This is a genomic window from Pantoea sp. Sc1, assembly GCF_000255315.1.
GTDB lineage: Bacteria > Pseudomonadota > Gammaproteobacteria > Enterobacterales > Enterobacteriaceae > Pantoea > Pantoea anthophila.
On record NZ_AJFP01000001.1, the window covers coordinates 747,375 to 862,717 of the forward strand.

At 56.2% G+C, this 115,343-nt stretch carries 112 protein-coding genes (2 of these 112 cut by a window edge); 67 read left to right on the plus strand and 45 right to left on the minus strand.

All coding sequences use genetic code 11. The annotated features are described in order from the left end of the window. A protein-coding gene (locus S7A_RS03575) for a ShlB/FhaC/HecB family hemolysin secretion/activation protein (protein ID WP_237712300.1) crosses the window boundary here: on the plus strand, positions 1-902 show its 3' portion. Its footprint begins 703 nt before the window's first position; only the last 902 of its 1,605 coding nucleotides appear in the window; its start codon lies beyond the left edge, outside the window; it ends in the stop codon at positions 900-902. 62 nt (positions 903-964) lie between these two features. Beyond that, positions 965-2,554, plus strand: coding sequence for a filamentous hemagglutinin N-terminal domain-containing protein (locus S7A_RS03580; protein ID WP_009088022.1), 1,590 nt, complete (start codon positions 965-967; stop codon positions 2,552-2,554). A gap of 76 nt (positions 2,555-2,630) precedes the next feature. Here S7A_RS03580 and rpmE read toward each other — a convergent pair whose 3' ends face one another. Next, positions 2,631-2,846, minus strand: a complete 216-nt coding sequence (gene rpmE / locus S7A_RS03585) for a 50S ribosomal protein L31 (protein WP_003851227.1) — start codon at positions 2,844-2,846, stop codon at positions 2,631-2,633. 226 nt (positions 2,847-3,072) lie between these two features. On the opposite strand from rpmE, the gene priA reads away from it, so the two are divergent. The 6 genes from priA to rraA all read left to right on the plus strand — a co-directional run bounded on the left by priA (position 3,073) and on the right by rraA (position 10,239). Next, positions 3,073-5,268, plus strand: a complete 2,196-nt coding sequence (gene priA / locus S7A_RS03590; protein ID WP_009088023.1) for a primosomal protein N' — start codon at positions 3,073-3,075, stop codon at positions 5,266-5,268. A 162-nt stretch (positions 5,269-5,430) separates the two neighbouring features. Next, complete coding sequence (gene cytR, locus S7A_RS03595; protein WP_009088024.1) at positions 5,431-6,468, plus strand: DNA-binding transcriptional regulator CytR; 1,038 nt, start codon at positions 5,431-5,433, stop codon at positions 6,466-6,468. A gap of 152 nt (positions 6,469-6,620) precedes the next feature. Further along, positions 6,621-7,628 (plus strand): cell division protein FtsN, encoded by a 1,008-nt coding sequence (gene ftsN / locus S7A_RS03600; RefSeq protein WP_033736099.1) that lies wholly within the window; start codon positions 6,621-6,623, stop codon positions 7,626-7,628. Between the two features lie 88 nt (positions 7,629-7,716). Beyond that, on the plus strand, positions 7,717-8,247 hold the full coding sequence (gene hslV / locus S7A_RS03605; protein WP_009088029.1) for an ATP-dependent protease subunit HslV: 531 nt from the start codon (positions 7,717-7,719) through the stop codon (positions 8,245-8,247). Positions 8,248-8,257: 10 nt separating this feature from the next. Further along, entirely contained in the window at positions 8,258-9,595 is a 1,338-nt protein-coding gene (gene hslU, locus S7A_RS03610; protein WP_009088030.1) for an HslU--HslV peptidase ATPase subunit, read from the plus strand. A 158-nt stretch (positions 9,596-9,753) separates the two neighbouring features. After that, positions 9,754-10,239 (plus strand): ribonuclease E activity regulator RraA, encoded by a 486-nt coding sequence (rraA, locus tag S7A_RS03615; RefSeq protein ID WP_009088032.1) that lies wholly within the window; start codon positions 9,754-9,756, stop codon positions 10,237-10,239. A gap of 71 nt (positions 10,240-10,310) precedes the next feature. On the opposite strand, the gene zapB is transcribed toward rraA, so the two are convergent. Next, positions 10,311-10,550 carry a cell division protein ZapB gene (gene zapB / locus S7A_RS03620; RefSeq protein WP_003851242.1) on the minus strand — a complete coding sequence of 80 codons (240 nt, stop codon included), beginning with the start codon at positions 10,548-10,550 and terminating at the stop codon, positions 10,311-10,313. A gap of 405 nt (positions 10,551-10,955) precedes the next feature. Between zapB and S7A_RS03625 the strand changes: the two genes are divergently transcribed. The 3 genes from S7A_RS03625 (at position 10,956) to glpX (ending at position 14,459) form a co-directional block, all read left to right on the plus strand. Next, positions 10,956-11,810, plus strand: a complete 855-nt coding sequence (locus S7A_RS03625; protein WP_009088034.1) for an MIP/aquaporin family protein — start codon at positions 10,956-10,958, stop codon at positions 11,808-11,810. Between the two features lie 30 nt (positions 11,811-11,840). Next, positions 11,841-13,352 carry a glycerol kinase GlpK gene (gene glpK, locus S7A_RS03630; RefSeq protein WP_009088036.1) on the plus strand — a complete coding sequence of 504 codons (1,512 nt, stop codon included), beginning with the start codon at positions 11,841-11,843 and terminating at the stop codon, positions 13,350-13,352. Between the two features lie 96 nt (positions 13,353-13,448). After that, positions 13,449-14,459 (plus strand): class II fructose-bisphosphatase, encoded by a 1,011-nt coding sequence (glpX, locus tag S7A_RS03635; RefSeq protein ID WP_009088038.1) that lies wholly within the window; start codon positions 13,449-13,451, stop codon positions 14,457-14,459. On the opposite strand, the gene emrD is transcribed toward glpX, so the two are convergent. Continuing rightward, positions 14,449-15,642 carry a multidrug efflux MFS transporter EmrD gene (emrD, locus tag S7A_RS03640; RefSeq protein ID WP_082668189.1) on the minus strand — a complete coding sequence of 398 codons (1,194 nt, stop codon included), beginning with the start codon at positions 15,640-15,642 and terminating at the stop codon, positions 14,449-14,451. The two genes, glpX and emrD, sit on opposite strands and share 11 nt — an antisense overlap. 273 nt (positions 15,643-15,915) lie before the next feature. On the opposite strand from emrD, the gene fpr reads away from it, so the two are divergent. Continuing rightward, positions 15,916-16,662 carry a ferredoxin--NADP(+) reductase gene (fpr, locus tag S7A_RS03645; protein WP_009088043.1) on the plus strand — a complete coding sequence of 249 codons (747 nt, stop codon included), beginning with the start codon at positions 15,916-15,918 and terminating at the stop codon, positions 16,660-16,662. Here the strand turns inward: fpr and S7A_RS03650 are convergent. Then, positions 16,653-17,087 (minus strand): DUF805 domain-containing protein, encoded by a 435-nt coding sequence (locus S7A_RS03650; protein WP_009088044.1) that lies wholly within the window; start codon positions 17,085-17,087, stop codon positions 16,653-16,655. The two genes, fpr and S7A_RS03650, sit on opposite strands and share 10 nt — an antisense overlap. A 96-nt stretch (positions 17,088-17,183) precedes the next feature. On the opposite strand from S7A_RS03650, the gene S7A_RS03655 reads away from it, so the two are divergent. Together S7A_RS03655 and tpiA are read left to right on the plus strand one after the other, a co-directional pair. Next, positions 17,184-17,774 carry a DUF1454 family protein gene (locus S7A_RS03655; protein WP_009088047.1) on the plus strand — a complete coding sequence of 197 codons (591 nt, stop codon included), beginning with the start codon at positions 17,184-17,186 and terminating at the stop codon, positions 17,772-17,774. Between the two features lie 120 nt (positions 17,775-17,894). Further along, entirely contained in the window at positions 17,895-18,662 is a 768-nt protein-coding gene (gene tpiA / locus S7A_RS03660) for a triose-phosphate isomerase (protein ID WP_009088051.1), read from the plus strand. A 26-nt stretch (positions 18,663-18,688) separates the two neighbouring features. On the opposite strand, the gene S7A_RS03665 is transcribed toward tpiA, so the two are convergent. The 6 genes from S7A_RS03665 to cpxP all read right to left on the minus strand — a co-directional run bounded on the left by S7A_RS03665 (position 18,689) and on the right by cpxP (position 24,181). Beyond that, entirely contained in the window at positions 18,689-19,462 is a 774-nt protein-coding gene (locus S7A_RS03665) for a CDP-diacylglycerol diphosphatase (protein WP_009088053.1), read from the minus strand. A 150-nt stretch (positions 19,463-19,612) separates the two neighbouring features. Then, complete coding sequence (locus tag S7A_RS03670; protein ID WP_009088055.1) at positions 19,613-20,602, minus strand: sulfate ABC transporter substrate-binding protein; 990 nt, start codon at positions 20,600-20,602, stop codon at positions 19,613-19,615. A gap of 144 nt (positions 20,603-20,746) precedes the next feature. Further along, positions 20,747-21,709, minus strand: coding sequence for a 6-phosphofructokinase (gene pfkA, locus S7A_RS03675; protein ID WP_009088057.1), 963 nt, complete (start codon positions 21,707-21,709; stop codon positions 20,747-20,749). Between the two features lie 205 nt (positions 21,710-21,914). Beyond that, complete coding sequence (gene fieF / locus S7A_RS03680; RefSeq protein WP_009088059.1) at positions 21,915-22,817, minus strand: CDF family cation-efflux transporter FieF; 903 nt, start codon at positions 22,815-22,817, stop codon at positions 21,915-21,917. Between the two features lie 243 nt (positions 22,818-23,060). After that, positions 23,061-23,216 (minus strand): general stress protein, encoded by a 156-nt coding sequence (locus S7A_RS03685; protein WP_003851267.1) that lies wholly within the window; start codon positions 23,214-23,216, stop codon positions 23,061-23,063. A 455-nt stretch (positions 23,217-23,671) separates the two neighbouring features. Continuing rightward, positions 23,672-24,181, minus strand: coding sequence for a cell-envelope stress modulator CpxP (gene cpxP / locus S7A_RS03690; RefSeq protein WP_009088061.1), 510 nt, complete (start codon positions 24,179-24,181; stop codon positions 23,672-23,674). Positions 24,182-24,329: 148 nt separating this feature from the next. On the opposite strand from cpxP, the gene cpxR reads away from it, so the two are divergent. From cpxR to trmL, 3 genes are read left to right on the plus strand one after another with little or no spacing between them, the layout of a single operon-like run. Continuing rightward, on the plus strand, positions 24,330-25,028 hold the full coding sequence (gene cpxR, locus S7A_RS03695; RefSeq protein ID WP_009088062.1) for an envelope stress response regulator transcription factor CpxR: 699 nt from the start codon (positions 24,330-24,332) through the stop codon (positions 25,026-25,028). Beyond that, on the plus strand, positions 25,025-26,404 hold the full coding sequence (gene cpxA, locus S7A_RS03700; RefSeq protein ID WP_009088064.1) for an envelope stress sensor histidine kinase CpxA: 1,380 nt from the start codon (positions 25,025-25,027) through the stop codon (positions 26,402-26,404). Before cpxR ends, cpxA begins: the two co-directional genes overlap by 4 nt. A 36-nt stretch (positions 26,405-26,440) precedes the next feature. Further along, on the plus strand, positions 26,441-26,914 hold the full coding sequence (gene trmL / locus S7A_RS03705) for a tRNA (uridine(34)/cytosine(34)/5-carboxymethylaminomethyluridine(34)-2'-O)-methyltransferase TrmL (RefSeq protein WP_009088065.1): 474 nt from the start codon (positions 26,441-26,443) through the stop codon (positions 26,912-26,914). Here the strand turns inward: trmL and cysE are convergent. From cysE to S7A_RS03730, 5 genes are all read right to left on the minus strand, one after another. Beyond that, positions 26,911-27,732: a serine O-acetyltransferase gene (cysE, locus tag S7A_RS03710; RefSeq protein ID WP_009088067.1), complete on the minus strand. Its 822-nt coding sequence runs from the start codon at positions 27,730-27,732 to the stop codon at positions 26,911-26,913. The genes trmL and cysE overlap by 4 nt on opposite strands. A 68-nt stretch (positions 27,733-27,800) precedes the next feature. Continuing rightward, positions 27,801-28,817, minus strand: coding sequence for an NAD(P)H-dependent glycerol-3-phosphate dehydrogenase (gene gpsA / locus S7A_RS03715; RefSeq protein WP_009088068.1), 1,017 nt, complete (start codon positions 28,815-28,817; stop codon positions 27,801-27,803). Further along, positions 28,817-29,287: a protein-export chaperone SecB gene (secB, locus tag S7A_RS03720; protein ID WP_009088070.1), complete on the minus strand. Its 471-nt coding sequence runs from the start codon at positions 29,285-29,287 to the stop codon at positions 28,817-28,819. Before secB ends, gpsA begins: the two co-directional genes overlap by 1 nt. Before the next feature lie 38 nt (positions 29,288-29,325). Continuing rightward, complete coding sequence (grxC, locus tag S7A_RS03725; protein ID WP_009088072.1) at positions 29,326-29,580, minus strand: glutaredoxin 3; 255 nt, start codon at positions 29,578-29,580, stop codon at positions 29,326-29,328. 26 nt (positions 29,581-29,606) lie between these two features. Then, complete coding sequence (locus tag S7A_RS03730; RefSeq protein WP_009088074.1) at positions 29,607-30,038, minus strand: rhodanese-like domain-containing protein; 432 nt, start codon at positions 30,036-30,038, stop codon at positions 29,607-29,609. Positions 30,039-30,290: 252 nt separating this feature from the next. On the opposite strand from S7A_RS03730, the gene envC reads away from it, so the two are divergent. The 4 genes from envC (at position 30,291) to S7A_RS03750 (ending at position 34,735) form a co-directional block, all read left to right on the plus strand. Beyond that, positions 30,291-31,592 (plus strand): murein hydrolase activator EnvC, encoded by a 1,302-nt coding sequence (gene envC / locus S7A_RS03735; RefSeq protein WP_033736104.1) that lies wholly within the window; start codon positions 30,291-30,293, stop codon positions 31,590-31,592. A 3-nt stretch (positions 31,593-31,595) separates the two neighbouring features. Beyond that, positions 31,596-32,498 carry a divergent polysaccharide deacetylase family protein gene (locus S7A_RS03740; protein WP_009088079.1) on the plus strand — a complete coding sequence of 301 codons (903 nt, stop codon included), beginning with the start codon at positions 31,596-31,598 and terminating at the stop codon, positions 32,496-32,498. 103 nt (positions 32,499-32,601) lie between these two features. After that, positions 32,602-33,831, plus strand: coding sequence for a glycosyltransferase (locus S7A_RS03745; protein ID WP_009088081.1), 1,230 nt, complete (start codon positions 32,602-32,604; stop codon positions 33,829-33,831). Next, positions 33,824-34,735 carry a hypothetical protein gene (locus S7A_RS03750; RefSeq protein ID WP_009088083.1) on the plus strand — a complete coding sequence of 304 codons (912 nt, stop codon included), beginning with the start codon at positions 33,824-33,826 and terminating at the stop codon, positions 34,733-34,735. The genes S7A_RS03745 and S7A_RS03750 overlap by 8 nt, the downstream gene beginning before the upstream one ends. A 28-nt stretch (positions 34,736-34,763) precedes the next feature. Here S7A_RS03750 and tdh read toward each other — a convergent pair whose 3' ends face one another. Next, the gene (tdh, locus tag S7A_RS03755) at positions 34,764-35,792 is read right to left on the minus strand and encodes an L-threonine 3-dehydrogenase (protein WP_009088086.1); all 1,029 of its coding nucleotides are present in this window, start codon (positions 35,790-35,792) and stop codon (positions 34,764-34,766) included. A 10-nt stretch (positions 35,793-35,802) separates the two neighbouring features. After that, positions 35,803-36,999, minus strand: a complete 1,197-nt coding sequence (locus S7A_RS03760; protein ID WP_009088088.1) for a glycine C-acetyltransferase — start codon at positions 36,997-36,999, stop codon at positions 35,803-35,805. Positions 37,000-37,229: 230 nt separating this feature from the next. On the opposite strand from S7A_RS03760, the gene rfaD reads away from it, so the two are divergent. The 11 genes from rfaD (at position 37,230) to coaD (ending at position 48,480) form a co-directional block, all read left to right on the plus strand. After that, positions 37,230-38,162: an ADP-glyceromanno-heptose 6-epimerase gene (gene rfaD / locus S7A_RS03765; protein ID WP_009088090.1), complete on the plus strand. Its 933-nt coding sequence runs from the start codon at positions 37,230-37,232 to the stop codon at positions 38,160-38,162. Between the two features lie 17 nt (positions 38,163-38,179). Continuing rightward, positions 38,180-39,235: an ADP-heptose--LPS heptosyltransferase RfaF gene (gene rfaF, locus S7A_RS03770; RefSeq protein ID WP_009088091.1), complete on the plus strand. Its 1,056-nt coding sequence runs from the start codon at positions 38,180-38,182 to the stop codon at positions 39,233-39,235. Next, positions 39,223-40,200 (plus strand): lipopolysaccharide heptosyltransferase RfaC, encoded by a 978-nt coding sequence (rfaC, locus tag S7A_RS03775; RefSeq protein WP_009088093.1) that lies wholly within the window; start codon positions 39,223-39,225, stop codon positions 40,198-40,200. Before rfaF ends, rfaC begins: the two co-directional genes overlap by 13 nt. Beyond that, the gene (locus tag S7A_RS03780) at positions 40,197-41,273 is read left to right on the plus strand and encodes a glycosyltransferase family 9 protein (RefSeq protein WP_009088095.1); all 1,077 of its coding nucleotides are present in this window, start codon (positions 40,197-40,199) and stop codon (positions 41,271-41,273) included. Before rfaC ends, S7A_RS03780 begins: the two co-directional genes overlap by 4 nt. Positions 41,274-41,282: 9 nt before the next feature. Next, a complete protein-coding gene (locus S7A_RS03785; RefSeq protein WP_009088096.1) occupies positions 41,283-42,272 on the plus strand; it encodes a glycosyltransferase family 8 protein in 990 nt (329 codons plus the stop codon). 326 nt (positions 42,273-42,598) lie between these two features. After that, a complete protein-coding gene (locus S7A_RS03790; RefSeq protein WP_237712302.1) occupies positions 42,599-43,585 on the plus strand; it encodes a glycosyltransferase in 987 nt (328 codons plus the stop codon). A gap of 73 nt (positions 43,586-43,658) precedes the next feature. Further along, entirely contained in the window at positions 43,659-44,735 is a 1,077-nt protein-coding gene (gene rfaQ, locus S7A_RS03795; RefSeq protein ID WP_009088099.1) for a putative lipopolysaccharide heptosyltransferase III, read from the plus strand. Beyond that, positions 44,728-45,861: a glycosyltransferase family 4 protein gene (locus S7A_RS03800; RefSeq protein WP_009088100.1), complete on the plus strand. Its 1,134-nt coding sequence runs from the start codon at positions 44,728-44,730 to the stop codon at positions 45,859-45,861. The genes rfaQ and S7A_RS03800 overlap by 8 nt, the downstream gene beginning before the upstream one ends. 92 nt (positions 45,862-45,953) lie before the next feature. Continuing rightward, positions 45,954-47,228 (plus strand): lipid IV(A) 3-deoxy-D-manno-octulosonic acid transferase, encoded by a 1,275-nt coding sequence (waaA, locus tag S7A_RS03805; protein WP_009088102.1) that lies wholly within the window; start codon positions 45,954-45,956, stop codon positions 47,226-47,228. After that, positions 47,228-48,004 carry a glycosyltransferase family 2 protein gene (locus tag S7A_RS03810; protein WP_009088104.1) on the plus strand — a complete coding sequence of 259 codons (777 nt, stop codon included), beginning with the start codon at positions 47,228-47,230 and terminating at the stop codon, positions 48,002-48,004. The genes waaA and S7A_RS03810 overlap by 1 nt, the downstream gene beginning before the upstream one ends. Beyond that, positions 48,001-48,480, plus strand: coding sequence for a pantetheine-phosphate adenylyltransferase (gene coaD / locus S7A_RS03815; protein WP_009088106.1), 480 nt, complete (start codon positions 48,001-48,003; stop codon positions 48,478-48,480). The genes S7A_RS03810 and coaD overlap by 4 nt, the downstream gene beginning before the upstream one ends. Here coaD and mutM read toward each other — a convergent pair. The 5 genes from mutM to S7A_RS21395 form a co-directional block, all read right to left on the minus strand. Further along, positions 48,477-49,286, minus strand: coding sequence for a bifunctional DNA-formamidopyrimidine glycosylase/DNA-(apurinic or apyrimidinic site) lyase (gene mutM / locus S7A_RS03820; protein ID WP_009088108.1), 810 nt, complete (start codon positions 49,284-49,286; stop codon positions 48,477-48,479). The genes coaD and mutM overlap by 4 nt on opposite strands. 69 nt (positions 49,287-49,355) lie before the next feature. Continuing rightward, the gene (rpmG, locus tag S7A_RS03825) at positions 49,356-49,523 is read right to left on the minus strand and encodes a 50S ribosomal protein L33 (RefSeq protein WP_001051798.1); all 168 of its coding nucleotides are present in this window, start codon (positions 49,521-49,523) and stop codon (positions 49,356-49,358) included. A gap of 20 nt (positions 49,524-49,543) precedes the next feature. Beyond that, positions 49,544-49,780: a 50S ribosomal protein L28 gene (gene rpmB, locus S7A_RS03830; RefSeq protein WP_006121249.1), complete on the minus strand. Its 237-nt coding sequence runs from the start codon at positions 49,778-49,780 to the stop codon at positions 49,544-49,546. 240 nt (positions 49,781-50,020) lie between these two features. Next, complete coding sequence (radC, locus tag S7A_RS03835; RefSeq protein ID WP_009088110.1) at positions 50,021-50,677, minus strand: DNA repair protein RadC; 657 nt, start codon at positions 50,675-50,677, stop codon at positions 50,021-50,023. Then, the gene (locus S7A_RS21395) at positions 50,674-50,817 is read right to left on the minus strand and encodes a hypothetical protein (RefSeq protein ID WP_158000248.1); all 144 of its coding nucleotides are present in this window, start codon (positions 50,815-50,817) and stop codon (positions 50,674-50,676) included. The genes radC and S7A_RS21395 overlap by 4 nt, the downstream gene beginning before the upstream one ends. 41 nt (positions 50,818-50,858) lie before the next feature. Here S7A_RS21395 and coaBC point away from each other — a divergent pair, with 41 nt between their 5' ends. The 3 genes from coaBC to slmA all read left to right on the plus strand — a co-directional run bounded on the left by coaBC (position 50,859) and on the right by slmA (position 53,230). Next, entirely contained in the window at positions 50,859-52,079 is a 1,221-nt protein-coding gene (gene coaBC, locus S7A_RS03840; RefSeq protein WP_033736105.1) for a bifunctional phosphopantothenoylcysteine decarboxylase/phosphopantothenate--cysteine ligase CoaBC, read from the plus strand. Further along, positions 52,057-52,515, plus strand: coding sequence for a dUTP diphosphatase (dut, locus tag S7A_RS03845; protein ID WP_033736106.1), 459 nt, complete (start codon positions 52,057-52,059; stop codon positions 52,513-52,515). The genes coaBC and dut overlap by 23 nt, the downstream gene beginning before the upstream one ends. Positions 52,516-52,633: 118 nt before the next feature. Continuing rightward, complete coding sequence (slmA, locus tag S7A_RS03850; protein WP_009088113.1) at positions 52,634-53,230, plus strand: nucleoid occlusion factor SlmA; 597 nt, start codon at positions 52,634-52,636, stop codon at positions 53,228-53,230. A gap of 28 nt (positions 53,231-53,258) precedes the next feature. Here slmA and pyrE read toward each other — a convergent pair whose 3' ends face one another. Both pyrE and rph read right to left on the minus strand, forming a co-directional pair. Continuing rightward, a complete protein-coding gene (gene pyrE / locus S7A_RS03855) occupies positions 53,259-53,900 on the minus strand; it encodes an orotate phosphoribosyltransferase (RefSeq protein WP_009088114.1) in 642 nt (213 codons plus the stop codon). Between the two features lie 49 nt (positions 53,901-53,949). Then, positions 53,950-54,666, minus strand: a complete 717-nt coding sequence (gene rph / locus S7A_RS03860) for a ribonuclease PH (protein WP_009088115.1) — start codon at positions 54,664-54,666, stop codon at positions 53,950-53,952. A 150-nt stretch (positions 54,667-54,816) separates the two neighbouring features. Here rph and S7A_RS03865 point away from each other — a divergent pair, with 150 nt between their 5' ends. Beyond that, positions 54,817-56,001, plus strand: coding sequence for a NupC/NupG family nucleoside CNT transporter (locus S7A_RS03865; RefSeq protein WP_009088116.1), 1,185 nt, complete (start codon positions 54,817-54,819; stop codon positions 55,999-56,001). A 35-nt stretch (positions 56,002-56,036) separates the two neighbouring features. Here S7A_RS03865 and S7A_RS03870 read toward each other — a convergent pair whose 3' ends face one another. Then, positions 56,037-56,462: a DUF3574 domain-containing protein gene (locus S7A_RS03870; RefSeq protein WP_009088117.1), complete on the minus strand. Its 426-nt coding sequence runs from the start codon at positions 56,460-56,462 to the stop codon at positions 56,037-56,039. A gap of 157 nt (positions 56,463-56,619) precedes the next feature. Here S7A_RS03870 and S7A_RS03875 point away from each other — a divergent pair, with 157 nt between their 5' ends. The 9 genes from S7A_RS03875 to S7A_RS03910 all read left to right on the plus strand — a co-directional run bounded on the left by S7A_RS03875 (position 56,620) and on the right by S7A_RS03910 (position 64,912). Continuing rightward, entirely contained in the window at positions 56,620-57,483 is an 864-nt protein-coding gene (locus S7A_RS03875) for a YicC/YloC family endoribonuclease (protein ID WP_009088118.1), read from the plus strand. 297 nt (positions 57,484-57,780) lie between these two features. Next, positions 57,781-58,593 (plus strand): DUF3289 family protein, encoded by an 813-nt coding sequence (locus S7A_RS03880; RefSeq protein WP_009088119.1) that lies wholly within the window; start codon positions 57,781-57,783, stop codon positions 58,591-58,593. Then, positions 58,593-59,072: a DUF943 family protein gene (locus S7A_RS03885; RefSeq protein WP_009088120.1), complete on the plus strand. Its 480-nt coding sequence runs from the start codon at positions 58,593-58,595 to the stop codon at positions 59,070-59,072. Before S7A_RS03880 ends, S7A_RS03885 begins: the two co-directional genes overlap by 1 nt. A gap of 413 nt (positions 59,073-59,485) precedes the next feature. Next, a complete protein-coding gene (locus tag S7A_RS21400) occupies positions 59,486-59,662 on the plus strand; it encodes a hypothetical protein (protein WP_158000249.1) in 177 nt (58 codons plus the stop codon). Continuing rightward, entirely contained in the window at positions 59,640-60,563 is a 924-nt protein-coding gene (gene lpxP / locus S7A_RS03890) for a kdo(2)-lipid IV(A) palmitoleoyltransferase (protein ID WP_009088122.1), read from the plus strand. The genes S7A_RS21400 and lpxP overlap by 23 nt, the downstream gene beginning before the upstream one ends. A 218-nt stretch (positions 60,564-60,781) precedes the next feature. After that, on the plus strand, positions 60,782-61,924 hold the full coding sequence (locus S7A_RS03895; RefSeq protein WP_009088124.1) for an alanine racemase: 1,143 nt from the start codon (positions 60,782-60,784) through the stop codon (positions 61,922-61,924). A 135-nt stretch (positions 61,925-62,059) separates the two neighbouring features. Then, on the plus strand, positions 62,060-62,455 hold the full coding sequence (locus S7A_RS03900) for a hypothetical protein (RefSeq protein WP_009088126.1): 396 nt from the start codon (positions 62,060-62,062) through the stop codon (positions 62,453-62,455). Positions 62,456-63,217: 762 nt separating this feature from the next. Then, entirely contained in the window at positions 63,218-63,862 is a 645-nt protein-coding gene (locus S7A_RS03905; protein ID WP_009088127.1) for an oligosaccharide flippase family protein, read from the plus strand. Positions 63,863-64,294: 432 nt separating this feature from the next. Next, positions 64,295-64,912 carry a trimeric intracellular cation channel family protein gene (locus tag S7A_RS03910; protein WP_009088129.1) on the plus strand — a complete coding sequence of 206 codons (618 nt, stop codon included), beginning with the start codon at positions 64,295-64,297 and terminating at the stop codon, positions 64,910-64,912. Here the strand turns inward: S7A_RS03910 and ligB are convergent. Beyond that, complete coding sequence (gene ligB, locus S7A_RS03915) at positions 64,850-66,601, minus strand: NAD-dependent DNA ligase LigB (protein ID WP_009088130.1); 1,752 nt, start codon at positions 66,599-66,601, stop codon at positions 64,850-64,852. The genes S7A_RS03910 and ligB overlap by 63 nt on opposite strands. 239 nt (positions 66,602-66,840) lie before the next feature. On the opposite strand from ligB, the gene gmk reads away from it, so the two are divergent. The 7 genes from gmk (at position 66,841) to S7A_RS03950 (ending at position 75,974) form a co-directional block, all read left to right on the plus strand. Continuing rightward, positions 66,841-67,464 carry a guanylate kinase gene (gmk, locus tag S7A_RS03920; RefSeq protein ID WP_009088132.1) on the plus strand — a complete coding sequence of 208 codons (624 nt, stop codon included), beginning with the start codon at positions 66,841-66,843 and terminating at the stop codon, positions 67,462-67,464. A gap of 54 nt (positions 67,465-67,518) precedes the next feature. Next, positions 67,519-67,794, plus strand: coding sequence for a DNA-directed RNA polymerase subunit omega (gene rpoZ / locus S7A_RS03925; RefSeq protein WP_003851346.1), 276 nt, complete (start codon positions 67,519-67,521; stop codon positions 67,792-67,794). Between the two features lie 20 nt (positions 67,795-67,814). Beyond that, positions 67,815-69,920 carry a bifunctional GTP diphosphokinase/guanosine-3',5'-bis pyrophosphate 3'-pyrophosphohydrolase gene (gene spoT / locus S7A_RS03930; RefSeq protein ID WP_009088134.1) on the plus strand — a complete coding sequence of 702 codons (2,106 nt, stop codon included), beginning with the start codon at positions 67,815-67,817 and terminating at the stop codon, positions 69,918-69,920. Positions 69,921-69,923: 3 nt separating this feature from the next. Continuing rightward, positions 69,924-70,622 (plus strand): tRNA (guanosine(18)-2'-O)-methyltransferase TrmH, encoded by a 699-nt coding sequence (gene trmH / locus S7A_RS03935; protein WP_009088135.1) that lies wholly within the window; start codon positions 69,924-69,926, stop codon positions 70,620-70,622. Then, positions 70,619-72,697: an ATP-dependent DNA helicase RecG gene (gene recG, locus S7A_RS03940; RefSeq protein WP_009088136.1), complete on the plus strand. Its 2,079-nt coding sequence runs from the start codon at positions 70,619-70,621 to the stop codon at positions 72,695-72,697. Before trmH ends, recG begins: the two co-directional genes overlap by 4 nt. 105 nt (positions 72,698-72,802) lie before the next feature. Then, positions 72,803-74,176, plus strand: coding sequence for a uracil-xanthine permease family protein (locus tag S7A_RS03945; protein WP_009088138.1), 1,374 nt, complete (start codon positions 72,803-72,805; stop codon positions 74,174-74,176). A gap of 118 nt (positions 74,177-74,294) precedes the next feature. Then, positions 74,295-75,974, plus strand: a complete 1,680-nt coding sequence (locus S7A_RS03950) for an AsmA family protein (RefSeq protein ID WP_009088139.1) — start codon at positions 74,295-74,297, stop codon at positions 75,972-75,974. 32 nt (positions 75,975-76,006) lie between these two features. Here the strand turns inward: S7A_RS03950 and fabY are convergent, their stop codons facing one another. From fabY to typA, 5 genes are all read right to left on the minus strand, one after another. Further along, positions 76,007-76,954, minus strand: a complete 948-nt coding sequence (gene fabY / locus S7A_RS03955; protein WP_009088141.1) for a fatty acid biosynthesis protein FabY — start codon at positions 76,952-76,954, stop codon at positions 76,007-76,009. A 56-nt stretch (positions 76,955-77,010) separates the two neighbouring features. Then, positions 77,011-77,448: a D-aminoacyl-tRNA deacylase gene (gene dtd, locus S7A_RS03960; protein WP_009088144.1), complete on the minus strand. Its 438-nt coding sequence runs from the start codon at positions 77,446-77,448 to the stop codon at positions 77,011-77,013. Then, positions 77,445-78,314 (minus strand): virulence factor BrkB family protein, encoded by an 870-nt coding sequence (locus S7A_RS03965; RefSeq protein ID WP_009088146.1) that lies wholly within the window; start codon positions 78,312-78,314, stop codon positions 77,445-77,447. Before S7A_RS03965 ends, dtd begins: the two co-directional genes overlap by 4 nt. Positions 78,315-78,317: 3 nt before the next feature. Further along, entirely contained in the window at positions 78,318-78,914 is a 597-nt protein-coding gene (yihX, locus tag S7A_RS03970; protein ID WP_009088148.1) for a glucose-1-phosphatase, read from the minus strand. A 210-nt stretch (positions 78,915-79,124) separates the two neighbouring features. After that, on the minus strand, positions 79,125-80,948 hold the full coding sequence (typA, locus tag S7A_RS03975) for a ribosome-dependent GTPase TypA (protein ID WP_009088150.1): 1,824 nt from the start codon (positions 80,946-80,948) through the stop codon (positions 79,125-79,127). Between the two features lie 438 nt (positions 80,949-81,386). Between typA and glnA the strand changes: the two genes are divergently transcribed. The 3 genes from glnA to glnG all read left to right on the plus strand — a co-directional run bounded on the left by glnA (position 81,387) and on the right by glnG (position 85,401). Continuing rightward, a complete protein-coding gene (gene glnA / locus S7A_RS03980) occupies positions 81,387-82,796 on the plus strand; it encodes a glutamate--ammonia ligase (RefSeq protein WP_009088151.1) in 1,410 nt (469 codons plus the stop codon). Between the two features lie 138 nt (positions 82,797-82,934). Next, entirely contained in the window at positions 82,935-83,984 is a 1,050-nt protein-coding gene (gene glnL / locus S7A_RS03985) for a nitrogen regulation protein NR(II) (RefSeq protein ID WP_009088153.1), read from the plus strand. 7 nt (positions 83,985-83,991) lie between these two features. Then, entirely contained in the window at positions 83,992-85,401 is a 1,410-nt protein-coding gene (glnG, locus tag S7A_RS03990; RefSeq protein WP_009088155.1) for a nitrogen regulation protein NR(I), read from the plus strand. 40 nt (positions 85,402-85,441) lie between these two features. Here the strand turns inward: glnG and hemN are convergent, their stop codons facing one another. Both hemN and yihI read right to left on the minus strand, forming a co-directional pair. Next, positions 85,442-86,815: an oxygen-independent coproporphyrinogen III oxidase gene (hemN, locus tag S7A_RS03995; RefSeq protein WP_009088158.1), complete on the minus strand. Its 1,374-nt coding sequence runs from the start codon at positions 86,813-86,815 to the stop codon at positions 85,442-85,444. Positions 86,816-87,048: 233 nt separating this feature from the next. Further along, positions 87,049-87,573, minus strand: coding sequence for a Der GTPase-activating protein YihI (gene yihI, locus S7A_RS04000; RefSeq protein ID WP_009088161.1), 525 nt, complete (start codon positions 87,571-87,573; stop codon positions 87,049-87,051). Positions 87,574-88,122: 549 nt separating this feature from the next. Between yihI and yihA the strand changes: the two genes are divergently transcribed. Then, positions 88,123-88,758: a ribosome biogenesis GTP-binding protein YihA/YsxC gene (yihA, locus tag S7A_RS04005; protein ID WP_009088163.1), complete on the plus strand. Its 636-nt coding sequence runs from the start codon at positions 88,123-88,125 to the stop codon at positions 88,756-88,758. A gap of 418 nt (positions 88,759-89,176) precedes the next feature. On the opposite strand, the gene polA is transcribed toward yihA, so the two are convergent. The 4 genes from polA to S7A_RS04025 form a co-directional block, all read right to left on the minus strand. Further along, positions 89,177-91,963 (minus strand): DNA polymerase I, encoded by a 2,787-nt coding sequence (polA, locus tag S7A_RS04010; protein ID WP_009088166.1) that lies wholly within the window; start codon positions 91,961-91,963, stop codon positions 89,177-89,179. A gap of 378 nt (positions 91,964-92,341) precedes the next feature. Beyond that, positions 92,342-92,971: a thiol:disulfide interchange protein DsbA gene (gene dsbA, locus S7A_RS04015; protein ID WP_009088168.1), complete on the minus strand. Its 630-nt coding sequence runs from the start codon at positions 92,969-92,971 to the stop codon at positions 92,342-92,344. Between the two features lie 26 nt (positions 92,972-92,997). Beyond that, entirely contained in the window at positions 92,998-93,984 is a 987-nt protein-coding gene (locus S7A_RS04020; protein ID WP_009088169.1) for a serine/threonine protein kinase, read from the minus strand. Positions 93,985-94,029: 45 nt separating this feature from the next. Then, a complete protein-coding gene (locus S7A_RS04025; RefSeq protein WP_009088171.1) occupies positions 94,030-94,305 on the minus strand; it encodes a YihD family protein in 276 nt (91 codons plus the stop codon). 39 nt (positions 94,306-94,344) lie between these two features. On the opposite strand from S7A_RS04025, the gene mobA reads away from it, so the two are divergent. The 3 genes from mobA (at position 94,345) to mdtD (ending at position 97,101) form a co-directional block, all read left to right on the plus strand. Then, a complete protein-coding gene (gene mobA, locus S7A_RS04030) occupies positions 94,345-94,911 on the plus strand; it encodes a molybdenum cofactor guanylyltransferase MobA (RefSeq protein WP_009088172.1) in 567 nt (188 codons plus the stop codon). Between the two features lies 1 nt (position 94,912). Further along, positions 94,913-95,419: a molybdopterin-guanine dinucleotide biosynthesis protein MobB gene (mobB, locus tag S7A_RS04035; RefSeq protein ID WP_009088173.1), complete on the plus strand. Its 507-nt coding sequence runs from the start codon at positions 94,913-94,915 to the stop codon at positions 95,417-95,419. Between the two features lie 281 nt (positions 95,420-95,700). Further along, complete coding sequence (mdtD, locus tag S7A_RS04040) at positions 95,701-97,101, plus strand: multidrug transporter subunit MdtD (RefSeq protein WP_009088174.1); 1,401 nt, start codon at positions 95,701-95,703, stop codon at positions 97,099-97,101. Here mdtD and rbsR read toward each other — a convergent pair. The 7 genes from rbsR to S7A_RS04075 form a co-directional block, all read right to left on the minus strand. Beyond that, entirely contained in the window at positions 97,098-98,090 is a 993-nt protein-coding gene (rbsR, locus tag S7A_RS04045; RefSeq protein ID WP_009088175.1) for a ribose operon transcriptional repressor RbsR, read from the minus strand. The two genes, mdtD and rbsR, sit on opposite strands and share 4 nt — an antisense overlap. Positions 98,091-98,094: 4 nt before the next feature. Further along, on the minus strand, positions 98,095-99,024 hold the full coding sequence (gene rbsK, locus S7A_RS04050) for a ribokinase (RefSeq protein WP_009088176.1): 930 nt from the start codon (positions 99,022-99,024) through the stop codon (positions 98,095-98,097). A 62-nt stretch (positions 99,025-99,086) separates the two neighbouring features. Further along, positions 99,087-99,962: a ribose ABC transporter substrate-binding protein RbsB gene (rbsB, locus tag S7A_RS04055; protein WP_009088177.1), complete on the minus strand. Its 876-nt coding sequence runs from the start codon at positions 99,960-99,962 to the stop codon at positions 99,087-99,089. A gap of 25 nt (positions 99,963-99,987) precedes the next feature. After that, a complete protein-coding gene (gene rbsC / locus S7A_RS04060; protein WP_009088178.1) occupies positions 99,988-100,959 on the minus strand; it encodes a ribose ABC transporter permease in 972 nt (323 codons plus the stop codon). Then, a complete protein-coding gene (rbsA, locus tag S7A_RS04065) occupies positions 100,956-102,464 on the minus strand; it encodes a ribose ABC transporter ATP-binding protein RbsA (protein WP_009088179.1) in 1,509 nt (502 codons plus the stop codon). The genes rbsC and rbsA overlap by 4 nt, the downstream gene beginning before the upstream one ends. 7 nt (positions 102,465-102,471) lie before the next feature. After that, complete coding sequence (rbsD, locus tag S7A_RS04070; protein WP_009088180.1) at positions 102,472-102,891, minus strand: D-ribose pyranase; 420 nt, start codon at positions 102,889-102,891, stop codon at positions 102,472-102,474. 293 nt (positions 102,892-103,184) lie between these two features. Further along, entirely contained in the window at positions 103,185-103,592 is a 408-nt protein-coding gene (locus tag S7A_RS04075; protein WP_009088181.1) for a YgiW/YdeI family stress tolerance OB fold protein, read from the minus strand. 162 nt (positions 103,593-103,754) lie between these two features. Here S7A_RS04075 and qseB point away from each other — a divergent pair, with 162 nt between their 5' ends. Both qseB and qseC read left to right on the plus strand, forming a co-directional pair. Next, positions 103,755-104,426 (plus strand): quorum sensing response regulator transcription factor QseB, encoded by a 672-nt coding sequence (qseB, locus tag S7A_RS04080; protein WP_009088182.1) that lies wholly within the window; start codon positions 103,755-103,757, stop codon positions 104,424-104,426. Then, positions 104,414-105,769, plus strand: coding sequence for a quorum sensing histidine kinase QseC (gene qseC, locus S7A_RS04085; RefSeq protein WP_140029589.1), 1,356 nt, complete (start codon positions 104,414-104,416; stop codon positions 105,767-105,769). The genes qseB and qseC overlap by 13 nt, the downstream gene beginning before the upstream one ends. Before the next feature lie 15 nt (positions 105,770-105,784). On the opposite strand, the gene kup is transcribed toward qseC, so the two are convergent. Beyond that, on the minus strand, positions 105,785-107,653 hold the full coding sequence (gene kup, locus S7A_RS04090; protein ID WP_009088184.1) for a low affinity potassium transporter Kup: 1,869 nt from the start codon (positions 107,651-107,653) through the stop codon (positions 105,785-105,787). A 290-nt stretch (positions 107,654-107,943) separates the two neighbouring features. Here kup and ravA point away from each other — a divergent pair, with 290 nt between their 5' ends. The 6 genes from ravA to mnmG form a co-directional block, all read left to right on the plus strand. Then, entirely contained in the window at positions 107,944-109,440 is a 1,497-nt protein-coding gene (gene ravA, locus S7A_RS04095) for an ATPase RavA (RefSeq protein ID WP_009088185.1), read from the plus strand. Then, positions 109,437-110,897 (plus strand): ATPase RavA stimulator ViaA, encoded by a 1,461-nt coding sequence (gene viaA, locus S7A_RS04100; RefSeq protein WP_009088186.1) that lies wholly within the window; start codon positions 109,437-109,439, stop codon positions 110,895-110,897. Before ravA ends, viaA begins: the two co-directional genes overlap by 4 nt. 217 nt (positions 110,898-111,114) lie before the next feature. Further along, positions 111,115-113,253 (plus strand): 5-histidylcysteine sulfoxide synthase, encoded by a 2,139-nt coding sequence (gene ovoA, locus S7A_RS04105; RefSeq protein ID WP_033736112.1) that lies wholly within the window; start codon positions 111,115-111,117, stop codon positions 113,251-113,253. Between the two features lie 103 nt (positions 113,254-113,356). Further along, on the plus strand, positions 113,357-113,818 hold the full coding sequence (gene asnC, locus S7A_RS04110) for a transcriptional regulator AsnC (protein ID WP_009088190.1): 462 nt from the start codon (positions 113,357-113,359) through the stop codon (positions 113,816-113,818). 155 nt (positions 113,819-113,973) lie between these two features. Further along, complete coding sequence (gene mioC / locus S7A_RS04115; RefSeq protein WP_009088191.1) at positions 113,974-114,414, plus strand: FMN-binding protein MioC; 441 nt, start codon at positions 113,974-113,976, stop codon at positions 114,412-114,414. Between the two features lie 433 nt (positions 114,415-114,847). Further along, positions 114,848-115,343: the beginning of a tRNA uridine-5-carboxymethylaminomethyl(34) synthesis enzyme MnmG gene (gene mnmG, locus S7A_RS04120; protein WP_009088193.1), read on the plus strand. It continues 1,394 nt past the right edge of the window; only the first 496 of its 1,890 coding nucleotides appear in the window; its start codon is at positions 114,848-114,850; its stop codon lies off the right edge, out of view.

The following is a 115,343-nucleotide window of genomic DNA, read 5'->3' on the forward strand; positions in this document are numbered from 1 at the left end:
CTTACGGCCACGATATTGCGCCGAAACAGACCCGCAAAGGCAATGATAATAAATCGATGGGTTATTCGGTGCCATGGGGTTTCTGGTGGCTCGATCTCTATGCCAGCCAGAGTCATTATCAGCAACGCCTGACCGGAAACTGGTCAGAATGGGCACTGGATAATGAGAACAGCTACTACAGTGCGCAGCTCAACCGACTGCTTTCGCGAACCCTCTTTCAGACCACCACAGCTGGCCTGCAAATCTTCAATACGTCATCGCGTTATTCACTTAATGACCGGGACCTCATCAGCATGCATAAAAAAAGTGCGGGCTGGAAAGCGTTGCTGCAGCATGAGATGCATGACGATAACGCGGCGCTGACGACGACCCTGAGCTATCAACGGAAGATGCCCTGGTTTAACAGCAGCCATACCGTTGAACAGACGTATGGGCTCATTGATACGCAGGGCCGGGTTATGACGCTGGATCTGAAAGGTTCGGTTAATTTCCAGTTAGGAGATAACTGGCTGAACTACTCACCCCATGTCAGTGTGCAATATTCACCCGACACCCTCTCTTCGCTGAATCGCTTTTCGCTGGCAAACCGCTGGACGGTTCGTGGCTTCGATGGCGAATACGCGCTTCAGGATAATAAAGGCTGGTTCTGGCGCAACGATATCAGCTGGATTTTCCCTGACAAACCGGTTCAGCCTTATATCGGTATTGACGCAGGCCAGGTCTACGGTAATAGCAGCCAGCAGGAATATGCCGGAAAAACCGTTATAGGCAGCGTGGCTGGCCTGCGGGGAACACTCCTGAAAACACGTTTTGATCTTTTTGCCGGCACCCCGGTTAAAAAACCCCAGGCTTTCCACACCGATCCCGTTACGCTCGGTTTTTCACTGCAGTGGAAATATTAGTAAGAAGTAAAGCGTTAAATAAAAAGAGTTTGAAAATAAACACACACATCCAGAGGAAAAAAATGAATACGCATAAGTTTAATCTGCTATTCCTGGCGACGCTCGCCACCCTGTGTAGTCAGCCTGCGCTTTCTGCACTGAACAGTTATCAGCATGCAAATGGTTCGACCGTGGTGGATATTAATCAGCCGGATGCGAATGGTCTGTCACATAATATGTATCAGAGCTTCAACGTCTCCGAAAAGGGGTTGGTACTGAATAACAGCACCACAGATATGGTTCGCGACAGTGGTAATATTGCCCGGAACAGCAATCTGAATAGCTCAGCCAGTCTGATTCTGAACGAGGTCATCTCAAATAAAGCTTCTTCACTGAACGGCTTTATTGAAGTCGCAGGTCAGAAGGCCGATGTGATTATCGCCAACCCAAACGGGATCACCTGTTCCGGCTGTAATTTTATCAATACCGGACGCGCCACCCTGACCACCGGCACGCCAGTTTTAACCGATGGTGCACTGACGGGCTTTAATGTGACGAAAGGCACCCTTACGGTTAAAGGCAAAGGGCTGACAGGCACCGATTATACGGACCTGCTGGCACAAAAAATCAATCTTGAGGGCAAAGTCGGGACAACCCAGCTGAAAGCGATTGCCGGTAAATACACCTATAACAGGGCCTCGGGTCAGGCCACAGCCAGCACGACGGGCCGGACTGGCGGCAACAGCATCGATGTCAGCGCGCTGGGCGGAGCAACAGCAGGCCTGATCCAGCTGCAAACTACGGAAGCCGGTGCGGGCGTCAACAATAATGGCGTCCTGAATGCCAACAGCCTTTATATCTCAACCAATGGCACGTTAACCAACAACGGAACCCTTGACGCTGGCGTGATGAGCATCGCAGCCAGCGGCAGCATGACGAACAAAGGGACGCTTTCTGCCAGCCAGGCTGCTCTGCAGACAACAAATACATTCACGAATGAAGGCACTGTTAAAGCCACCAATAACGCCAGCATCGTGAGTTATGGAAAAGTGACTAACAACGAGAAAGGGCAGATCAGTGGCGATGGTACCGTCAGCATTTTTTCGCTGGCGGGAGATATCGAAAATAAAGGCACCATCAGCACGGCTGGAGCCCTGACAATGCAGACCGGCTACAGCACGGTGAATGGCGTTATCACGCCTGTCGCCAACACCAGCCTGATTAACTCCGGCTCGATTCAGGCGGACACTATTGGCTTATACGCCGTTAAAGGGGTCAGCCTCCGGTCAGGCGATGTTACCGCACAGAGCACAGCCTCTGTTTCTGCCGTAACTGTCTCTAACGCCGGAACCCTCACAGCGCAGAATGCCTCTCTCGTTTCTGACGACTTCAGCAATCAGGGCGTGATGCAGGCGACTGAGCGGTTAAGCGTGACCGGTAAAAGTGGAATTTCTAATAAGGGTACCCTGAAGGCGGCAACCCTGGCGCTGACAACGGATGGCAAAATCAGTAATACATCCTGCCGGCTGTGGTTATTGTGCAGGCAGGGCACCATGAAAGCGGATAAAATTTCGATTTCAGCCCCTAAGATCACTACCATTGCTGATTTAGATGGTGATTACACCACGCAGCTTCTGGAATTGAACAAGCCTGAAACAGACTCCAGCCTGTAACCGGGCCATAAAAAAACCCAGCCGAGGCTGGGTTTTTTGTTGCCGCCGAACCCGCAGGTTCAGGTGCCTTTTAATCTTATTTTTTAGCGCCTGGCACGCTGAAACGCTTGTTAAAGCGGTCAACACGGCCACCAGTTGCCACTTCACGCTGCTTACCGGTATAGAACGGGTGGCATTTACCACAGACGTCCAGGTTCAGTTCGTGAGTCAGTGTTGAACGGGTGTGGATCTCGTTGCCGCAGGTACATTTAATAGTAACTGCTTCGTATTTCGGGTGAATACCTTGTTTCATGGGAAACCTCATAGAAGGCCGTGTCGCTCTCCGTGCCAGGCGTAAACCTGCACAGCACCACACGCGGTTGAACATTATAGGGTGTACTCCGGCAAGGTCTTTCTCACCGAAGGCGGCATATTATACAGAGAAGTTATCATTGCTGCAAATTTATCCTGGGATACCCGCCATCCGGGTCCAGCGTGTACACTAGCCCTCCCGATGCCCGAGCCGGAAAGAGAGAGTTATGCCCGTTGTCCAGGTTGCCCTGCCCGTCCCCTTGCCCCGCCTGTTTGATTATCTGCCGCCACAGGGCGCGCAGCCGGTCATGGGTGGTCGCGTAAGTGTGCCCTTTGGCAATCGCAGGATGATCGGCATTGTGGTCGCCCTGCGTGAGAGCAGCGATCTGCCCGAAGGACAGCTCAAGCGCGTCATTGAGGTGCTGGATAGCGAGTCACTCTATCCCTCTTCGCTGTGGCGCATCCTTAACTGGGCCGCCAGCTACTATCACTCTCCCCTGGGCGAAGTGCTGAACCATGCCATTCCGGTGCTGCTGCGTCAGGGCAAACCCGCGCAGGATAACCCATTATGGCGCTGGGAAATTACCGAGCAGGGCCGGGCGACCACGCCGGAGAGTTTAAAACGCGCACCCAAACAGCAGCAGGCGCTGGCTGCCCTGCGTCAGCAGCCGCTCTATCGCCATCAGGTCAGCGAACACGACCTGACGGAGGCGACGCTTCAGGCTCTGCGCGCCAAAGGGCTGTGCGAGCTGTATGAGCATCAGCCGCAGCGGCACGACTGGCGAACCACCTTCGCCGTTAAAGGCGAACGCCTGCGTCTGAATACCGATCAGGCGATGGCGGTCGGTGCAATTCGGGCAGATGACGAACATTACGCCGCCTGGCTGCTGGCGGGCATCACCGGCTCCGGCAAAACGGAGGTCTACCTCAGCGTGCTGGAGAATGTGCTGGCTCGGGGAAAACAGGCGCTGGTGCTGGTCCCGGAGATCGGCCTGACCCCGCAGACCATTGCCCGTTTCCGGGAGCGTTTTGATGCGCCGATTGACGTGCTGCACTCCGCCTTAAACGACAGTGAGCGGCTGGCCGTCTGGTTACGTGCGCGACGCGGGGAAACGGCGATTGTGATTGGCACCCGCTCGGCGCTGTTTACCCCGCTGGCCCGACCGGGGGTCATCATCATTGATGAAGAGCACGACAGCTCTTACAAGCAGCAGGAGGGCTGGCGCTATCAGGCGCGCGATCTGGCTGTGTTTCGTGCCCATGAAGAAAATATCCCGATTGTAATGGGATCGGCGACGCCCGCGCTGGAGACGCTGCACAATGTGCGCAGCGGCAAGTATCGCCAGCTCGACCTGACAAAGCGCGCAGGCAATGCCAGACCGGCGCTGCAACAGCTGATCGACTTAAAAGGTGTGCAGTTGATCGGCGGCCTGGCACCGGGCCTGATTAGCAAAATGCGTCAGCATCTGCAGGCGGATAATCAGGTGCTGCTGTTTCTTAACCGCCGCGGCTTTTCGCCCGCCCTGCTCTGTCACGACTGCGGCTGGATTGCCGAGTGTCACCGCTGTGACCGCTACTACACGCTGCATCAGCATCATCGCCAGCTGCGCTGCCACCACTGCGATAGCCAGCGTCCGCTTCCTCATCAGTGCCCGCAGTGTGGCTCCACTCACCTGCTGCCGGTCGGTGTCGGCACGGAACAGCTGGAACAGCAGCTCGGCACACTGTTCCCTGGCGTGCCGGTGTCGCGAATCGATCGTGATACCACCAGCCGTAAAGGGGCGCTGGAGCAGCATCTGGCCGATGTGCATCGCGGAGGCGCGCGCATTCTGGTTGGTACTCAGATGCTGGCGAAGGGCCACCACTTCCCTGACGTGACGCTGGTGTCGCTACTGGATGTCGATGGGGCGCTGTTTTCCGCCGATTTCCGGGCGGCGGAGCGCTTTGCTCAGCTCTACACCCAGGTCGCCGGACGTGCCGGGCGTGCCGGTAAGCAGGGCGAAGTCCTGCTGCAGACCCACCACCCGGAACATCCGCTGCTTCAGACCCTGCTGCACCAGGGCTATACGGCGTTTGCGCAGCAGGCACTGCTGGAGCGCCAGGCGGTTCACCTGCCACCCTGGAGCCGCCATGCGCTGTTTCGCGCTGAAGATATGGATAATCAGCAGGCAGCTGAATTTCTGCAACAGCTTCGTAACCTGCTGGAGGCCAGTCCGCTCAACGATCAGGCCATGTGGTTTATGGGGCCGGTCCCGGCCCTGCAGCCAAAACGCAGCGGCCGCTGGCGCTGGCAACTGCTGGTTCAGCACCCTTCCCGGCAGCGTCTGCAGCAGTTGCTGAGCAGTTCGCTGCCGCTGATTTCCACCCTGCCCGCCGCGCGCAAAGTGAAATGGACGCTGGATATTGACCCTACCGAGAGCTGATCTCCGCTGACGTTGCGAGCCAGATCGAAAAATGTCGCATAAGTCACAATTTTTATGCAAATTAAGTAACAACCAGCCACGCAATCGTTAACAATGTGGCTGGTTTGCCTCTGAGCAGGCAAAAACAGAATCGAACACGCCATAATGCGTCAGGAGCATGTGTTGGAGCAGAATCAACAACCGCCCGCCGCCACGATGAAGGATGTCGCGGAACATGCGGGTGTCTCAACCGCCACCGTATCGCGTGCGCTGATGAATCCGGAGAAAGTTTCTGCGGCCACCCGACAGAAAGTCGAACAGGCTGTTGCCGCTGTCGGCTATGCAGCACATGGTCCAACACGCAACGCGCGTCGCAATGAGACCCGAACCATCCTCGTCATTGTCCCTGATATCTGCGATCCCTTCTTCAGTGAAATCATCCGCGGCATTGAAGTCACGGCAGCCGAAGAGGGTTATCTGGTGCTGATTGGCGACTGCGCCCATCAGAATCAGCAGGAGCGAACCTTTCTCAACCTGATGGTGACACGCCAGATAGATGGCATGGTCCTGCTGGGCTCACAGTTGCCCTTCGATGCCGGCATTGATGAGCAGCGCAACCTGCCGCCGATGGTGATGGCGAATGAGTTTGCGCCCGAAATGTCACTGCCCTCGGTGCACATCGACAACCTGACCGCCGCGTTTGAAGCGGTTAATCATCTGCTGCAGTTAGGTCACACACAGATTGCCTGTATCGCCGGGCCGGAAGAGATGCCGCTCTGTCAGTATCGGTTACAGGGCTATGTCCAGGCGATGCGGCGCAGTGGCCTGACGGTCGATCCCACCTATATTGTGCGCGGCGATTTCACCTTCGAAGCGGGCGTTGCCGCGATGAATCAGCTGATGACCCTGCCGCAGCCACCGCGCGCGCTGTTCTGCCACAGCGACATTATGGCGCTCGGGGCGATGAATCAGGCCCGACGCTGCGGGCTGCGGATACCTGACGATCTCTCTGTGGTGGGATTTGATGACATCGAGTTGTCGCGCTACTGCGAGCCGCCGCTGACTACTGTTACCCAGCCGCGCTATCAGATCGGCCGGGAAGCGATGCTGCTGCTGCTGGATGAGCTGAATGGCAAACGGGTCATCAGCGGTTCGCGGCTACTGGACGCGGGTCTGACCATTCGGGGCAGCACGGCGCGCGCAAAAAAGCGTGAAAAATAAGCGTATTCGCCGCGCTTTTTCAGTAGATTCTTAAAGCGAACACTGCTGGTCAAAGTTCCGACCCTTGAGTAACATGGCGGACTCCTTGCCGGGCGCGTAAAAATCATCATTTCGCCCATCTGGCACTATTTTTGAAGGGTATAAGAACGAGAGTGGCACAAAAAGATTACGTAGGCCGCGGGCGTTCAACAGGGACGCGTCGCAAAAAAAGCCCCAGCCGCGGCAAGAAGAGCAAAGGCGGTTCGGGAACATCCAAACTGATGATTGTACTGGCGGTCGCCGTGCTGGTGACCTTTGCCGGTGGTTTATGGTTCCTGGCGCATCACAAGAAAGAGGACGTGCCGGTCATTACGGATCATAAAGCCAACGGCAATGGCTTACCGCCGAAGCCCGAAGAGCGCTGGAAATATATTAAAGAGCTGGAGAACCGTCAGGTTACCGTGCCGACCCCTATCGAACCTTCATCGGGTGGCGAGGTGAAGTCGCAGACGCAGCTGACTGACGAGCAGCGTCAGCTGCTGGAGCAGATGCAGGCGGATATGCGCCAGCAGCCAACGCAGCTGAACGAAGTGCCGTGGAACGAACAGACACCGGCGCAACGTCAGCAGACGCTGCAGCATCAGCAGCAGTTACAGCAGCTGCAACGCCAGCAGCAGCAGTTCCAGCAACAGCAGCAACGTCAGCAGCAGCAGGTTCAGCAACAACAACTGCAGCAGCAACGTCAGCAGTTGCAGGCTCAACAGCAGCAACAGCGCCAGCAGCAGTTGCAGCAGCAACAACAGCAGCGTCAGCAGCAGCTGCAGTTACAGCAGCAACGTCAGCAGCAGCAAAATGTTCAGCGCCAGACGCAGCCTGCGCCAGTTACGCGGGAACCCGAGGTGCAGTCAAAACCGCAGGAGACCGCAAAAGCGAAACCGGCGGAGAAAGCCTCTTCGCAGCGCTGGATGGTACAGTGCGGGTCATTCAAAGGCACCGACCAGGCGGAGTCAGTGCGTGCCGGTTTAGCCTTTGAAGGATTTGAAAGCCGCATTACGACCGGTGGCGGCTGGAATCGCGTGGTGATTGGTCCGTATAAAGATCGCGCCTCTGCAGACAGCACACTGAAGCGTCTGCGCAGTTCGGGTCACTCCGGCTGCATTCCCCTCTCAATCGGGGGTTGAAACCCGTCAAACCCGCCCCATATCTGTTGCATGATACTCCGCGCCCCGTGCGCGGAGTCCTTTTCCGACTGCAACAAGGGGTCTGCCCGTGACAACAATAGTAAGTGTACGACGCAACGGCCAGGTAGTGATTGGCGGTGATGGCCAGGCTACGCTCGGCAATACCGTGATGAAAGGCAACGTTAAAAAAGTGCGTCGTTTATACAACGATAAGGTGATTGCCGGATTTGCTGGCGGCACCGCAGACGCCTTCACCCTGTTTGAGCTTTTCGAACGTAAACTGGAAATGCATCAGGGCCACCTGGTGAAAGCCGCGGTGGAACTGGCCAAAGACTGGCGTACTGACCGTATGCTGCGTCGGCTTGAAGCCCTGCTGGCGGTCGCGGATGAGTCCGCCTCACTGATCATCAGCGGTAATGGTGATGTAATTCAGCCTGAAAACGATCTGATTGCCATCGGCTCCGGTGGGCCTTTCGCCCAGGCCGCGGCACGTGCGCTGCTGGAGAATACCGACATGGGCGCGCGCGACATCGTTGAGAAGTCGCTGAACATCGCAGGCGATATCTGCATCTACACTAACCATAACGTTAATTTCGAAGAATTAACCTCCAGGGCGTAAAGGTATAACTATGTCTGAGATGACTCCACGCGAAATCGTCAGCGAACTGAACCGCTTTATTATCGGCCAGGACAGCGCCAAGCGCGCCGTGGCTATTGCACTGCGCAACCGCTGGCGTCGCATGCAGCTGGATGAAGAGCTGCGCCATGAAGTGACTCCGAAAAACATCCTGATGATCGGACCGACCGGTGTCGGTAAAACGGAGATCGCCCGTCGTCTGGCTAAACTGGCCAATGCGCCCTTTATCAAGGTCGAGGCGACCAAATTTACCGAAGTGGGTTATGTCGGTAAGGAAGTCGATTCGATCATTCGCGACCTGACCGACTCCGCCATTAAGATGGTGCGCAGCCAGGCGATTGAAAAGAACAAATACCGTGCAGAAGAGATGGCGGAAGAGCGCATCCTGGATGTTCTGATTCCGCCAGCCAAAAACAACTGGGGCCAGTCAGAGCAGAGCGCGGAACCTTCTGCAGCGCGTCAGTCGTTCCGTAAAAAACTGCGCGAAGGTCAGCTGGATGACAAAGAGATTGAGATCGACCTGGCCGCCAGCGGTCCGGGCGTCGAAATCATGGCGCCTCCGGGAATGGAAGAGATGACCAGCCAGCTGCAGTCGATGTTCCAGAACCTCGGCGGCCAGAAGCAGAAACCTCGCAAGCTGAAGATCAAAGAAGCGATGAAGCTGCTGATCGAAGAAGAAGCGGCAAAACTGGTGAATCCGGAAGAGCTTAAACAGGACGCCATCGATGCCGTCGAGCAGCACGGTATCGTGTTTATCGATGAGATCGACAAAATCTGTAAGCGCGGCGGCCAGAATGCTGGCGGTCCGGATGTGTCACGCGAAGGCGTTCAGCGCGACCTGCTGCCGCTGGTGGAAGGCTGCACGGTCTCAACCAAACACGGTATGGTGAAAACGGACCACATTCTGTTTATCGCTTCGGGCGCGTTCCAGGTTGCCAGCCCGTCCGATTTGATCCCGGAACTGCAGGGTCGTCTGCCTATCCGCGTTGAACTGCAGGCGCTGACCGTGAATGATTTCGAACGCATTCTGACCGAGCCTAATGCGTCGGTAACCGTGCAGTACAAAGCGCTGATGAATACCGAAGGCGTGAATATTGAGTTCACCGAGGATGGTATCCGCCGGATCGCTGAGGCCGCATGGCAGGTTAACGAAACCACCGAAAACATCGGTGCGCGTCGTCTGCATACCGTACTGGAACGTCTGATGGAGGATATCTCCTATGACGCCAGCGATCGTCACGGTGAATCGGTCACCATCGATGCTGACTATGTGGGTAAACATCTGGATGAACTGGTGGCTGACGAAGACCTGAGCCGCTTCATTCTCTGATTCACGGATGTCGCACTTTTCAGAAGCCCAGCCGAACCGGCTGGGCTTTTTTATGCATGTTCTTGATCGAACGATGCTTTTTTCAGGGTGATGATTTTGCCAACAATCTGCATATAGCGATATACTTAGCATTCCTGTGGCAAACAGACGAAACCCTTATGAAATACGATACATCTGAACTCTGCGATATCTACCATGAAGAAGTGAATGTTGTTGAACCGCTTTTTTCAAACTTTGGTGGGCGCACTTCATTCGGTGGTCAGATTACCACAGTGAAATGCTTTGAAGACAACGGCTTACTCTACGACCTGCTGGAAGAAAATGGCCGCGGTCGGGTGCTGGTGATTGATGGCGGCGGTTCCGTGCGTCGGGCGCTGGTGGATGCGCAGCTGGCACGTCTGGCAGCCACTAACGAGTGGGAAGGCCTGGTCATCTACGGGTCAGTACGTCAGGTTGACGAGCTGGAAGAGCTGGAAATTGGCATTCAGGCGATTGCCGCCATTCCGGCCGGCGCGGCGGGTGAAGGGATTGGCGAAAGCGATGTGCGCGTCAATTTCGGCGGCGTGACCTTCTTTTCCGGTGACCATCTCTATGCCGACAATACCGGTATCATTCTGTCAGAGGATGCGCTGGACCTCGAATAAGGTCCGACAGCAACCGGGAGCAGACATGAAAACGGGTGCCTGAGCACCCGTTTTTCACATCAGCTGAGGCTTCAAACCTCTTCCATTTTTCCCAGCAGTGCGCGCAGACGTTCCTGCCAGACGTGCTGCTCTTCTTTCAGGTGCTGATTTTCACGCATCAGCGCATCGTGGTTGCCCGCGACTTGTTGCGCATCGTTACGCAGTGAGTTGTTCTGCTCTTTCAGCTCTTCGATTTCCATCTGCAACAGGGTGATGGTATCAATCGCCTGCTGTACTTTCGCTTCCAGTTTCTCAAACACTTCAAATGACATCTTTCTGACCTCTCCTAAATTCCTGCAAGGCGTTGATGATGCCAGCGCTAGCCAGCAACGTTGTCCCGATTGTATGTACCCTCACCCCGCAAGTCCAGCAACGCGGGCGCGGCGGGCGTAGTCTGTAACACTTTTCAGTCTATGCCTGAATTTATGCTGTGCTCCGATCAACGGCACACAGAGATCCCTCCGCCACGCCCGCTATCCGGCGCATTTAAGGGCGAAAGAAAGCCGGAATACGCGAAAACGCGCATTTTTATGACACAGTACACAAAAAATGATTTCGCTATTTCTCGTTTATGTTCGTTAACGATAAATTCACACCAACCCTACAATAAAGCTGGGCAACTCATGGAATGAGAACAAAAACTGATAAAATTTAACCTCGCTTCAGGAACCACTATTATGAGTCAGACAACTAACACGCTCAAAGGTCAGTGTATTGCCGAATTTCTGGGGACAGGCTTGATTATTTTCTTCGGCGCGGGCTGTGTGGCCGCACTGAAACTCGCCGGTGCCGCATTCGGTCAGTGGGAAATCTGCATCATCTGGGGGCTGGGCGTTTCCATGGCCGCCTACCTCACCGCAGGCATTTCGGGTGCGCACCTGAACCCGGCCATTACCGTGGCGCTCTGCCTGTTTGCTAATTTTGAAGGACGTAAAGTTCTGCCTTACATCATCTCACAGGTTGCCGGTGCCTTTTGTGCCGCAGCGCTGGTCTATGGCCTCTACTACAGCCTCTTTATTGACTATGAGCAGAGCCATCAGATGGTGCGCGGCACGGTTGAGAGTCTCGACCTGGCGGGCATCTTCTCAACCTATCCTAACCCGCACATCGGTGTCGGTCAGGCATTCCTGGTTGAGATGGTCATCACGGCGGTACTGATGGCGGTCATCATGGGTCTGACGGATGACGGTAACGGCATCCCACGCGGCCCACTGGCACCCCTGCTGATCGGCCTGCTGGTCGCGGTAATTGGTGGCGCAATGGGTCCGCTGACCGGCTTTGCCCTGAACCCGGCACGTGATTTCGGACCGAAGATTTTCGCATGGCTGGCAGGCTGGGGTAACGTTGCCTTCACCGGCGGTCGTGACATCCCTTACTTCCTCGTACCGATTTTTGGCCCGCTGGTCGGTGCCTGCCTGGGTGCCGTAGGTTATCGCGCACTGATTGGCCGCTATCTGCCAGGCACCGCGAAGGAACCTGCCAGTGTTCCTGCAGACAAACCGGTTGCACGCGCTCAGCAGCGTAAAGCGTAAGTTTCACCTTTTATCATCAGGACTGAATTTATGACTACCACAGATAAAAAATACATTGTCGCGCTCGATCAGGGCACAACCAGTTCACGCGCCGTGATCCTCGATCACGACGCCAACATCGTCGCCGTCTCGCAGCGTGAATTTACCCAGATCTACCCGAAAGCGGGCTGGGTTGAGCATGATCCGATGGATATCTGGGCCTCTCAAAGCTCCACGCTGGTTGAAGTGCTGGCACACGCCGATATTCGCTCCGATGAAATTGCCGCTATCGGTATCACCAATCAGCGCGAAACCGCTATCGTCTGGGACAAAGAGACCGGTAAGCCGGTCTATAACGCCATCGTCTGGCAGGATCCCCGCACCGCCGACTACTGTAACAAACTGAAGAAAGAGGGACTGGAAGAGTATATCCAGCACACCACCGGTCTGGTGATTAACCCCTACTTCTCCGGCACCAAAGTGAAGTGGATCCTCGATAACGTTGAAGGCGCGCGTGAGCGTGCGAAACGTGGCGAGCTGCTGTTCGGCACCGTTGATACCTGGCTGGTCTGGAAAATGACCCAGGGCCGCGTACATATCACCGATTACACCAACGCCTCCCGTACCATGATGTTCAACATTCACAAGCTGGAGTGGGATCAGCGCCTGCTGGATATCCTGGATATCCCGCGTGAAATGCTGCCGGAAGTGAAATCGTCGTCTGAAGTCTATGGTCAGACCAACATCGGCGGTAAAGGCGGCACGCGTATTCCTATCGCCGGTATTGCCGGTGACCAGCAGGCGGCGCTCTATGGCCAGCTCTGCGTCCAGCCTGGCATGGCGAAAAATACCTACGGCACCGGCTGCTTTATGCTGATGAACACCGGTACTGAAGCGGTAACCTCAACGCATGGCCTGCTGACCACCATCGCCTGTGGCCCGCGTGGTGAAGTGAACTATGCGCTGGAAGGGGCGGTGTTCATCGGGGGTGCCTCGATTCAGTGGCTGCGCGATGAGATGAAGCTGATCAGCGATGCCGCTGACTCTGAATACTTTGCGATGAAAGTGAAAGATACCAACGGCGTCTACATGGTGCCGGCATTCACCGGTCTGGGCGCACCTTACTGGGACCCGTATGCCCGTGGCGCGATCTTCGGTCTGACGCGCGGTGCGAACGCTAACCACATCATCCGCGCCACGCTGGAGTCGATCGCTTATCAGACCCGCGACGTTCTGGAAGCGATGCAGAACGATGCGAACACCCGTCTGCAGGCGCTGCGTGTGGATGGGGGCGCGGTGGCCAACAACTTCCTGATGCAGTTCCAGTCTGACATCCTCGGCACCCGTGTTGAGCGTCCGGAAGTGCGTGAAGTTACAGCGCTGGGTTCAGCGTATCTGGCGGGTCTGGCCGTCGGCTTCTGGCAGGACCTGGACGAAGTCCGTGCGAAATCGGTGATTGAGCGTGAGTTCCGCCCAAGCCTGGAGACCACCGAACGTAACTTCCGCTATGCCGGCTGGAAAAAAGCCGTCGCCCGCGCGCAGGCGTGGGAAGAAGAAGAGTAATACCGGGGCCCGCGACCGTCTGCGTCGCGGGCCTTTTCCCCGCCCCACTCTCCCGCTGTGTTACACTGCCTGTCTGTTTTTTGTCAGGCAGAGACCATGAAACGAGAACTTGCCATTGAATTTTCCCGCGTAACCGAAGCTGCCGCTCTGGCGGGCTATCACTGGTTAGGGCGCGGCGACAAAAATGCGGCCGATGGCGCGGCTGTCCATGCCATGCGTCACGTCCTCAACTCCATTGAGATCGACGGCCAGATTGTGATCGGCGAAGGTGAAATCGACGAAGCCCCGATGCTCTATATCGGTGAAAAAGTCGGCACCGGTCGCGGCGACGCGGTCGATATTGCGGTCGATCCGATTGAAGGCACCCGCATGACGGCGCTGGGTCAGGCTAACGCGCTGGCCGTCATGGCCGTGGGCGACAAGGGCAGTTTTCTCCACGCACCCGATATGTACATGGAGAAGCTGATTGTGGGACCGGCCGCCCACGGGGCAATCGATCTCGACCTGCCGCTGGAAACCAACCTGCGTAATATCGCTATCGCGATGAACAAGCCGCTGTCGCAGTTAACCGTGTCGATTCTGGCAAAACCCCGCCATGACGCGGTGATTGATCAGCTGCAGCAGCTGGGTGTGCGGGTCTTCACCTTCCCGGATGGCGACGTGGCCGCCTCCATTCTGACCTGCATGCCGGACAGCGAAGTGGATGTGATGTATGGCATCGGCGGTGCGCCGGAAGGCGTGGTCTCTGCGGCCGTCATCCGGGCGCTGGACGGCGATATGCAGGGCCGGCTGCTGGCGCGTCATCACGTTAAGGGCGACAGCGCGGAAAACCGTCTGCTCGGCGAGCAGGAGCTGCAGCGCTGTGCAGAGATGGGGATTGAGGCGGGGAAAAAGCTGACGCTGAGTGAGATGGCGCGCAACGACAACGTGGTCTTTGCCGCCACCGGCATTACCAGTGGCGAGCTGCTGAAAGGCATTACGCGTCAGGGCAATATCGCCACCAGCGAAACCCTGCTGATTCGCGGTAAATCACGCACCATCCGCCGTATCCAGTCGATTCACTATCTTGACCGCAAGGATCCGGCGCTTCATCCGTTTATCCTGTAACCGCCTGGTTGCCGCGCTCCGGCTGACGTGAGAGCGGCAACCAGCAGAGCAGCATCACCAGCGCCGTGAAGAACATCAGCATCCCCAGGCTGAACTGGTCGCGCTGCGGCATCATCGCTGACAGCCATGCGACCAGACCCGATCCCAGGTTCATCAGCCCGCCAATCAGCGCGCCCGCGCTACCCGCCAGCCAGGCATAAGGCTCCATAGCGCCAGAGGTTGCCAGCGGAAAGAGCATACCGGCACCAAAAAAGAAGAGCGCAGCCGGCACCAGCAGGGTCCAGATATTCATCACGCCGAACCACGCCGGGATCCACATCAGAATGCCCGCCAGCAGGCAGCTGTTCACGCCCCACCACATCAGGCTATGCCAGGAACCCTGCTCGCGTCCGGCAAACCAGGCGCCAAAGAAGGCCGCCGGAATCGGCAGAATAAACAGGATACTGACTGTCAGGCTGTGCAGGCCCAGCACGCCGCCCAGTAATACACCGCAGCTCGACTCAAATACCGCAATTCCGGCGAGCGCGCCAATCAGCAGCACGATGTAGCGGACGAAATTCGCGTCGCTGAGCAGACGGACATAGCGTTTAAAGAAGGGCGTCACTTCCGCACTCTGCGGCCGGGTCTCCGGCAGCCAGCGCGCCATCGCGCCGGTTACCGTCAGGCAGAGCAGCAGCAGGAAGGCAAAGCAGGCATGCCAGCCAAAAAGCTGGGTCAGCAGCGCACCAATCACCGGCGCCAGCAGCGGGCTGACCAGAATGCCCATATTCAGCAGGCTGTTAGCACGACGCAGCGCGTGGCCCTCATAGAGATCGCGCGGCATGGTGCGGGCCATCACGCCAGCCACGCCGGTTCCCAGCCCCTGCACGGCGCTGCCAAGCACCAGCATATCCAGCGAGGTCGCCATCAGCGCGGTCACCGCCCCGATCATAAAGATCAGCATGCCTGCCAGGATCACCGGGCGCCGCCCCACGCTGTCCGACAGCGGGCCGTAGATTAGTTGCGATCCGCCATAGGTCATCAGATAGGCCGCCATCACGCGCTGCAGCGCGCCATCCCGCACGTTCAGCGCATCGGCCATTACCGCCATGGCCGGAACATAAATGGTCTGCGCCATCTGACCCACGGCCACCAGCACAATGAGCATCACCAGCAGCGGGCGATTTTCCAGTTTCGTCATCATGGTTATACAAAATATCTTTCTGTGAAAGGAGGTTAAAACAGCGGTTCACCCGCCGGACGTCTTATTATGGCGGGCAAAATATCAGGATTAGGTGACAAAGCGAGAGGCAGGCGAAAAGGTCCTGGCTTGCGCCTGTCAAGTTTATGCACCAGCCTGTAAAGGGAATGCAACGGTTTGTCGATTCGAGCCTTTGCGAGGGCGCAGGCTGGCAATCGCGCCGGGCAGCCGCGAAAATAGTGACCTGCCTGAATCATCAACAACCAGGGAGTGAGTATGGCTGAGTGGGTCAATGCTGAAGTAAAGGAAGTCAAAAACTGGACGGATGCGCTGTTCAGTCTGCGGGTGACGGCACCGGTCGATCCCTTTATCGCCGGGCAATTTGCCAAACTGGCGCTGGAAATTGAGGGGGAACGCGTGCAGCGCGCTTACTCCTACGTCAACGCGCCGAAAGATGATCTGCTGGAGTTCTATCTGGTCACGGTGCCAGAGGGCAAGCTCAGTCCGCATCTGCAGGCCCTTCAGCCAGGCGATCAGGTGATGGTCACCAAAGAAGCCGCGGGCTTCTTTGTGCTGGATGAGGTTCCGCCGTGCAGGACGCTGTGGATGCTGGCGACCGGCACCGCTATTGGTCCTTACCTGTCGATGCTGCAGCAGGGCGAAGGACTGGAACGCTTTGAAAATATCGTGCTGGTGCATGCCGCGCGTTATGCGGCCGACCTGAGTTTTTTACCGCTGATGCAGCAGCTGCAGCAGCGTTATCAGGGTCAGCTACAGATTCAGACGGTGGTAAGTCGCGAAGAGATTGCCGGTTCGCTGACTGGCCGGGTGCCTGCGCTGATTGAGAATGGCGAGCTGGAGCGGGCCACCGGTCTGACACTGGATGCAGAGAGCAGCCATGTGATGCTGTGCGGTAACCCGCAGATGGTGCGTGATACTCAGCAACTCCTGAAAGAGACACGTGAGATGCGCAAACACCTTAAGCGTAAGCCGGGGCATATCACCAGCGAACATTACTGGTGAGCCGTTGAGCGGTATCGCACCGGCTGGGTCGCCGGGCCAAACCGGTTAGCACCGGGGGAGCCGCGAAAAACGCCGAGGTCGAGCAGCAGACCCGCAAGTAAGACAAAGGGAATGGCGCGTCCCAGCAGCCAGGGCAGGATGCCCGCCAGCATGCTCCAGTTCCCCACCACCAGCAGCCAGGCCACGATCACCAGCAACCCCCAGTAGCCGGGACGATCGCGATCGTGCAGCCGTTTGACGATCACCGCGCTGGCAGGCCACAGCAGGCAGACCACCCCAAAGGCCGCCATCTGGGTATCGAGCCAGTCGTTAGCCGCCAGCACGAAGAGCAGTGTCGTTGTCAGCAGCCAGACCGCCTGCCAGATCCAGAAATCACGTCGTCCCAGCCGGCCGCGCCAGGAAAAACACCATTGTTGTAACGTCATGCTTTATCATCCGGAAAAGAGAGCTGCCGCGCTTTTGACCTCGCGGATAAAAACCGTTTTAATTTGCGCCTGAGTTTACGGGACAGGATCGACAAAATGAAGAATTTGCCTGGCGCACTGCTGTTATCGTTTGCGCTGACGGTTCCGGTCTTTGCCGCCGATCCGCCACCGCAGGAGCGAACCGATGCGCTGCCTCCCGCCCCCTATCTGCTGGCGGGTGCGCCCACCTTTGATATGACTATCGGCCAGTTTCGCGAAAAGTATAATCTGGCCAATGCCGCGCTCATCCTGCCGGAGTATCGCGCTATTGATAATCGCGGTGACAAAAGCAACCTGACGCGGGCTGCCAGCAAAATCAATGAGACGCTCTACGCCTCTACGGCGCTGGAGCCCGGCACCGGCAAAATCAAAACGTTGCAGATTACCTGGCTGCCGTTACCTGGCCCGGATCAGAGCGCCTCGCAGCAAAAGGCGCTGGCCTACATGACCGCCCTGCTGCGCTTCTTTGTGCCGGGATTAAGTGCCGAAGAGGGGCGTAAAAAGCTGGAGGCGTTGCTGAATGCCGGCAAGGATTCACCCTACTATGCGCAGGTCGACGGCGCGCTGCGATTTGTCGTCTCTGACAGCGGTGACAAGGGGCTGACCTTTGCGATTGAGCCGGTCAAACTGGCGCTCGCCAGCCCCTGATGATGTGGCCGAAAATGACGAAAAGCAAAGCCATCGCAACATTTGATCTCTATACTGTCTGGCAGACAACGCTGCCGGCTGGCAGCGATTTTTCATGTATCGCGTTATGCGGAGGATAGAATGCGACATCCACTGGTTATGGGTAACTGGAAGTTGAATGGCAGCAAGCAGATCACAGCTGAACTGATCGCCGGTCTGCGCAAGGAACTGTCTGGCGTTGACGGTTGTGGCGTTGCCATTGCACCGCCGGCACTCTATCTCGAGCAGGCAAAACACGCCCTCTCCGGTAGTCACATTGCACTGGGTGCACAGAACGCAGACGTTAACCTGTCTGGTGCCTTCACCGGTGAAGTTTCCGCAGAGATGCTGAAAGATATCGGCGCGAAATATATCATTATCGGCCACTCAGAGCGTCGTACTTACCACAAAGAGAGCGACGAGTTCATCGCTAAGAAATTCGCGGTGCTGAAGTCAGTGGGTCTGGTTCCCGTGCTCTGCATCGGTGAAACCGAAGCAGAAAACGAAGCGGGTAAAACCGAAGAAGTCTGCGCTCGTCAGCTGGATGCCGTGCTGGAAACCCAGGGCGCTGAAGCGTTCAACGGTGCGGTCATCGCCTATGAGCCCGTCTGGGCTATCGGTACCGGTAAATCGGCGACCCCAGCGCAGGCTCAGGCCGTGCACAAATTCATCCGTGACCACATCGCGAAGAAAGATGCGGCAGTCGCGGAGCAGGTCATCATTCAGTACGGCGGCTCCGTTAACGACAAAAATGCGGCAGAGCTGTTCACCCAGCCTGACATCGATGGTGCGCTGGTTGGCGGTGCGTCACTGAAAGCTGACGCGTTTGCAGTCATCGTGAAAGCGGCGGCGGCGGCAAAAAGCGCCTAAGCGTTGATGCACAGATTAAAGGCGGCTTAAGCCGCCTTTTTTATGGGCGCAATCAGCTGGCAGCTATGATCCTGCACCTCCTCCGCCGACCCGCTATTCAGCAGCAGCCAGTTTCGCTCTACCGCCATCAGCACCAGTCGCCCGTCGCTTAACTGCGCCAGCGCCAGTCCATATTTCCCCATCTCTGTGCGCGCCTGTGGCCGCTCACTGGCCAGACGGATAAAAGCACTCTGCTGCGCCAGTTCGGCTGGCGTCAGGGCACGCAGCCAGTAGTGATGCTGACGCAGCGTGCTGCGCTGCCACTGGCCGTTAAGCTGCGGCGTCAGCGTATCGAGTTGCCGACGCACATCGGGGCGCAGGCAGGAAAGATGAATATGAAGCTGGTTCTGGGTGCGGCCATACTCTGAATTAATAGCCAGCGACAGAACCCGGTCGTCAATCGGCGAGCCATGCCGCTGGGCTAACAGATAGCGTTCATGCCAGGCAAAGGCAAAATAGTTGGGTGTGGCGGGCTGAAGTAAGCGCGGGCTTTCTATGCCCGTGATCCTGTCGAGCGGAATCAGCAGAAACTGCAGTGGTCCATGGATATCTTTCAGCATGGCATAACGATGTGGCCGATCGACACGCTGACAGGGCGCAGGGTTGCCACTGCTCTGTTGGTGGGGCACACATTTCTCGCTGACGATCTGCCACAGCGCATCACTGTTCTTTTTAAAATGCAGTGCGGCCGCCAGCATCCCCGCAATGACCAGCACCAGCAGGATCGCCATCCCGCGGGCTGCATGACGGTGTATCGGCATAACAACGCTTCCTGAATGGCTTCGCAGCCTGCATCCTCGCCTGGCGGGAAAAGAATGTCACGGGGAATTCTGGCTGATAGCGCAGCAGGGGTGGAGAAGAGAGAGGTGTCGCGTAAGCGGTCAGCGCAGAGATGCGCTGACCGCCATGCCTTACGGTTTCATGACCTGGTCATAGCTGCCGCCATCGGCGAAGTGGGCTTTCTGAGCCTGTGTCCAGCCACCAAACTTGTCCTGAATAGTGAACAGTTTCACAGGCGCAAAGGTGCTGGAAAATTTCTTCGCAATCTCAGCATCACGCGGACGGTAGTAGTTCTGCGCGGCAATCGTCTGGCCTTCCGGCGAATAGAGGTATTTCAGATAGGCGTCCGCAACCTTACGCGTACCCTTTTCGTCCACCACCTTATCGACTACCGACACGGTCGGCTCAGCCAGAATGGATTCACTCGGCGTCACAATCTCGAACTTATCTTTGCCCAGCTTGTTCACCGCCAGATAGGCTTCGTTTTCCCAGGCGATGAGGACGTCACCAATGCCGCGCTCAACGAAGGTGTTGGTCGCGCCACGCGCACCGGAATCCTGCACCTCAACGTTTTTAAACAGCGCTCTGACGTAAGCCAGCGCTTTAGCCTGATCGCCATTGTTGTGATCCAGCGCCCAGCCCCAGGCCGCCAGATAGTTCCAGCGTGCCCCGCCGGAGGTTTTCGGGTTAGGGGTGATGACAGAGACACCTGGTTTGATCAGGTCGCTCCAGTCATGAATGCCTTTGGGATTGCCTTTGCGTACCAGGAAGACAATGGTCGAGGTGTAAGGGGCGGAGTTATCCGGCAGACGCTGAAGCCAGTTTTTATCAATACGCCCGCGTTCTGCAATGGCATCGACATCGGATTGCAGGGCCAGCGTCACCACATCTGCCCGGATGCCGTTAATTACGGAGGTTGCCTGCTTGCCGGAGCCGCCATGGGACTGGCGCACCACGACGTTATCGCCGGTTTCCTGTTTGTAGTGCGCACTGAACGCTTTGTTGTACTGTTCGTACAGCTCACGCGTTGGATCGTAGGACACGTTAAGCAGCTGAATGTCTTTTGCCAGAACGCTGGTTGAGGCCAGCAACAGGGTAACGCCGATACTCCACTTGTTCATTACGCACTCTCCCAATGTCGTTATGGGCGTAGCGTGACATAAACCAATACAGAGCTTAAAGAATTAAAAATAAGTGGTTATAACCGAGGGGAATATAGACTGGCGATGCCGGGGCGTGCGGTAACGCACACCCCGGCAGAGGGATCAGTAGAGTTTTTTCGCGGTGTCGAGCCAGTCACGCTTAAACGGACGCTTCATGTTTTCAATCGCGTCGATGATGTCGTGATGCACCATCTTCTCATTCTGAATACCGACACAACGACCGCCGTAGCCCTGCATCAGCAGCTCAATGGAGTAAGCGCCCATGCGTGACGCCAGAATACGGTCATAGGCACAGGGCGCGCCACCACGCTGAATATGGCCCAGCACGGTGGAACGGGTTTCGCGTTTGGTTTCTGTTTCGATAAAGCGCGCCAGATCGTCGATATCGCAGATATGTTCGGTAATCGCCACGATAGCGTGCTTTTTCCCTTTGGCGATGCCCGCTTTGATTTCCGCGACCAGCTCTTCACGGGTATAAGGGAATTCCGGCAGCACGATGAACTCACAGCCACCAGCAATGGCCGCCGCCAGCGTCAGATCGCCGCAGTAGCGGCCCATCACTTCAACGATGGAGATACGCTGATGCGACGAAGAGGTATCACGCAGGCGGTCAATGGCCTCCACCACGGTTTCCAGCGCCGTAAAGTAACCGATGGTGTAATCCGTTCCGGCAACGTCGTTGTCGATGGTGCCCGGTAAGCCGATGCAGGGGAAGCCCATTTCGGTCAGACGTTTCGCCCCCATGTAGGAGCCATCGCCGCCGATCACCACCAGCGCGTCAATGCCGCGCTTTTTCATGTTCTCGATGGCCACCTGGCGAATATCTTCATTACGGAATTCAGGAAAGCGCGCAGAGCCCAGGAAGGTGCCGCCGCGGTTGATCATGTCGGAGACGCTGTAGCGATCGAGATTGATCATGCGGTCTTCGTACAATCCCAGATAGCCATCATAGATCCCAAAAACTTCCAGTCCTTCACTCAGCGCGGAACGCACGACTCCACGAATAGCTGCGTTCATGCCTGGGGCGTCACCGCCGCTGGTTAATACACCAATTTTTTTGATCATGACAACCTCTGGATTTTTAAAACGAAGGGTTAATCCTGCCTGTCGATCGCTGCTGAACATCATTAAAGGCCAGCGCGACATGTGATGGCAGATAGTATATCAAAGGCTTGCTGCTGAATTGATTCAGGTCAGACAACTTTTCACTATTTTTTGCAGCAATGTTAGCGTTACGTCGTCCCTTACGTATCAAATTGATTCGTTTAGGTTAAAAACCTGGAGAATCCTCCTTCTCGAACGGTACCACAGAACAGGGGTCCTGATGGATAATTACGTCTGACCCGGGAAAGGCGTCGCGTAACGCCCTCTCAACCTGATCGGCCACACGGTGCGCCTGCACCAGGGGCAGCTGGTCTTCAAGCTCCAGATGCAGCTGAATAAATTTTGTCGGGCCGGACTGGCGGGTACGCAGATCGTGCACCCCCTGCACCTGGGGCCAGTTCGTCGCCAGCGTCAGAATCTGCTGACGCTCCTCTTCCGGCAATGCGCGATCCAGCAGGGACTGCACTGCGTCGTAGCCCATACGCAACGCGCTGTAGAGAATAAAAATGCCGATTCCCAGCGCGAACAGGGCATCTGCTCTTGCAAAACCATAGCTGCTCAGCACCAGGGCGATCAGAATCGCGCCATTCATAATGACATCGGACTGATAGTGCAGCATGTCAGCCCGAATGGCCTGACTGCGGGTTTTCCGCACCACCCAGCGCTGAAAGGCCACCAGTAACAGGGTTGAACTCAGCGCGACAACCGTCACCACAATCCCGACACCGGGAGCCCGCAGAACATCCGGCGACGCCAGATGTTGCAGGCCGGTCAGGAACAGAAACAGCGCCGAGCCTGAAATAAACATGCTCTGAGCCAGTGCCGCCAGCGATTCCGCTTTACCGTGCCCGAACGTATGATCTTCATCGGCGGGCTGCAGCGCATAACGCACCACCAGCAGATTCGTGAGTGACGCGGCAATATCAACCAGCGAGTCCACCAGCGAAGCGAGCAGACTCACCGAACCGGTGTACCACCAGGCAAAGATTTTCACGATCAACAGCACCGACGCGAGAAGGGTAGCGGCCAGCGCAGCACGCTTTACCAGTCGGCCATAAGAGGGTTGCATGCCGGATCCCCTGCACCCCATCATCAGATGAGGCGTATTCAGATGGAAGAAAGGCTGAAGTTTAACACCCTGAGGCGGGTAGTGCTTAGCAGGAGGCGCAACGGAGAGAGGTTCTTTACAGCGGGGGCAACCGATAAAAACAAGCCCCGGCCTTTGAAAAAGGACGGGGCAGCGTGTCATACACATCAGTTACATCAGTGCCAGACCCTCAGGTTCAGGTCTGTTCAGGAAACGTTGCAGCTGTTATTTTTTGCCGCCTTTCTTACCGGCTTCTGATGCTTTTTCACGATCGTTTTTAAAGTTTCCGCCGCCGCTGTTCTGGCCGCCTTTTTTACCGGCTTCAGAGGCCTTTTGCGGATTATCTGCGAAATTACCTGAACCACCACGATGCTCTGCCATAATTTACTCCGTTAATAGATTCATTCGGGATTACATAATGTGGTTGTTGCTCCCTGAGACTTCGCGAAATCACTTCACTTCCCTGCAGTGACAGGATTAAGTGTAGATAAAGCCAGGGCGCCAGCAAGCGCAACGGTAAAATCCCTATCTTACTGAAAAATAGTATTTATTTTTCCGAGCAGACGAATAAATATACTCTTTTCAACGGGTTAAAATATTTTTTCCCTGTTTTGCCCTGCCGGTGCGCTTAAACGCAATCAGAACCCCGTTCAGTTCATCTTTCAGCAACTAAAAGCCGGTAAAGGGCCAACAGGCGCTAACAAAACCGGGGTTTTGTTGTGCGGTGATGATTCGGGTCAAAACAGAAAAAGTGAAAAAAAGATAAAAAAAACCCCCGCCATCATGGCGGGGGAAGACAGGGATGTGTCTATGGCAAGGAAAACAGGGATACTATGTTACTGGTTACTGCTGGTACTACTCACTGCCTGCAGCGATGAGGCCGACTGCAAATTCGAAAACTGGCGCAGCTCGTTCAGCCGCCGCTGGTAATTCTTCTGTAACGTGGCCTGCTGGGCCGGCGTTAACAGCTGAAACATCTGATTCTGTACGCGTGCCATCTCAACCTGCTGTTCAACCTGAACTCTGGCGATAATTTCCGCTCTGTTGCGGATGGCCGCTTCGTTAAACTGGTCTGCAGTCACTAACTCATGAAGTGCTGCGATATCGTCAATATGAACCACCGGGCGATCATGTCGGGCCTGTTGCATCAGGTCACGCATCTGCTGACGTTGCTCTTCCGTCAGCTCAATGCCATCGAACATGTGGCTTTGCGGATTTTGCGTCATACTGCCTGTCGGAAATCCGCCATGATGCATCTCGTCAATCGTCGTCGCATCTTTAGCACCTGCACTGGCGATACTCAGGGTCATCGCTAAGGCAAGGACGACGGCGGTTAATTTGCGCATCGTGTACTCCAGTTCGTTCCGTTTTGCGATTCAACGAGAGCCAGTGTACGGCGACAGCTGCAAACATCCGTCAGGGGGTGTAAAACTACGTAAAGCGATGGATAGGTGCGCCAGGAACACGGTATTTTGCCTGCGGAGGGCTACAAAAATGAATAAAATCCTGTTGGTAGATGACGACCGCGAATTAACTTCGCTTTTGAAAGAACTGTTAGAAATGGAAGGGTTTGAAGTGGTAGTGGCCAGCGATGGTGAACAAGCGCTGAACCTGCTCGACAACTCTATTGATCTGCTTTTACTGGATGTCATGATGCCGAAGAAAAACGGTATCGACACCCTGAAAGAACTGCGACAGCAACATCAGACTCCCGTCATCATGCTGACCGCGCGCGGCAGCGAGCTGGATCGCGTGCTGGGCCTCGAACTGGGCGCAGATGACTATCTGCCTAAGCCGTTTAACGATCGTGAACTGGTGGCCCGTATCCGCGCGATTCTGCGGCGTTCGAACTGGAGTGAACAGCAACAGCAACACGATAACAGCTCACCGACGCTGGAAGTGGACTGCCTGCGTCTCAATCCCGGTCGTCAGGAGGCCAGCTTTGATGATGTGACGCTGGATCTGACCGGCACAGAATTTACCCTGCTCTATCTGCTGGCGCAGCATCTGGGCCAGGTGGTCTCACGCGAACACCTGAGTCAGGAAGTGCTGGGCAAGCGTCTGACGCCGTTTGACCGCGCCATTGATATGCATATCTCCAATCTGCGTCGCAAGCTGCCTGAGCGCCGTGATGGTCATCCCTGGTTTAAAACGTTACGCGGCCGCGGCTATCTGATGGTTTCGGCATCATGATTGGCAGTCTGACCACCCGCATCTTCGCTATTTTCTGGTTAACCCTGGCGCTGGTGCTGATGCTGGTGCTCATGGTACCTAAACTCGATTCACGTCAGATGACCTCGCTGCTGGAAAGTGAACAGCGGCAGGGCATCATGATTGAGCAGCACGTCGAAGCCGAGCTGTCACAGGATCCCCCCAACGATCTGATGTGGTGGCGTCGCCTGTTTCGTGCCGTCGAAAAATGGGCACCGCCGGGTCAGCGACTGCTGTTAGTCACCAGCGAAGGTCGGGTGATCGGCGCGCAACATAACGAAATGCAGGTGATCCGTAACTTTATCGGCCAGTCTGACAATGCCGATCATCCGCAGAAAAAGAAATATGGTCGGGTGGAGCTGGTCGGGCCTTTCTCCGTGCAGGATGGCGAAGACAACTACCAGCTTTACATGATCCGTCCCGCCAACAGCTCCCAGCTCGATTTTGTCAATCTGCTGTTTGACCGCCCGTTACTGCTGCTTATCGTGACGATGCTGATCAGCTCCCCGCTGCTGCTGTGGCTGGCCTGGAGCCTGGCGCGCCCGGCGCGTAAGCTGAAATATGCCGCCGATGAGGTGGCGAGCGGAAACCTGCGCCAGCACCCGGAACTGGAGTCAGGCCCGCAGGAGTTTCTGGCCGCCGGATCGAGCTTCAACCAGATGGTGAGTGCGCTGGAGCGGATGATGACCGGTCAGCAGCGCCTGCTATCGGACATTAGTCATGAACTTCGTACCCCGCTGACCCGCCTGCAACTGGCAACCGCGCTGCTGCGTCGTCGCCAGGGTGAAAGTAAAGAGCTGGGACGCATTGAGATGGAGGCGCAACGCCTTGATGGCATGATCAACGATCTGCTGGTGCTCTCGCGTACACAGCACAAGAATGCGCTGGTCAGCGAAGCGATGAAGGCCAATCAGTTGTGGAATGGGGTGCTGGAAGATGCCCGTTTCGAAGCTGAGCAGATGGGCAAGAAGATGGATATCCCCTATCCTCCGGGCCCGTGGCCACTCTATGGCAATCCGCACGCTCTGGAGAGTGCGCTCGAAAATATCGTGCGCAATGCGCTGCGCTATTCACACACCCACATCAGCGTCAGCTTCTCCGTCGATATTTCCGGTATCACGGTTCACGTCGATGATGATGGTCCTGGCGTAAGCCCGGAAGATCGGGAACAGATTTTCCGTCCCTTCTACCGGACCGATGAAGCGCGCGATCGCGAATCGGGCGGCACCGGGCTGGGCCTGGCCATTGTCGACACGGCCGTGCAGCAGCATCGCGGCTGGGTAAAAGCCGATGACAGCCCACTGGGCGGTCTGAGACTGACCCTCTGGTTACCGCTCTACTCCTCCGGTCGTCAATAATTTGTTATGCTTCGGCCCCTGTCATCGGGGGCCTTAATGCTTAACATTGTCTTGTTTGAACCAGAAATTCCGCCGAATACCGGCAATATCATCCGCCTGTGCGCCAACAGTGGCTTTCAGCTTCACCTGATCCAGCCGCTTGGCTTCGCCTGGGATGACAAGCGCTTACGCCGCGCCGGGCTGGATTACCATGAATTTACGGCCATCAGATTCCATGCGGATTATGCGGCGTTTCTCGCCTCAGAGGCACCAGAGCGTCTGTTTGCGCTGACGACCAAAGGCACGCCTGCACACAGTGCTGTGACGTATCAGGCGGGCGATTATCTGCTGTTCGGACCGGAGAGCCGTGGGCTGCCAGCTGAGATCCTGGCGGCGTTACCGGCGCAGCAGAAAATCCGTATCCCGATGCGGGCAGAAAGCCGCAGCATGAACCTGTCGAACGCCGTTTCGGTAGTGGTGTATGAAGCGTGGCGCCAGCTGGATTATGCCGGCGCGCTGATTAAGGACTAGATGCCGTCGCCGAACTGAAAACCCGCCAGGCTGCCGTTGAAGTGCTGATCCATATCCATTGATGGCTTATCGCTGCCTGGCTTGCCGACGATACGGGCGGGTACGCCTGCTGCCGTGGTGTGCGGCGGCACAGGCTGCAACACCACTGAACCGGCACCGATTTTTGCCCCCCGGCCCACTTCAATGTTGCCGAGCACTTTCGCACCGGCTCCAATCATGACCCCTTCACGGATTTTAGGATGGCGGTCGCCGCTGGTTTTACCGGTGCCGCCCAGCGTCACCGACTGCAGGATAGAGACATCGTTCTCCACGACTGCGGTTTCACCAATCACGATGCCTGTGGCGTGGTCGAGCATGATACCGTGACCGATGCTGGCAGCGGGATGAATGTCGACTGCAAACGAGACGGAGATTTCATTCTGCAGATAAACCGCCAGCGCACGACGGCCCTCATTCCACAACCAGTGGCCGATGCGGTACGCCTGCAGGGCGTGAAACCCTTTAAGGTAGAGCAGTGGCGTAGAGTATTTATCGACTGCCGGGTCGCGCTGACGCACCGCCTGAATATCGTAAGCCGCTGACAGTATCATCGACGGATCTTCACGGTAGGCTTCTTCGACGATTTCACGGATGGCGATGGCGGGCATAATCGGATTTGCCAGCTTGTTAGCCAGCATATAACTCAGAGCGCTACCGAGATTTTCATGCTTAAGCAATGTCGCGTGAAAGAAGCTGGCCAGCATCGGCTCACAATCAGCCAGGGCTCGCGCTTCTGCTTTGATATTATTCCAGACCAGTTCTAACTCATCAGACGACATTGCTGCTTTCTCCCGATAAAAAAAGCGCCTGAATGGGCGCTGCAGGTGATGATGCTACGCGTCCTGCGTTAGCCAGTGCTGTTTTCGTCCTTCCTTGTTCGTCCCAGCAGGCTCAATGCTGCATCTCTCGCCGGTTTTTCGCAATACAGCACCTGATAAATCTGCTCGGTAATCGGCATTTCCACACCGAATCTTGAAGCCAACGCTTTGACTTCTTTGGTGTTTCTGTAGCCCTCTACAACTTGTCCGATAATGCGTTGCGCGCTATCTACGTCTTCGCCCTGGCCCAGCATCATGCCAAACCGGCGGTTGCGCGACTGATTGTCCGTACAGGTCAGGACCAGATCGCCCAGGCCCGCCATCCCCATAAAGGTGGTGGGATCGGCACCCAGTGCAGCACCAAGCCGGCTCATCTCAGCCAGACCGCGGGTGATCAGTGCGGTTCGCGCGTTGGCGCCAAATCCGATACCGTCAGAGATCCCGGCTCCGATAGCAATCACGTTTTTCACCGCGCCGCCCAGCTGGACACCGACAAAATCGGGGTTGTTATAAACGCGGAAACTTTTACCGCAGTGCAGCTTCAGCTGGAGATCGTCAGCAAACTGCGCATCCGTTGCGGCCAGCGCGATAGCCGTCGGTAAGCCTGCGGCCAGCTCTTTGGCGAAGGTCGGCCCGGAGATCACGGCCAGCGGGATGGACTCGCCCAGAATCTCACGCGCCACATCCTGCAGCAGGCGCCCGGTCTCTTTTTCCAGCCCTTTGGTCGCCCAGACAATCCGCGAGTCAGACCGCAGATGCGGCTTTATCTGTTGCAGTACGTCGCCAAAGACATGGCTCGGCACCACGATCAATATGTCGCGGCTGGCTGCAATGGCTTTTTGCAGGTCGGGTTCAGGAGAGAGGTTATCGGGAAACGGAACGTCAGGAAGGAAAGCCGTGTTGCAGCGGTCGGTCTGAAGCTGCGCCAGATGCGCCGGGTTATGTCCCCACAACAGTACCGGATGGCCATTACGGGCCAGCGTAATCGCCAGAGCGGTGCCGTAGGAGCCGGCACCGATGACGCTAATCGAAGCGTGAGTGGTCATCAGGCATCCTGATGTTGTTGAGCACCTTCTTCACCCTGCTGCTGCTGCAGATAGTTCATGAACAGTGCATCAAAGTTGACCGGTGCCAGGTTCAGCTGCGGGAAGGTGCCACGTGATACCAGGCTGGTAATGCATTCACGGGCATACGGGAACAGGATGTTCGGGCAGTAAGCGCCCAGGCAATGTGCCATCTGCGTTCCTTCGATACCGCTGATGGTGAAGATACCGGCCTGCTGAACTTCACACAGGAAAGCGGTCTCTTCACCCACGTTGGCGGTTACAGTCACACGAAGTACCACTTCGTAAACATCGTCAGCCAGCTGAGAAGATGCAGTATCCAGATCCAGTTTAACGTCCGGTTCCCACTCTTTCTGGAAAACCTGCGGGGCATTAGGCGCTTCAAAAGAGATATCTTTTGTGAAGACGCGCTGAATCTGGAATTGCATTTCGTTCGTGTTATGTTCTGACATGTGACCAAATCCTATGTATGAGATTGTCCGGCGTAAACTTACGCCTGCAGTAAGGGATCTAAACCTTCGCGATTATCGAGTGCGAATAAGTCATCGCAGCCGCCAATGTGCTGCGCATCAATAAAAATCTGAGGCACGGTGGTGCGGCCACTACGCTTGATCATCTCTTCGCGTTTCGCCATGTCTCCATCAATGGGGATCTCCTGGAACGACACGCCTTTTTGCGTTAACAGCGCTTTCGCCCGATGGCAGTAAGGACAGGTGGCCTTGGTGTAAATTTCAACATTTGCCATGCTACGCACCTCTGTCAGGTTACAGGTTATTTACCGCGAACTAACGGCAGATTTTCGCCGCTCCAGCCGCTGATGCCATCTTTCAGAACAAAGACCTGCGGGAAGCCAGCAGCACTCAGATGTGCAGCGGAATCAGCCGCGCTTTGTCCGGTTGCACATACCACAATTATGGGCTGCGCTTTGTGCTTTTCCAGTTCGTCTGCGTTGCCTTTTTTAATCTCAGCGGCTGCCACATTCAGCGCACCTGAAATATGCCCTCTGCGAAAATCGTCGCGCGAACGCACGTCGACAACCACCGCGTCCTCTTTGTTAATCAGGCGGGTCGCTTCACCGCGGCTGATCGTTTTTACCTTAGAGAACATTCCTTTAACGGTAGTCACAATCACCAGAATGAGTAAAACGACCCATGCGAGACTCAGGATGGGGTGATTGCTTGCAAACTGCATAATTTCTTGCATGAGGGGTAACGACTCCAGACCGGGCTAATAAGCTAAAACAAGGGTTCTGAGTATACCTGCGCCACTTCGCATGTACAGATGCTATGCGGCGAGAGTATCGATTTGTGCGCCATTTTCCAAAAAAAGTGGCTGAATAGCAAAAATGGCGTAAGGCTTAATCCATCTCATTGTGAAAGCGGACATAACTGGTAAAGCAAATGCCGGTGGGGAGCACTGGTAAGCGGCGATTCATCGTGGAATAATCATTGGCCTATGAAGGGAAAAACTACCGTTTTGCACACAAGGACCCGTTCCAGCGGCGAAAATCGGCCGTTGTTCACACCGTTGTCCACCCTCTCCCTCAGCCTGCTTTGCGCGGGAGCACTGTTGTTGCCAGCTGTGGCACAGAGTGCGGAAGACAGTAAATCTCAGCTGCAATCTATTCAGCAGAACATTGCTGAAAAAGAGAAAAGCGTTAAGGCGCAGAAAGTGCAGCGCAGCAAATTACTGGATCAGTTGCAGAGTCAGGAAAAAATCATCGCCCAGGCGAGCCGTCAGTTGCGCGAAACCCGCAACAGCCTCACCGCCCTGAATAACGATATTAAACAGCTCACCACCTCCATCGCCCGGCTTGAGAAGCAGCAAAGCCAGCAGGAAAGCCTGCTGTCGCAACAGCTTGATGCCGCATTTCGTCAGGGCCAGCACAACGGTATACAGCTGTTGATGGGCGGAGAAGAGAGCCAGCGCAGCGAGCGTATTCTGGCCTATTTTGGCTATCTGAACGCGGCGCGCCAGAAAAGTATCGCCTCACTGCAACAGACGCGTCAGGACCTGGATCAGCAACGCGCTACGCTGGAGCAGAAGCAACAGCAGCAGAAAGCACTATTAGCCCAGCAGCAGGGCCAGCAGCAGAAGCTGCAGCAGGCGAGCGACGCGCGCAGGAAAACCCTTACGTCGCTGGAAAGCGCGCTGGAAAAAGATCAGGCCGATCTGGTCGAGATGCGTCAGAACGAAAGCCGGCTGCAGGATAAGATCGCCCGGGCAGAACGGGAAGCGCGTGAGCGCGCGGCGCGCGAAGCCCGTGAGGCAGAAAAAGTGCGTCAGCGCCAGGCGCAGGCCAAAGCCAAAGGCTCCAGCTATCAGCCGACCCAGAGCGAACGCGAACTGGTTGCCCGTACCGGAGGACTCGGTCGCGCGGGCGGACAGGCGTTGTGGCCGGTGCGCGGACGCATCGAACATCGCTTTGGTGAACAGCTGCAGGGTGAACTGCGCTGGAAAGGCCTGGTGATTGATGCGCGGGAAGGCACCGAGGTGAAAGCCATTGCCGACGGGCGGGTCCTGATGGCCGACTGGTTGCAGGGCTACGGTCTGGTCGTGGTGCTGGAACATGGTAAAGGCGACATGAGCCTCTATGGCTATAACCAGAGTGCACTGGTGAGCGTGGGGACACAGGTGAAGGCAGGACAGCCTATCGCCCTGGTGGGCACCAGCGGGGGGCGCGGTACCCCGTCGCTCTATTTTGAAATCCGACGTCAGGGACAGGCTGTCAATCCACTCCCGTGGTTAGGAAAATAAGTTTTGCTGCAACGTCGAAAAATCTCCTTTTTATTCAGCGCGCTGCTGTTCAGCTTCGCGGCGCAGGCAGGCAAGCTGGCTATTGTTATCGATGATGTGGGCTACCGGCCTGCCGAAGAGAACAAAGTTCTGCAGATGCCGCAGGCGATTTCAGTGGCTGTTCTGCCCAACGCACCCCATGCACGGGAGATGGCCACCAGAGCCCATCAGGGTGGACACGAAGTATTGATCCATCTGCCGATGGCGCCACTCAGCAAACAGCCACTGGAAAAAGATACGCTGACCCCGGAGATGAGCAGCGAAGAGATCACCCGCATTATGCGCAATGCGGTCAGTAACGTGCCTTACGCAGTCGGCCTGAACAACCACATGGGCAGCAGGATGACCTCGAGCCTTTCCGGTATGCAGAAGGTAATGCAGGCGCTGAATCACTATAACCTCTACTTTCTGGATAGCATGACCATCGCTAACAGCCAGGCGATTCCTGCCGCGCAGGGCACTCAGGTCAACGTTCTGAAACGCCGGGTGTTCCTGGATGACAGTCAGGATATTAACGCTATCCGCCAGCAGTTCAGCCGGGCGGTGAAGCTGGCACAGCGCGACGGGTATGCCATTGCTATCGGTCATCCCCACCCCAACACCGTTCGGGTGCTGCAGCAGATGCTGCCCTCGCTGCCCGCAGACATTACGCTGGTTCGCCCCAGCCAGTTGCTGAACGAAACACGCCACAGCGGCTCACAGACGCCAGCGGTTCCGGCGAAACCGGCGAAGCCGCGCTTCCAGCCGGCAGAACTATGTAAAGTGAAACAGCCGCTGGCGCCGGTTCCGGCGACCCGGGCGTTAACGGTGGTAGGCGAAAGCGTGAGTCACAGCCCGCTGTTTAGCACCCTGAAAAGTCTGTTCTGAATTTGCCATGAATGCTAAGTGCTAAGCTTAAAGTTCAATTGCAGGTAAAAATTACTATAATCCCGGTCGGGCGATAACATGCGGTGCGGGAATAGTAAGACGGATGACGATTAATAAACAAAAAATCCTGCTGCTGGATAACGGCAGAGAGTGGGGAGGCGGCACCAACAGTATGCTGGAGCTGCTGAAACGTATCGATCGTCAGAAATTTGATATTACCTGCTGCTTCTATCACAACTACAGCCGTGGCAACGACGAAACCATTGAGGCCACGCTCAATGCGCTGGCCATTCCGGTCTTTTTCATCCCGCAGATCAGGCAGCCGCGCTGGGCAAAATTTGTCAAAGAGGCCGTGCGGGCGCTGCTGTTTTTTAATAAAAAGCTGAAGAAGCGGGCTATCGATGAGATCGATACACGCTGGCGCATCATGCCCAACGCCAGCAAGATTAACTCCCTGCTCCAGCTGGGAAAATTCGACACGCTCTACATGAATAACCAGCCCAGCACCAATGTAGAGGGCTATCTGGCCGCGCGCAGCCTGGATGTGGCGGTGGTACAGCATTGCCGTATCGACCCGGTGCTGGAACCACGCCTGGTCAGCATGGTGAACCAGGAGTGCCAGGCGATTATTGCCGTGTCGCAGGGGGTAAATAAGACGCTGATCAGGCACGGTGTTGATGCGGAACGCTGTTTTACCGTCAACAATGCGATCGACATCCACCAGCCTTTACCTGACCGCCTCGACGTTCGCCAGCGTTTTAAACTCACCCCGACCACCTTTGTGTTTGGCACCATCGGCTCACTGATATTACGTAAATCTAATCATCACATTCTGCAGGCGCTGGGCCGTTTCAAACGGGCTCATCCCGACGCGGACTGGCGAATGGTAATTGTCGGTGCCGGCCCGGAACTCCAGCACCTGCTGCAACTCGCAACGGCGGAGAATATCCAGCAGCATGTGGTCTTTACGGGCTTTCAGAACAATGCGCTGGATTACCTCACCGCCTTTGATGCGTTTATTCTTGCCTCACGCAGTGAGGGCTTACCTCGGGTCGTGCTGGAGGCGATGCTGGTGAATACCGCCGTCATCGGTTCCCGTGTGGTCGGTACTGCCGAATTGATCAGTCATGACGAAACCGGGTTGCTGTTTGATTATGGCAACGTGGTGCAGCTGACCCAGCACTTAACCGCGCTGTGGCAGGATGCCGGCTTACGTCAGCGCCTGATCAATGCGGCAGCGAAACGCGTTCGTGAACAGTACGCCATTGAAACCTACATCAGCGGCGTTGAAAATATTCTGCAAAGTGTCGCTAATAAGAAACCTCATGCTTAATTTTTTAAATCCCCGTTATCGCCATATCCGGGCGAGCCATAACCTGCCTTATTCGCTAAAAGAAGTTCAGGGCTCGGTACCGGTTACCTCTGTTGTGATCCCCTGCACGGGCGCGGACTATATCGAAGAGGCGCTGCTCAGTGCCGATTTTGCGGCGCGCTTTGCCACGCAGGCAGAGGAGATTGTGATTGTCAGCGATCAGCCTGCCGACGCCTTTGGCAGCCTGCCCGCTAAAACCCGCGTGGCCACGCTGGATGTACCGCAGCGCGAAGAGCACTATCGCTACAAGCAGATCTATCGCAGTCGCTTAATCAAACTGCAGGCCCCGTTGCAGGCAAAAGGCGACGGCATTCTGATGATCGATTCCGACCTCAATCTGCTAAAGATGCCGGAGATCATGATGAAACCTGGCCATCTCTACTCCAGCTTTCGTCAGGGGAAAATGATTGCCAAGCTGGCTGATGCGCCACAGGAGGCGATTCCTGCCTACTACCCGCACAGTATCCGGCCTTATCTGGTGGATCACGTTAACGGTGCCTATCTGGCGGCGACCCGTGAGGTCTGGCAGCGTATTTCACCGCTGTGGCTGACGCTGTTCAATGACACCTGGCATCTGATGAACGACAGTCAGCCGCCGACCGATCAGCTGCCGCTCGCGGTGCTGCTGGATATGCTGGACATTAAAACTGTCAATCTGGGCGAATGGGCTAACTGGCCGGTCTCCAAGAAAATCGGCGGTCAGTCTGCGGTGATCCCGGCGGAGGTGGTCGGCGCACACGGCGGCTTTCCGCTGTCGGAATGGCAAAAATATCTGGCCGATCCGCAACAGCCGCTCCACTTTAAAGGTCAGGATTACACGCGCAAGGTGCGCTATCTGACCGACGAAGAGAAGAAGCAACGCTAATTATCCGGCCGCTGCGGCGGCCGGTGTGTTAATCCCAGCTCAGTATTACCTTTCCCGAGCGTCCTGAACGCATCTCATCAAAGCCCTGCTGGAAGTCGTCAATCCCATAGCGATGCGTAATGACCGGCGTTAAGTCGAGACCGGACTGGATCAGCGCCGCCATTTTGTACCAGGTTTCAAACATCTCCCGGCCATAAATGCCCTTGATAAAGAGCCCCTTGAAGATCACCTGATTCCAGTCGATAGCCATCTCACCCGGCGGAATACCCAGCAGGGCAATCCGCCCGCCGTGATTCATTACGTCGAGCAGCGCGCGAAACGCAGGAGGCGCGCCGGACATCTCCAGTCCGACATCAAATCCTTCCGTCATCCCCAGCGAATGCATGACGTCGCGCAGATTTTCATGGGCCACATTGACCGCGCGGGTGACGCCCATTTTTCGCGCCAGCGCCAGTCGGTAGTCATTGATGTCGGTGATCACGACGTTACGCGCGCCGACATGGCGGCATACCGCCGCGGCCATGATGCCGATAGGCCCCGCGCCGGAGATCAGCACATCCTCGCCCACCAGATCGAACGACAGCGCGGTATGCACGGCATTACCAAACGGGTCAAAGATCGCGGCCAGCTCATCGGAAATGTTGTCGGGAATTCTGAAGGCGTTAAAGGCCGGGATGACCAGATATTCCGCAAAGCAGCCCTGACGGTTAACGCCCACGCCCATGCTGTTCCGGCACAGATGCGTTCGCCCGGCGCGGCAGTTGCGGCAATGCCCGCAGGTGATATGCCCCTCTCCCGACACCCGATCGCCAGGCGTAAAGCCCTTTACCTCTTGGCCTATAGCCACCACTTCACCCACATATTCATGACCGACAATCATCGGCACCGGAATGGTTTTGCGCGACCAGTCATCCCAGTTGTAGATGTGGACATCGGTGCCGCAGATAGCGGTTTTACGGATTTTAATCAGCAGGTCGTTGTGGCCCGGCTCAGGAACCGGCGCATCGGTCACCATCCAGATGCCCGTTTCCCTCTTCAGTTTGGCGAGTGCTTTCATAACAGACTCCTCAGGCGATGACGCCCAGCTGTTTGCCGATACGGGTAAAGGCGGCCACCGCTCGCTCCAGCTGCTGCTGGGTATGTGCCGCAGAGATTTGCGTGCGAATGCGTGCCTGCCCTTTTGGCACGACCGGATAGAAGAAGCCGGTAACGTAGATGCCTTCCTGTTGCAGCAGGTGGGCAAACTGCTGAGCGACGCTGGCCTCACCCAGCATCACCGGAATAATGGCGTGATCGGCCCCGGCCAGCGTAAAGCCCGCTGCGGTCATCTGCTGCCGGAAGAAACGGGCGTTATCCCGGAGACGCTGACGCAGCCCATCGCCTTCGCTGAGCAGATCCAGTACCCGCAGCGAGGCGGCCACAATCGCCGGAGCCAGCGAGTTGGAGAAGAGATAGGGACGGGAACGCTGGCGCAGCCACTCCACCACTTCCGCTTTTGCTGCGGTGTAGCCACCAGAGGCGCCGCCCAGCGCTTTGCCCAGCGTGCCGGTAATGATGTCAACCCGGCCCATCACGTCACAATATTCATGGGTGCCACGTCCGCCATTCCCGACAACACCCACCGCGTGGGAATCATCCACCATCACCAGCGCAGAGAACTCTTCAGCCAGGTCGCAGATGGCGGGCAGATTGGCGATGACCCCATCCATGGAGAAAACGCCATCGGTGGCGATCAGGATATGGCGTGCGCCTTTATCGCGCGCCTGCTGCAGGCAATCCCGCAGCGCCGTCATGTCGTTGTTCGCGTAGCGGTAGCGCTGCGCTTTGCAGAGCCGGATGCCGTCGATGATGGAGGCGTGATTCAGCGCATCGGAAATAATGGCATCCTCTGCATCCAGCAGCGTTTCAAACAGGCCGCCGTTGGCGTCAAAGCAGGAGGAGTAGAGAATGGCATCTTCCATACCGAGAAACGCGGCCAGCCGCTTTTCCAGCTGCTTATGGCTGTCCTGCGTGCCACAGATAAAGCGCACCGACGCCATGCCAAAGCCGTGCGAATCCATCCCCGCCTTCGCGGCCTGAATCAGCGCCGGATGATTGGCCAGGCCCAGATAGTTATTGGCGCAAAAGTTAATCACTGCCGGACCGTGACCTACCGCTATCTCTGTCTGCTGGGCAGAGGTGAGGATCCGCTCCTGTTTAAACAGCCCTTCCTGACGTGCATCATCCAGTTGCTGACGAAGTTGTTGATAAAATTGCGCAGGCATCATTGCTCTCCTCAGATGGCAAAAACCTGGCATATCTTACTGGACAGGGCGCTTCTTAACGATAAAACGCCCAACAGAATGTCATTTTTGCAGCATAGTTCACGCCTCTAGGTGGCAGCCCTGTGGCGTTACAGAGTCATCTGGCTGTCTGCACCCTGATGAAATGTTATGATGTGAGGTATTCGTGTGTGAAACCTCCTGTTTCACCCCACAACATTGAAGGTAACAACATGATTATCGTAACTGGCGGCGCAGGAATGATTGGCAGCAACATCGTCAAAGCGCTGAACGATCGCGGTCACACCGACATTCTGGTGGTGGATAATCTGAAGGATGGCACTAAGTTTGCCAATTTAGTCGACCTGGATATCGTCGATTACATGGACAAAGAAGAGTTTCTGATGAGCGTGATCGCGGGCGACGATTTAGGCCCGATTGAAGCGGTATTCCATCAGGGTGCCTGCTCCTCCACGACCGAGTGGGATGGCAAGTACATGATGGAGAACAACTATCAGTACTCCAAAGAGCTGCTGCACTACTGCCTGGAGCGTGAGATCCCGTTCCTTTATGCCTCTTCTGCAGCGACCTATGGCGGCCGCAATGAAAACTTCATCGAAGAGCGTCAGTATGAGCAGCCGCTGAATGTGTATGGCTACTCCAAAATGCTGTTCGACCACTATGTTCGTCAGATGCTGCCGGAAGCGAACTCGCCGGTGTGCGGCTTCCGCTACTTCAACGTCTATGGCCCGCGTGAAGGCCATAAAGGCAGCATGGCAAGCGTGGCGTTCCATCTGAACACCCAGATCAGCAACGATGAAAATCCAAAACTGTTTGAAGGCAGTGACGGCTTCAAACGCGATTTCATCCACGTTGATGATGTGGCAGCCGTAAACCTGTGGTGCTGGGAAAACGGCGTCTCCGGGATCTACAACTGTGGCACAGGCCGCGCCGAATCGTTCCAGGAAGTGGCCGACGCCGTGCTGAAGTTTCATCAGAAAGGGCAGATTGAGTACATCCCGTTCCCGGAAAAACTCAAAGGCCGTTATCAGGCTTACACCCAGGCCGATCTCACGAAGCTGCGTGCCGCGGGCTATGACAAGCCGTTTAAAACGGTGGCGCAGGGCGTCGCTGACTATATGGTCTGGCTGAATCGCAACGCATAAAGGAAGCTGCTCCGGCGATGAAAATTCTGGTAATCGGCCCGTCGTGGGTCGGCGATATGATGATGTCGCAAAGTCTCTATCGCACCCTCAAGGCCGAACATCCCGATGCGGTGATAGACGTGATGGCACCGGCATGGTGTCGTCCCCTGCTGTCACGCATGCCGGAGGTCAGTCAGGCGCTGGCCATGCCCCTGGGCCATGGCGCGCTGGAACTCGGCGAGCGTCGCCGGCTGGGCAAGGCACTGCGCGACAGCCATTATGACCGGGCCTACGTGCTGCCTAACTCCTTTAAGTCGGCGCTGGTTCCCTTCTTTGCCGGCATCCCACGCCGCGTCGGCTGGCGGGGGGAGATGCGCTATGGCCTGCTGAACGATCTGCGGGTGCTGGATAAAGCCGCGTTCCCGCTGATGGTTGAGCGCTACGTGGCGCTGGGCTACGACACGCCTGTCGCCTCGGCGGCGCAGCTGCCGCAGCCGCTCCTGTGGCCAAAGTTGCAGGTTGAAGAGCGGGAGATGCGGGAAACGGCCGCACAGTTTCAGCTCACCGCAACGCGTCCGATCATCGGTTTTTGTCCGGGCGCGGAATTTGGCCCGGCTAAACGCTGGCCGCACTACCACTACGCCGCCCTGGCCCGCCAGCTGATCGCCGAAGGCTTTCAGATCCTGCTGTTTGGCTCCGCCAAAGATCGCCCGACCGGTGAAGAGATCATCGCGGCACTGCCGGAAGAGAGTCGCAGCCACTGCCGCAACCTGGCGGGTGAAACCCAGCTGGAGCAGGCGGTCATCCTGCTGGCGCAATGCCGCGCCGTGGTCAGTAACGACTCCGGCCTGATGCACATCGCCGCCGCACTGGATCGTCCGCTGGTGGCACTCTATGGACCCAGCAGCCCTGACTTTACGCCACCGCTGGCCCGCCAGGCGCGCATTATTCGCCTGATTACCGGCTATCACAAAGTGCGTAAGGGCGATGCCGAACAGGGGTATCACCAGAGCCTGATTGATATTCAGCCTGAGCGCGTTCTTCAGACGCTGAATGAGCTCCTTGCGCCGCAGGAGGTGCCATGCACGTCCTGATTGTTAAAACGTCCTCAATGGGGGATGTGCTGCATTCGCTGCCGGCTCTGACCGATGCGATGCATGCCATTCCCGGCATCCGTTTTGACTGGGTAGTGGAAGAGAATTTCGCCCAGATCCCTGGCTGGCACCCTGCCGTGGATCAGGTGTTACCGGTCGCGATTCGCCGCTGGCGCAAACACTGGTTTGGCAGTCAGCAGCGTGAAGAGCGCGTGCAGTTTAAGCGCGCGTTACAGTCGCGCGAGTACGATATCGTGATTGATGCCCAGGGGCTGATCAAAAGTGCCGCGCTGGTGACCCGTTTATCCAAAGGGGTAAAGCACGGGCAGGATAGCCGCAGCGCGCGTGAACCTTTTGCCAGCTGGTGGTATGACGTCCGCCATGAGATCAGCAAACGCCAGCACGCCGTTGAGCGGACGCGCGAGCTGTTCGCCAAAAGCCTGGGCTATGAAAAGCCGCAAACGCAGGGTGACTACGCGATTGCCGGGCATTTCCTGCATCATCTGCCCGCGGATGCGCATCACTATCTGGTCTTTCTGCATGCCACAACGCGTGACAACAAGCACTGGCCGGAATCCCACTGGCGACAGCTGATTGAGCAGATGCAGCCCAGCGGATTGCGGGTGAAGCTGCCCTGGGGTGCCGAGCATGAGCATCAGCGTGCGCTGCGCCTGGCTGAAGGTTTTGAGCATGTCGAGGTGCTGCCTAAGCTGACGCTGGAAGCGATCGCCCGACAGCTGGCAGGCGCGCGGGCGGTGGTCTCTGTGGATACCGGTTTAAGCCATCTGACCGCCGCACTGGATCGTCCTAATCTCACGCTGTATGGCCCGACCGATCCGGGTCTGATTGGCGGCTACGGGCAGAACCAACAGGCGCTGAGCGCCCCGAATCACAATCTGGCGGAGCTGACAGCTGGCGCCGTGGCAGAGAAACTGCAGGCCGTTATCGGGAAAAATGCGCCATGAACTATGTGCTGATCTATCTGCTGCTGCTGCCTTTCCGCACCCTGATGCGGCTCTTTTACCGGCCCACCGGCCGCAGTCTGGTGATTCAGACGGCGAAGATCGGGGATTTTATTAACATCACCCCGATGCTGCGCGCCCTGGGTCAGTCTGAACTGCTGATCAGCAAATCGGTAGAGCCGCTGGCGCGTCACGATGACACGGTCAGCCGCTATTTTCTGATTGAAGAGGCGAAGCGCAGCTTTTTTGCCAAACTCAGACTCGCCTTCACGCTGATGAACCGTTATGACCATGTTTATCTGGTTCAGCCCAACAGCGTTAACCTCTTTTTTGCGGCGCTGTGCAACGCACCGAACAAACAGTTTCTGCGCACCTATGTGCGTAAATCCTATCATGCGATCTTCTATCGCAGCGCCAGTGGCATCGTCGACCACGCGAAAACGGATTTGACGCTCGACAGCTATTTGAAGCTGATTAATCGGGACTACCGCTACACCGATTTTCCCAAGCATGCCACGTCACCGCTCTGGCAGCCGCCTGCGCCTCCTGCCGCGCTGCTGCATCCGCGCAGCGGGATTAAGATCGGCATCAGCATTTCTGCCGGGAATCGGGCTAAAACCATTCCTGCCGCCATCTGGCAGCAGCTGATGGCGTCGCTGGCTGAGCTGCCCTGCACCTTTTATGTCTTTGGTCCACCAGCCGAGCAGCCGTGGCTGGATGAATTACTGAGCCTGACCGGCCCGCAGGAGAATATTGTCAGCCTGATTGGCGCGCTGAAGCTGGAAGAGGTGCCATGGGCCATCTCGCAGATGGATTTTTATATTTCATCGGATTCCGGTAATGCTTATATTGCTGACGCCCGACAGATACCGGTCATTATGCTCTATGGCCCCTGTGAGATCAGGGAACAGCGCCCGGTTAATAATGTCCTGTTTATCGGACCAGACAATATCGCCGCATCGACCTTTGTTTTTGCCACGCGATTTAAGTTTGATCAGCCCGCTGAAAAATTATTCGGGCTGGATGCCGACAAACTGACTAGAATACAAACGTTTATTACTCATAATCTGGAATAGTGAAGCGTAATGGCAATTACCCCTCTTGCTGATGCCGTTCAGCAAAGTCAGCTGCTGGTCAACACGCTTGCGGATGCGGATGATAATCCGGTTCACGTTGCGTTTGGCATCAACCACGCTTACGCGCGTGGTCTGGGTATTACGTTGTTTTCACTTCTCAGCCATCACCCCGACACCGCTTTCCACGCCCATATTTTCTCTGACTCGCTGCAGAAAGAGGATGTGGAAAAGCTGCGCTCAATGGCGTCGGGCTATCGTCTGGCCATCACTCTGCATATTTTTAACAGTGCCTGGGTCGATCAGTTGCCGGCGGTCGGGCGCTATCCCAAAAGTATCCATTACCGCTTTCTGATCCCTGAAACGGTGGCGCGTTACAGCGATCGGGTAATCTACATTGATGCGGACACGCTGGTCGTCGGCGATTACTCCCCCCTGTTCACGCTGGATATCACGGACTACACGCTGGCAGCCTGCAACGACACCCCGCGTGCGCGTCATAACCAGTGCGCGCGACTCGGGCTGCAACGCCATGACTATTTCAACTCCGGCTTTATGCTGATCAATATTCCACGCTGGCTCGCCAGACAGACTACCGCGCGGATCACTGAGGTTCTGGTAACCCGGGGCGCAGCCTTCGGTTTTCCCGACCAGGATGCGCTGAATATTGTGCTGGAGGATGAGGTGCTGATCCTGCCGGATCGCTACAACCACATCTACGACATCATCGCGAACAAGGTCTGGGACCACTCCCGCGTGCCCGCTGACACCGTGATGATTCACTATACCGGTAAGTGTAAGCCCTGGCATGCCTGGGCCGGCAGCGACCTGTCCCTGCTCTATTACAGCTATTACCAGCGCTCGCCCTGGGCTTCTCAGCCTCTTGATTTACCCAGACATTATAAAGAGATGAAGCGCTTTGCCCGTATCAAGTGGCATCAGAAGCAGTATGCAGAAAGCGTGAGCTGGATGATGCATTACGTCAGGCTCAAATTTTTTTAGTCAGCGCTCTCCACCTGTCAAACCGCTCCGGGCGCGGTGACTGCCGCGCCATCTTTTCCCTCAGTGCCCCACCGCTGTCTGCCAGATCCTTTTGAAAATGCTGCTGATAAACCCCAGGCACACTATGCTGTTTACCGGCGCGGCCGCGTTGCGTAAAAAAGAGGCAGATAGTGCATTATTACGCGCGCGCGTGGTTTTTCGTGAAGCAGGGAGGCGACACCGTTTTATAATCGTGGATTAATGTATGCCATTCTGCTGATTTGGAAATGATTTATGACGAGGCAACGCCCTTTGACAGTGAACAGAATGCTGGTGCAGATATTGTCATGAGTACTTCTCCTCTGCTGAGTATCATTACCCCGATGTACAATGCGGGCAGCATGTTTGATGAGTTCATGCAGGCACTGCTGGCGCAGACGCTGACCTCGCTGGAGATCATCATCGTCGATGATGGTTCTACTGACGGCTCAGGCGAGCGCGCTGACCACTATGCAGAACATCACTCCCACATTCGCGTGATTCATCAGGAAAATGGCGGCGTGTCGCGCGCCCGTAACGCCGGGCTGGCGATAGCGCGCGGCAAATATGTCACCTTTCCGGATGCGGATGACACCATGCAGCCCGGGATGTACCAGACGCTGGTAACGCTGGCGGAAACGGACAATCTGGATGCGGCACAGTGCAACGCCGAATGGTTTTTCAAACACAGCCAGCGGGTAAAACCCCTGATACCACTGGATCGCCTGCGCAGCACGCCGGTGCTGAGCGGCGCTGACTGGCTCAATACCGCGCTGAAAACCCGCCGCTATATGCATGTGGTCTGGCTGGGCATCTACCGCCGGTCGCTAATCGAGCAGTACCAGTTGCAGTTCGAGCCGGGCCTGCATCATCAGGATATTCCCTGGACCACCGAGTTTATGCTGCTGGCAAAACGCGTGCGTTACACCGATGCGGTGCTCTACCGCTACTATATGCATGACGCGTCAATCAGTAACCGCAAACGCACCGGCGAGCGCAACGTCGAATATCAGCGCCACTACCTGAAGATTGCGCGGCTGCTGGAAGAGATTAATATCCGCTATCGTGACCGCGTGCGGATCTACCCGTCGTTTCACGCTCAGGTGACGCATGAAGCGCTCAGTGTCTGCCATAGCGTGAGACGTGAGCCTGATGCCCGCGCACGCCAGGCGATCATCGCCGATCTGTTCGCGACCCGGACACACCGGCGCATGTTACGCAACGCCCGCGGCATTAAGCAGTGGTATCAGTTACTGCTGTGGCTGGGACGGCTCTATCGCTGGCGCGATAAATAACCCCTGAGGCTGGCTTTATCCTAAAAAGCGTTTGCCCTACAATCGGTTCACTGAAATCTGAGAACCTTTGTTTATGGCCAGCCTGACTCCAGCAAACATCTCTCCAAAACGTATTTTACTGATTAAGCTGCGCCACCACGGCGACATGCTGCTCACCACGCCCGCCATCAATGCGCTGCATGCGCGTTATCCGCAGGCCAGTATCGACGTGTTGCTCTATCAGGAGACACGCCCGATGCTGGAAGCGCATCCGGCTATCCGCCATCTGCACGTCATCGACCGGAAATGGAAGCAGGAGGGCACCTGGCGCAAGCTGGGCCATGAACGGGCATTAATCCGTGCCGTCCGTGACGCCCATTATGACCTGGTGATTAATCTGGCAGACCAGTGGCGTGCGGCGCTGATCACCCGGCTCTCCGCTGCGCCGGTGCGCATTGGTTTCGCCTTTAAAAAACGCGATAACGTCCTGTGGCGCTGGTGTCACAACCGGCTGGTCCCGACGCATAATCACAGCAGACTGCATACCGTTGAGCAGAACATGTCCGCGCTGGCCCCGCTCGGTATCAGCAGCGACAATGCGCGCGTTTCGATGCACTACAGTGACGCTGACCAGCAGATCGTGCTGACCCGCCTGTCAGAACATCAGGTGACCACCCCCTATATCGTGGTTCAGCCTACCTCACGCTGGGGCTTTAAATGCTGGGAAGAGGAGAGCGTGGCCGCCACGGTCGATGAGCTGGCACGGGCTGGACGGAAGGTGGTGCTGACCGCCGGGCCGGACAAACAGGAGCTGGCGATGATCAACCGCATCCGCGCCCTGTGCGCCTCGCCGGATGTCGTGTCGCTGGCGGGTCAGTTTACGCTGCCGCAGCTGGCGGCGCTTATCGATCACGCCACGCTGTTTATCGGGGTCGATTCCGCGCCGATGCACATGGCGGCAGCGCTGGAAACGCCCTGTATCGCCCTGTTTGGCCCGACCAAGCTGCAGCACTGGCGGCCATGGGGAAACAACAACCATGTCATCTGGGCGGGGGATTATGGCCCACTGCCCTCACCCGATTCTATCGACACCCGAACGGATCAGCGTTATCTGTCAGCCATTCCGGTGAAGGATGTGGTCGCGGCGGCGAGGAGCTTCCTGAATGAGTAAGTTAAGGCTGGCGATTGTCCGGCAGAAATACCGGCCGGATGGTGGTGCTGAGCGTTTTATCTCCCGTGCGCTGGAAGCACTGGGCAGCGAACAGCTCGATCTCAACATCATTACCCGCAGCTGGCAGGGCACGCCCAATCCGGACTGGCATCTCCATATCTGTAATCCTGCAAAGCTGGGCAGGGTTTCCCGCGAGCGCGGCTTTGCCCGTGCCGCACGCGCCTGCTGGGAGCGTGAAAAGTTCGATATTGTGCAGAGTCATGAACGCATCGCTGGCTGTGACATCTTTCGCGCGGGTGATGGCGTGCATCGCGTCTGGCTGGAGCAGCGCGCCCGCATCGTCTCACCGTGGCAACGACTGAGCGCAACCCTCAGTCCCTATCATCGCTACGTTCTGCAGGCGGAAGCGGAGATGTTTAATTCGCCGACGCTGAAAGCGGTGATCTGCAATTCTGAGATGGTTAAGCGCGATATCCTGCGCTGTTTCTCACTCGACGCCGGAAAAATTCACGTCATCCATAACGCTATCGATGCCCGTCGTTTTCAGCCCGCCACGGAAGCGACCCGCCATGCGACCCGCCAGCAGCTGGGGCTGCCGGATGCGGCCACCGTACTGATTTACGTCGGTTCCGGCTTTGAGCGTAAAGGGCTGAAAGCAGCGATTCAGGCGCTGGCCGCCAGTGACCGTTACCTGATTGTGGTGGGTCAGGATAAACAGCTGCAGCGTTATCAGCAGCTGGCTAACCAGCTGAACTGCCTGGATCGCCTGCGCTTTGTTGGCGTACAGCAGGATGTGCAGCCGTTTTATCACGCGGCGGACGGCCTGCTGCTGCCCACGCTCTACGATCCTTTTCCTAACGTGGTGCTGGAGGCGATGGCCTGCGGTCTGCCGGTTATTACCAGCACCGGCTGCGGGGGGGCTGAGTTTATTACCGCCGGTCAGGAGGGCTTCGTCTGTGATGCGCTGGATATCAACGGATTAAATCAGGCCGTTTGCGCCATTCCGCGGCTGACGGAAGATTCACGCATGGGTGATGCGGCCCGGCGTAAAGTTGAACCCTATGGCCCGCAACGACTGGCACAGGCGCTGACTTCGCTTTATCAACAGGTATTGAGTACCAACTGACAATCCGGGATGAGTGCATGCGGGGTTTCTGATAACATGCCGCCATCTGATTTTAACCTGTTTTTAGACGCGAACCTGCTGTAACGGTAACTATGACGACCATTTACACCGCATTGCTCTACTTTATTCAGCCACTGATTTGGCTGCGCCTGTGGCTGCGCGGTCGTAAAGCACCGGCGTATCGCAAACGCTGGGCGGAGCGCTATGGCTATTGCGTTGGCAAAGTGAAGCCCGACGGCATTGTGCTGCATTCGGTTTCCGTGGGGGAAACCCTGGCCGCGGTGCCGCTGGTGCGCGCGCTGCGTCATCGTTACCCGACCCTGCCGATTACCGTCACGACCATGACGCCAACCGGCTCTGAGCGTGCACAGTCAGCCTTTGGCAAAGATGTGCACCACGTCTATCTGCCTTACGATCTGCCCGGATCGATTAATCGTTTTCTGGATACGGTCAACCCCCGGCTGGTGATCATCATGGAAACCGAGCTGTGGCCGAACATCATCCGCATTCTGCATCAGCGTAACATTCCGCTGGTGATCGCCAACGCGCGTCTCTCAGCCCGATCCGCCAAAGGCTATCGCAAGCTGGGTAAATTCATGCGCAGGCTGTTGCAGAGCATCACGCTGATAGCAGCGCAGAACAGTGAAGATGGCGACCGCTTCCTGGAGCTTGGCCTGAAACGCTCTCAGCTGGCGATCACCGGCAGCCTGAAGTTTGATATTTCTGTCACGCCAGAGCTGGCCGCCAGAGCTGTCACGCTGCGTCGCCAGTGGGCGCCACGCCGTCCGGTCTGGATTGCCACCAGCACCCACGAAGGCGAAGAGGCCATTGTGCTGGATGCCCACCGCCGCCTGCTGCAGACGTTCCCTGATCTGCTGCTGATTCTGGTTCCGCGTCATCCTGAGCGCTTTAACGATGCGCGTGAACTGACCCAGTCGCGCGGCTTCAGCTTTATTCTGCGCAGCAGCGGCGAGATCCCTTCGGGCTCCACCCAGGTGGTCATCGGCGACTCGATGGGCGAACTGATGCTGCTTTACGGCATTGCCGATCTGGCGTTTGTCGGCGGCAGCCTGGTGGAGCGCGGCGGACACAATCCGCTGGAGCCTGCAGCGCACGCGATTCCGGTTCTGATGGGGCCACATATCTGGAACTTCAAAGATATCTGCGGCAAATTGCAGGAAGGCCAGGGACTGATTACTGTCACCGACGTGTTCTCGCTGGAAAAAGAGGTCACCAACCTGTTGCAGGATGATGACTATCGTCGTTATTACGGCCGTCATGCCGTGGACGTGCTGCACCAGAACCAGGGTGCCTTACAGCGTCTGCTCCAGTTACTTGAACCGCATTTACCTCCACGGGCTCACTGATGTCAGCACGCCAGCGTCTTTCAGTCGTTATGATCGCCAAAAATGAAGCGGAACTGCTGCCAGACTGTCTGGCTTCAGTCAACTGGGCGGATGAGATTATCGTGCTGGATTCAGGCAGTCACGATAACAGTGCCGATATTGCCACGCAGGCTGGCGCGAAGGTCTACCACAGCGATGACTGGCAGGGGTATGGCATCCAGCGCCAGCGCGCGCAGCACTATGCCACCGGCGATATGATTCTGATGATCGATGCCGATGAGCGCGTCACACCGGAACTGCGCGCGGCGATTGAGCAGGTGCTTATCGCGCCGCCGGGCCGCACGATTTACAGCCTGGGCCGCAGCAATCTGTTTCTGGGGCGCTTTATGCGCCACAGCGGCTGGTACCCTGACCGCGTGATGCGGCTCTATCCGCCCACCTTCCGCTACAATGATAATCTGGTGCATGAATCGCTGCAGCGTGACGGCGCACCGGTGGTGGCGTTACCCGGCGATTTACAGCATCTGACCTGCCGCGATCTGATCGCTTTTCAGCGTAAGCAACTGGCCTATGCCGAAGCCTGGGCCACGGAACGCCACCAGCGTGGTAAGCGTTGCGGTCTGTTCTCCCTGTTCGGTCATACGCTGGGCGCGTTTGTGAAAACGCTGCTGCTGCGCGCCGGTTTTCTCGACGGAAAGCAGGGCTGGATACTGGCGGTGGTCAACGCACAATATACCTTTAACAAATATGCCGCCCTCTGGGCGCTGAATCAGGCTGCGAAAAAAGGGCAGGTATGAGCACGAAAGCCATCTATCCCGGAACATTTGATCCTGTCACCCTTGGCCATCTCGACATCGTGACGCGGGCCGCGCAGATGTTTGATCAGGTTATTCTGGCCGTTGCCGCCAGCCCCAGCAAAAAGCCGCTGTTCTGTCTGGAGGAGCGCGTGGCGCTGGCGAGTGAAATGGTGGCCCATCTGCCCAACGTTAAGGTGGTGGGATTCAGCGACCTGATGGCCAATTTTGCGCGAGACCAGCAGGCGAATGTGCTGGTGCGCGGATTGCGTGCGGTGTCAGACTTTGAGTATGAAATGCAGCTGGCGCAGATGAATCGTCACCTGCTGCCGACGCTGGAGAGCGTTTTCCTGATGCCGTCTGAGGGCTTCTCGTTTATCTCCTCTTCGCTGGTCAAAGAGGTGGCGCGTCACGGCGGTGATGTCTCCGCCTTCCTGTCCGCGCCCGTCCATCAGGCATTGCTGGCTAAGCTGGCTTAGTGCTGGCAGCGGGGGCACCAGTAGGTGCTGCGCTGCCCATGCCTGCCGCTGATAATGGGTGTCCCGCAGGCCCGGCAGGGCTCACCTGCCCGGCCATAGACCTGCAGCTGCTGCGCAAAATAGCCCGGTTTACCGTCGCTCTGTAAGAAGTCCCGCAGCGTGGTTCCGCCCTGCTCAATGGAACGTAACAGCACCGCCTTGATGGTATTGACCAGCAGCTCTGCTTCCGCCTGCGACAGACTGCCGGCGGCACGATCGGGCAGGATCCCGGCGGTAAAGAGTGACTCGCTGGCGTAGATGTTGCCTACCCCCACCACGACTTTGTTATCCATCAGCCACTGCTTAATCACCGTTCGCTTGCCGCGTGACTTCTCAAACAGGTAAGCCGCGTCAAACTGGTCGCTCAGTGGCTCCGGTCCCAGATGCGCCAGCACGCTGCTGCCTGCCAGTTCGCTGCTCCAGAGCCAGGCACCAAAACGCCGCGGATCGGTGTAGCGCAGCACTTTGCCGTTGCTCATCACCAAATCAACATGGTCATGCTTCTCCGCAGGCCGCTCTTCCGGCAGCACGCGCAGGCTGCCGGACATGCCCAGGTGGATAATGATCCAGCCATGCGGCAGCTCCAGCAGCAGATATTTAGCCCGGCGCTGCACGCTGAGCACCGGCTGATCGCTCAGCGCATGGATCTCCTGTGAAACAGGCCAGCGCAGACGGGAATTACGCACCACGGCGTGAAGGATGGTTTCACCCACCAAATGCGGCTCGATACCGCGGCGGCTGGTTTCGACCTCTGGCAACTCTGGCATACCCTCTCCTCAGCGTTTTACACAAACAAAAAACCCGGCCGGAGCCGGGTTTTTAGCAGAACACTAAAATTACTTAATTTTAGCTTCTTTGTAGATCACATGCTGACGTACAACCGGATCGAACTTTTTCAGTTCCAGCTTCTCTGGTTTAGTACGTTTGTTCTTCGTGGTGGTATAGAAGTGACCTGTACCAGCAGAGGAAACCAGCTTGATCTTCTCACGAATACCTTTAGCCATGATTCAGTTCCTTAGTACTCTTAGTACTTCTCACCACGGGCACGCATGTCGGCTAACACCGTATCAATGCCCTTTTTATCAATAATACGCATACCTTTTACAGATACACGCAGAGTAACGAAGCGCTTCTCGCTCTCAACCCAAAAACGGTGTGAGTGCAGGTTCGGAAGGAAACGGCGTTTCGTCGCGTTCATTGCGTGGGAACGGTTGTTACCGGTCACCGGACGCTTTCCAGTTACCTGGCAGACTCGTGACATGTCTATTCTCCAAAAATCAAATCAGCTCGAGCTTTAAAAATTAGGTTTTGGCCGCCTCGTCAGGCTTGCAGCCCGCCAGGCGAGTTCCATGGAACCCGCTAAGCTGGCCTAACCGCCAAACCCGAGATTCTCAAAGGTGGCGTAGTATACGCCGCTCAGCCCAAGTGCTCAAGTCCCGAACAGATAAAGATCCCGAATGATCGGGCAAAAAGCCGCCACCTGGCGCGAATTTTCCCGCTATCAGAGCCATCCCCGCTCAGCAAAGGAGACATATTCGCCATGACCTATCACCAGATGATCGAGCAGGCGGATGTCGAGAAGCTGGCAGGCTTCGCTGACTTTATGGGTCACCTGGCGGTCAGCCCGGCTCGGTTCCGCCATGCCCGACGGATGATTATGCGCCAGAATCAGCGCGGCGGCGTTGAGCTTCAGCGCCTCCCGGACGATCTCGCGTGGGTGCACTTCCACACTGTTAATCGACCCCGAGAACATTTTTTGTGCCCGCAGCACCCGGTGCTGATTATCCAGAAAGAGCGCCATAAAGATCTCGCGCTCCTGATGGGCTAATAAACTTTGCAGATACTGGCGGGTGATCTGGGGATTTTCCATCACGCTTTCGCGCGCCAGCTTGCTGGCGAAGAAACGCTTCGCCAGTTCGGCAATCGCGTGCAGCTGGGCCAGTTTGGCATCACCAACGCCTTTTATGTTACTGAATGCCGCCTTGCCCGATGTCATCAGCTGATAAAGCGAGCCAAACTCCTGCAGCATCTGTCCGGCCAGCTCAATGACGTTCTGCCCGGGCGAGCCGGTGCGGAGAAAAATGGCCAGCAGTTCGGTATCGCTGAGGGCATGCGCGCCCAGCTTCTGCAGTTTTTCCCGTGGTCCACTGTTTTTCATGTCTGCTCCTCCCTGAGATCAACCTCAGCATGACCCAGCCATGCCCGGGGTGCCATCAGCGCAGCCACAATCTTCGAGGCGGTTCGCAAACGCAGTCCGTGAAAAGGCGCATCCGCACTTTTGTGATAAAGTCCGTGCATTCGCCGCCCCGTGCGGCAGAGAGCTTAGTGAGGCCAACATCATGATGGGATTAGCCGGCAAAAAAATTCTTCTTGGCGTAAGCGGCGGCATTGCTGCTTATAAAACTCCGGAGCTGGTGCGCCGCCTGCGCGATCGCGGTGCCGATGTCCGCGTCATGATGACGCAGGGCGCGAAGGCGTTTATTACGCCGCTCAGCTTACAGGCCGTCTCCGGCTATCCGGTGTTTGACGATCTGCTCGACCCGGCGGCGGAAGCCGCGATGGGTCACATTGAGCTGGCAAAGTGGGCCGACCTGATTGTACTGGCACCGGCGACGGCTGATCTGATAGCCCGTATTACCGCCGGTATGGCAAACGATCTGGTGACCACCGCCGTGTTAGCGACCGCCTCGCCCGTGGCCGTGGTACCCGCCATGAATCAGCAGATGTATCGCGCGGCGGTGACGCAGCACAACCTGGAGCAGTTACAGGCGCGTGGCGTGCTGATCTGGGGGCCGGACAGCGGCAGCCAGGCCTGCGGCGATGTCGGCCCCGGCCGGATGCTCGATCCGCTGGCGATTGTGGACCATGCGGTCACGTGGGCCACCCCCGTCAACGATCTGCAACATCTCAACATTATGATTACCGCCGGTCCGACCCGTGAGGCGCTCGACCCGGTGCGCTACATCACCAACCACAGCTCCGGAAAAATGGGGTTTGCGATTGCCGCCGCCGCCGCCCGACGCGGCGCAACGGTCACGCTGGTCAGCGGCCCGGTCACGTTGTCTGCCCCTGCCGGCGTGCGGCGCATTGATGTCACCAGCGCGCTGGAGATGCAGGCTGCCGTGATGGGTGAGATAGATAAACAACATATTTTCATTGCAAGCGCAGCCGTGGCAGACTACCGGGCAGCCGATATTGCGGCCGATAAAATCAAGAAACAGGGCGGCGATGATACCGTCACGCTGAACCTGATAAAGAATCCCGACATTGTTGCCGGCGTCGCCGCACTTCAGGAAAATCGGCCATTCGTCGTTGGATTTGCTGCTGAAACACAGAATGTGGAAGAATACGCCCGGCAAAAACGGGTGCGCAAGAATCTGGATCTGATCTGCGCTAACAACGTCGCTCAAACCGGACAGGGGTTTAATAGCGACACCAATGCTCTTCACCTTTTTTGGCAGGATGGAGAAAAGCGCTTACCGCTCAGCGATAAGTCTCTCCTTGGCCAACAATTAATAGACGAGATTGTCAGCCGTTATGATGAAAAAAATAGACGTTAAAATCCTCGATGCGCGCGTCGGCAAAGAATTTCCTCTGCCGACCTACGCCACGTCAGGTTCCGCTGGGTTAGATTTACGCGCCTGTATTGATGATGTTCTCGACATCGCACCGGGCACCACGACGCTGGTTCCGACCGGTCTGGCGATTCATATTGCCGATCCCGATCTGGCTGCGGTCATCCTGCCGCGCTCCGGCCTTGGCCATAAGCATGGCATCGTGCTGGGCAACCTGGTCGGTCTGATTGACTCCGACTATCAGGGGCAGCTGATGGTTTCCGTCTGGAACCGCGGTCAGGAAAGCTTCTCACTGCAGCCTGGCGACCGCATGGCGCAACTGGTCTTCGTTCCGGTAGTGCAGGCGGAATTTAATCTGGTAGAAGAGTTTGACGCCAGCCTGCGCGGCGAAGGCGGCTTCGGCCACTCAGGCCGCCAGTAACCCGTATTACCGACTTTCACTTACGCCCGTTATTTTTCCTCATCGCCATGAGACGCGTTCTTGTGGCAGATGCGTAGGTGTTGCCTGTTTCAGGTGAATTTCAGGGGTTTTTAAGGTCATGGCAGAAAAAAAAGTCGTGAAGCGAAATCGTCGTGAAGAGATTTTGCAGGCGCTGGCGCAGATGCTGCAGTCCGGTGATGGCAGTCAGCGTATTACCACAGCCAAACTGGCAGCCAACGTGGGCGTATCCGAAGCGGCGCTCTATCGTCACTTTCCCAGCAAAACACGGATGTTCGACAGTCTGATCGAGTTTATCGAAGACAGTCTCATTACCCGCATCAATCTGATCCTCAAAGATGAAAAAGAGACCATGACGCGCCTGCGTCTGATCGTGCAATTGATTCTGGGTTTTGGTGAGCGTAATCCGGGACTGACGCGCATTCTGACCGGTCATGCGCTGATGTTTGAGCAGGACCGGCTGCAGGGACGTATCAACCAGCTGTTTGAGCGGATTGAAGTGCAGCTGCGACAGGTCATGCGTGAGCGTAAAATGCGTGAGGGTGAAGCCTTTCAGGCTGATGAAGCGCTGCTGGCGAGTCAGCTGCTGGCCTTCTGTGAAGGCTTACTGTCGCGCTATGTCCGCTCGGAGTTTCGCTTCAGTCCTACCGCAGACTTCGATAGCCGCTGGCCACTTATCGCGGCCCAGCTGGTCTGAACAAAGGCGGGCATCACGCCCGCCCGGGTTAAATCCCGTACGCCTGCTGATAGGCACGCACCTGAGCCAGGTGATCGGCCATCTCCGGCTTCTCTTCCAGCCACGTAATCAGGTCTGCCAGCGTAATAATCGCCGTCACCTTACAGCCATAATCACGTTCCACTTCCTGAATGGCTGACATGTCACCGCGGCCACGCTCCTGACGATCAAGCGAAACCAGCACGCCCGCCAGCGTAGCGTTGTGCGCGCCAATGATATCCATCGACTCACGAATCGCCGTACCTGCGGTGATCACGTCGTCAACCAGCATCACTTTGCCCTGCAGCGGGCTGCCCACCAGCAGGCCGCCTTCGCCGTGATCTTTGGCTTCTTTGCGGTTGAAGCAGTAAGGCACGTCGCGGTCATGATGATCGGCCAGCGCCACCGCGGTGGTGGTCGCAATCGGAATGCCTTTGTAGGCCGGGCCAAAGAGCAGATCGAAATCGACAGCGCCATCCACCAGCGCCTGCGCGTAGAAGCGTCCCAGCAGCGCTAAATCCCGTCCGCTGTTAAACAGACCGGCGTTAAAGAAATAGGGACTTTTACGTCCGGACTTTAAAGTGAACTCACCGAACTTCAGCACCTGTTTGTTCAGGGCGAATTCAATAAACTGACGCTGCCAGGCTTTCATTTCTCACTCCTCAAATAAAGAAAAGGCGACTCTGTGGTCGCCTGTTACATCAACTGTTCAGTGCCGCTTTCTGCGCCTGAATTAACTCCTCGATTCCGCCGCGTGCCAGCGCCAGTAGTGCCAGCAGCTCTTCATGGCTGAACGGCTCGCCTTCGGCGGTTCCCTGAACCTCAATCATGCGGCCATCTTCCATCATCACGACGTTCATGTCGGTTTCTGCGGCTGAATCTTCCACATACTCCAGATCGCACAGCGCTTCGCCCGCCACGATCCCTACGGAAATAGCGGCGACCATGCCTTTCATCGGATTGGCTTTCAGCTTGCCGCTGGCGACCAGTTTGTTCAGCGCGTCGGCCAGCGCCACACAGGCGCCGGTGATGGACGCGGTGCGGGTGCCGCCATCGGCCTGGATCACGTCACAGTCGAGTGTAATCGTGAATTCTCCCAGCGCTTTCAGATCGACGGCGGCGCGCAGTGAGCGGGCAATCAGACGCTGAATTTCCAGCGTGCGACCACCCTGCTTGCCTTTTGCGGCCTCACGCGCCATGCGGCTGTGGGTCGAACGCGGCAGCATGCCATATTCAGCTGTTATCCAGCCCTGGCCCTGCCCTTTAAGGAAACGCGGAACCCCTTCGTCTACGGAGGCAGTGCAAAGCACTTTCGTTTCGCCGAACTCCACCAGAACGGAACCCTCTGCGTGTTTGGTGTAATTGCGGGTCAATGTGACTGGACGCACCTGCTGTGCGCGACGGCCTGCTGGACGCATGGGTTATCTCCGGCTTGCTAATGATTGGCTGCGCATTATACGGACTTCCATGCCCGCTGTCTCTTGCGCTGGTCGGGCGCAGGCTTCAGATGAAATTCCGCGCCAGCTGTGGCTAAATGCGCGTTCCTTTCACTCTGATTAAAAAGACATATGGCCGCCATTCTTCATTTCCTGCTGGCGCTGGTGGTGATTTTCGCCCTTGCGCTGCTGGTCAGTCATGACCGTAAACAGATTCGCCTGCGCTTTATTATTCAACTGATTGTGGTGGAAGCCGCGCTGGGTTGGTTCTTCCTTCACTCCGCCGGAGGGCTGGCGCTGGTCAGTTCGTTCGCCGGCTTCTTTGAGACATTGCTGGGCTTCGCTGCACAGGGCACGGAGTTCGTGTTTGGCGGCATGAGCAAACAGGGGCTGGCCTTTATTTTCCTCGGCGTGCTCTGCCCGATTGTCTTTATTTCCGCGCTGATCGGCATATTGCAGCACTGGCGTATCCTGCCGCTGCTGATCCGTATTTTCGGGACGCTGCTGTCGAAAATTAACGGCATGGGTAAGCTGGAATCGTTCAATGCCGTCAGCACGCTGATTCTCGGTCAGTCGGAAAACTTTATCGCCTACAAAGGGATCCTCGGAGATATCCCGCCGCGCCGGATGTACACCATGGCGGCGACCGCGATGTCTACCGTGTCGCTGTCGATTGTCGGCGCCTACATGTCGATGATCGAAGCAAAGTATGTGGTTGCCGCACTGCTGCTTAACATGTTCAGCACCTTTATTATCCTGTCGATCATCAACCCGATGAAACAGCAGGATGAGCAGCCTATCGCCCTGGAAAAACTGCATGAAGATCAGAGCTTCTTTGAGATGCTCGGCGAGTACATCCTGGCGGGTTTCAAAGTGGCCATGATCATCCTGGCTATGCTGATTGGCTTTATCGCCCTGATTGCTGCCGTTAACGCGCTGTTCGCGGCGCTGTTCGGGTACAGCTTCCAGCAACTGCTCGGCTATCTGTTCTATCCGCTGGCCTGGCTGATTGGCATTCCCAAAGCCGATGCCCTGCAGGCGGCCACTATTATGGCGACCAAGCTGGTGGCAAATGAGTTTGTGGCGATGATCGAGCTGCAGAAGGTAGCGGCAGGTATGAGCGCACGCGGACTGGGGATTCTGTCGGTCTTTCTGGTCTCCTTCGCCAACTTCGCCTCAATCGGCATCGTGGCGGGAGCGATAAAAGGTCTGAACGAGACGCAGGGTAATGTGGTGTCCCGCTTTGGCTGGAAGCTGGTTTACGGCTCTACGCTGGTCAGCCTGCTTTCTGCGGCCTTTGCCGGCCTGTTTATCTGATGATACAGGGGCGGTGGCTCTGCCGCCCCTTCGCCCTAGAACCCGACACAGACGGGCGCATCCACCCGCATGACTGACTCCTGATGAAAGCGTTTTTTATAGAGGCTGCGTAGCGCCTCAATATCATGGTTGATGGCGGGATCGATGCCGTGGATCAACATCAGCGCTTTACTGTTCTCTCTTGCCAGCTTCCCATTTTCCCCCAGCCACTGACCTTTAGCGTCATAAACCGACAGGCCCGCTTTGAAGCGTGGCGTGACCTCATTGTCCACGAAGTTCATCCAGTCGAGTGAGCTGACCGAACCGCCATCAGGCTTGCTCAGTCCAAACCACAAGGTGGTCTGCATCATCATGTCGCCACCCGCGCAGATCGGTTGCGGTTTAGTGGGTGCCGGATGGCGAGTCTGGCAAGCTGACAGCAGCAGCGCCAGCATAACGGGAAGAGCAATCACGCGAGACATCGATCAGTAATCCTCACACAGGGGGTCAGTGGTCATCATAAGTGGCTGTCACTGAAGGCGTAAAGCGTTCGTTATTGCCCAGTGAGACGCTTATGCCTGTTATGCCGTGGCTCGCCTCGCTATACTTCACCCATCTTTCCGTAAAAGAGTGCCACTTATGATCCGCAGTATGACCGCTTATGCCCGCAGCGAAGCCAAAGGCGAATGGGGCAGCGCCGCCTGGGAGCTGCGTTCCGTGAACCAGCGTTATCTGGAAACCTACATCCGCCTGCCGGAACAGTTTCGCGGGCTGGAGCCGGTTATCCGCGAGCGCATTCGCCAGCGTCTGACGCGCGGGAAAATCGAGTGCAATCTGCGTTATGACGCCGATCCCAGCGCACAGGGCGAGCTGATGCTGAACGAAACGCTGGCAAAACAGCTGGTTCAGGCCGCTAACTGGGTCAAAATGCAGAGCGATGAAGGCGCGATTAATCCGCTGGATATTCTGCGCTGGCCTGGCGTGATGTCTGCTCAGGAGCAGGATCTGGATGCCATCAACACGCAGTTATTGCAGGCGCTGGACAATGCGCTGGATAACTTCGTTGCGGCTCGCGAAAGCGAAGGCACCGCGCTGAAAGCGATGATTGAACAGCGTCTGGAAGGCGTTTCACAGGAAGTCAGTAAGGTTCGCGCGCAGATGCCTGAAGTGATCAAATGGCAGCGCGAGCGCCTCGTCGCTAAGCTGGAAGATGCGGAAGTCCAGCTGGAAAATAATCGCCTTGAGCAGGAGCTGGTGATGATGGCGCAGCGTGTTGATGTCGCTGAAGAGCTGGATCGTCTGGATGCGCACGTTAAAGAGACTTACAACATCCTGAAAAAGAAAGAGGCCGTGGGCCGTCGTCTCGATTTCATGATGCAGGAGTTTAATCGCGAATCAAACACGCTGGCGTCAAAATCGATTAACGCCGATATCACCGCTTCAGCCATTGAGCTGAAAGTGCTGATCGAGCAGATGCGCGAGCAGATTCAGAACATCGAGTAATATTTATATCTATCCACCGATATCCATAAGCCCATGTTAAATGGGCTTTTAAATAGGTCCTGAGTTCCGGTTAATTCAGCAGGAAAAACCGAATCAAAATGAAAAGTGAGACACATACCACTTCACTTTCTCAATTATGCCGTTTAGCATTGCAGGGATCGGTTCTATCTTTAGAGTGGTAGCTTTATGAGCTGTACTGTAATAAACAAGGGTTCAGTTTTTACAGATGTAGCGATTCTGAAATATTTAATAATTTTAAAATTGAGTACGAAATATTGATATCACAAGGAGGTTATCATGTCAGTATTAACGTTGCCTGCTACGATCTATCAAACAAAGCATAAGTTTAACGATTATAGTACTGATGATATGAAGTGTGGTGATCTTACTGAGAAGCAACTCAGAGGCGATTTGGGTCTGGATGATGTTTCTGATGTGGTTGATCCCTGGACTGGAAAAGAAGTATCAATCTTCAACTCATTCCGGGATACCCGTCAAAAATCCAGAGCAGAAATGGCTGAACTTCTTTTCAATGAGTTTCTTCGTGTTTCTATGCCTGCATATTATCTTGGACAGCACCAAATATTCAACAATCTTATAAAGCATCTTTATCACGGCAATGGAAAGATTTATTCCAGCCCTTTTCTTGATAGCGCATATAAAAATCTAATTTTGAGCGGACAATCTTCGCCACTTTCCCCCCTTACTGTAATTAAGTCTTCATTAGATAAGATTCTGTTTTATGGACAAAAAAGCTTATCAGATACAGATAAAGATTTAATAACACAGGCTTTAAGAAATTCGATACTTCCCAAGTTCAATAGATGGGCTGACAGCTTCAATGGATTAGGCATGTCGATACATGATATTCATGCTACAAACATACAGATAAATCAGCTCGATATAACTGATAATGGTTATGTAGCAAAAATAACATTTACAGGGCAAGATCATCTCGGCCTCGATAAAAATGACATCATGAATCCTAAGTTTCATTTTATCAGAGCGTTTCGTATTTGGTTTGTCCTTCAAAGATGGGAACGCTTCGCTTTCAAACCTTTCTTAACAAATATGAAAGCTGAGTTTGAAATAAATAGCAGGAGAAATTAATGAGATTCAAAAAGAGTACAGTTTTCATAGTGGCATTGACAATGTTAGCATTATTTTATGTTAGCTTCTTTAATTCTCCAAAAGTGCTAGCAATTCATGGTTCTGATACCAGAAAAGATTTTTTGGTTAAAAACATGCCTTTCTCAGATAGTGATAAAATAAAATGGTGGGATAAAAATGGAGTCAACACCATTTTTTCCCGTGAAACCTACAATGTTTCAATCTGGAAATCCGATGGTAAGTATCAAAAGCTCGCTCCTAAAAACTCAGGTGCTTTTCCAGACCACGACACTGACTACTTACTGTGCTTTGATGACATGAAATCAGATGAAAATTGTATAGACAAGTCAAACTGGATTATGGACATCACTAAAACAAAAGATGGATACACTTACTACCGACTTGATGGCGAGTCTTACTATCGAAAACCTTCCGGTGAACTGGTCAAAGGTGAGCGATTTACGACAACCATTAAGTAAGCTTGTTAGCCGACGAGCTTGCAGCAGTGCTCACTGAAGAGTGACTTGGTGAGAAAAATCAAAATATCAAAATAAATCAGTTACTTAATTTATATGCATTACTAATTTCAAACAATCAACCTTCAGATTCTTAATATTGAGTAAGCCTTTATATGGTGGAAAGTGAGTAAGCGTCAGCGATGGCAGCTTACTCACATTTTGTACAAGGTGGGCTGAGATGTAGTGGTATACAGAAGGATAGTGCTGCTTAACTGCCGCATAATTTCGTAAAGATAGATAAATAATCATTTCCGGACTGTTCCTGAACGGTCATTTGTCACGTTTTTCCTTTCAGAACTACATCTTCTAATGCACTGAATTAAGGAGACTTTTCTATAAAATCCTCTTCTGAACACCCTCAATGCGCTCGCTCCATGAAACTGGTCAATCCTGTGGAGTCAGTAGTTTCCCTTTCTTTGAAGGCACTTTTTGATAAAGTGCTGGTCGAAATCAGTACAGCTGTAGCGCCTGGAGACTTTATGGAAGTGTTCTTTATGCGATGCATCCATTTATCTCATGAAGGTTTTAATGAAAAACACCGGAAAATTTAGCAGCTCGCTGCTGCATCCGCGTTATTGGTTTACCTGGTTTGGTCTTAGTGTGCTGTGGCTCATCGTCCAGCTCCCCTACCCTCTTCTTATGCGTCTGGGTGCCGGTGCAGGCAAGATCTCCCGTCATTTCCTGCAGCGCCGCGAGCGCATCACCCGCCGGAATATTGAACTCTGCTTTCCGGGCATCAGTGAAGAAAAAACAGAGGCGATGATCGCCGGCAATTTTGCCTCGCTGGGCATGGCCCTGGCAGAAACCGGTATCGCCTGGTTCTGGTCCGATCGTGCCGTAAGGCGTCTGTTTAATGTCACCGGGATGGCGAATCTTCATGCGGCGCAGAACGAAAAGCGTGGCGTGATGCTGATTGGCGTGCACTTCATGTCGCTGGAACTGGGCGGTCGCATCAGCGGTCTCTGCCAGCCGATGATGGCGATGTATCGCCCGCATAACAATCAGGCGATGGAGTATGTACAGACCCGGGGTCGGATGCGCTCAAACAAAGCGATGATCGACCGTCGCGACCTGCGCGGTATGGTGCATGCGCTGAAACAGGGTGAATCGGTCTGGTTTGCACCGGACCAGGATTACGGCCCTAAAGGCAGCACCTTTGCGCCACTGTTTGCGGTAGAAAAAGCCGCCACCACCAACGGGACATTTGTCCTGTCGCGTCTGGCGAAGCCCGCGATGGTGCCGATTATGCTGATTCGTAATCCCGATAATTATGGCTACCACCTGATCATTGAACCGATGCTGGAAAACTACCCGCATACGGATGAAGCAGCGGCAGCGGCTTATATGAATAAAGTCATTGAGAATCAGATCCTGCGAGCGCCTGAGCAGTATCTCTGGCTGCATCGTCGCTTCAAAACCCGGCCACCGGGTGAAGCATCGCTCTATGTCTGAGTTAACGGATAAAGCAGGCCACGCGCCTGCTTTATTTTTTCAGCTTCTCCTTCCTGCAGTCTGACTTTCGCGCCTTCTTCCGTTTGCCTGCCGGGCTTTGCTTAACCTGTTCCTGTCATTTCTGCTGTCCGGCCTCACGCGGCGAGTGGGCAGACTGGTATCAGATCGTTAATTCAGCAATCATAAACACCCTTATTACCTCAAGGCCGGACCTTCATATGGATATCAACGATAAACAGCAGTGGCAGCGTCCGCTGATTGATGACCGCCTCACCCCCTATATTGAAGTGGATGCAGCGCGACTGGAGCAGAACCTGCAGCAGATGCAGCAAAAAGCACAGGCGGCAGGCGTTGCGCTTCGCCCTCATATCAAAACGCATAAAAGCGTCTGGATTGCTCAGCAGCAGCTTGCGCTCGGCGCACAGGGCGTCACCGTTTCTAAACCCAGCGAAGGCATCACCTTCATTCAGGGTGGCATTCGCGATCTGCTGTTAGCCTATCCGGTGGTGCAACCACAGAGCGTGGCAGAATTACTGCGTCTCGCCGTGCATTACCAGGCGAAGGTCACACTGATTGCGGACAGACTGCAGGGTGTGGAGGCGATAGCTGCGGCCTGGCAGCAGCAACCGCAATGCGAACTGGCGGTGGCGATTAAAGTTGATGTTGGATTACACCGGATTGGCGTCAATCCTGAGAGCGATGAAGCTGTGAAGATAGCGCAGGCGTTGCAGCACAAAGGGTTACGTTTTGCCGGACTAGTGTCGCATGCCGGTCACGCTTATGGTGCCGGTGAGGCTACGGCCATTGCTGAGATTGCCCGACAGGAAATGATCCTGATGCTGCGACTGCAGGCAAAATTGCAGGCTGCCGGGTTTGGCGACTGCCCTGTTTCTGTCGGCTCAACCCCGACCGCGCTGGCGGCAGATATTGCGCCCGGCACCAGGGAAATCCGGCCCGGCAATTATGCCCTGCTGGACCTGACCGCCTGCCGTCTCGGTTTAAGCCGCGTCGATCAGCTGGCAATGAGCGTGATTACCCGTGTGGTCGCGGTGAACGATCACTTTGTGATTGTGGATGCAGGATCAAAAATGCTGAGTTCGGATAAAGGGCCGCACGGCACCAATGCCAGCGGCTTTGGCATTGCCGTGGATGAAGCAGGTCAGACCTATGAGGTTACGAAACTATCCGAAGAACATGGGTTCCTGCTCTATCAGCATCATCGCCCTGAAGTCGGCACGCTGCTGCGCATTTTCCCCAATCACAGTTGCGCCGTAATGGCCCAGTCAGATGGCTTTGTTCTGCGTCACGCCACCGGCCAGAGTGAAGAACAGGCGGTGTCTGCGCGCGGTAACTTCATCTGAATCCGTTGCAGACAGCACCTTACGCTGTCTGCGCCCTGTACGAAACCCTGCCAGCACCACACTTCTGTCGTTACAACGTTTTAACATACCGGTGGCCGTGCTTTAATGCTTTTTTGCTTCTCCCCCGGAGGTTATATGCTCTCCTCGCGCACGCTGAGCCTGACGATTCCGCGCCACTGGTTAGATCTCTATGAAACCATCTGGAAGCCCGAATTTTTTCCTAAGTGGGCTTCCGGCCTGACGCACAGCGCGTTAGAACCTGATGGCAATCGCTGGCGTGCTAAAGGCCCGCAGGGAAATGTGAAGCTCCGTTTCTCGCCCCATAATCCGTTTGGTGTGATGGATCACTGGATTGATAGCGGCTCTGGCAGAGAGATTTACGTGCCTATGCGCGTGATAGCGAATGAACAGGGCGCCGAAGTGATGGTGACGGTCTATCGCCAGCCATTTACCTCTGATGAGAAATTTAAGCAGGATATTGAATGGGTTAGCAACGATCTGGAAAAACTTAATCATTTGCTGACTCAGTAAATCAATAACTTAGCGCGATTTCTTTCTGTAGTTATGGCTGGCCGGTAATGAAAAAAAACAGAAAAATTTGCGTGGATAAAGCATAAAGCACTTATCTGATTGATGACCGCGCCTTCACCATTAGTAACAACCCTGCTTAAGCTTCCCTTCCAGGAAAATTCCTGGGAAAACCCTGTCAGAAGCAGGGATTCCCCGGGATTTCAGGGCTTTTAATGTCTCCTGCATGTTTTGATTGTTTCCTGCACACATTAATCCTTAATCGGCGTTTATTATGCCACCACTGAGGATTTAATATTTATCATGCACAAAGTGAAACCATTTATTTCTGCGGCCCCGTTATCAGACTTTTCTTATGGTGTTAAATTAAATAAAACAATGTATAAATCATTTCACACACAGCAATACCCATAATGATAAAGCAGTAAAAAGTCATGGACCGCTCAGCGAATCTTTAAATGAAAGCGTTGAGTTTGCCGCAAGGATGCTGGCAGGAGAATATAAAACAACAACAGGATTTATTCGTGATCTGGCGGAATTCTTTGTGATAGCAGGGAATTCCGCCATGACACGAAACAGGGACTTTACCAGGGATACTTTCCAGGATTATTTAAAGCAGCACATAATAACAGGGCAAGCCTGATAAATTTTTCCAGGACTCCGCTCAGAAAGAATTGCACTCATTAACGGTGTCACAGCAATCATCTCTTGCCGTTGCACAAAGACAACATTCTCACAGAGTCGCCGGACTCTAACGAGTATATTATGGCAATACGCGAAAGCAGTCTTAATAGCGCAAAATGGTCTCTGCTCTCTTCCATTAAAATTATTGGCATCGGCGTTCTGCAGCTTTCGTTGCTGGCGCAGATTCTGCAGGCAAACGAACTGAACCTGCTGGCGATCGCCGTGATTGCTCTGCTGGCTATCGATACGCTGGCCGATCGGAGCTTCTCAAACTCACTGATCCGCCGCTGCATGCTCTCGATTAATGATCTGTCCATCCTTTACTGGGGGAATGTCCTGGTGGGTGTGGCAATATTTGGCCTGCTCTTTTCTGGCAGCCATCTGCTCAGTAACCTGTTTGATCAGCCCGAGCTGGCATTAATGCTGCAGATGGTCTCCGTGGTCTTTATTATTATTCCACAGGGCCAGCATTATCGTGCGATATTACAGCGCGAAAAACAGTACACCCGTATCGCCTTTGCGGAAACATCGTCAGTACTGGCCGGACTGGGCGTGACCTTATTTACCGTCTGGCTGACACCTTCCGTATTATGTGCAATCTGGGGTTATCTGGCGATGGCGTCTATTCGCATGCTGATTTACTGCTACTACGGTCGTTCATGGTTCCAGCCAGAATATCGTTTTAGCCTGAATGCCTTTGCTAAAATTCGTGCAAGAAACAAATAATATAATAAGTCTGTAAGGTGGGCTCTGAGCATCCGAAACGATGCGTTGGCGTGCTGTTAACCAGCACGCCTTTCTTTTTTATTGCGCCGGATATCTTTTCCCTCTGACCGGCTATTTCCTCTATCCTCACCTCTGCTTATTCCTTCCTGTCCGGATGAATCTCCGCCGGGTAGCGAAAAAGCCTTTGCGGTCACGACGTCCCCCGTTCTGCGTAAGCGCAATCCGGACAGAAACATGCCCCGGATCTCTGCGCCTTCATCTCAGATTTTCTCATGCGTTCAGCTCAGTCCGCTCGTCAGAGAGCCTTTATATGCTGACGCCATCGCTGGCTGGTATAAACTGCGCTCATCCCGGACGCCGCTCGCCAGAAAATCTCAGTCGCTGGCGCTAAGGTAATGCCGTAGCCTTGTCGCCGTCTCACTGGAGCCTGCTATGTTACTGACTGTTCTCTACATCATTGGTATTACCGCCGAAGCCATGACCGGCGCGCTGGCGGCCGGTCGCCGCAAAATGGATCTGTTCGGCGTCATTATTATCGCCTCGGTAACCGCCATTGGTGGCGGGTCAGTGCGCGATATTCTGCTCGGTCACTATCCGCTGGGCTGGGTAAAGCACCCTGAATACATCATGATCGTTGCGGCAGCAGCGGTGGTGACGACATTCGTGGCTCCCCTGATGACGCACCTGCGCAAAGTGTTTCTGGTGCTGGATGCGCTGGGCCTGGTGGTCTTCTCCATCATTGGCGCACAGGTTGCGCTGGATTCCGGACATGCCATGATTATTGCCGCCATCAGCGCGGTGATTACGGGTGTCTTCGGCGGCGTATTGCGCGACATGTTCTGCAATCGCATTCCGCTGGTGTTTCAGAAAGAGCTCTACGCCGGTATCGCCTTCGCCTCGGGCTGGATGTATATCCTGCTGCTGAAAACAACCCTGGCGCATGAAGCCGTCATCATCATTACCCTGCTGTTCGGCTTCTTTGCCCGTTTACTGGCGCTGCGCTTCCGCCTCGGTTTGCCCATTTTCAACTATCCCCATCCCGAGCATTGAGGAGGCGGGGATGTTCTGCTGCTGCAGGAACGCGATCACGGCCTGCAGCCGGGCATCATGAAACTGCGCAACGAGGCGCTTTGCCAGCGCAGCGCCAACGCCCGGTAGCGCCTGCCAGCCCGCCACATCCCGCTGCGTTAAGCTCTCCCACTGCTGATGGGGTAGCGACTTCAGGGCTTTACGCGGCAGTGAAATACCTAAGGCATCCACCCAGCGACGAAACGGCTGCTGACGGGTGAGATTAAAACGGTGCCAGAGCTGACCTGCCCGTTCCGGAGAGAGGCCTGTCGCGGTGGCGATCTGTTCCGGTGTTAACGTCAGCCAGCCAAAGAGGTGCGTCATTGCGCCGCTTTCCAGTAAGCGCAGCCAGGTGCTGCGCTCTACGCCCGGAATATTCAGCACCGCTTTCTGGCTGAGCCAGCGTAATTTTGCCAGCAGCTGTTTCTGACATGCGGCACTGAAGGTGAAACAGCTCAGCGGCGTATAGCGCGCCGCATCGGGAGGCTGAGGATAGTGCCTTTCTGCCACGCGCCAGATCACCCGCTCCAGCCGGGGAATACCCTGGCCCGCCAGGCTCAGCGTAATCAGATCGCCTGCAACGATGTCCATCTCCTGCCAGCGACGCAGCGATCCGACGCTGACCCGTCTGACGGTCTTATCATCCAGCTGAACCGGCTGCAGATTGAGAACCGCCGCGATTTTCCCGGTCCGGCCGATGGGGAAATCGACCGAGAGCACTTCCGCGCTCACTTCAGGAGGCTCATATTTCCAGGCAACGGCCCAGCTCCCCTCGCCCGGCAGCCAGTTTTTACCCGCAGGTCGCCGGGCCTGATGTACCACCACACCGTCAGTCACAAAAGGCAGCGCAGCATGGAACCAGCGCGTTCGCCAGGCGGCGACATCCTCTTCGTCGTTTACCCGGTGACTCCATTTTTCCGCCACACCCAGGCCCCAGCGGCTGAGTTGCTGCAGGCGTTCCGTCATTGCGGCGGGACCATCGGGCCAGGCCCAGATAAAAATATCGAGCGACTGGCGCAGCGGAGCCCGCGTTTTGCTCATCATGGCACCCGCCACCTGCGCGCGCGCATTCCTGCCGCCATCCGTTGCCTGCTGATGACCGGTCATCGACAGGAAGAGCTCACCCTGCAGCACCACCTCTTCAAAGCGGGTGTCGATATGCTGTGGGATCGCCGGAATCTCAGCGGCTTTACTCAGCCACTCTTCACCGCGTAAGCCATCGCCGCGACTCAACAGGGAAACCAGCCGGCCCTGGCGATAAACCAGCGAAACAGCAATGCCATCGACTTTCGGCTGTACCCAGAGATCGTGCCGTCCCTGCATCCAGTAGGCCAGAGCCAGCTTGTCCCGCAGCTTTTTCACGCCGGTATGCGCAACCGGATGCAGATGCTCTCCCTTGTGCGGCAGCTGCGATGTGTAAGCAGGCTGCGAAGGACTGAAGCAGTGCTGCCAGTGATTCAGGCGCTGCTGCAGCGCATCGTAATCGCTGTCCGCCACCGGGCTCTGCCCCTGCTGATAATAGGCCTCGTCCCAGTGTTGCAGCTGCTGCTGCAGGCGAGCGATCTCTTTCTCCGCCCGGATGGGGGTCCAGACCGGACACAGGGCGCTGTGCGCCGGACAGAGGACGAACCCCAGCGCCACCCCAAACAGCCTCCAGCCAACTCCTTTCATCTTCTCTCTCCTGAGGTTTTGTGGCATTCAACCTCAGGCCATCAGCAGCAGCCAGCGGCAATGTACAATGATGGAAGAGAGGCTGTCGTCATCTGCCCGCTATTGCAGCGGCACGACAGGTCATTGCGTCAGGATGCGCAAAAACTGGCTATTGCCGCTGCGCAAACGCTGCGTGGCAACCGGAAGCTGTGTATACTGTGCAGGAAATCGACTCCGCTTTTAATCAATTCAAGAAAACCATGGCTCAAGGCACGCTCTATATTGTTTCTGCTCCCAGCGGCGCAGGTAAATCCAGCCTGATTCAGGCACTGTTAAAGACCCAGCCGTTGTATGACACGCAGGTCTCTGTTTCGCACACGACGCGCGGTATGCGTCCGGGTGAAACCCATGGCGAACACTACTTCTTTGTTGAAAAACATGAATTTGAGCGGATGATTGAGGAAGAGGCTTTTCTCGAACACGCCAAAGTTTTCGACAATTACTACGGCACCTCACGTCAGGCAATTGAGCAGGTGCTGGCGACCGGCGTGGATGTTTTTCTCGATATCGACTGGCAGGGCGCGCAGCAGATTCGCGCGAAAATGCCCGGCGCACGCAGCATCTTCGTTTTGCCGCCGTCGAAAGAAGAGCTCGATCGCCGTCTGCGCGGTCGTGGCCAGGACAGCGAAGAGGTCATCACGCGCCGCATGGCGCAGGCCGTCGCGGAAATGAGCCACTACGCCGAATATGACTATTTAATTGTGAATGATGATTTCGATCTGGCGCTGTCCGATCTGAAAACCATCATTCGCGCAGAACGTCTGCGCATGGCACGTCAGAAGGCGCGTCACGATGCTTTAATCAGCAAACTGTTGGCAGTCTGAATACAGTTTCAGTATGATGCGCAGTCATTTCTTCATCTGTGGAGTAGCACACCTATGGCACGCGTAACCGTTCAGGACGCAGTAGAAAAAGTTGGTAATCGTTTTGACCTGGTGTTGGTCGCTGCACGTCGTGCACGTCAGATGCAGGTTGGCGGTAAAGATCCGCTGGTTCCGGAAGAGAACGACAAACCTACCGTTATCGCTCTGCGCGAAATCGAAGAAGGTCTGGTCACCAATCAGATTTTAGATGTGCGTGATCGTCAGGAACAGCAAGAGCAGGAAGCCGCTGAGTTACAGGCCGTTACCGCTATCGCTGAAGGTCGTCGTTAACAGCCACCTGCAGGTCGCCCTTGTATCTGTTTGAGAGCCTCAATCAACTGATTGAAAAATACTTGCCAGAGGAGCAGATCAAGCGCCTCCAGCAAGCCTACCTTGTCGCACGTGATGCCCACGAGGGACAGACACGCTCCAGCGGTGAGCCTTATATCACCCATCCGGTTGCCGTGGCCTGTATTCTGGCGGAAATGAAGCTCGACCATGAGACCCTCATGGCCGCGCTGCTGCATGACGTCATCGAAGATACGCCTGCCACTTACCAGGACATGGAACAGCTGTTCGGTAAAAGCGTGGCGGAACTGGTCGAAGGCGTTTCCAAGCTGGATAAGCTGAAATTCCGCGACAAGAAAGAGGCGCAGGCAGAGAACTTCCGCAAGATGATTATGGCGATGGTGCAGGATATCCGCGTCATTCTCATCAAGCTGGCTGACCGCACCCACAATATGCGCACCCTGGGGTCATTACGCCCGGACAAACGTCGCCGCATCGCGCTGGAGACGTTAGAGATTTACAGTCCGCTGGCGCACCGCCTGGGTATTCACCATCTGAAAACGGAGCTGGAAGAGCTCGGTTTTGAGGCCCTCTATCCGAACCGCTATCGGGTGATTAAAGAGGTGGTGAAAGCCGCGCGCGGTAACCGTAAAGAGATGATCCAGAAGATTCTTTCTGAGATCGATGGCCGTTTGCAGGAAGCGGGCATCCCCTGCCGCGTCAGCGGTCGTGAAAAGCATCTTTACTCGATCTACCGCAAAATGACGCTGAAAGAGCAGCGTTTTCACTCGATCATGGATATCTACGCCTTTCGCGTCATCGTGAAAGACCTGGATACCTGCTATCGCGTTCTGGGCCAGATGCACAGCCTCTATAAGCCGCGTCCGGGTCGCGTGAAAGATTACATCGCCATCCCCAAAGCTAACGGCTATCAGTCGCTCCATACCTCCATGATTGGCCCGCACGGCGTGCCGGTTGAGGTGCAGATTCGCACCGAGGATATGGATCAGATGGCGGAGATGGGGGTCGCTGCGCACTGGGCCTACAAACAGGCGGGCGAAAGTGGCACCACCGCACAGATTCGCGCCCAGCGCTGGCTGCAAAGCCTGCTGGAGCTGCAACAGAGTGCGGGCAGCTCATTTGAATTTATTGAGAGCGTGAAGTCCGATCTCTTTCCTGACGAGATCTACGTCTTTACGCCTGAAGGCCGCATTGTGGAACTGCCCACCGGCGCGACACCGGTGGACTTCGCCTATGCGGTTCACACCGATATTGGTCATGCCTGCGTCGGCGCGCGCGTCGATCGCCAGCCTTATCCGCTGTCGCAGCCGCTGACCAGCGGGCAGACGATTGAGATCATTACCGCCCCAGGCGCCCGGCCTAACGCCGCCTGGCTTAACTTCGTCGTCAGCTCCAAAGCCCGTGCCAAAATCCGTCAGCTGCTGAAAAACCTTAAGCGCGAAGACTCGGTCAATCTGGGTCGCCGCCTGCTCAGCCATGCGCTGGGCGGCAGCCGTAAACTGGCTGAAATCCCGGCTGAGAATATCCGCCAGGAGCTGGATCGCATGAAGCTGACCTCGCTCGACGATCTGCTGGCCGAGATCGGTCTGGGCAACGCGATGAGCGTAGTGGTGGCGAAGAACCTGCTGCAGGCTGACAACAAGACGATCAGCAACAGCAAACGCGGTAAGCTGCCGATCAAGGGCGCCGATGGCGTATTGATTACCTTCGCCAAATGCTGCCGCCCTATTCCTGGTGACCCGATTGTGGCCCACGTCAGCCCCGGAAAAGGGCTGGTGGTGCATCACGAATCCTGCCGGAATATTCGCGGCTATCAGAAAGAGCCCGAAAAATTCATGCCGGTCGAGTGGGACAAAGTCACCGAGCAGGAGTTCGTGGCGGAGATCAAGGTCGACATGTTTAACCATCAGGGCGCGCTGGCTAACCTGACGGCGGCGATTAATACCGCCGGCTCGAATATTCAGAGCCTGAATACCGAAGAGCGCGATGGCCGCGTTTACAGCGCCTTTATCCGCCTGACCGCGCGTGACCGCGTCCATCTGGCCAACATCATGCGGAAAATCCGCGTGATGCCGGATGTGATTAAAGTCCACCGTAACCGTAATTAGTGCATGAACGATCAACGTTTTGCCCGGATTCAGGCGATGCTGGCACTGCGCCAGCACGATCTCACGGTCTGTATGGAGCAGGTGCATAAGCCGCACAATGTTTCCGCAGTGATCCGCACGGCCGACGCCGTGGGCATCCACGAAGTGCATGCGGTCTGGCCCAGCCAGCGGATGCGCACGCAGGCTTCTGCCTCTGCCGGCAGCAACAGCTGGGTGAAAGTGGTCACCCATCCCACCATCGGCGATGCCGTAAAACAGCTTAAACAGCAGAAGATGCAGGTTTTAGCGACCCATCTCTCTGCGGATGCCGTTGATTTCCGCGAGATCGATTACACCCTGCCGACCTGCATCCTGATGGGACAGGAAAAAACCGGGATTACCGAAGAAGCACTGGCGCTGGCCGATCGGCAGATCGTTATTCCGATGGTGGGGATGGTTCAGTCGCTGAATGTCTCGGTCGCCTGCGCGCTGATCCTGTACGAAGCACAGCGGCAGCGGCAGAATGCGGGGCTCTATCTGCGCGACTACAGCCTGCTGGATGAAGAGGAACAGCAGCGCCTGCTGTTCGAAGGCGGATTCCCGGTGCTGGCACGCGTCGCCAGACAGAAAGGGTTGCCCTATCCGCGCATCAACGCTCAGGGTGAAGTCGACGCCGATCCCAGCTGGTGGGCGACGATGCAATCGACCGGTAAAAGACGATGAAAGGCCGTCTGCTGGATGCCATCCCGCTCAGTACCCTGACCGGCGTCGGTGCCAGCCAGGCAGCAAAGCTGGCCAGAATAGGCCTGCACACCATCCAGGATCTTCTGCTTCATCTCCCGCTGCGCTACGAAGATCGCACTCAGCTCTATGCCATTAACGATCTGCTGCCTGGCATCTGGGCCACCGTAGAAGGCGAAGTGCTGCACACGGATATCACCTTTGGTCGCCGCCGGATGATGGTCTGCCAGATCAGCGATGGCAGCGGCGTGCTGACCATGCGCTTCTTCAATTTCAATGCCGGTATGAAGAACAACCTGTCGCCGGGTCGTCACGTTACCGCCTATGGTGAAATCAAGCGCGGCCAGCGTGGTGCTGAGATTATCCATCCTGAATACCGCATCCAGGGCGAACAGAGCAGTGTGACGCTGGAAGAGACCTTAACGCCGGTTTATCCCACCACCGAAGGTATCCGCCAGGCCACGCTGCGTAATCTTACCGATCAGGCGCTGACGCTGCTGGAGAGCTGCCCGATAGCCGAACTGCTGCCGCAGGAGCTGAGCGGCGGTCTGATCAGCCTGCCCGATGCCTTACGCACGCTGCATCGCCCACCGCCCGACCTCCGGCTCAGCGAACTGGAGAGTGGCCGCCATCCGGCCCAGCGCCGTCTGATTCTGGAAGAGTTGCTGGCGCACAACCTGAGTATGCTGGCGGTGCGCGCCGGTGCGCAGCGCTATTACGCGTTGCCCATGCCGCCGCGCCATAACCTGAGCGACCAGCTGCTGGCCGCGCTGCCCTTCTCGCCCACCCAGGCGCAGAAACGCGTGGTGGCGGAGATAGAAAACGATCTGGCGAATGACTTTCCGATGATGCGGCTGGTGCAGGGTGATGTTGGCTCAGGCAAGACGCTGGTGGCTGCGCTCGCTGCGCTGAACGTGATCGCCCACGGAAAACAGGTGGCGCTGATGGCGCCGACCGAACTGCTGGCTGAACAGCACGCCAGTAACTTCCGTCAGTGGTTTGCACCGCTGGGAATTGAAGTCGGCTGGCTGGCCGGGAAACAGAAAGGCAAAGCGCGTCAGGCGCAGCAGGAAGCGATCGCCAGCGGTCAGGTGGCGATGGTCGTCGGCACCCATGCTCTGTTTCAGGAACAGGTACAGTTTAAGGGACTGGCGCTGGTCATCATTGATGAACAGCATCGGTTCGGCGTCCACCAGCGCCTCACGCTGTGGGAAAAAGGTGAGGAGCAGGGTTTCCATCCGCATCAGCTGATCATGACCGCCACCCCCATTCCGCGCACCCTGGCGATGACCGCCTATGCCGATCTGGATACCTCGACCATCGACGAGCTGCCGCCGGGACGCACACCGGTGACCACCGTGGCCATTCCCGACTCCCGACGGGATGAGATCGTCGCACGGGTGGAACACGCCTGCCGCGAAGGGCGTCAGGCCTACTGGGTCTGCACCCTGATTGAAGAGTCAGAATTACTGGAGGCGCAGGCGGCAGAGGCGAGCTGGGAAGCCCTTAAAACGGCCCTGCCTGGGTTGAATATAGGCTTGGTACATGGCCGGATGAAACCCGCCGAGAAACAGGCGGTGATGCAGGCGTTTAAAGCAAACGAGCTGCAACTGCTGGTGGCGACCACCGTGATTGAAGTCGGGGTAGACGTGCCTAACGCCAGCCTGATGATTATTGAGAATCCGGAACGGTTAGGCCTGGCACAGCTGCATCAGCTGCGGGGCCGGGTCGGTCGCGGTGCGGTGGCTTCACACTGTGTGCTGCTCTACAAAGCGCCGCTCAGCAAGACGGCGCAGAAGCGTTTGCAGGTGCTGCGAGACAGCAACGATGGCTTCGTCATTGCCCAGTTCGATCTGGAGATACGCGGGCCAGGTGAGCTGCTGGGCACCCGCCAGACCGGTAACGCCGAGTTTAAAGTGGCCGACCTGCTGCGCGATCAGGCGATGGTGCCCGAAGTTCAGCGTGTGGCGCGTCACATCCATCAGCATTATCCCGAACAGGCCAGCGCCCTGATTGAACGCTGGCTGCCTGAAAATACCCGTTATACCAACGTCTGAGTCACGCCCCTGCCCGCACCCACTTTTCACCTCAGCCGGGCAAACGATTGCTTTTGGGCTGCGGATGATTACAATCGCCACACACTTTTTCGGGAAGAGCAGAAGATGTCCACCAATCCGCAGCCAGACCAGCCCTCCGCCCTGCAAAGCGAACTGATTTACCGCCTCGACGATCGTCCTCCCCTTCCGCAGACGCTGTTTGCTGCCGCTCAGCATCTGCTGGCCATGTTTGTTGCCGTCATCACGCCCGCGATACTGATCTGTCAGGCACTGGGCCTGCCCGCAGAAGACACCCGGCACATCATCAGCATGTCGCTGTTTGCCTCGGGTGTGGCATCACTGCTGCAGATCAAAACCTGGGGGCCGGTCGGTTCGGGCCTGCTGTCGATTCAGGGAACCAGCTTTAACTTCGTCACCCCCTTAATCATGGGGGGGATGGCGCTGAAAAACGGCGGTGCGGATGTTCCCACCATGATGGCGGCCCTGTTTGGTACGCTGATGGTGGCCTCCTGTACTGAAATGGTGCTGTCCCGTGTTCTCCACCTGGCACGCCGGATCATTACCCCGCTGGTGTCCGGTATCGTGGTCATGATTATCGGCCTGTCGCTGATTCAGGTGGGACTCACCTCTATCGGCGGGGGATTCGGTGCGATTAACGATCACACCTTTGGCGCGCCGAAAAACCTGATGCTGGCCGGCGCGGTGCTGCTGGTGATCGTGCTGCTTAACCGGCAGAAAAACCCTTACCTGCGTGTTGCCTCCCTGGTGATTGCGATGGCGGTCGGCTATCTGCTGGCCTGGGCCATGGGCATGCTGCCTGCCTCAGGTCTCCCGGTCGATCAGCCGCTGATCAGGGTACCCAGCCCGCTCTATTACGGACTGGGCTTCGACTGGAACCTGCTCATCCCGCTGATGCTGGTGTTTATGGTGACCTCACTGGAGACCATCGGCGACATCACAGCCACCTCGGATGTATCAGAGCAGCCGGTGAGCGGCCCTCTCTATATGAAACGCCTGAAGGGCGGCGTGCTGGCGAATGGCCTGAACTCCTTTGTCTCTGCGCTGTTTAACACCTTCCCTAACTCCTGCTTCGGTCAGAATAACGGGGTGATTCAGTTAACCGGCGTGGCCAGCCGCTACGTGGGCTTTGTGGTGGCGCTGATGCTGATTGTGCTGGGGCTGTTCCCGGCGGTCAGTGGTCTGGTGCAGCTGATCCCTGAGCCGGTGCTTGGCGGTGCCACCATTGTGATGTTCGGCACCATTGCTGCGTCGGGCGTTCGCATCGTGTCACGCGAGCCGCTCAATCGCCGCGCCATCATGATTATCGCGCTGTCGCTGGCCGTGGGCCTGGGTGTTTCCCAGCAGCCACTGATCCTGCAATTTGCCCCTGACTGGCTGAAAACCCTGCTCTCTTCGGGCATTGCCGCGGGGGGTATTACCGCTATCCTGCTCAACCTGATTTTCCCGCCAGAGAAGTAAGGTCACGGGCAGGCTTCGGCCTGCCTGCTATTTCTTCGTATTTACATCCAGGCTGTTGAGCTGTAACGGTAATTCAGGCATAACAACCTCTCACCGGATTGAACGCGGGAAGGATGCGATGAAATTTCTTGGAAAGTTTTTCCTCACCATACTGTTACTGCTGCTTTTCACCCTGGTGGTGATCTATGTGCTGCTGCAGACACAGTGGGGTGCAGGCTGGTTTAGCCGGTGGGTGAGCGACAAAACCGAATGGCATCTCTCCCTGAGTAAGATTGAACACAATTTCTCCTCGCCCTCTCACATCATTCTGGATGATTTCAGCTTTGGTCACGATGGGCAGCCTGCAGTACTCGTAGCAAAGCGGGTCGATCTCGGTCTGGCCCTGATCCAGTTCAGCGATCCGCTGCATTTCAGCAGCCTTGAGCTGCGCGACGGGGAAGTGAACCTGGCTAACCTGACGCCAGACAGCGCACTTCCGATTCAGGCTGACCGCCTGCAACTCAATAACATGCGTCTCGACAGCCCCGGCAGCGCGTTACCACTGTTTGCTCAGCAGGTGAATGGCGGCATTCTGCCGTGGAAACCGACCGCCCGCGATATGCTGGGCCGCGACGCCCGCTTCCAGATGAGCGCCGGCAGCATGACGCTGAACAACGTGGCGGGCGAGAACGTACTGATTCAGGGAAGTGTGTCCCAGGGCCGGATGCGCTTTGACAATATCGGTGCCGATCTGGCGCGCGGCTCCATGACCGGTAACGGTGAACGGGATGCCCGGGGCAACTGGAAAATCAACCAGCTGCGACTGAACGATATCCGTCTGCAGACCGCCAGCAGCCTGAAAGACTTCCTGCACAGCCTGCAGGTGGTTCCCTCCATCGCGATTACGCGACTCGATCTGACCGATGCCCGTCTGCAGGGACCGGACTGGGCGGTAACTGACCTCGACCTGACGCTGAGAAACGTTAACTGGCAGGGAGACGACTGGCAGAGTAATGATGGTTCACTGGCGCTGAATGCCAGCAATTTTATCAACGGGGGTTTCGAGCTTAACGACCCTATCGTTAACCTGGATTTTTCACCGCAGGGCATCGCACTGACGCAGTTCAGTTCACGCTGGGCGAACGGTGTGATTCGGGCTGACGGTGACTGGTCGCGCAGCGATAAACGCCTGACCCTGAAAAATCTGGCCGTTGCCGGACTGGAATATACGCTGCCGCAGGACTGGCGCGATCGCTGGCAGGCAACCCTGCCCGCGTGGCTGGAGAGTGTAGAGGTGATGCGTTTCATGTCGAACCGGAACCTGATTATCGATATCAATCCGGCTTTTCCTTTCCAGCTGACATCACTGGATGGCACGGGTGAGAATCTGCGACTGGCGCAGCAGCATCAGTGGGGGATCTGGTCGGGTAAGCTGAGCCTGAATGCGGCGGAGTCCACCTTTAACCGTACCGATCTGCGTCACCCATCCATTGCGCTGAGTGCTGACGCGGAGCAGATTCAGGTAACGGAGCTGAGCGCGTTCAGTAACAAGGGACTGCTCGAAGGAACGGCCACCGTGGGCCAGCAATCCGCCCGTCCGCTGACGCTGCAGCTGACCGGCCGTGCGGTGCCGGTGAACGTATTGCAGAACTGGGGATGGCCCGCGTTGCCGTTAACGGGAGACAGCAATATGCAGCTGCAACTCAGCGGTGCGTTACGCGCTGACCAGCCACTGCGTCCGACGGTAAATGGCACGCTGTCGGTGACAACCGACAGTCAGCAGCTGCAGCAGACCATGCAGGCCGGTGAGGTCCGATAATCGCAGCAGGGCCGCGGGTGCGGCCCTGCTGATTAATTGATACGTGCGCCGGAACCGCCCTCTTCCAGCGGTCCGTCGGGATCGGCGGGCAGCACGATATAAACGCCTTCAAACACTGCACCACACTCATCATCGCCGAACAGCTCCACTTCAAGCTGCACGCGCGCTTTACGGCCACGCGCCAGACGATCGAGATCGCCGCTTAATGAGCCCAGGTCGGCAATCGCGCCGGGCCGCCCGCTGATGGGATGGCTATAGCGAATGTGGGCATCTGCCAGAATAATCGTTCCACCGAGATGACGCTCGCGCAGCAGCAACCAGATCAATCCCCAGCCGGTCAGTGTTGCCAGCGAAAAGAGGCTGCCGGCGAACAGGGTATGGTGCGGATTCTGGTTGCCCGCCTCGGGCATGGTGGTAATAAATTTCTGCCCGGTAAACTGCAGAATGCGGACACCCATCTTCTCGCTGAGCGGGATGTGATCGTACCAGGCCTGTTGCAGCTGCCCGCACCAGTCGGCGCGGTGCAGAATGTCATCCAGCGTAATGACCGGCTTAATCATCAGAAAGTGACGAACCGGCGTGGTCTGCGGCGCGGTTATCTCGCCCTGATTGACGTAGCCGAGTTTCGCGAAGAAAGCGACAGCATCTTCCCGGGCACTGCAGGTCACCCGCTTGGCGCCTTCCTGACGCGCCACTGACTCCAGCGTCATTGCCACCAGCGTTCCCAGCCCTTTGCCCTGCACGGAGGGATGAACGGCCATGAAGCGGATCGCGGCCTCGTTGTCGGCATTAATGTAGAGACGACCGATGGCGACCGGATTTCCCTGCTCGTCCACCACCATCTGATGATGCGCTAAGGCATCCCAGGCGTCACGTTCAGACCCCTGCGGCTGACGCAGTGGTTTACGTAACATTTCCCAGCGGAACTGATAGTAGATATCCAGCTCTTCCGCTGTCTGAGGCACACGAAGGTGATACATAAAATGTTTCTCCCGCTCGGAGGTGTGGCCTGTTCCCTGCCGCTCAGCTGACGATCTCACACCTGTAACCAGAACGTCACCGGACCATCGTTCACCAGTGAAACCTGCATATCTGCCGCGAAACGGCCATTCGCTGTGGTAATGCCCTGCTGCCGACAGCAGTCGCTGAAGTACTCATACAGACGCTCAGCCTCAGCCGGCTCGGCGCCACCAGAAAAGGAGGGGCGCATCCCTTTTTGCGTGTCAGCGGCCAGCGTAAACTGTGACACCACCAGCACGCTTCCCCCCGTCTGGCGGAGACTCAGGTTCATTTTGCCCTGCTCATCACTAAAGATGCGATAGCCCAGTACGCGTTCTGCGAGACGTTCCGCACGCGCATTGTCATCGCCCTTCTCCACCCCCAGCAGGACCAGTAGTCCGGCACCAATTTCACCGGTCACATCCTGATCGACGCTGACGCTGGCGCGCGTTACGCGCTGAATCAATGCAATCATCTTTCCTCGCGTTGCTCATCTTTGTGCTGCTGTTTCAGCTGCCGGTAATCGGCTAGCGTTACGGTTATTTCAGCACCCAGCAACACAATACACCAGGTCCAGTAGACCCAGAGAAACAGAATCGGGATCACGGCCAGAACACCGTAGATCAACTGATAAGAGGGGAACATCGTAACATAGAGCGCAAAGGCCTTTTTGCCCAGCTCAAACAGCGCCCCGGCGACCAGTGCACCAATCAGCGCATCACGCGGCGGCACGCGCTGAGTGGGGACAATACTGTAGAGCAGCCAGAAGGCGAGCCACGAGAGCAGAAGCGGAAAAATACGCAGCATCTGATCAACCAGGCTGGTGACCCCGGTAGCATTAATCCAGCGCAGCGACAGCAGATAGGAGCTGATCGCCAGGCTGGCACCGGCCAGCAGCGGGCCGAGGGTCAGGATCATCCAGTAGACCGCAAAAGAGTAAACCATCGGCCGCTTCTTATGGCTGCGCCAGATGGTATTCAGCGCGGTATCGACCGAATGCATCAGCAGCAGGGCCGTCACAATCAGGCCAACGGCCCCGACCGCCGTCATCCGGTTGACGTTAGCCACAAACTGCTCAAGATAGCGTTGCAGCGTATTGCCTGCGGCGGGCATCAGGTTATTAAAGACAAACTGCTTCAGCTGCACGCTGATGTCGGAGAAGACCGGAAACGCCGCAAACAGCGCAAACACCACCGCAATCAGCGGCACCAGCGCCAGCAGTGAGACATAGGCCAGGTTGCCCGCCTGGGTTGTCATGCCATCTTCGTCAATACGTTTCCACAGCAGCCTGAGCCACAGCCAGAAGGCATGCAGCCCGGGACGAAATGTTCGTGACTTCATGCGTTACTGTCGACCTGCAAACCAGTCGGGAACCGTGCGGCTGTCCGTCACCAGCACGCTTTCGATACCCAGCGCCCGGGCCGCCTCGATATTTTCTGCATTATCATCAAAAAAGACCGCCTGAGCGGCCGTTACCCCTTCCGCATCCAGCACATGCTGATAAATGCGGGCTTCCGGCTTCCGCATGCCCAGCTCCTGTGACAGGTAGAGCTTGTCGGCCGCCTGCTGCACGTCGGGGTACTGCGTCGGCCAGAAGGCGCAGTGCAGCTTATTGGTATTGGAGAGGATCACGACCCGATGCCCCTCCAGCCGCAGCCGGTTCATCAGCGCCAGCGTTTCCGGACGCACGTCAACGAACACCGCCTGCCAGCCCGCGGCAAACTGTTCATAGCTGAGAGCGATCTCCAGCTTTTCGCAGAGGGCCAGCGCAAAATCTTCATCGCTGATCTCACCGCGTTCATGCTGTTCGAACGCCTCATCCATCCGGAAATGGCTTTGCAGTGAGGCCAGCGGCACACGGCTAAGGTCACTCCAGACGCCCAGCACGCGGTTAAAGTCGATATCGATAATCACATTGCCTAAATCAAAGATATACAGCATGGTGCGCCTCCTTCGGTTCCCTGGAGTATTCACTCTAGCGGCAAAAACGCAGGCTGAACAGCCAGCACCGGAGAGAAAAGCGTAAACGGCAGCGGGGGGGCAAAAAGCGTGTCACAGCAGACAATAATTGGCTGGCCCGGCGGGCAGGCGCGGAATCGCAGGCAAAAAAAAGCCCCGCATGGCGGGGCTCTTTATTACGCTAAAGCGTGATTACGCGTCTTTAGGACCACGTGAAGCACGTTTACGGTCGTTTTCGGTCAGATGGCGTTTACGGATACGCACTGACAGCGGAGTCACTTCTACCAGTTCGTCATCATCGATGAACTCGATAGCCTGCTCCAGCGTCATTTTCTGCGGTGGAACCAGGGTGGTGGCTTCATCTGTACCGGAAGCACGCATGTTGGTCAGCTTCTTACCGGTCAGACAGTTCACGGTCAGGTCGTTAGAACGGCTGTGAATACCGATGATCTGGCCTTCATAGACTTCTGCACCGTGACCCAGGAACAGCTTACCGCGATCCTGCAGACCGAACAGGGCGAACGCAACCGCTTTACCCTGACCGTTAGAGATCAGGACGCCGTTCTGACGCTGACCCACTTCGCCCTGACGAATGTCGTCGTAGTGGCTGAAGGTGGAGTAAAGCAGACCGGTACCGGAAGTCATGGTCATGAATTCGTTACGGAAGCCGATCAGACCACGGCTTGGGATCACGTAGTCAAGACGTACTCGGCCTTTACCATCCGGATCCATGTTTTTCAGGTCGCCTTTACGCTCGCCCATGGCTTGCATAACGGAACCCTGATGCGTTTCTTCGATATCCAGCGTCACGTTCTCGAATGGCTCCTGTTTACGGCCTTCGAATTCACGGAAGATAACTTTCGGACGGGATACCGCCAGTTCGAAACCTTCACGACGCATGTTTTCGATCAGAACAGACAGGTGCAGCTCACCACGACCTGAAACGCGGAATGCGTCCGAGTCTTCGGTTTCTTCAACGCGCAGTGCCACGTTGTGAACCAGTTCTTTGTTCAGACGCTCCAGGATCTGGCGCGACGTCACGTACTTACCTTCTTTACCGCAGAACGGTGAGGTGTTGACGTTGAAGAACATGGTTACGGTAGGTTCATCGACGCTCAGGGCTGGCAGCGCTTCCACATTCTGCGTGTCACAGATGGTGTCAGAGATGTTCAGCTCACCCAGACCGGTGATAGCAATGATATCGCCCGCTTCAGCCAGATCGCTGTCGATACGCTCAAGACCCAGGTGAGTCAGGACTTTGCCGACTTTACCGTTACGGGTTTTGCCTTCGCTATCGATGATAGTGACCTGCTGGTTAGGCTTCACTTTACCGCGCTTGATGCGGCCGATGCCGATCACGCCCAGGTAGTTGTTGTAGTCCAGCTGCGAGATTTGCATCTGCAGTGGCGCTTCAACTTCAACCTGTGGAGGTGAAACGTGGTCAACGATGGCCTGGTACAGCGGGGTCATATCGTCAGCCATATCGGTGTGGTCAAGACCTGCAATACCATTCAGCGCAGAGGCGAAAATGATAGGGAAGTCGAGCTGCTCATCAGTCGCATCCAGGTTAACGAACAGGTCAAACACCTGATCCACAACCCAATCCGGACGTGCGCCCGGGCGGTCTACCTTGTTGATAACCACAATCGGCTTCAGACCATGCGCGAACGCTTTTTTGGTCACGAAGCGGGTTTGCGGCATAGGGCCATCCATCGCATCTACAACCAGCAGCACCGAGTCCACCATGGACATGACGCGCTCAACTTCACCACCGAAGTCGGCGTGTCCTGGGGTATCAACGATGTTGATACGGTAGTCATTCCACTTAATGGCGGTGTTTTTTGCGAGGATGGTAATCCCACGCTCTTTCTCCAAATCATTGGAGTCCATCACGCGCTCGGTTGCTTCGGTACGGGCATCAAAAGTACCGGATTGTTGCAGCAGTTTGTCAACCAGGGTGGTCTTTCCATGGTCAACGTGCGCGATGATGGCGATGTTACGCAAATTTTCGATCACAGCTTTGCCTCAGGCATTAGAAATAGCGCGCTATTGTACACGGATTAAGCGGAAGACTGAACACGATCACACTTTTCACTGAAAGATTATTGCATTGACGCAAATTCGCACTGTTCCCGGTGCAGAAAATGCACTAAGTTGGTCCTATGCACCAAAATGGTGCCTGTAAATTCACCCTCAGCACTGTTATGGTGCATTAAAACCATCGTGGTGCAGCCGCATTACGACAAAAAGGTGCATCATAAGGCGATTTAAGCAACATCAAAAAAGTTGGCACAGAATTCGCTTTATCTGTAACAAGCGTAAACGCCAGTCAGATGTCGGTTGAAGAGCGTGCCGGAAAAGAGTGGTCAGGAATTTCCTTTCCCGCCACGCCCTCCGGAAACGACGTTTCCTCGCCATGTAGATAATGAAAGACCATTTCCAGGAGAGTTGAGTATGTCCGCTGAACACGTTCTCTCGATGATGAACGAGCATGAAGTTAAGTTTGTTGACCTGCGTTTTACCGATACCAAAGGTAAAGAACAGCACGTTACGATCCCTGCTCACCAGGTTAACGCTGACTTCTTCGAAGAAGGCAAAATGTTCGATGGTTCGTCTATCGGCGGCTGGAAAGGCATCAACGAATCAGACATGGTGCTGATGCCTGACGCTACCACGGCGGTCATGGATCCTTTCTTCGAAGATTCTACGCTGATCATCCGTTGTGACATTCTCGAGCCAGGCACCATGCAGGGCTACGACCGCGATCCACGTTCTATCGCCAAACGCGCTGAAGATTTCCTGCGCTCTTCCGGTATCGCCGATACCGTCCTGTTTGGACCAGAACCTGAATTCTTCCTGTTCGATGACATCCGTTTCGGTTCATCGACTTCCGGCTCACACGTTGCTATCGACGATATCGAAGCGGCATGGAACACCGGTAAAGAGTACGAAGGCGGTAACAAAGGTCACCGTCCAGGTCTGAAAGGCGGCTACTTCCCGGTTCCACCGGTTGACTCATCACAGGACATCCGTTCTGCCATGTGTCTGACCATGGAGCAGATGGGCCTGGTGGTTGAAGCGCATCACCACGAAGTGGCGACCGCAGGTCAGAACGAAGTGGCGACCCGCTTCAATACCATGACCAAAAAAGCTGACGAAATTCAGATCTACAAATATGTCGTTCACAACGTCGCGCACGCTTACGGTAAGACCGCGACCTTTATGCCGAAGCCAATGTTTGGCGACAACGGTTCAGGCATGCACTGCCACATGTCACTCTCTAAAGGTGGCCAGAACCTGTTCGCGGGCGATAAGTACGGCGGCCTGTCTGAAATGGCGCTGTTCTACATCGGCGGTATCATCAAGCACGCTAAAGCGATCAACGCCCTGGCGAACCCGACCACCAACTCCTACAAGCGTCTGGTTCCGGGTTACGAAGCACCGGTTATGCTGGCTTACTCTGCCCGTAACCGTTCCGCGTCTATCCGTATCCCGGTAGTGGCCAGCCCGAAAGCCCGTCGTATTGAAGCGCGCTTCCCGGATCCAGCGGCTAACCCATACCTGGCGTTCACCGCACTGCTGATGGCTGGCCTTGATGGCATCATCAACAAAATCCACCCTGGCGATGCGATGGATAAAAACCTGTACGACCTGCCACCGGAAGAAGAAGCTGAGATTCCAAAAGTTGCAGGCTCGCTGGAAGAAGCGCTGAATGCACTGAACGAAGATCGCGAGTTCCTGACCCGCGGTGGTGTCTTCACTGATGAATCTATCGATGCTTACATCGAACTGCGTAAAACTGAGATGGACCGCGTTCGCATGACGCCACACCCGGTTGAGTTCGAGCTGTACTACAGCGTTTAACTGATCAGACGTTTTTGTTGCCGTGGAAACTTTTAGCCCATCTTCGGATGGGCTTTTTTCTCCGCGAATTCACCGTTCATTCTCCCGCTTTTCGGCTTAAACACCAGAATGCACCTATTTAGTGCAGAGGAACGTTGTATGGCAACTGGCTCTCTGCCCGACGCCGGGCAGATTCTCAACGCTTTAATCAACAGTATTTTGTTGGTGGATAACGACCTGGTTATTCATTACGCCAACCCGGCGGCGCAGCAATTACTGGCGCAGAGCTCACGCAAGTTGTTCGGCACGCCGTTACCGGATTTAACCGGCTACTTTTCGCTGAATATTGAGGTGATGCGCGAGAGTCTTGAGGCTGGCCAGGGATTCACTGACAGTGAGGTCACGCTGGTAGTCGATGGTCGCGCACATATTATGTCGCTGACCGCACAGCGTTTACCCGATGGCTTGATTCTGATGGAAATGGCGCCGATGGATAACCAGCGTCGCCTCAGTCAGGAGCAGTTACAGCACGCCCAGCAGGTGGCTGCACGCGATCTGGTTCGCGGCCTGGCCCATGAGATAAAAAATCCGCTGGGAGGATTGCGCGGCGCGGCACAGCTTTTATCACGCGCCCTGCCCGATCCCTCGCTGAATGAATATACCAGGGTCATTATTGAACAGGCCGACCGGTTGCGGAATCTGGTGGATCGTCTGTTAGGGCCACAGCAGCCGGGGATGCACATTACCCAGAGCATTCACCAGGTGGCTGAGCGGGTGGTCAATCTGGTGTCGATGGAGCTACCGGAGAATGTCTCCCTGGTGCGGGATTACGATCCCAGCCTGCCGGAACTGCCGCACGACCCTGACCAGATTGAACAGGTGCTGCTTAACGTCGTACGCAATGCGCTTCAGGCGCTGGGCGACGACGGCGGGACGATTGTTATTCGCACCCGTACGGCTTTTCAGCTGACGCTGCATGGCACCCGTTATCGCCTGGTAGCACGAATAGATATTGAAGATGATGGCCCCGGTATTCCGGCCCAGCTACAGGATACGCTTTTCTATCCGATGGTCAGTGGACGTGAAGGCGGAACCGGTTTAGGTCTCTCCATCGCCCGTAGCCTGATTGATCAGCATTCAGGAAAAATAGAATTTAACAGTTGGCCGGGTCACACCGAATTCTCGGTCTACCTGCCTATTCGCCAGTGAGGTTTCTATGCAACGAGGGATAGTCTGGATCGTCGATGACGATAGCTCCATCCGCTGGGTGCTTGAACGCGCGCTCACTGGAGCCGGTTTGAGCTGTGCGACGTTTGACAGCGCAGGTGAGGTGCTGGATGCCCTCTCAACCAAAACCCCGGACGTTTTACTGTCAGATATTCGCATGCCCGGTATGGATGGCCTGGCGCTGCTGAAACAGATTAAACAGCGTCATCCGATGCTGCCGGTCATCATTATGACGGCGCATTCCGATCTCGATGCCGCAGTCAGCGCCTATCAGCAGGGGGCGTTTGATTACCTGCCTAAGCCGTTCGATATTGATGAGGCGGTTGCGCTGGTAGAGCGCGCCATCAGTCACTATCAGGAGCAGCAGCAGCCGCGTAATCAGCCGGTCAGCGGACCGACCACCGATATTATCGGGGAAGCGCCCGCGATGCAGGATGTGTTCCGCATCATCGGGCGATTGTCGCGCTCTTCGATCAGCGTCCTGATCAATGGTGAGTCGGGCACTGGTAAAGAGCTGGTCGCCCATGCGCTGCACCGGCACAGCCCGCGCACCAAAGCACCGTTTATCGCGCTGAATATGGCGGCGATCCCCAAAGATTTGATTGAGTCAGAACTGTTCGGTCATGAGAAAGGCGCCTTTACCGGTGCGAACCAGATCCGCCAGGGCCGTTTTGAGCAGGCCGATGGGGGCACGCTGTTTCTGGATGAGATTGGCGACATGCCGCTGGATGTGCAGACCCGACTGCTGCGCGTGCTGGCCGATGGTCAGTTCTATCGCGTCGGCGGCTATGCGCCGGTCAAAGTGGATGTGCGGATCATTGCGGCTACCCACCAGAACCTGGAATTACGCGTGCAGGAAGGCAAGTTCCGTGAGGATCTGTTCCATCGTCTGAATGTGATCCGTGTGCATCTGCCGCCGCTGCGTGAGCGTCGAGAAGATATCCCGCGTCTGGCACGTTATTTCCTGCAGGTGGCGGCCCGTGAGCTGGGGGTAGAAGCGAAGATTCTGCATCCGGAAACCGAAACGGCGCTGACCCGTCTGCACTGGTCAGGTAACGTGCGCCAGCTGGAAAACACCTGTCGCTGGCTGACGGTAATGGCGGCCGGTCAGGAAGTGCTGATTCAGGATCTGCCCGGCGAGCTGTTTGAGTCCAGCACACCGGAAAACCCGGTGCAGTCACTGCCTGACAGCTGGGCTACGCTGCTGGCTCAGTGGGCCGACCGCGCGCTGCGTTCCGGTCATCAGAATCTGCTGTCAGAAGCCCAGCCCGAGATGGAGCGGACGCTGCTGACTACGGCGCTGCGCCATACCCAGGGCCACAAGCAGGAAGCCGCACGTCTGCTGGGATGGGGACGCAACACCCTGACTCGCAAGCTGAAAGAGCTGGGGATGGAATAGAGGTTCAGTTCGGGCTGGCGAGGTCTGCCAGCCCGTTTCTTTAGATCACACGCGAAAATTGCTGCTGACGGGCTTTCTGCCGCAGATAGCGATCAAAGCACATGCAGATATTGCGGACCAGCAACCGGCCAATCCCCGTCACTTCCAGCCCCGTCGTCGTCTGCTCCACCAGCCCGTCGGCAATTAAGGGTTTCAGCAGCGCCAGATCTTCAGCAAAGTAGTCATGAAAGCAAATTCCCCACTGCGCCTCTGTTGCGGCAAAATCGAGCGAAAAGTGGCAAATCAGTGTTTTAATCACATCCCGCCGCAGACAGTCATCGCGTGTTAAGGCGACGCCACGCCACAGGCCATTCCCCTGCTGTTCCACACTGCTGTACCAGCTGTTAAGGTCTTTCTGGTTCTGCGCATAGCTGTCACCCACCATGCTGATGGCGGAGACACCCAGCCCCAGCAAGTCGCTGTCACCCTGCGTCGTGTAACCCTGAAAATTGCGATGCAGCTTCCCGTCGCGCTGCGCGACAGCCAGCTCATCCTGCGGCTTCGCAAAGTGATCCATGCCGATATAGTGATAGCCCTGCTGCGTCAGGGTCGCGATGGTCTGCTGCAAAATATCCAGTTTCTGCCGGGCCGAGGGGAGTTCATCCTCTTTGATTTTGCGCTGTGCCGCAAACAGCGCCGGCAGATGCGCATAGTTGAAGACGCTGAGACGGTCCGGATTCAGCGCCACGACCCGCTCCAGCGTCCAGGCGAAGCTGTCGGGCGTCTGCAGAGGTAAACCGTAGATCAGATCGATGCTGGTTGAGCGGAAGCCCTGTTCACGAGCGCGGGCCATCAGACTGAAGATCACCTCCTCATCCTGCACCCGGTTAACCCGCGCCTGCACCGCTTTGTTGAAGTCCTGCACGCCCATACTGAGACGATTAAAGCCCAGCGATCGGAGATGATCGATCATATCCGGCGCCATTTCCCGCGGATCGACCTCGATCGACATTTCGGCATCATCGGTCACATTGAAGTGTTGCTTCAGCAGGCCCACCAGCCGCGAAACCTGCTGCCTGTCGAGAAAGGTCGGTGTGCCGCCGCCCCAGTGAAGCTGTGTCACCCGGCGCTGGCGGAACAGCGGCGCGCGCTGAATAATCTCCTGCTCCAGCACATCCAGATAGCGGTCTGCTTTGTGGCGCTGACGCGTCACCTGCTTATTACAGCCGCAGAAGTAGCAGAGACGGTGGCAGAAAGGGATATGAACGTAAAGCGACAGCGGACGCCCGGGATAGCGTGCCACAGCATGCTGAAAATCGGTTTCCGTATAGTCTTCGCTGAACTCCAGCGCAGTGGGATAGGAGGTGTAACGTGGCCCGGCGTAATTGTACTTTTCAATTAACGCCTGATCCCAGGCAATCTGCAGCGATGGCATGCTCACTCCTTCCGGTGACGTCGTCTGAGAGAAGGTCGCGAAGAAGAAGGGATGAAAGGTGAGCGGGATGAGACCCGACGTAAACGTTGCTTCAGACGCGACAGGCGTCGTAGTTTAAACAATAACCACAGCAGATAACATGTCGCCAGCAGCGCGAAAATTGATCCAGGCCAAAACATTGTCGTTTACCTGAGAAGCACGGCATGCGGAACTCGCATGCCGATCAAATTTGCTTAGTTGCCCTTCAGCAGACGGTACATATCCTCTTCTGCCTGTTCATCTTCGCCATCGTCCATCACGATGCCTAACTGCTCCATCAGTTCGTCGATGCGATCCAGCGAGGCATCCAGCCAGCCCTGATCTTCTGCCGACAGCGTTTCGCCATTTTCCAGGCGATCCAGCAGCGCATCCAGACGTTCATCGTTTTCCAGCTTCGCCAGCTCTTCTTCCGGCGTCAGGCGCACTTTCTTCGGGGCTGCCGGTTTATCTGCACTTTTCTGTGGCCTGACGGCGGTGGTTTTGCCATCGGCGATCAGGGCCACCGGCTTCTTACTCCCGATGCGCGGATCTTTTGCGGGGGCTGACTGGCGTGCGCCATTGCTGTCCGACGCCGCCGGATTAGCACGGCTGCCAGATGCATGTCCGCGATGCTTTTTATCGCGTTTACGATCGCGCGCTTCAAGGTTAATTTCGTCACGCGATTTGCGTTTGGCTTTGACGGCAGGTTTGCCGTGGGCAGCTCGTGCAGGTTGCTTCATAGTATTCGGTCCTGGCTTTTTTATTCAGTATAGAATTGCGGCGAAATCTAGCAGAAACCCGACAAAGAAAAAAGGCGACAGCTCAAGCTGTCGCCTTATTTCATACCTTCACAAGAAGGAATCATGTTTTAAATCCTTTTCGGCTCGTAACATCCCGGTCAATCCCGCGCCTGCTCAACTCCTGAGCTATTCCCTGTCCCTGTCTGGCCATGTCCCTGACCTGTTCCATTCCATCGCTCATTGCCATCCTGACATCCCTGAGCGCATCATCCTGATGTGTGCTGCCATTCACTGCACAATAATGTAGACCAACTGGTAAAAGCCTCAAGTCAGCGCCATCGATAGTTGGCTTAAAAAAAGAGCAAAACTTATTAAATAATTGAAATATCGATGATTTTATTTTCAGAAATCCGCGTAAAAATCGACATAACCCGCAGCGCGAATGGTCAATCTCTTACATGGACTGTTATCACGACGCGATTGAGCACTTTCGCGCCATAACGCGTATAATCGCCGCCATTGCCCTAATGCGTTTTCTGGAGTGTTACCTTGTCTGAATTGAATTATCACGTTACCCACTTTGTCATGAGCGCGCCGGATATCCGTCATCTGCCTGCCGATACCGGAATTGAGGTGGCTTTTGCTGGCCGCTCGAACGCGGGAAAATCGAGTGCGCTGAACACGTTAACCAATCAGAAAGGGCTGGCGCGCACCAGTAAAACACCGGGACGTACCCAGCTGATCAACCTGTTTGAAGTTAAAGAAGGGAAGCGTCTGGTCGACCTGCCAGGCTACGGTTATGCCGAAGTGCCGGAAGAGATGAAGCTGAAGTGGCAGCGTGCGTTAGGCGAGTACCTGCAAAAGCGTCAGGCGCTGAAGGGGCTGGTCGTATTGATGGACATTCGTCATCCGCTGAAAGATCTCGACCGCCAGATGATTCAGTGGTCGGTGGAAAGCGCAATTCCGGTTCTGCTGCTGCTCACCAAAGCCGATAAACTCGCTTCCGGTGCCCGCAAAGCCCAGCTCAACGTCGTGCGTGAGGCGGCGCTTAGCTTCGGCGGCGATATCCAGGTAGAGCTCTTCTCATCGCTGAAGAAAATCGGCGTGGATAAGGTTCGTCAGAAACTGGACAGCTGGTATGCGATGCCTGATGAGGCGACTGAGGATCAGCACGGGGACGCGTGAGCAGCATCGCTGATCCGCTGACACTGCGGTAACAAAAATCCCAATAAAAAACGCCCCAGTCACAGAATGACTGGGGCGGCTAAATTCAGCCAAATCCGATTACGTGAAGTAAAAGGTCTGAAAGATAGAACATCTTACCTCTGTACCCTACGCGACGAACTTTACCTGATTTTTTGTGCCTGACAAAGGCTTTTTTGTTGCTTACTTACATCAAAACAGGACTTTTTTTACCATACCCGTCACAAAAATAGCGTTGTGATGTAGTTTAATGACGAAAAAAATGTTTAGCCGATAAGCAGTTAGAAACGAGCTTTCGCTCCCGGTGTCGCCCGGTTACAGCTGACCGCTCAACTAAACGAATTACTTATGCCTGAATCAAGGCCAGTTTTGTGCGACAGAACCGGCCCGGAGGCGGTAATCAGTGTGCTTCGTCCCAGTTGTCACCGACGCCGACTTCAACCAGCAACGGTACGTCGAGCTTCACACTGCCTTCCATTAACGCACGGATTTTCTGGCTGGCCGCTTCCACCGCCTCCGATTTCACTTCGAACACCAGTTCATCGTGAACCTGCATGATCATTCTTACTGCGCTGTCATTCTGCTGCTGAAGCCACTCATCCACGGCAATCATCGCGCGTTTGATGATGTCTGCTGCCGTTCCCTGCATTGGCGCATTGATGGCGGCACGCTCTGCAGCTTTGCGGCGAATCGCATTGCTGGATTTAATATCCGGCAGCCAGAGCCGGCGCCCTTCCAGCGTTTCAACATAGCCTTTATTCGCCGCCAGCTGCCGGGTGTTCTCCATATAGCGCAGTACGCCCGGATAGCGTTCAAAGTAGAGGTCCATATACTTTTTCGCTTCACCTGCACCGATGTTGAGCTGACGTGACAGGCCAAAGGCACTCATGCCATAAATCAGACCAAAGTTAATCGCTTTGGCGCTGCGACGCTGTTCTCCACTCACCTTATCCAGCGCGACACCAAACACTTCCGATGCCGTGGCACGGTGAATATCCTCACCCTGGGCAAAGGCGTCCAGTAAGCCTTTATCCTGAGAGAGATGCGCCATGATACGCAGTTCAATCTGGGAGTAGTCGGCTGCGACGATGCGATAACCTTTATCGGCAATAAAGGCCTGACGGATTCGGCGTCCCTCATCATTACGCACCGGGATGTTCTGCAGATTAGGATCGGCAGAGGACAAGCGCCCGGTGGCGGTAACGGCCTGATGATAGGAGGTATGCACCCGTCCGGTCAGCGGATTGATCATCTGCGGCAGCTTATCCGTATAGGTCGATTTCAGTTTCGACAGGCCGCGATGCTCCAGGATCACTTTAGGCAGCGGATAATCGAGCGCCAGTTCGGCTAGCACCTCTTCGCTGGTTGACGGTGCCCCACCCGGTGTTTTCTTTGTGGGTTTGATGCCCTGTTTTTCAAACAGAATCACCTGAAGTTGTTTCGTGGAGGAGAGATTGAAGGGCTCGCCTGCCAGCTCATGCGCTTTCGACTCCAGCTCAGCCAGTCGGGCAGTCAGCTCTTTCGAGTGTTGCGCCAGAATAGCCTGGTCGATCAATACGCCATTGCGCTCTATCCGGGAGATGACCGTCAGCAATGGCATCTCAATCTGCTCAAAGACGTTTCTCGGGCCCGCTTCTTTTTCCAGCTCAGGCCACATCTTCAGATGCAGCTGCAGCGTGACATCGGCATCTTCGGCAGCATAGTGGGCTGCCTGCTCTAACGCGATCTGATTGAACGTCAGCTGATTTTTACCTTTACCGGCAATCTCCTGGAAAGTGACCGTTTTATGTTTAAGCCAGCGAGCAGCCAGGCTATCCATATCGTGTTTGCCCACCACGCTATTGAGGATGTATGACTCCAGCATGGTGTCGAACCGGATACCGGCCAGTTCAATATCGTAGTTCCTGAGGACGCCGCGATCGTATTTCAGGTTCTGGCCCACTTTCCAGGCACTGGCATCTTCCAGCAGGGGCTTGAGCTGCGCCAGAACGGCGGCGCGACCCAGCTGCTCAGGCGCATCAAGATAGTCATGGGCAACCGGCAGATAAGCCGCTTCACCGGGCGCCACCGCGAAGCTGATGCCGACAATATTTGCACTCAGGGTATCAAGCGCGTCGGTCTCCAGATCAAAGGCAAAGACGTCGCTCTTTTTCAGCTTCTCCAGCCAGCTATCAAAGAGAGCCTGATCCAGAATGGTCACGTAATTATCGGTGGGCAATACGCTGCTGGTTTCCACCACGGGTGCCGGCTCATCGGACAGGGCTTTTTGCACCTGCGTATTGCTCTTTTTCCCCTGCAGCCATTTACCGTCCTGCAGATCGCTCAGCCAGCGTTTGAACTCATAACGGCTGAACAGAGACTGCAGTGCCTCAATATCGGGATCGGTCACCGTCAGCTCTTCACAGGGCTGTGCCAGCTCAACGTCGGTTTTGATGGTCGCCAGCTGATACGAGAGGAAGGCCACCTCACGATTCTGCTCAAGTTTGGTCGCCATCGTTTTGGCACCGCGAAACGAGAGATCGGCCACTTTATCCAGGTTGTCATAGATCGTCTGCATGCTGCCCAGCCCCTGCAGCAGCGCCTGTGCGGTTTTTTCACCCACGCCCGGTACGCCGGGAATGTTATCTGAGCTGTCGCCCATCATGGCAAGGAAGTCGATAATCAGCGCGGGAGGGACACCATATTTCTGCTCGACCTCTTCCGGCCCGAGAATGGTATTGGTCATGGTGTTAATCAGCGTAATCCCTGGCGAAACCAGCTGCGCCATATCTTTATCGCCCGTGCTGATCAGCACTGAACGGCCCTTCTTTTCAGCCTCCAGCGCCAGCGTACCGATCACATCGTCCGCTTCCACACCGCTCACCGCCAGCAACGGCAGCCCCATCGCCCGTACCATCTCATGCAGCGGCTCAATCTGCGCGCGCAGATCGTCAGGCATTGGGGGGCGGTGAGATTTGTAATGCTCGAACAGTTCGTCTCTGAAGGTTTTGCCTTTGGCATCGAACACCACAGCAACGTGACTCGGATTATACTGTGCCAGCAGGCTTTTCAGCATGTTGAGCACGCCGTACATGGCGCCAGTCGGTTCACCTGCACTGTTGGTCAGCGGCGGAAACGCGTGATACGCGCGATAAAGATAGGATGAGCCATCAACCAGAATCAGGGGATTTTCTGCAATTTGCGCCATAAGTCTGTGTAGTCTTCGTTGCTGTGAGTTGGACTATAAGGATGCCACAACCTGGCAGAAATGGTGAACTAAGGCGTGCCGCGTGGACGTTTTTTCACATTTCCGGAGGCAGGATCGCAACGATCGGGTTGTGGATAACTTTGTGCGTAAAAATGATAACGCGCGATCCCTCAGGCGATCAGGCAATTTATGAGCAAATAAAATGCTTATTTTTCATATACTTTATCAATTACCGTGACGTGATCGCCATTTTCAATAGCGTGATCCCTTGTGTGGATATTAAATTTATGCCCTGGAGATGGACAAAACCGTCGCGCAATTAAGAAGCATAAAAAAAACGCCAGCAGGCGCTGGCGTTTCACGGGTGCAGAAGGCTGATTACTTCTGGCTTACCAGGAATTTAACGACGTTGGCATAGTCTGCAACGAAATTATCCATAGAGCTGGTATCCAGCCCGCCATTGTTCACCATGTATTTGCCATTAACGAACATCGCAGGCACACCACGCAGATCGACATCAGCCGCCGCTTTCTGCTGCTGGGCAACTAAGGCTTTAACTGCGAAGCTGTTCCAGGCCGCATCGTAATCAGAAGAGGAGATCCCGGCCGCCTGAATAAAGGCCTCTTTCAGACTGGCAGGATCGGTAATGGTCTGCGTTTTCTGAATGCCGTCGAAGATCGGTGCCGTAACCTTGTCTTCCACACCCAGCGCCATCGCTACCGCCCAGGCCTGAGTCACGACCGGCCCGAGATCACCGCCGAGGAAATCGACGTGATATTTCACCAGTTTGGTGTCAGCAGGCAGGTTCTTTTTAACCGCGTCATTAACGTGATAAATGCGTTCAAACTGGTAGCAGTGCGGGCAGAAAAACGAGAAGAACTCCATCACCTGAGGTTCGCCGGCCACGGGTTTCTGCAGACTGACATATTGTTTACCTTCAGTGAACTGGGCAGCAGACGCGCTGAATGCCAGCACTAAACCCATCAGTGCAAACCAAATCTTTTTCATCGTGAAACACTCTCCTGACTACGTCATTAATATTGCGGTGTCAGCTGCAGAGGAGGTTCCTGCAACAGCTTCTCCTGCTCGGTGAATAGCGAAATTTGCCTGCGCCAGAAATCTTCATCTGTCATCCAGGGAAACGCACGCGGAAAAGCGGGATCCTGCCAGCGTCTGACGACCCAGGCCAGATAATAAACCATGCGCATCGCGCGTAAAGGTTCAATCAGTGACAATTCATTAATATCAAAATCGCTGAATTCACCGTAAGCCTCCAGCAGGATATCCCACTGAATACGCTGTTCCTGTCGATCGCCGCTGATCAGCATCCAGAGATCCTGCACCGCCGGGCCATTACGGGCGTCATCGAGATCGACAAACAGCGGTCCATCGCGCCACAGAATATTTCCCGGATGGCAGTCACCATGTAATCGTAGCGGCTGCCATCCGGTATGCCAGTGCTGCTGCAGCGCCTCTCCCAGCTTATCAACCGCCTGTAGCAGCATGGCTTTCAGTGAATCAGGAACCAGCTGAGCCTGCTCCAGCACCTGACGCGGTTCGTGCAGATACTCATCCAGTCCCATGACTGGCCGGTGACTGAACAGCGCTTTGCGACCGGTCTGATGAAGACGCCCCAGAAAACGACCTACCCACTCCATCTGATCTTCGTTGTCGGTCTCATATTGCCGCCCGCCCAGACTGGGAAAGAGCGCAAAGAAAAATCCCGCATGGCTGTGCAACGTTTCGCCCTGAAGCCGCAGCGGTGCAGCAACAGGGACCTCGTCAGCCAGCAGATCGAGAGCATACTGATGCTCTTCCGCAATCTGTTCGGCACGCCAGCGCTGTGGACGATAGAATTTGGCGACATAGCGACGTTTTTCATCATCGCTGAACTGATAGACCCTGTTCTCATAACTGTTCAGGGCTGTCAGTCCCGATTCGACGCGGATTCCTGTACCCCAGAGCGCATCAAGCAGCACGTCGGGGTTCAGTGTCTGGAAGTTGAAAGCAGCGTCGCTCATTCTGTTACCTGTGGTTGCCCTTGCATGTAGCTGCCAAGGATAACACTACTCGTCCGGTTTAATGACACCCCGCGCGCGGAGGAGTGCCGTTTTAAAATCGACTTCATAATCTTTTTTCAGCCCCGGAATGGCATCATCGCTGTCTGAGTCACGCATTTTGAGATGGTAAATTAATATATCGTCCGTTAATTCACTTAACGGGCCACGGAAACCAGATTCCTGAGCCAGTTTCTGCAAAAATGTGACCAGATTAAGGTCAGGCTCTTTTTGCCAGGCGGGTTGCAGCAATTCCAGCAATTCATTCAGGCGATGGCATTTCATTTCGTTTTCTCCAGGTACGTAATCAGCGAGGGCACTGTCATGACAGTATTAACCGGCATCATTCTGGCGGGTGGTCAGGGCCGCCGTATGGGTGGTCTGGATAAAGGGCTGGTGCAGCTGGACGGCAGACCGCTTTACCAGCATGTTCTTGAGCGGCTCAGGCCACAAGTCGACATTGTCATGATTAATGCGAATCGTAATATTGATCGCTATCAGCTAAGCGGGTGTCGCGTTATAGAGGATGTTTTTGACGATTATCCGGGCCCGCTGGCTGGCATCTACAGTGCCTTGATCGCCATAGAAGGGGAATGGGCGGTTTTTTGCTCCTGCGATACCCCCGCGATTCCTCTTAACTTTGTGGAAAAACTGATTCATCAACGCAGAGAAGCACCCGCAGTATGGGTTCGCTCGCAGACGCGCGATCACCCTACACTCGCCCTGATTCACCGTGACATGGCAAAAGCCCTTTTTGACTATCTGCAGGCCGGAGAGCGGCGCCTCATGCAGTTCCTGCGCGATCATGGTGGTCATGCGGTAGTGCTGGATGATGATGAATCCGCCTTCCGCAACATCAATACGCCAGACGATCTGAAAGAGAGAACCTGATATGTCACTACCCTTACTTGCCATTGTGGGCTGGAGTGGAACCGGTAAAACCACGCTGTTGCAGCAGGTGATTCCGCTCCTCAGTGGCAAAGGCATTCGCGCGGGGTTGATCAAGCATACCCATCATCAGATGGATGTGGATACCCCAGGTAAAGATAGCTATCTGCTCAGAAAGGCGGGGGCCAGTCAGGTCATGGTCGCCAGATCAGAACGCTGGGCGTTGATGTGTGAAACGCCGGATCAGCCGTCGATTGATCTGTCTTATCTGGTCAGCCGCATGGATCACGCTTTACTTGAGGTGGTGCTGGTCGAAGGCTTCAAAGATGAACCTGTTCCAAAGATTGTTTTATGGCGCGAGGGGGTTAAGGGTGGGATCGAAGAGCTGCTCGATGCGCGGACAATAGCGGTTGCCACCGACCAGAAATTAGCGCTGAACGTACCGATTCTGGATATAAATTGTCCGGGCAGCGTTGCAGATTTCATTGCTGAGTGGCTGAAAAGCCGCTGAGGATGGTATTACACTGCGATTTTTTACGATCGGCAGACGTAAAAAAGCCCCGCACATCGGTGCGGGGCTTCTTCACTTATATGTTTCCGCGGGCTGACAAGTGTTTCTTTGAATTAATTTGCTGAGCGCATCTTTTTTAAACGAACGGGTTAAAAACAGACGTTTCATGCCTGAATAACGCACAAAAACCGCCATTAAACGTTGTAAAGAGACCTGCCGTGGCGGATTGCGGGTGCTATTATTTTGCTTCTTGTCGCAGGATAACCCCAGAAGGACACTCAATGATAAGATCCGCGCGCAGCATGGCCGGTTTGCCATGGATAGCTGCCATGGCCTTTTTCATGCAGTCACTCGACGCCACCATACTGAATACTGCACTGCCCGCCATCGCCTCCAGCCTCGATCGTTCTCCCCTGGCCATGCAATCCGCCGTTATCAGCTACACCCTGACTGTTGCTATGTTGATTCCGGTCAGCGGCTGGCTTGCCGATCGTTTCGGCACGCGTAAGGTGTTTATCGTTGCCGTGTCACTGTTTACCCTTGGCTCACTGGCCTGTGCGCTTTCGCCTACGCTGTCGGTGCTGGTTATGTCACGCATCGTGCAGGGCGTTGGCGGCGCCATGATGATGCCGGTTGCCCGACTGGCGCTGTTGCGGGCCTATCCGCGCAGTGAGCTGCTGCCGGTGCTCAACTTTGTCACTATGCCGGGATTAGTGGGTCCGATACTGGGACCGATGCTGGGCGGCGTTCTGGTCACCTACGCCACCTGGCACTGGATTTTCCTGATCAACATCCCGATAGGCATTCTCGGCATTGTCTTTGCACGCAAATATATGCCGGACTTCACCACGCCCAAGCGCCGCTTCGACTTTGCAGGCTTCCTGTTATTCGGGGCCGGACTGGTGATGATCTCAATCGGTATTGAGCTGTTTGGCGAGCGGATTGTCTCAGCCTGGCTGGCGGGCGGGATATTACTGGGCGGGATTGTGCTGTTGCTTCTCTATATAGTGCATGCCCGACGTCACCCTTCACCGCTGATCAGCCTGCCGATGTTTAAAACCCGCACCTTCTCAGTCGGCATCGGTGGCAACATCGCGTCACGTCTCGGCACGGGCTGTGTGCCCTTTTTAATGCCACTGATGTTACAGGTCGGTTTTGGCTATTCAGCGATTATCGCAGGCTGCATGATGGCTCCCACCGCGATTGGCTCTATCCTGGCGAAATCCACGGTGACCCAGCTGCTGCGCTGGCTGGGATACCGCCGCCTGCTGGTCGGCATTACCGCCATCATTGGCATTCTGATCGCCAGCTTCTCCCTGCAGTCGCCTGCTGAGAGCATTATTGTGCTGTTACTGCCGCTGTTTATTCTCGGCATGGCCATGTCGACACAGTTCACTGCCATGAACACGATCACGCTGGCCGATCTGGATGATGACAACGCCAGCGGCGGCAACAGCGTGCTGGCCGTGACGCAGCAGTTAGCGATCAGTTTTGGTGTGGCCGTCAGCGCCGCGGTACTGCGCTTCTATCAGGAGTTTGAAACCAGCACCATTTCACAGTTTCACGCCACGTTTCTGACCATGGGCGTGATAACCGTCTTCTCCGGGCTGACCTTTATGCTGCTGAAAAACGGGGATGGACGTAACCTGATCACCAATCGCGACAGGAAGAAAAAGGCTTAAGCCGACCCACGCACCACGAGCTCCGGCGTCAGCACCAGCGTCTGCTGGCTGGCGTCGGGATCGCTGAGACGATGGATTAAGGTGTCTATCGCCAGTTCGCCCAGGGCATCTTTGGGCTGATGAACGGTACTCAGTGGCGGAGAAAGATAACGCGCCAGTTCGATATCGTCATAGCCCATGACCGCCATCTGCTGCGGAACCTGCAGTCCCGCCTGATAGAGCGCATGGTAAACGCCGACCGCCATGGCGTCGTTGCTGGTGAACACCGCATCCGGTGGCGTGTCCAGTGCCAGCAGCTCTACCATCCCGTTGTAACCGCCCTGAAATTCAAAGTCACCGCTCACCACGTAGCCCGGCAGGATCTCAAGGCCGCTTTTTGTCATGGCGTTGCGATACCCTTGCAGACGCATGCGGGCCGGGGTCTTATCCTGCGGGCCGGCGATACAGGCGATGCGGGTATAGCCGCTGTCGATAAGATGCTGAGTTGCCAGTTCGCCTCCCAGCAGCGCGTTATCCTGAATAATGTCACCACGCCCTTCAAATGGCGCCCAGTCCATCATGACGGCCGGGATAGAGGGATAGCGATTCAGAATGTCTGCGGAAGGGAGGTGACTTTCGGTGCACATAATCAGTAAGCCATCGACGCGCTTTTGCATCAGCGTTTCAAGGCTGCGGTTCATCCGCTCCTCATCCCCGGCGGTGTTACAGAGGATCAGGCTGTAGCCACGCTGATAGCAGCTCTCTTCGACGCCCCGCACCACCTCCGCATAGAACGGGTTACTACTGGTGGTCAGCAGCATGCCTATCGTGTGGGTCTGGTTGATCTTCAGACTGCGCGCCAGTGCCGAGGGGGCGTAATTCAGATGACGTATCGCCTGCTCGACTTTTTCCCGCACGCCTTCACTGACAAAGCGATTGTTGTTGATGACGTGCGAGACGGTGGAGGTAGAGACGCCCGCCAGGCGAGCGACATCTTTCATGGTACTCAAGCGCTTAGCCCTGCTGCTGCAAAAATTCATCGATCTCCGCGCGCCATGGCACGGAGGGCTGTGCACCCGAGCGGGTCACGGCAATCGCGGCGGCGGCGTGGGCAAATCTTACGGCCTCACCGATCGGCTTCTGCTCCAGTCGTGCGGTAATAAACGCACCATTAAAGGTATCGCCCGCCGCGATAGTATCGATCGCCTTCACGCTGAAGCCTGCAATGCGCTGGCCCTCACCCTGTTCGCTCAGCCAGACGCCGCGGCGCCCCAGCGTAATCAACACCGTGCCGATGCCCTTTGCATGTAACACTGCCGCGGCGCGGGCAGCATCTTCATCGCTGTTGACGGCGATGCCGGTCAGGCTCTCCGCTTCGGTCTCATTCGGCGTAATAATGTCGACCAGCGCCAGCAGGTCGTCAGAGAGCGGGGTGGCCGGGGCCGGATTGAGAATCACCTGAGTCTGATGCTGTCGGGCAAACGTGGCCGCGGCCAGTACGCTCTCCAGCGGTGACTCCAGCTGCATAAGAAGCGCATCGGCTGCAGCGATGACCGGCTGATGACGCGCCACGCAGGCAGGCGTTAACGCCGCGTTGGCACCGGCGTAGATACCGATACTGTTTTCGCCGTCACCGTTAACGAAAATCATCGCTACGCCGGTAGATTCACCCGCAACCACTTCAACCGGGGTGGTATCAATATTGTCCTGCGCCAGCTGCTGACGAATCCGTTCACCCATGTCGTCAGCGCCCACACAGGCGATAAAGGCGATATCGGCGCCTGCGCGACCGGCGGCAACCGCCTGATTCGCACCTTTACCGCCAAACGCAATCTGATAATTCTGCCCGATCACCGTTTCACCGGGACGAGGAAAGTGCGCCAGATTAAGGATGTGGTCAGCGTTAATGCTGCCAAGAACGGCCAGTTTTGCGTTTTTGCTCATTAGGGGAGTCCGGAATAAGTGCGCCACCGGAAGGGTGGCGCGGTGCCCTGCTTTTCTTTGAGTTATTGAGTGACCAGCTTCAGGTCGACCGGATTGATCGCCTGCACTTTTTCACCCTTCAGCACTTTATCAGCGGTATCCACGCCGATCATGCCAATTTTGTCCGGCATCTGTGCCACGGTCGCGGACAGTTTGCCACTTTCTACCGCTTTCACGCCATCCGCCGTGCCGTCAAAACCGACCACGATCACACCGGTTTTACCGGCGGTCTGCAGCGCGCGCAGAGCACCCAGTGCCATTTCATCGTTCTGCGCGAAGACGGCCTGCACATCCGGGTGGGCCTGCAGCAGGTTCTGCATAACGTTCAGCCCTTTGGTGCGGTCAAAGTCAGCGGGCTGGCTGGCGAGGATCTGGAACTTATGCGCATCGGCCGCCTGTTTGAAACCTTCGCCACGTTCACGGGCCGCGGAGGTCCCGGCAATGCCCTGCAGCTCAATAATTTTCGCGTTTTCACCGACTTTTTTGGCGATGAAGTCACCGGCCATTTTACCGCCGAACCGGTTATCGGAGGCGACATGGCTGACAACTTTGCCCTGTGACGCGACGCGATCCAGTGTGATGACCGGGATGTTCGCCTGATTAGCCATCTTCACGGCATTGCCTACAGCATCCGAGTCGGTAGGGTTGATCAGCAGCAGTTTGGTGCCGCGCACCGTCAGATCCTGCACGTTTGCCAGCTCTTTCGCCGGATTGTTTTGTGAATCCAGCACCACCAGGTTGTAGCCCAGCTTATCGGCTTCTTTCTGCGCACCCTCTTTCAGCGAAACGAAGAAGGGGTTATTCAGGGTCGAAACCACCAGGGCGATGGTCTCTTTTGCCATGGCGCTGGTACTGAGGGTTGCGCCAAGGATGATGGCCAGTGCGGTTAACTTTTTCATCTTATTATCCTGTGTAAGGTCAGAGTTATTTACTGCTTTTATTATCCACCAGCACCGCCAGCAGGATGACTACCGCTTTAACGATCATCTGGTAGTAAGAAGAGACGCCCATCAGGTTCAGGCCGTTGTTCAGGAAGCCGAGGATCAGCGCACCGATCAGCGTGCCGAAAATACGCCCTTTACCGCCCGCCAGACTGGTGCCACCCAGCACCACCGCGGCAATCGCATCCAGCTCATAGCCGGTGCCCGCAGTAGGCTGTGCCGAAGAGAGACGGGCCACTTCAATCGTGCCCGCCAGCGCCGCCAGCATGCCACTCAGTGAATAGACGATGATTTTGACGCGATTTACATTGATGCCGGAGAGACGGGTAGCCGCTTCGTTACCGCCCAGCGCATAGATATAACGGCCCAGGCGGGTATGCTGCAGCATGTACCAGGCGGCGATAAAGACCAGCGCCATCAGCCAGACCGGTGCAGGCACACCCAGCGGGCGACCAATACCAAACCAGCCCAGCAGATCGGCATTGGCGCTGAATCCGGTGTTAATCGGGCTGCCGTCGGTATAGACCATGGTAACGCCGCGTAACAGCAGCATCATGACCAGCGTGGCAATAAACGCCTGTACCCTGCCGCGCGCCACGATGGTGCCGGTCAGGGCACCGATTGCCGCCCCCAGCGCCAGCGAGGCCGCCACCGCCACCAGGGCATTGACCTCCATACCCACCAGCGACGCGCCTACCGCACCGGTCAGTGCCAGCAGCGATCCCACAGAGAGGTCGATACCTGAAGTCAGGATCACCAGCGTCATCCCGACCGCCATAATGGCATTCACCGAGGTCTGCTGCAGGATGTTGAACAGGTTCGCGACGGTAAAGAAGTTCGGACTCTGACTGGCGACCACGGCGATCAGCACCATCAGCGCAATCAGCGACTTCTGCTCCAGTAACCAGCTTTTGCTAAACCAGCGGCGGCTGGCAGGTAACGTTTGGGTTGTCATACCACTAAATCCTCGCTGTGTTGCTTGCCTACGGCGGCGGCCATCAGACGTTCCTGAGTGGCGTCTTCCCGGGTAAATTCGCCGCTGATACGGCCTTCATGCATCACCAGAATCCGGTCGCTCATGCCCAGCACTTCCGGCATTTCCGAGGAAACGAGGATGATGCTCAGCCCTTCGGCCTTGAACTGGTTAATCAGTTGATAGATCTCTTTCTTCGCGCCGACATCCACACCGCGGGTCGGTTCGTCCAGAATCAGTACGTTGGGCCGGGTCATCAGTCCGCGGGCAATCGCCACTTTCTGCTGGTTACCCCCGGAAAGCAGGCCAATCGGCTGCTCCATTGAGGGCGTTTTCACATTGAACAGCCGGATAAAATCGCCGACCGCCAGCTGCTCTGCCGCGTGCTTCAGTGACCCGCTGCCGCGACTGAAATAACGTAACGCCGTCAGCGACATGTTCTCTTTTACCGACATGCCCAGCACCAGGCCGTCGCGCTTACGATCCTCGGAGATATAGACGATGCCGTTAGCCAGCCCATCCTGTGGCGAACGCGTTACCACTTCGCGGCCGCTGAGCCACAGTTTGCCTTCGTGACGCGGCAGCGCGCCGTAAAGCACCTTCATCAGTTCGGTACGGCCCGCGCCCATCAGGCCGGAGATACCCAGAATTTCGCCTTTGCGCAGGCTGAAGCTGACCTTATCCACGCCCGGTCCGCTGACGTTTTCCACTTTCAGCCGCACGTCGCCGGGCGCCTGATCCAGACGGGGATATTGATCTTCCAGTTTGCGCCCGACCATCATCTCGATCAGGCTCTCTTCGGTCAGCGCGCTGACCGGACGCTCCGCAATAAACTGCCCGTCACGGAACACCGTGACGTCATCGCAGATCTCAAAGATCTCTTTCATGCGATGCGAGATGTAGACGATGCCGCAGCCCTGCGCTTTCAGCTCATTGATCACCCGGAACAGCGACAGCGTTTCGGTGTCGGTCAGCGCGTCGGTCGGCTCATCCATGATGATCACCTGCGATTCAAAGCTCAGCACTTTGGCGATTTCGACCATTTGCTGATCGCCAATCGACAGCTCGCCCACCAGCTTGTGGCTGCTGAAGCGCAGATTGAGGCGTTTGAGCAGCGCGTCGGCTTCGGCATACATGCGTTGCCACTGAATGCGGCCAAACCGGCTGACATATTCGCGACCAAGAAAAATGTTCTCCGCCACGGTTAACTGCGGGATCAGGTTCAGTTCCTGATGGATGATGCCAATGCCCGCTTCCTGCGACGCTTTCGGCCCACTGAAGCGGGTCTCTTTGCCGAGCCAGCGCAGCGTACCGGCATCATACTGGTAGATCCCGGTCAGGACTTTCATCATGGTGGACTTGCCTGCGCCGTTCTCTCCGACCAGCGCCATTACGCGACCTGCGCGGACATTCAGCGAGGCACCCTTAAGGGCTTTCACCCCCGGAAAGGATTTTTCAATGCCGTCGAGTTGCAGTAAAGGTTGCATAGCGGCCTCAGAAGGTCACACCGGCGCTGAGGATGACATTGGCAAACGGAGAGCACTCCCCGCTGCGAATGACCGCCTGGCTACGCTGCGTGTGTTGTTTGAACTGTTCATGCGAGAGGTAGCGGATGGTGATGACGTTCCCCTGCTGCTGCTGCAGGGCTTCGAGTGCGGCAATCAGCGCACAGTGAAGAGGGGGATTGTGCTGCTGAATCTCCTCCGCCATCAGGGCGCTTTCTACCTGCATCTCCAGGGCAACCGCATTCACCACCTGCATAAAATCGGGCGTACCCGGCGTGAGCGCCAGATCAATACGCTGCGGACCGGCCGGAATCGGCAGGCCAGCATCCGCAATCGTCAGCGTATCCGTGTGTCCCAGGCGGGCAATCACATGAGAGAGTTCAGCGTTTAACAGGCGACCTTTTTTCATCTTTTCACTCCCCAGCGAAACGTTTCGCTGACAGGAGTGTATGAAATGCCGCCATCAACTCAACCGGCAAAGAAGAAATCTGTGATCGCTATCGAAACGTTTCGCTTACGCGGGCGAGAATTTGAATTAGGGCTGGAGAGGGGCTGAAAAAAGGATCGTGAAGGCAGTCTCAGGCGGCTGGCAAACTTAACGCCGGAAAAAACGGGCAGCAAGGGTTCAGCACCAGACAGAGAGGAGATGGACAGAGGAGGAAAGCGTCCCGCGCCGGGAGAGGCGCGGGCCTGAAAAAAAGATTAAGGCAGTTTCTTAACCTGTTTGACGTCCATCTCAATGCTGTTGAAATCTTTATCCAGCTCACCCGTCAGCTCAACATTGTCTTTCGGTGAGATGGTCTGGCCGTTCCAGTGCTTGTGGTCGATTTCAACTTTCATCGTGCCGGTCTGGTCGCGGAACAGATAATCTTCATCGCCGATCTGTTTCTCCAGCTTGCCGCGCACGGTGATCCAGCTGTCATCTTTCATCTCTTCCGCCTGCTTCACCGTCACCACACTGGTCTGGTCGGCACGAAAACCGCCCTGGCCAGCGGCAGCCTTCGTCTGTGCGGCGGGCGCACTGGGATCAACAAATCCGCCCTGCTGTGCAGCAAAAACCGGCGCGGAAGCCAGCATAACGACGGTCAGAATAGCAGCGTGCTTTTTCATGGTGTACCCCTTTTTTAGTGGTCGGTCCGGGTTGAACAGGCCCAGTTGACCACAGAGTTCTTAACAGCTTCTTAAGCATTAAAAATAGACGATATTTGCCGGAATCAGCTGTACAAGCAGAAGGGGGCTTCGTATAAAACGCTATCGGAACAGGGAGACATCATGCGTATTTTACTGATTGAAGACGATCGCTTAATTGGTGACGGTATTAAGGCAGGGCTGAGCAGGCTGGGCTTCAGCGTTGACTGGTTTACCTCCGGTGAGGCGGGCTTTAACGCGCTGGACGCGGCCCCCTGGGATGCGGTGATTCTGGATCTCTCTCTGCCCGAACGCGACGGGCTCGATATTCTGCGACAGTGGCGGCAGCAGGGCAAAGATGTTCCGGTGTTAATCCTGACCGCGCGCGATGCACTCGACCAGCGGGTCGAAGGGCTGCAGCAGGGCGCCGATGACTATCTGTGTAAACCTTTTGCCCTGACCGAGGTGGCCGCGCGCCTGCAGGCGTTGATTCGCCGCCGGCACGGCCAGCTTCAGCCTGAACTTCGTCACGGCAATGTGGTGCTGATCCCCGGCGGTCACAGCGTGATGCGCGAGGGGGAAACCATTGCGCTGAAAAGCCGGGAGCTGGCGCTGCTGGAGCTGTTTATGCGAAACCCCGGCCGGGTGCTGACGCGCAGCCAGCTGGAGGAGAAGCTCTACAGCTGGGATGCCGATGTCTCCAGCAATGCGGTGGAGGTGCATATCCATCATCTGCGTAAAAAACTGGGCAGTCAGTTTATCCGCACGCTGCACGGCGTCGGCTATACCCTGGGAGCCGCCGAATGCGATCAATGAGCCTGTTTCTGCGGCTTGGCATCGGTTTTGTGCTGCTGGTCGCTCTCTGCTGGGTCAGCGCCAGCCTCAGTGCCTGGCATCAGACGCGTGAAACCCTGGATGAACTCTTCGATACCCAGCAGATGCTGCTGGCAAAGCGTCTGCTGACACTGGATTTTTCGACGCTGGAGAACACCACGCTGCCAAAAACCAAAGCGATCCTGCGCCACCATCGCGGCGAGCAGGATGACGACGCCCTGGCGTTTGCCGTCTTCACGCATGACGGCAGGCAGGTGATGAACGATGGAGATAATGGTCGCTATCTGCCGTTCGACGCAGCATCTCAGGGATTCCATGAAGGTCAGCTCACGAATGATGATGACCGCTGGCGGTTTGTCTGGCTCACCACTCCCGACAAGCAGTTTCGTGTGGTGGTCGGCCAGGAGCTGGAATACCGGGATGACATGACGCAGGACGTAATGAAAGCGAGCGTGCTGCCCTGGTTGATCGCGCTGCCGTTTATGTTGCTGCTGCTGATGGGGCTGGTCTGGTCTGAACTGCGCCCGCTGAAGAGGCTGGCGAAGCAGCTGGCGCAGCGCGCGCCCGATGATGATACGCCGCTGCAGGCCGGGCGGGTGCCGAAAGAGGTCCAGCCGCTGATGGTGGCGCTGAATGGCCTCTTCCGCCGCATCAGTGCCATGATGCAGCGCGAACGGCGCTTTACCGCCGATGCGGCGCACGAGCTGCGCAGTCCGCTGGCTGCACTGCAGGTGCAAAGCGAGGTCATTCAGCTGACGGCGGATGATGAGGTGATGCGCACCCATGCGCTGCAGCAGCTGGATGCGGGGATCCTGCGCGCCACGCGGCTGGTGGATCAGCTGCTGACACTCTCGCGGGTGGAAGCCGACGATGCGCGCAGTGCCTTCGGGCCGGTGGCGCTGAAGCGCACGGTTCAGGAGACGTTGGCCGCCCAGCTGCCGCTGGCGGATAAAGCGGGCGTGACGCTGCGGCTGCATGCCGACGCCGATCCGCAGATTCAGGGGCATGCGCTGCTGCTGTCACTGCTGGTGCGTAATCTGCTGGATAACGCCATTCGTTATACGCCAGCAGGCAGTGAAGTTGATGTGCGGTTACAGGCGAACAGCCTGGCGGTGGAGGATAACGGCGAGGGATTGAGTGAAGCCGACCGCCAGCGTCTTGGTGAACGTTTCTGGCGACCGCCCGGTCAGGAGAAGAGTGGCAGCGGGCTGGGACTCTCGATTGTGCGTAATATTGCCCAGCTGCACGGGATGCAGGTGAGCTTCAGCCAGCGTCCCGGCAGCGGCCTGTGCGTCACGCTGCGCTGGTCCGCGCCCACCCCGTAAGGCGGGCGCGACCCATCAAATCTCGACCTGGGTGCCCAGCTCGATAACCCGGTTTGGCGGGATCTCGAACTGGTCGGGTGCGCGCAGTGCGTTGCGCTGCAGCGCCAGGAAGAGTTTGCCGCGCAGGCGCAGATACCAGGGGCGTTTGCCGATGATCAGCGACTCGTGCGACATAAAGAACGACGTCTCCATCATGCGGCAGTTCAGCCCTTCCAGTCCGCAGCGATGGAAAATTTCCTCAACGTTAGGCGTTTCACGCCAGCCGTAACTGGCAACCACCCGCCAGAAGGTCGGTGAGAGCTGCTCAATCGTCACACGCCGCACGTTATGAACGTAGGGCGCATCTTCCGTTCTCAGCGTCAGCAGCACCACGCGCTCATGCAATACCTTGTTATGCTTGAGGTTATGCAGCATGGCGAACGGAATCACATTCAGCGCACGCGACATATAGACCGCGGTGCCCGGCACACGAACCGGCGGCGATTTCTCCAGCGAGGCGATCATCGCCTCCAGGGAGTTACCGTGCTCATGCATGCGACGCAGCAGGCGGAAACGCTCGCTTTTCCACGTCGTCATAATGATAAACATCACCAGACCGAGGCAGAGTGGCAGCCAGCCACCGGAGAAGATTTTCACCAGGTTGGCGGTAAACAGCGGCACGTCGATAAACAGCAGCAGCACCAGGATGAGGCCGACGGCCAGCTTTTGCCAGTGCCAGTTTTTAATGGCCACGGTGCAGACGAGGATCGAGGTCAGGACCATGGTGCCGGTCACGGCGATACCGTAGGCCGCCGCCAGGTTACTCGAATGCTCAAAGCTGATAATCACAATCAGCACGGCGAAATAGAGCACCCAGTTGATGGCCGGAATATAGATCTGACCTGATTCGCGCTCAGAGGTGTGGATGATACGCATCCCTGGCAGATAGCCCAGTCGCACCGCCTGACGCGTCAGCGAGAAGACGCCAGAGATAACCGCCTGTGAGGCGATAACGGTGGCCAGCGTCGCCAGAATCAGCATCGGGATCAGCGCCCAGTCCGGGGCCAGCAGGAAGAAGGGGTTTTTAATCGCTTTCGGATCGCTGAGCAGCAGCGCGCCCTGACCAAAATAGTTCAGCACCAGCGACGGCAGCACCACCGAGAACCAGGCCAGCCGGATCGGCACTTTGCCGAAGTGGCCCATATCCGCATAGAGTGCCTCCACGCCGGTAATCGCCAGCACGACGGCGCCCAGCGCGAAGAACGAGACCGACTTGTAGTGCAGGAAGAACTCAATGGCATAGGCGGGATTGAGTGCGTGCAGCACTTCCGGGTTTTTCATGATGCCGCAGGCCCCCAGGACCGCCAGCACCAGGAACCAGATCAGCATCACGGGCGCGAACAGTTTGCCCACCATACCGGTGCCATGTTTCTGAATCACAAACAGCAGCGTCAGCACCGCAATCGACATCGGCACAATAAAAGGATCCAGTGACGGCGCGGCAATCTCCAGGCCCTCAATCGCGGACATCACCGAAATGGCCGGAGTGATCACCACCTCCCCATAGAAGAAGCTGCCGCCAATCAGTCCCATGATCACCAGTACCGCCGTGGCGCGCGCACCGGTGTGGCGGCCCGCCAGCGACATCAGGGTCAGAATACCGCCCTCTCCGGCGTTGTCGGCGCGCATCACATAACTGATATATTTGAGTGAGACCACCAGCACCAGCAGCCAGAAAATCAGCGACAGAAAGCCAAACACCGCTTCCCGTTCAACGCCGAAACCAAACTGTCCGGAGAGACATTCACGCAGGGTATAGAGCGGACTGGTGCCGATATCCCCGTAAACAACACCAATCGCGGCCAGCGTTAATCCGGGAAGGGACTGCTTATTATCTGAGCTCATAGAGTTATCTTTTGTTGGAGTCTGAGAGGCGCAAACACCCCTCGCTCAGGCCATCAAAAAGCGCACAGTATGCACGTATTGGTGAAAATTCCTATACCCGCTTCGCCTTGCTCGCCGGATAACGGGGGCGCTTCAGGCAGTAAAATGTCAGTGGATACCGCGTGATAGCAGGCAAACCTTCTGATACAAAAAAGCTGACAGCTATCAACGCTTTCACGCATGATGATCTATAGAGTAAGGCGCTTGCTTAAGCGCGGCGGCCCGTCGATCGTAAGGACATTGAAGTGATTATGGCTCAACCCCATCTTTTGGCAGAAAGAATTTCTCGCCTGAGCAATGCGTTAGAAAAAGGATTGTATGAGCGGCATCATGCCATTCGCCTTTGCCTGCTGGCGGCGCTGAGCGGTGAAAGCGTGTTCCTGCTGGGCCCGCCCGGCATCGCCAAGAGCCTGATAGCACGCCGCCTCAAATATGCCTTTCAGCACGCCCGCGCCTTTGAATATCTGATGACCCGTTTCTCAACGCCGGAAGAGGTGTTTGGCCCGCTCTCCATTCAGGCGCTGAAGGATGAAGGACGCTATCAGCGCCTCACTAAAGGGTATCTGCCCGACGCAGAGATTGTTTTTCTGGATGAGATCTGGAAAGCCGGCCCGGCGATTCTGAATACCCTGCTGACCGCCATCAACGAACGCCGCTTCCGCAATGGTGACAGCGAAGAGACCATCCCGATGCGTCTGCTGGTCACCGCCTCCAATGAACTCCCGGAAGCGGACAGCGGTCTTGAGGCGCTCTATGACCGGATGCTGATCCGCCTGTGGCTGGATAACGTGCATGAGAAGCAGAACTTCCGCAGCATGCTGACTCACCAGCAGGATGAACACGCCAATCCGGTGGCGGAATCTCTGCGCATCAGTGATGAGGAGTATGCGCAGTGGCAGCTCAGCATCAGCCAGGTGGGCCTGCCGGATGCCGTTTTCGAGCTGATCTATCAGCTGCGTCAGCAGCTGGAGAGCCAGCCTGCCGCCCCCTACATTTCCGATCGTCGCTGGAAAAAAGCCATTCACCTGTTACAGGCCAGCGCCTTTTACAGCGGACGCAGCGCGATTGCGCCGATAGACCTGATCCTGCTGAAAGATTGCCTCTGGCACGACGTGGCGTCCATGCAGCTACTGGAACGCGAAATCGACCAGCTGATGACACAACACGCCTGGCAGCAGCAGCCGATGCTGCTGAAACTGCATCAGATCAAAGCCCGTCGTCTGGCGCTGCAGCAACAGCAGAGCGTGGCGCAGGCCATCACGCTGGAGAAGCACAGCGGCATGTTCAGCCGCAAGCCGCACTACGATATGCCCGAAAGCCTCACCGACGAGCAGCTGACGCTGATGCTGCAAAAGCCGCTGATGCTGCACGATATGCAGGTTACCCACCTGGTGATCGCGCGTGATGCGCTGAACCAGTGGCTGCAGAAAGGGGGCGAGGTGCGCGGCAAGCTCAACGGCATCGGCTTTGCTCAGAGCCTGGATCTTCAGGTGGATGCGCAGCACTGCCTGGCGATCCGCGATGTCAGCCTGCAGTCGTCGCGGCTGACCCTGCCCGGCGTCAGCAACAGCGAGCCGCTGCCCGGTGAGATTACCGAGGCGCTGGATGCACTGGAGAGTGAACTGCGCACCCAGCGGCATCTCTTCAGTCAGCATCAGCGCTGCCTGTTTATCAGCGACGACTGGCTGGCGCGGGTCGAAACCAGCCTGCAGGATGTGGCAGAGCAGCTGAAACAGGCGCGTAAATGATCTCCGTGGAGACGCTCAGCACCCTGCTCTCGGTGGGGGAGACCGAACTGATTGAAGAGCTGATCGTCGCCCTGCTGGCCTCCCCACAGCTTGCGCTGTTTTTTGAAAAGTTTCCCGGGCTGAAAAAAGCGCTGCTGCGCGATGTGCCGCGCTGGCGAGCCGAGATCAACGCGGAACTCAAAGCCACCCCGGTTCCGGCCACGCTGGCAGAGGAGTTTCAGCTCTTTCAGCGGGTTCAGCTCCTCAGCGATCGTGAATTCATCCACCAGCTGGATGCGACGCTTCAGGCGCTGCAAAGCCTGCCTTCGCCCTTCCTGGATGAAGCGAACCGGCTGTTGCAGCACACCGATATCCACCATCTCAGCAGCGCGCAGCACCAGCTTTTTCTGCAGCGCTGGCGGCTGAGTCTGACCTTACAGACCCTGACCCTGAATCAGCAGTTGCTGGAGCAGCAGCGCGAACGCCTGCTGGCGGAGCTGCAGCAGCGCATGGCGCTGAGCGGTCAGCTGGCCCCGATCCTGGGGGACGATGATGAAGCGGCGGCAGGCCGGTTATGGGACATGAGCAAAGCGTCACTGCAGCCCGGCGACTATCAGCTGATGCTGCAATATGGTGATTTTCTCGCGCAGCAACCGGAGCTGCTGAAGCTGGCACAGCAGCTGGGCCGCAGTCGGGAGGCTAAATCGGTGCCGTCACAGGATGCCCCGATGGAGGCCTTTCACCATCTGGTGCAGGAGCCCGCGTCCGTGCCGGAAGAGGTGAGCGGCATTCATCAGAGCGATGACGTGCTGCGTCTGCTGCCACCGGAGTTAGCCGCGCTGAGCATCAGCGAACTGGAGCTGGAGTTTTACCGGCGCCTGGTTGAGAAACGGCTGCTGACCTACCGTCTGCAGGGCGAGGCCTGGCACGAAAAAGTGACGATGCGGCCGGCCAGCCATCAGCAGCATGAGGAGCAGCCCCGCGGGCCGTTTATCGTCTGCGTAGATACCTCCGGCTCCATGGGGGGCTTCAACGAGCGCTGCGCAAAAGCGTTTTGTCTGGCGCTGCTGAAAGTCGCGCTGGCCGACCGGCGTCGCTGCTACATCATGCTGTTTGCCCATGAAGTCATCGGCTACGAGCTGACCGGGGAAGATGGGCTGGAACAGGCGATTCGCTTTCTCAGCCAGCGCTTTCGTGGCGGCACCGATCTGGCCGCCTGCCTCTCCTCGGTGGTGAACCGGATGGAGGGCGCACTGTGGCAGGAAGCGGATGCGGTCATCGTCTCCGATTTCATCGCCCAGCGTCTGCCGGAAGAGGTGATCGGGGCGATAAAACAGCGCCAGCGACACAATCAGCAACGTTTTCACGCTGTGGCTATGTCGGCCCACGGGAAACCCGGTATTCTGCGCATCTTCGACCATATCTGGCGTTTCGATACCGGCATGAAAAGCCGCCTTCTGCGTCACTGGCGCCGTTAAGAGCCTGTCCCGACAGGCGTAATTGTTGCAGGCAGTCTGGACACGGACAGCGCGGAACAACCGGAGCGTACACGGAGTACGTGAGGATTGTGAGCACTGCCCAGGTTCAGAGTGGCAAATAAAATAGCCTGACGGGCAGGCTCTAAGTCATCTGGCAGAAAAGCTTCTTTGCTATAGTGAATTACCGTTTCACTTACTCAGCAATCTGGAGCTTCCTGTGACGCTTGCTCAACCCCACCGCGATCTGCCTGCACCTACGCGGACGTTATTGCTCTCCGGCCAGAATAGCGAACAAAAACGTGCCGATTTGCTGGCCTATTTCCATCAGACCTGGGAGCAGTATGAGAGTCTGTTTACCTGTCTGGCGGATCCGCAGGCCTGGTTCACCAAAGCCATTCCGCTACGCCACCCCCTGATTTTTTATTTCGGTCACACGGCGACCTTCTACATTAATAAGCTGATGGCCGGACGTCTCATCGACGCGCGTCTGAACGATCGCATCGAAGCGATGATGGCGATTGGGGTGGATGAGATGAGCTGGGACGATCTCAACGACAGTCACTACGACTGGCCCACCGTCGATGAAGTGCGTGAATACCGGGGACGCGTGAAAGCCCTGGTCAGCGATCTCATCCAGACCATGCCGCTCACTCTGCCGATCGACTGGGAAAGTCCGGCCTGGGTGATCCTGATGGGCATCGAGCATGAGCGCATCCATCTGGAAACCTCCAGCGTGCTGATCCGCCAGCTTCCGATTGAGTGGGTTAAGCCGCAGTCCGCATGGCCCATCTGTCCGCTGGCGCGCCACCAGCGTCAGGCCGTTCCGGCCAACGCCCTGCTGCCGATGCCCGGCGGCACGGTCACGCTGGGTAAAACTGACGACACCTACGGCTGGGATAATGAGTATGGCCGCCAGCAGATTACACTGCAGCCGTTCCAGGCGAGCAAAATGCTGGTCAGCAACGCAGAATTTCTGGCCTTCGTCGAGGCGGGGGGATATCAGGATCGTCGCTGGTGGGATGATGAAGGCTGGGGCTGGTGTCAGTTTGCCAAAGCAGAGATGCCCACCTTCTGGGTTGGCACACCTGCGATGCCCGATCAGCTGAAACTGCGTCTGATGTGTGAAGAGGTGGCGATGCCCTGGGACTGGCCTGCCGAGGTCAATCAGCTGGAAGCCGCCGCCTTCTGCCGCTGGAAAGCAGATCAGACGGGGCTGGCGATTCAGCTTCCCTGCGAAGCGGAGTGGACTCAGCTGCGCGAACAGGTTGCCGGCGACCAGCCACACTGGGAGCAGGCACCGGGCAACATTAACCTGGCTTACTGGGCCTCCTCGTCACCGGTCGATCTGTTCGCCCAGGGCGACTTCTTCGATATCGTCGGCAACGTCTGGCAGTGGACCACCACGCCAATTAACGGCTTCGAAGGCTTCCGGGTCCATCCGCTTTACGACGATTTCTCGACGCCGACGTTTGATGGCAAGCACTCGCTGATCAAAGGGGGCAGCTGGATATCCACCGGCAATGAAGCCCTGAAATCGGCACGCTATGCGTTTCGCCGCCACTTCTTCCAGCATGCCGGTTTCCGCTATGTGGTGTCCGGGCACAGGGAGAGCATGGCGCTGAATCCGTATGAGTCTGACGCCATGGTGTCGCAGTATCTCGACTTCCAGTATGGCCCGCGCTATTTCGGCGTGGAAAACTATGCCGAAAGCCTGGTGAAGCTGGCGCTGAATTACACCCGCGCCCGGGGCGACGCCCTGGATATCGGCTGCGCGACCGGACGCGCCAGTTTCGAACTGGCCCGCCACTTCGAACGCGTCACCGGCATGGACTACTCGGCGCGTTTCATTGATGTGGCGCTGCAGCTGACCAGCGGTGAAGATTTCCGTTATCTCCTGCCTCAGGAGGGCGATCTGGTCGAATATCGTCAGGTTCGCCTGAAAGATTTCGATCTGGAGAGCGATCTGGCGCAGCGAATCCGCTTTGTGCAGGGGGACGCCTGCAACCTGAAGCCGCAACCGGCCGGTTACGATCTGGTGCTTGCCTCCAATCTGATCGATCGTCTGCGTCAGCCCGCGCGCTTCCTGCAGGATGTGACGCCGATGCTGCGTCCGGGCGGCATTCTGCTGCTCTCATCGCCTTACACCTGGCTGGAAGATTTCACGCCGAAAGAGAACTGGCTGGGCGGCGTGCGGGAAAACGGAGAGGCCCTGACGACCCTGCAGGCGCTGCAACGGCTGCTGGCCGCCGACTTCGAGCTGATCGATGAACCGCAGGATGTGCCGTTCGTGATCCGCGAAACGGCCCGCAAGTTCCAGCATACGCTGGCGCAGGTCACCGTCTGGCGCAAACGCTAAGCAACCCGGCAGCGGCGCCCGTCGCTGCCGGGAGTTGCCTGAACCACTATTTTGCTGCACATTCACCCTTGTTCACTTAAGCAGACCCACAACGAGGATGGCCATGGCCGAACATCTGCAGCTCGACAATCTGGATCGCGGCATTCTGAATGCCCTGCTGGAGAATGCGCGCACCGCTTACGCCGAGCTGGCAAAGCAGTTTAATGTCAGTCCCGGCACCATTCATGTGCGCGTGGAGAAGATGAAGCAGGCGGGTATTATCCTGGGCACGCGGGTGGATATCGATCCGCGCCAGCTGGGGTTTGATGTCTGCTGCTTTATCGGCATTATCCTGAAGAGCGCGCGTGACTATCCGGCGGCGCTGAGCAAACTGGATGCGCTGGATGAGGTGGTTGAAGCCTGGTACACCACCGGTCACTACAGCATCTTTATTAAGGTGATGTGCCGGTCAATCGATGCCCTGCAGCAGGTGCTGATCAACAAGATCCAGACCATTGATGAAATTCAGTCAACCGAAACCCTGATCTCGCTGCAAAACCCGATCATGCGTACCATCAAGCCCTGATCGTTCCTTCCCCTGTGCATAATCTTATCTCTGACGAATGTGGCGGCTGACAACGGCTGCGTTCGCCTTTCCCGATCCATTAACCCTGTTGTCCACAGGTGGATCACCGCTTGATCACAGCGTACAATGCTCGCCTTACTGTCCGGGAGAGCAAGATGGCCGATATTACCTTAATCAGTGGCAGTACTCTGGGAAGCGCCGAGTATGTGGCTGAACATCTGGAAGAAAAATTACAGGACGCAGGCTTCTCCACGCAGCTGCTGCATGGCCCGGAGCTGGATGAGGTGCCGCAGACCGGTATCTGGCTGGTGGTCTGCTCAACGCATGGTGCCGGCGATATTCCTGACAATCTGCTGCCACTCGCTGAAGCCATCCGCGACAGCCAGCCCGATCTTTCTCAGGTTCGCTTTGGCGCTGTCGGACTCGGCAACCATGAGTACGATCTCTTTTGCGGCGCGATCCGCCAGATTGATGCGCTGCTGACCGCACAGGGGGCGCAGCGGATAGGCGATCGTCTGGAGATTGACGTGCTGGAGCATGAGATCCCTGAAGATCCGGCAGAGGCCTGGCTGGAAACGTGGAAAAACGCGATCTGAATCGTGGACGGGGATCGCGAAATAGTGACGATCCCCAGTGGAAGATGCTGATTTTATCCTTTTCCGCTCGTTTATTTTGTGGATAACTACCCTCTTTTACTGCGTATAACCGGTAGTTATCCAAAGAACAACCGATGCATGTTTTTTGAGCTGTGTATAACCTAAGGTTTTGATCCCAGCTTATACGGATCAGGATCACCGATCACTCACAGCTAGTGATCCTGCCCATCCTGTTGTTTATGCAATGCTTCTGGCACATATCCACAGGAGGCCGGGATCCTAATAAGAGATCTAACAGAAAGATCATATACAGATCTAAGATCCTTTCTTTTAAAACCGGACGATCCCGCGGCTTTCACCCCAGACGGAATTTGAGTAGAATCCACGCCCCAGGACGACGATCCTGCACGTTCATCAACCGAGGTACCACTTCATGTTTTATCAGGATCCTTTTGACGTCATCGTAATTGGTGGTGGTCATGCGGGCACCGAAGCCGCAATGGCGGCAGCCCGAATGGGTCAGCAAACCCTGTTACTCACCCATAACATTGATACGCTTGGACAAATGTCCTGCAACCCGGCGATCGGTGGCATTGGCAAAGGACATTTGGTGAAGGAAGTGGATGCCCTGGGGGGTCTGATGGCCCATGCGATCGACCAGGCCGGTATCCAGTTTAGGATACTAAACGCCAGCAAAGGGCCGGCGGTGCGGGCCACCCGTGCTCAGGCCGATCGCGTGCTCTATCGCCAGGCGGTGCGCACTGCCCTGGAGAACCAGCCCAACCTGATGATCTTCCAGCAGGCGGTCGACGATCTCATCGTTGAAAACGATCGCGTGGTGGGTGCCGTGACTCAGATGGGACTGAAGTTCCGCGCGAAAACCGTGGTACTGACCGTCGGAACCTTCCTGGACGGCAAAATTCATATCG

Bases quoted from the DNA above. Each gene is read 5' to 3' on its own strand.
- S7A_RS03580 (WP_009088022.1), top strand. From the start codon at position 965: ATGAATACGCATAAGTTTAATCTGCTATTCCTGGCGACGCTCGCCACC.
- rpmE (WP_003851227.1), bottom strand. From the start codon at position 2,846: ATGAAACAAGGTATTCACCCGAAATACGAAGCAGTTACTATTAAATGT.
- priA (WP_009088023.1), top strand. From the start codon at position 3,073: ATGCCCGTTGTCCAGGTTGCCCTGCCCGTCCCCTTGCCCCGCCTGTTT.
- hslU (WP_009088030.1), top strand. From the start codon at position 8,258: ATGTCTGAGATGACTCCACGCGAAATCGTCAGCGAACTGAACCGCTTT.
- rraA (WP_009088032.1), top strand. From the start codon at position 9,754: ATGAAATACGATACATCTGAACTCTGCGATATCTACCATGAAGAAGTG.
- zapB (WP_003851242.1), bottom strand. From the start codon at position 10,550: ATGTCATTTGAAGTGTTTGAGAAACTGGAAGCGAAAGTACAGCAGGCG.
- S7A_RS03625 (WP_009088034.1), top strand. From the start codon at position 10,956: ATGAGTCAGACAACTAACACGCTCAAAGGTCAGTGTATTGCCGAATTT.
- glpK (WP_009088036.1), top strand. From the start codon at position 11,841: ATGACTACCACAGATAAAAAATACATTGTCGCGCTCGATCAGGGCACA.
- glpX (WP_009088038.1), top strand. From the start codon at position 13,449: ATGAAACGAGAACTTGCCATTGAATTTTCCCGCGTAACCGAAGCTGCC.
- emrD (WP_082668189.1), bottom strand. From the start codon at position 15,642: ATGATGACGAAACTGGAAAATCGCCCGCTGCTGGTGATGCTCATTGTG.
- fpr (WP_009088043.1), top strand. From the start codon at position 15,916: ATGGCTGAGTGGGTCAATGCTGAAGTAAAGGAAGTCAAAAACTGGACG.
- S7A_RS03650 (WP_009088044.1), bottom strand. From the start codon at position 17,087: ATGACGTTACAACAATGGTGTTTTTCCTGGCGCGGCCGGCTGGGACGA.
- S7A_RS03655 (WP_009088047.1), top strand. From the start codon at position 17,184: ATGAAGAATTTGCCTGGCGCACTGCTGTTATCGTTTGCGCTGACGGTT.
- tpiA (WP_009088051.1), top strand. From the start codon at position 17,895: ATGCGACATCCACTGGTTATGGGTAACTGGAAGTTGAATGGCAGCAAG.
- S7A_RS03665 (WP_009088053.1), bottom strand. From the start codon at position 19,462: ATGCCGATACACCGTCATGCAGCCCGCGGGATGGCGATCCTGCTGGTG.
- S7A_RS03670 (WP_009088055.1), bottom strand. From the start codon at position 20,602: ATGAACAAGTGGAGTATCGGCGTTACCCTGTTGCTGGCCTCAACCAGC.
- pfkA (WP_009088057.1), bottom strand. From the start codon at position 21,709: ATGATCAAAAAAATTGGTGTATTAACCAGCGGCGGTGACGCCCCAGGC.
- fieF (WP_009088059.1), bottom strand. From the start codon at position 22,817: ATGCAACCCTCTTATGGCCGACTGGTAAAGCGTGCTGCGCTGGCCGCT.
- S7A_RS03685 (WP_003851267.1), bottom strand. From the start codon at position 23,216: ATGGCAGAGCATCGTGGTGGTTCAGGTAATTTCGCAGATAATCCGCAA.
- cpxP (WP_009088061.1), bottom strand. From the start codon at position 24,181: ATGCGCAAATTAACCGCCGTCGTCCTTGCCTTAGCGATGACCCTGAGT.
- cpxR (WP_009088062.1), top strand. From the start codon at position 24,330: ATGAATAAAATCCTGTTGGTAGATGACGACCGCGAATTAACTTCGCTT.
- cpxA (WP_009088064.1), top strand. From the start codon at position 25,025: ATGATTGGCAGTCTGACCACCCGCATCTTCGCTATTTTCTGGTTAACC.
- trmL (WP_009088065.1), top strand. From the start codon at position 26,441: ATGCTTAACATTGTCTTGTTTGAACCAGAAATTCCGCCGAATACCGGC.
- cysE (WP_009088067.1), bottom strand. From the start codon at position 27,732: ATGTCGTCTGATGAGTTAGAACTGGTCTGGAATAATATCAAAGCAGAA.
- gpsA (WP_009088068.1), bottom strand. From the start codon at position 28,817: ATGACCACTCACGCTTCGATTAGCGTCATCGGTGCCGGCTCCTACGGC.
- secB (WP_009088070.1), bottom strand. From the start codon at position 29,287: ATGTCAGAACATAACACGAACGAAATGCAATTCCAGATTCAGCGCGTC.
- grxC (WP_009088072.1), bottom strand. From the start codon at position 29,580: ATGGCAAATGTTGAAATTTACACCAAGGCCACCTGTCCTTACTGCCAT.
- S7A_RS03730 (WP_009088074.1), bottom strand. From the start codon at position 30,038: ATGCAAGAAATTATGCAGTTTGCAAGCAATCACCCCATCCTGAGTCTC.
- envC (WP_033736104.1), top strand. From the start codon at position 30,291: ATGAAGGGAAAAACTACCGTTTTGCACACAAGGACCCGTTCCAGCGGC.
- S7A_RS03745 (WP_009088081.1), top strand. From the start codon at position 32,602: ATGACGATTAATAAACAAAAAATCCTGCTGCTGGATAACGGCAGAGAG.
- S7A_RS03750 (WP_009088083.1), top strand. From the start codon at position 33,824: ATGCTTAATTTTTTAAATCCCCGTTATCGCCATATCCGGGCGAGCCAT.
- tdh (WP_009088086.1), bottom strand. From the start codon at position 35,792: ATGAAAGCACTCGCCAAACTGAAGAGGGAAACGGGCATCTGGATGGTG.
- S7A_RS03760 (WP_009088088.1), bottom strand. From the start codon at position 36,999: ATGCCTGCGCAATTTTATCAACAACTTCGTCAGCAACTGGATGATGCA.
- rfaD (WP_009088090.1), top strand. From the start codon at position 37,230: ATGATTATCGTAACTGGCGGCGCAGGAATGATTGGCAGCAACATCGTC.
- rfaF (WP_009088091.1), top strand. From the start codon at position 38,180: ATGAAAATTCTGGTAATCGGCCCGTCGTGGGTCGGCGATATGATGATG.
- rfaC (WP_009088093.1), top strand. From the start codon at position 39,223: ATGCACGTCCTGATTGTTAAAACGTCCTCAATGGGGGATGTGCTGCAT.
- S7A_RS03780 (WP_009088095.1), top strand. From the start codon at position 40,197: ATGAACTATGTGCTGATCTATCTGCTGCTGCTGCCTTTCCGCACCCTG.
- S7A_RS03785 (WP_009088096.1), top strand. From the start codon at position 41,283: ATGGCAATTACCCCTCTTGCTGATGCCGTTCAGCAAAGTCAGCTGCTG.
- S7A_RS03790 (WP_237712302.1), top strand. From the start codon at position 42,599: ATGAGTACTTCTCCTCTGCTGAGTATCATTACCCCGATGTACAATGCG.
- rfaQ (WP_009088099.1), top strand. From the start codon at position 43,659: ATGGCCAGCCTGACTCCAGCAAACATCTCTCCAAAACGTATTTTACTG.
- S7A_RS03800 (WP_009088100.1), top strand. From the start codon at position 44,728: ATGAGTAAGTTAAGGCTGGCGATTGTCCGGCAGAAATACCGGCCGGAT.
- waaA (WP_009088102.1), top strand. From the start codon at position 45,954: ATGACGACCATTTACACCGCATTGCTCTACTTTATTCAGCCACTGATT.
- S7A_RS03810 (WP_009088104.1), top strand. From the start codon at position 47,228: ATGTCAGCACGCCAGCGTCTTTCAGTCGTTATGATCGCCAAAAATGAA.
- coaD (WP_009088106.1), top strand. From the start codon at position 48,001: ATGAGCACGAAAGCCATCTATCCCGGAACATTTGATCCTGTCACCCTT.
- mutM (WP_009088108.1), bottom strand. From the start codon at position 49,286: ATGCCAGAGTTGCCAGAGGTCGAAACCAGCCGCCGCGGTATCGAGCCG.
- rpmG (WP_001051798.1), bottom strand. From the start codon at position 49,523: ATGGCTAAAGGTATTCGTGAGAAGATCAAGCTGGTTTCCTCTGCTGGT.
- rpmB (WP_006121249.1), bottom strand. From the start codon at position 49,780: ATGTCACGAGTCTGCCAGGTAACTGGAAAGCGTCCGGTGACCGGTAAC.
- radC (WP_009088110.1), bottom strand. From the start codon at position 50,677: ATGAAAAACAGTGGACCACGGGAAAAACTGCAGAAGCTGGGCGCGCAT.
- S7A_RS21395 (WP_158000248.1), bottom strand. From the start codon at position 50,817: ATGCACGGACTTTATCACAAAAGTGCGGATGCGCCTTTTCACGGACTG.
- coaBC (WP_033736105.1), top strand. From the start codon at position 50,859: ATGATGGGATTAGCCGGCAAAAAAATTCTTCTTGGCGTAAGCGGCGGC.
- dut (WP_033736106.1), top strand. From the start codon at position 52,057: ATGATGAAAAAAATAGACGTTAAAATCCTCGATGCGCGCGTCGGCAAA.
- slmA (WP_009088113.1), top strand. From the start codon at position 52,634: ATGGCAGAAAAAAAAGTCGTGAAGCGAAATCGTCGTGAAGAGATTTTG.
- pyrE (WP_009088114.1), bottom strand. From the start codon at position 53,900: ATGAAAGCCTGGCAGCGTCAGTTTATTGAATTCGCCCTGAACAAACAG.
- rph (WP_009088115.1), bottom strand. From the start codon at position 54,666: ATGCGTCCAGCAGGCCGTCGCGCACAGCAGGTGCGTCCAGTCACATTG.
- S7A_RS03865 (WP_009088116.1), top strand. From the start codon at position 54,817: ATGGCCGCCATTCTTCATTTCCTGCTGGCGCTGGTGGTGATTTTCGCC.
- S7A_RS03870 (WP_009088117.1), bottom strand. From the start codon at position 56,462: ATGTCTCGCGTGATTGCTCTTCCCGTTATGCTGGCGCTGCTGCTGTCA.
- S7A_RS03875 (WP_009088118.1), top strand. From the start codon at position 56,620: ATGATCCGCAGTATGACCGCTTATGCCCGCAGCGAAGCCAAAGGCGAA.
- S7A_RS03880 (WP_009088119.1), top strand. From the start codon at position 57,781: ATGTCAGTATTAACGTTGCCTGCTACGATCTATCAAACAAAGCATAAG.
- S7A_RS03885 (WP_009088120.1), top strand. From the start codon at position 58,593: ATGAGATTCAAAAAGAGTACAGTTTTCATAGTGGCATTGACAATGTTA.
- S7A_RS21400 (WP_158000249.1), top strand. From the start codon at position 59,486: ATGAAACTGGTCAATCCTGTGGAGTCAGTAGTTTCCCTTTCTTTGAAG.
- lpxP (WP_009088122.1), top strand. From the start codon at position 59,640: ATGAAAAACACCGGAAAATTTAGCAGCTCGCTGCTGCATCCGCGTTAT.
- S7A_RS03895 (WP_009088124.1), top strand. From the start codon at position 60,782: ATGGATATCAACGATAAACAGCAGTGGCAGCGTCCGCTGATTGATGAC.
- S7A_RS03900 (WP_009088126.1), top strand. From the start codon at position 62,060: ATGCTCTCCTCGCGCACGCTGAGCCTGACGATTCCGCGCCACTGGTTA.
- S7A_RS03905 (WP_009088127.1), top strand. From the start codon at position 63,218: ATGGCAATACGCGAAAGCAGTCTTAATAGCGCAAAATGGTCTCTGCTC.
- S7A_RS03910 (WP_009088129.1), top strand. From the start codon at position 64,295: ATGTTACTGACTGTTCTCTACATCATTGGTATTACCGCCGAAGCCATG.
- ligB (WP_009088130.1), bottom strand. From the start codon at position 66,601: ATGAAAGGAGTTGGCTGGAGGCTGTTTGGGGTGGCGCTGGGGTTCGTC.
- gmk (WP_009088132.1), top strand. From the start codon at position 66,841: ATGGCTCAAGGCACGCTCTATATTGTTTCTGCTCCCAGCGGCGCAGGT.
- rpoZ (WP_003851346.1), top strand. From the start codon at position 67,519: ATGGCACGCGTAACCGTTCAGGACGCAGTAGAAAAAGTTGGTAATCGT.
- trmH (WP_009088135.1), top strand. From the start codon at position 69,924: ATGAACGATCAACGTTTTGCCCGGATTCAGGCGATGCTGGCACTGCGC.
- recG (WP_009088136.1), top strand. From the start codon at position 70,619: ATGAAAGGCCGTCTGCTGGATGCCATCCCGCTCAGTACCCTGACCGGC.
- S7A_RS03945 (WP_009088138.1), top strand. From the start codon at position 72,803: ATGTCCACCAATCCGCAGCCAGACCAGCCCTCCGCCCTGCAAAGCGAA.
- S7A_RS03950 (WP_009088139.1), top strand. From the start codon at position 74,295: ATGAAATTTCTTGGAAAGTTTTTCCTCACCATACTGTTACTGCTGCTT.
- fabY (WP_009088141.1), bottom strand. From the start codon at position 76,954: ATGTATCACCTTCGTGTGCCTCAGACAGCGGAAGAGCTGGATATCTAC.
- dtd (WP_009088144.1), bottom strand. From the start codon at position 77,448: ATGATTGCATTGATTCAGCGCGTAACGCGCGCCAGCGTCAGCGTCGAT.
- S7A_RS03965 (WP_009088146.1), bottom strand. From the start codon at position 78,314: ATGAAGTCACGAACATTTCGTCCCGGGCTGCATGCCTTCTGGCTGTGG.
- yihX (WP_009088148.1), bottom strand. From the start codon at position 78,914: ATGCTGTATATCTTTGATTTAGGCAATGTGATTATCGATATCGACTTT.
- glnA (WP_009088151.1), top strand. From the start codon at position 81,387: ATGTCCGCTGAACACGTTCTCTCGATGATGAACGAGCATGAAGTTAAG.
- glnL (WP_009088153.1), top strand. From the start codon at position 82,935: ATGGCAACTGGCTCTCTGCCCGACGCCGGGCAGATTCTCAACGCTTTA.
- glnG (WP_009088155.1), top strand. From the start codon at position 83,992: ATGCAACGAGGGATAGTCTGGATCGTCGATGACGATAGCTCCATCCGC.
- hemN (WP_009088158.1), bottom strand. From the start codon at position 86,815: ATGCCATCGCTGCAGATTGCCTGGGATCAGGCGTTAATTGAAAAGTAC.
- yihI (WP_009088161.1), bottom strand. From the start codon at position 87,573: ATGAAGCAACCTGCACGAGCTGCCCACGGCAAACCTGCCGTCAAAGCC.
- polA (WP_009088166.1), bottom strand. From the start codon at position 91,963: ATGGCGCAAATTGCAGAAAATCCCCTGATTCTGGTTGATGGCTCATCC.
- dsbA (WP_009088168.1), bottom strand. From the start codon at position 92,971: ATGAAAAAGATTTGGTTTGCACTGATGGGTTTAGTGCTGGCATTCAGC.
- S7A_RS04020 (WP_009088169.1), bottom strand. From the start codon at position 93,984: ATGAGCGACGCTGCTTTCAACTTCCAGACACTGAACCCCGACGTGCTG.
- S7A_RS04025 (WP_009088171.1), bottom strand. From the start codon at position 94,305: ATGAAATGCCATCGCCTGAATGAATTGCTGGAATTGCTGCAACCCGCC.
- mobA (WP_009088172.1), top strand. From the start codon at position 94,345: ATGACAGTATTAACCGGCATCATTCTGGCGGGTGGTCAGGGCCGCCGT.
- mobB (WP_009088173.1), top strand. From the start codon at position 94,913: ATGTCACTACCCTTACTTGCCATTGTGGGCTGGAGTGGAACCGGTAAA.
- mdtD (WP_009088174.1), top strand. From the start codon at position 95,701: ATGATAAGATCCGCGCGCAGCATGGCCGGTTTGCCATGGATAGCTGCC.
- rbsK (WP_009088176.1), bottom strand. From the start codon at position 99,024: ATGAGCAAAAACGCAAAACTGGCCGTTCTTGGCAGCATTAACGCTGAC.
- rbsB (WP_009088177.1), bottom strand. From the start codon at position 99,962: ATGAAAAAGTTAACCGCACTGGCCATCATCCTTGGCGCAACCCTCAGT.
- rbsC (WP_009088178.1), bottom strand. From the start codon at position 100,959: ATGACAACCCAAACGTTACCTGCCAGCCGCCGCTGGTTTAGCAAAAGC.
- rbsA (WP_009088179.1), bottom strand. From the start codon at position 102,464: ATGCAACCTTTACTGCAACTCGACGGCATTGAAAAATCCTTTCCGGGG.
- rbsD (WP_009088180.1), bottom strand. From the start codon at position 102,891: ATGAAAAAAGGTCGCCTGTTAAACGCTGAACTCTCTCATGTGATTGCC.
- S7A_RS04075 (WP_009088181.1), bottom strand. From the start codon at position 103,592: ATGAAAAAGCACGCTGCTATTCTGACCGTCGTTATGCTGGCTTCCGCG.
- qseB (WP_009088182.1), top strand. From the start codon at position 103,755: ATGCGTATTTTACTGATTGAAGACGATCGCTTAATTGGTGACGGTATT.
- qseC (WP_140029589.1), top strand. From the start codon at position 104,414: ATGCGATCAATGAGCCTGTTTCTGCGGCTTGGCATCGGTTTTGTGCTG.
- kup (WP_009088184.1), bottom strand. From the start codon at position 107,653: ATGAGCTCAGATAATAAGCAGTCCCTTCCCGGATTAACGCTGGCCGCG.
- ravA (WP_009088185.1), top strand. From the start codon at position 107,944: ATGGCTCAACCCCATCTTTTGGCAGAAAGAATTTCTCGCCTGAGCAAT.
- viaA (WP_009088186.1), top strand. From the start codon at position 109,437: ATGATCTCCGTGGAGACGCTCAGCACCCTGCTCTCGGTGGGGGAGACC.
- asnC (WP_009088190.1), top strand. From the start codon at position 113,357: ATGGCCGAACATCTGCAGCTCGACAATCTGGATCGCGGCATTCTGAAT.
- mioC (WP_009088191.1), top strand. From the start codon at position 113,974: ATGGCCGATATTACCTTAATCAGTGGCAGTACTCTGGGAAGCGCCGAG.